The sequence below is a fragment of the Mesomycoplasma ovipneumoniae ATCC 29419 genome, assembly GCF_028885435.1.
Taxonomy (GTDB): domain Bacteria; phylum Bacillota_I; class Bacilli_A; order Mycoplasmatales; family Metamycoplasmataceae; genus Mesomycoplasma; species Mesomycoplasma ovipneumoniae.
In genome coordinates this window covers 576,713-692,055 of the sequence record NZ_CP118522.1, presented here as the reverse complement: position 1 = coordinate 692,055, position 115,343 = coordinate 576,713, and the positions used below count along the sequence as shown (strand labels likewise).

Below are 115,343 nucleotides of genomic sequence, written 5' to 3'. Positions count from 1 at the left end.
GTTAGTTTATAAAAAAAATCAACTAAAAAAAGTTGAAAATAATTCTGAAAATCAAGAACAAGGAGAAAAATAATGTCATTACGTGTCGCTTCAGTTTTAGACTATGTTATTTTAGTTAAAGGACAATACAACTGAAAAGAACAGCAATTTTTTCAAATCAAAAATAAACCCGAAATCAAAGCGGTAGTAATTCAAGCCTCATATATGCAAGCTTATTTACTTTTTAACAACCAAAAAGGTAAAGTTGAAATTAATGACGAACTTGTTGAGCTACCTGATTTTGATCGCGTGGCCACTTCAATGGAATTTTTTGGGAAAATTATCGATCTTTCTGGTAACATAATTGAACCAAAATCAGTCAGACCACAAACTTTTTTAACTTATCGTCACTCAGCTTTTGCAACTGCCGCCGGTGTTTTACAACGTCAATTGCTTGATCGTCAAGTTTATACCGGAATTTTGTCAATCGATCTTTTTAACCCAATTGGATTTGGACAGCGTGAACTTATTGTTGGTGATCGTCAAACTGGGAAAACACATATTGGAATTAACACAATTATTAATCAGAAGAATTCGCCAACAACAAAATGTATTTATGTCTCAATTGGTCAAAAACGGCAAAATTTAGTCTCTTTATACCATGATCTCTTAAAAAATGGGGCAATGAATAACACAATCGTTCTTCATGCAGCTTCAACAAGTCCTTTTGATCAATATTTAGCCCCTTATTTTGCAATGGCACATGCTGAAAATCTTAGTTATAATTACGATGTTGTTATTGTTTTTGATGATCTTTCTAAACATGCGAGTGTTTGGCGTGAGGTAGCGCTTTTAACTAATCAGCCAATTGGAAAAGAAGCTTTTCCGGCCGATATTTTCTTTGCCCACTCAAAACTTTTAGAGCGTTCCGGTCGTTTTATTGGGCGAAAATCAATTACAGCCTTGCCAATTCTTCAAACAGTTGACAACGATATTACCGCTCTTGTTTCTTCAAATGTAATTTCAATCACTGACGGTCAAATTATTACTTCTTCAGCGCTTTTTGCCGAAGGTAAAATTCCTGCAGTAAATATTGGACTTAGTGTTTCGCGGACAGGTTCATCAGTTCAAGCAAAAAATATTCGCGCAATTTCCAAAGAAATTTCATCATTATATTACAACTACCAAAAGCAAATTAAATTGGCAAAATTAGATTATGATCTTAATAAAGAAACTTCAGATTTACTCTTTAAAGGATCACAAGTTGAGCAGTTTTTAGTTCAAAAAGGTTATTCTTATTATTCACCAACAAGTGTTTTAATGGGAATAAAAATAATTTCTTGAGGTCTTTTAAAAGATGTTGCTGATCCTACAAAAGTCGTGAATTTTGTTCAGGCCTTAATTGAAACTGATCCATTTGCCAAACAAATTTTTGCCAAATACACAAATAATGAATTTATTGACGATCAGCTTGCTGGTTCATATTTTGCAACAGTAGTTAACCAATTTTTGGAAAAAACAACAAATACTCAACTCTAAGTTCCGCTTGCATTTCCAAAAATGGAGCAGTCATTACTTGATTCAATAATGCAAAAAGCCCAAAATATCGGAGGTAGATAAAAATGATTGGCTTTGTTTCCCAAATTTGAACTAATGTTGCTGAAATTAAATTTCAGACTGATCTTGATAAAATTCAACTTGAACAAGCTCTAACAATGCACCAAAACACAACAGTTTTGGTTATTAAAAAAATTTTAGATGCAAATACAGTTCGTGCAATTGTGATTGCTAAATCTCAGCCAATTGCCGTTGGTCACCAAGTTGTCAATACACTCACTTTTTTACAAGTTCCTGTTGGTCCTACTGCTAAAAATCAAGTTTTTAACATTTTAGCCCAGTCACAAAATAATGCCCAATATAAGCCGAAAACAATTCCGATAAACTCAACAGTTAATGTTACCAAAGAAAATTTTAATGTTCGTCATAAATTGCTTGAAACCGGGATTAAAGCGCTTGATTTTTTTGTGCCTATTTTTGAAGGTTATAAAATTGGAATTTTTGGTGGTGCCGGAGTTGGTAAAACTGTTTTGATGAAGGAAATAATTTTTAACGTTTCTAAACAAAGACAAAAAGTTTCGTCAATTTTTGTCGGTTCAGGTGAGCGTTCCCGTGAAGGTCTTGAGTTATTTTTAGAACTTCAAGAGTCAAATTTAATGTCAAAATCAACAATGTTTGTTGCCCAAATGAACGAAACTCCTGGCGCACGTTCAATGATTGTGCCAATGGGAGTTACAGCTGCTGAATATGCTCGTGACTACGAAAAAGAAGATGTGCTTTTATTTATTGACAACATTTACCGTTTTATTCAAGCTACTAATGAAGTCTCAAGTGCGCTTGAAAAAAATGTTTCAATCGGTGGTTACCATGCAACAATGGACTCTGATGTTTCTTTTATTGAAGATCGCCTTTATAAAAATGAAAATGGTTCAATTACTTCGTTCCAAACTGTTTTCTTGCCAATGGACGATCTTTCTGATCCAGCGGCTATTTCGCTATTTACTCACCTTGATTCTTCATTTGTGCTCTCACGTGATAAAATGTCAAGAAATATTTTCCCAGCTTTTGATCCTTTAGTTTCAACCTCAAACTCAGTTTCGGTAAACGTTATAGGTGAAAGACATTTTAATGCAATTATTGCCGCTAAGTCAATTATGAAAAAATACAAAGACTTAGAAGATGTTATTTTGATTCTTGGATTTGATGAACTTGATGCTGAAAGTAAAATAATTGTCCGTAAAGCGCTCCAACTTGAAAACTTTTTCACCCAAAATTTCTTTATGGCCGCCGCCTTTACTAAAGAACCTGGAGTTTATGTTCCACTTGAAAAAACAATTGACTCAGTAATTCGAATTATTGATGGTGAATTTTTAGATATTTCTCCATCAGAATTTGCCTTTATTGGCTCAGTTGATGATCTTGCTAAAAAAGAAGCCTAAAAACTTCAAAAACAAATGATAATTTCACCTTAATTTAGGTGAAATTTTTTATCCCGAGTTTCGCAGTTTGATGAAATAATCTTAAAAAGTGTCCTGGTTTAGTTTTGGCACTTTTTAACTTTTTTTAGCAAACTCAGGAAAAATAACTATCAAATCAAAAATACTCCCGAGTTTCCCAGTTTGATAAGGTAATTTTAAAAAGGTATCCGGTTTTAGGGACTTTTTTAAGTTTTTTGGTAAAAGTTACTTACAATTTTTTTAGTGATTTATTAAGATATCAAAGTAAAAATCATACCTATTTCAAATATTCGGATCACTAGGAACACCATCTCGATTTTTAAATGTTATTTGCTGATCTAAAGTGTTAAATTCAACCCTTTGCCTTAATTTTTGCAACATCGTTACTAAACCAACTTAGTTAATTTTTGTTTTTTCATAATTTATAATTATACCATAAAATTACTTAAAATGCTAGTAAATGCTAGTATAAAAATTAAGATTTTAAAATCAAGAAACACTGATTTTAAACTAGGACAAAGAAAAGTAACACTAAGGCGTTGGCTTTTTTGTCCGATTTTAGGAGGAGGCTAACACCAAAAGTGTTAGTTTTTTAAATTTTCAAATGCAACAAAAAGGAAATACTAATGTCAAGACACTTTAAAAAAGACGAGTTTGATATGATTTATAAAATTTACAATGAATTTGGATTAAAAAAACAATAAATTATATAAATGATATTTCGCCAGATACAAATTTTATAACCAGAGATCAACTAGTTCGAAGAATCAAAAAAATTATTCGGTATTATAATAATGGTATGCAAGATCAATTATTAGATAAAAAGGGTGCGAGGAGAAAGCCAGGGAGTGGCAAACCTAAAAAACAAATTGAACCCGATTGAAACGAATTTACAAAAGAAGAATTAATAGAAATAGCTAAGAGATATTACGAAACCAACAAAGATAAATCAAAATCAGGAAAACTTAGTGAAGCCAAAACACTAAATATTCCCTACAGCAAATCTGCAAAAATTTTTAATGTATGCAGACAATCAGTGGCAAAATCTAAAACTAGAGTTATAAAAGTAAAAGAGTACGAAAATGACGCAATAATTAAAAAATCCTTTCTTGATAACAAAGGTAGATATGGTCGCCTAAGGTTGAGTGCTTATATTTCTATAAAATATAATATTTACATTCACCCTCGAACTCTTGGAAGACATTTAAAAAGATTGAATTTAGTATGTAAAATTAGAAAAAAGAAGAAAGAGCGAAATTAAGAACACCAAATTCGCACTACCGGATATTGTTAAACGCGACTACAATGATAAATTAAATAGGAATATTTTTGCTACTGATATTACATATATAAAAGCTCCCAGAGATGTTAAGGAAAACCATGTATTTTTGTCTGTAATAATTGAGCATAAAACTAAAAAAATCAGAGATTTTAAATTATCTGTAAGCAATGATCTTAATTTAGTTATGGATAATATAAAAACATTTAGGTCTATTGATAAAGATTTTGTTATTCATTCGGACCATGGATTTCAATACACTTCAAAAGTCTATATTGACAAAATAAATAAAATGGGAGGAACTGTTTCGTTGTCTCGCATAGGAAATTCTTTGGATAATAGGGAGGTTGAATATTGATTTTCAATTATAAAAAGTGAATGCTTAAACGAGTTAAACTACAGTAAAATAACTTTAGAAGATCTGAGAAAAATAATTGCAGATTATATATTTTGATACAACAACTATAGAATTCAATCAATTTTAAATTGAAAAACACCACAGCAATATGCTATGATGTTATAATAATATTAAACTGTTAATTTTTTTGCCCTAGTTTATTTACCGGTGTTTTTTCATATTTCGATTCACTAAAAAGTGAATTTTTGCCTTAAAACTGGGAAACTCGGGAATAATCTTAAAAAGTGTCCTGGTTTAGTTTTGGCACTTTTTAACTTTTTTAGCAAACTCAGGAAAAATAACTATCAAATCAAAAATACTGAATTTTAAATCTAGCACTCGCAAAAGAAAAATCTACTTATTAATCAAATAAAACAAACTAAAAAAGCTAAAATTTTAACTTGAAAAGCAAAATTATGAAATTTTTAAACTGCTTTTTTAGTTTAAAACACTGGCAAAAATCACAAAAAATACAACTACTATTTAAATTCAATGCAAATAGAGAACTCGTTTTTATTTGCGTCGAGCCTAAAAAAACATATGAAGTTTTGAAAGAACAAAAACCAAAAGCCCTAAATTTGTAGATTTCTAAACAGGTAAATTTAAGGCATTCCATCATATTTAAAAATATAATGGATAACTCGCATTTTCTGATTTTATCATGCAAAAAACATGTCTTATCCTCCTTAATTCAATATTAAATTTATTAATTATTCTTAGTGATTGTTATTATAACACAAATTTTTTTTAGACCAAGCATTTTTTTTTTTTTTTTGCAAACAGTTAATTTTAAGCCATTGCACTATCTTTAAAACACAGTCCAAAATTCGCATTTTCTGATTTTTTTAGACAAAAAACATAATTAATTCCCCCTTAATTCTAATATCCAAAAATTTATTAATTCATTTTTATCAAGATTAATTATAACTGAATTTTTTTATTTTAAAAATTTAAAATAAAAAAATAAGACTCGCACTTTAAAGCAGCGAGTCTTACAAAACAATTTACAAATAATAAACGAAAATAATAACTTTATTTTGTCGCGTCAATGAAAATTTTCATTGCTTTATTGTCAGATGCATTTAAGAAGGTATCATAAGCTTTCATCATATCAGAAAGGTTGAAGCGGTGGGTAATTAGTCCATCAACTGGGAGTTTTCCGGTTGAAACAGCGTTAATTAGCATTGGTAGTGTGTTTGTATTTACTAGTCCTGTTGTAACGGTGATGTTTTTAATTCAGAGATTTTGGAGATTAAAGTCGACTTTTTTACCGTGGACACCAACAACAGAAATATTTCCACCTGGTTTAACAATTTTTTGGCAAGTGTCTCATGTTTGAGGAAGTCCAACAGCTTCAATTGCAACATCAACACCATCAGAACCAACAATTTCGTGTAATTTTTCTAACAATGAATCATCAGGAACTAGTGTGTGAGTTGCTCCTAATTCTTTAGCTTTTTCTAAACGGTTTTTGTCAAGATCAATCACGATTAATTTAGATGGTGAATATAGTTGTGCAGTTAAAAGCGCTCCCATTCCCACTGGACCAGCACCAATAATTGCTACTGTTTTACCAGGTGAAACTTGACCATATTGAACACCAATTTCGTGTCCAGTTGGAAGCGCGTCTGATAACATAACAGCTACTTCGTCAGAAATTGTATCAGGATATTTATATAAACTATTATCGGCAAAAGGAACTCTTACATATTCGGCTTGAGTTCCGTTGATCATATAACCGAATTTTCAACCACCTTCTGCTTCACGGCAGTGAGAATATAACTGTACACGACAATTGTCACACTTACCACATGGAGTTATGCAGCCAATTAAAACTTTGTCACCTACTTTAACATTAGAAACACTTGAACCTATTTCTTCAACAATACCAATACCTTCGTGACCTAAAATTCTACCTGAGGCAACTTCGGGATTTTTACCTTTAAAAATTCCTAAATCTGTACCGCAAATAGTTGTTTTGGTAACTCTAACAATTGCATCTGTTGGTTTTTGTATAACTGGTTTGTCAACATCTTCGAGGGCGATACTGTGATCACCACGATAAACTAATGCTTTCATTTTTATATAATGACCTCGTATATAATTATTTGCATAAATAATTATATAACTTTTTTTATAATAAATAAGTATTTTTATTGAAAATTTTTTTAGTCAACGTAGTGTAAAATTTCTGCCTTATTTGCCAAGGTTTTGACATTAATTTTGTACTTAGCCACAAAAACCAATTTTTTTCCCGAGTTTCCCAGTTTGATGAGATAATCTTAAAAAAGTGTCCGTTTTTTCGGCATTTTTAACTTAAAAAGCAAAATTATAAAATATTTAAACTACCTTTTTTAGTTACAACACTAACAAAAATCATAAAAAAACAACTGCTATTTAAACTTAATGCAAAAAGAAAACTCGTTTTTACTTACATTGAGCCTAAAAAAATATATGAAGTTTTGAAAGAACAATAACTAAAAGCCATAAATTTGTAGATTTCTAAACGGTCAAATTTATGGCATTCCATCATATTTAAAAATATAATGGGAAATTCGCATTTTCTGATTTTTTTATGGCAAAAACATAATTAATCCCCTCAATTCAATAGCAAAATTTATTAATTTATTCTTAGTTATGCTTATTATAACATAACTTTATTTTTGACCAAACATTTTTTTTTTTTTTTTTCAAAAGGTTGATTTTAAAATAATAAAAATTAAGATTTTAGGCAAAAAACTCGTAAATCCACGAACCTTTTGGAACTAATCTTTGCACGGCATTTCTAGTTCTTTTTCCGCCTTTTTTGTAATATTTTCTGAGTCTGTCATTCCAACTATTACCCATTTATTAGTTTTGATTCAGTTAAAAACAGTCTTTAAAGATGGTCTTTCGATGTTGGGGTAATTTTCTGCTATATAAAAATATGTTGGCTTAACTCCATGGACTTTTTTGTCATATTTTAGTGCAAAAATTCTGCTGAATTCCTCATATTTCCCTAACTCAACAAATTTGAAATAATACCTATGATAATATCTTTTTTGTCTTTTTGTTATTGCTAAATTAGCTTCATAAATTCCATATTCATTTAGATTTCTTTTAATTTCTCTCGAGACAGTTGAGGGTGAAACATTAAGTTGCTTAGCAATAAATCTTATACTTTTATTGTTCTGCAATAAAAACTCAATTTTTACTAAATCTTCGAAACTAAAATGTTTAAATTTTCTTTTTTCCATGATATTTCCTAAGTAAAAAAATGCAACAATAATATTATTATACTATATGCTGCATTTTTATCTTCTATTTAGGAAAACCCAATTTACGGGTTTTTTGCATATTTGTATTAAATAAAAAGTGAATTTTTGCCATCAAACTGTCAAACTCAGTATTTAAAAAATTTTTAGTCAACGTGGTCTAATAAAATATCTGCCATATTTTCCCAAGATTTTGTCATTAATTTTAAACTTAGCCACAAAAACCAATTTTTTTCTAATAGTTTGCCAAGAATTTTTGGACTAACAAAAAAATAAACAGAATTTAATAATGTTTTTAAAAACAAAGGCACTACTAAAATGCAAACGGGAATAAAAACAAAAATATATGGCGGAACCGGAAGGTCATAAACATTCCAAAATAAAATTCCAGCCGCTATTAATCCCACAAATATTGCTAAAATAAATCAGCGAAAAATTATGTATGTAAAGGGAGTTGTTGATTTATAATATAAGGAAAATGTTTTTTTATAATAAGAAATTTTTTTATCATTATTTTTCATTTTCTTCTAATTCCTTAAATTTCTTAGCAATAAAAATTGCAAAAATATGTCTAATATCAATGCTATGATCATTTTTGTATGAAAATACTAAATTTGGACTTAAGTAATTTAATGATAAATTGCTTATTTCGAGCTTTTCGTTGAAAGCATTAAACTCGTCTTTTGAACTAAATTCGAGCAAAGGTGAGTCAGATTTATAATGAGGATCGGGCAAAATTATATCGTTAAAAAATTTATGAAAATCATTATCAAATGCAAGACGTAAATTTTTAATTTTAGTGTCATTCTCAAATTCTTTTATTAGTTCCAAAACTGAAATTTTGAAAGGTTTTCCATAGTTTGAGAACGGATTTTCCAAGGTTAACTCGATGTTTTCAGTGAAATTTTCAATAAGTAAATTCAAATCAATTTTTTGAATATTATTCAATATTTTATCTTGATTTAAAACACAAATATATTGGCTTTTTTGTAAAATTGAATCAAAATAGCATTGAGAAAGTTTAGCCTTTGTAAAAGGTAAATTAAATTTGGAAATTTCTTTTAAATCATCTATAGTATTTTTGAATTTAATTTTATAATTTTCACTTAAATTCATGATACTTGGAAGTAATACTAATCTGCTAATTTTATTTGCAATTTGGTAAACTGGCGAAGTTATTGTTAAATTTTCAACAGTTGTTTGATATTTTTTTGGTACAAAAATAAAACTAAGTCCTTCACATTTAGTTGATTCATCGTTTTTTTTATAAATATAAGGGTCAATGATTTGTTTATCATCAAGAATTATTGTTTTTTTAATCCCTAAATCATAACGTAAATTAGAACTTGAGCAAAAATCTATATCGTTAATTTCACGAGATTTTAAAAAAGTCAAACTTTCGGCAAATGAGCCATAAAAAACAATTGAGGGGTCAATGTTTGCTAATTCATTGGCTTTTTTATAATATTTGTCAAAATTTTCATCTCTTAATTTATACAAAAGTCCAAAACTCAAGCGACTTATTAAAAATAATTTTAAAAATTTTATAGATTTAGCAATGGAATTATTATCAAAATAATCAACAAATTTTTTCCTAAGAAAAAGACCTAAAACAAAATAAACTCAAACAAAAGGTAAGGGCCAAAATGCTGCAGGACCTACTCATCATATATTTTTGTTTCAAAGTAAGCTAGCCCCAATTGCAAAAATGATAAGAAAAACCAATGAAATTATTAAAAGTGTAAGAATTTGCTGTCCTTTTTGGCCCTTTCTAATAAAATGAGAGTTTGAAAATTTAACATAATTATTTAAAATTATTGAATGCTTAGATATATTCATGAAACACCATTTTTATTAAACATTAATAATATGTACGATTTAAATATTTTTCATAAATTGCTTTTACATATTTATCATTAGAACGTTTATAGACTTCTTCTACTAATGAAGAAAGTTTTTTGGTTCCGCCGAGCAAAAACCAAACACTTGGTTCTAAAAAACGATATCAGGGAACATCATATACCTTGTGATTGATCATCTTCAATAATAGCACTAATTTACCAATAGAATGTTTCTCATCTATTAATTTTCTTGCTTTTTCCACAAAATAATCAAGATTACCATAACTATCTTGATATTGGGCGGATTCTGCTGAAGTGAAAATAGTTGTAAACAACAGAAACATATTCCCAATTTTAGCAGGATTAATCGATTTAGCCCAAGAAAACCTAGACGACAATTTTTTCACAATTTTATCGGCTACACCTCTTTTGTTTAATGCTTCCTTAATTTCTACCATTGGCGTTTTGATTTTGGATATATCTATAATTTTAGATATTCCCAAAACATATAAAGGATTGTTGGCAATGGCGGAACCAAAAAGAAAATTAACAGTAGCATCGATAAACAAACTTCCACTCAAATACCCAAGAACTGTAGAAATAATACTTGATATTATCGATAAATGATATTTGTATGATAAAACATTCTCAACAAATGTTCTAAGTCAGTAAGATAAATTCTCTCAATCAGACTCAAGCACATATTTGTCTAAGTTTGAGGTTTGATTATTTTCTAAATAATTATGGAAAGCACTATTAAAATCACTTGTATATCGTGCGTGAGTATTAAAACCAGTTTCTATATTTTTTGAATCAAGATCACTTAAGACTGAAAGAATCATGTTTTTATCAAATGTTTTTGCAGTCTTTTTAGCCTCATTCATTAGTTCGTTTATAAAATCAGAAACTTCACTTCTGCTAGGCTTTCTATTTCATCCATTTGAATAGTAATTAGAGCTTTGATGATATGGGTAATTTCCGTAACCATTTTCTAAATCTAAATGTATATGCATTTTATCTCCGAAAAATTGTTTTAGGTTTAAATTGAATTTAGGTTTAAATTGAAACCTAAAAAGATTATAGCATATATAAACAAAATTAATAATCTAAATTCAACTATTTTTTTGATTAAATTTTTTTTTAAAAAATATTATTAAAACTATAACAAAGCAATTGATTAAGTTTATTAACTCATTGGATCCACAAAATTATTTTATCAATTTTGATTAGGTTAATATGTTATAAAAAACAGCATCAAGTAAAATAAAATGCTAAAATAAATACTAAAATTTAATGCAAAAGTTAAACATACATGCAATTCTGCATCAATTATTAAATCCTAGTTTTAAACAAGATTAATTTTAAAATATCCTTATTACTAGCTTAATTTCCAAAAAATTTGAACCAAAATAAGTGAAATAATCCATATTAATACATCTTAATTAACAAGTATTAATTAAAATTTAATGATTCAAAAAAAACAACATTAGTAAAAAAATTTTTAATTTTTAAATTAGTTACTTTTTATACAAATTTGAAATTTTTTATAATATATTTTAAATTATATTGAAGAACAAAAAAAATTTTCATAAAACTCTGAATCAGTAATATTTAAACCACATCCCTTGTAAAAGTGTTAAACTTGAGAAGGACTGCATAAAGCGCAAAAAATAATAAATAAAGCGAATTCAAGATAAAAATATTTATAATTGCAAATTTTTTTAAAATAATGAAAAAAAATATTGTATAAAACTAAAAAAATAAAAAACTAGCAAAATCTAAATTAGCATATTAATATCAAGTGCATTTAAAATGCTTGTCAAAATAAACAATTCAAACGAGACAAATTACATATATCAAAATTGTTGAATTCAAAGGTTTTAAAAGCGAAATTTTACATTTACAGAAGAATTTAGACAAATTTAGACATGTATGCGACAGTAATTTGATAAGAAATTGACAAAAAAACCTTATAAAATGGGTAAAAAGTGTGATAACCAATTAATCGGGAAAACAAATATCTGTGTAAACCAAAAAAAGAAATAAACAATTAACGTTCGTTCAGAAAATGACCGTAGAATTTATCAAGAATAATGCCAAATGTTCTCAAAAGATACAGAATTGATATCGCAAAAGTTCTTGAAGCTTAAAACACTAATAAGAACAATAACAAAATAAAAAAATCAAAAATAGCACTAGAATTTGTTGCACTTCAAAGAAAGAAAATGCCAGTGGTCAATGCTATTGAATTTTTTAAATTTTTTTGCAACACGGATGATTAATATTGAAGGTAAAAAATTTGAAAATTAAATATTCCTTATTAAAAAATAAGTTTATTTATAATAATATAATAACTCATGAATTAGAGTCCTTATTATGTAAAAGTCCAAATTTTATATGAGTTAAATTATTTGTCCGAATTTTCTAAATTGGACAAAATAAAAAAACAACAAAACTAACAATCAAAATGTTGATAAAAGGGTAGTTTCTAATTTTTTCAACCTAATTTATAATGATAAAATTTTTAGTTTAAAAACTTAGCTGCCCTCTTCAATTTTTGAAACAACCCGTGAATATGTGCGTTTTTGAATTTCTTCTGGCAAATTAATAACATTAGACTTTGAAGCAAAAACATCTTTTCGTGTTGATTCGCTAAAGCCATCTGGGAATAAGTTAGTTTTTAATTTTTTGTCAGATTTATCGCCATAAAGTTGTAACATTGCATCAAAATAGGATTTAAATTGGTTTTTTGAACCATAAATTATATCATAAGAAGGTAAATTATATTTTCCATAATAACCTTTATAGTCATATCCATAAGAACGTAAAGCCAGAACAAAAGCCGCTGAGGCAGCATTATCAGAAGCAAATTGGAGTCCGTAAACTTTTTCATTGCCATCGCGAATTGAAGTTCCACTAACTCCACCACCAGAGGCAAAATTATCAATTAAAAAGCCTTGACCTGAAATCAAATAAGGGCTTGAAACATCACCTTTTTCATTAGGTGCGTGCTGAATTTTAAAATATGAACTTGTTAGTGTTGGATTTGTAATAAAATAGTCAGTAATTCCGGGCAGATTTACAAAAGAACGGTATGAGCGAGTTCAGGCAAATTCGCCGCCACCTTTTCAACGCTTGTCATCAGGGTTATTATTACGAAAAAGAGCTACATCTTTATTAAATCAAGGTGAGACTTGAAAACGTCTATTGGCAAAATCAGTCGGATTTTCATGACGATCAAGCGTTCTTTGGCTTTCATTTTGTGTTGAAGGTCAACCAAAGCCGTAAAAATCAGTTGGCGGAATTTTTTCATAAACTTTAGGATCAAGGAAGTTTTCTTCACGGCCTTGATAATGATTTTGTTGCTGGGCGGCTTCATAATAGTCTTGAGTCATTTTTTTTGCTTGAGTTTCATTGTCAAAATTAACTTCAACAACGGCAAAATCAAGAACTTCTTCAATATTTTGGTACACCTTTTGTGAAGAAAAGTCTTTTGGTGAAGACTTTAGCGCGTTTGTTCCAATTACAATTGTACGCACATTTAAAGGTTTTTTTGGCGTTTCGTTGACAAGTAGGGAGTCACGTTCATATTGGCCATCCCGACCGTTATTATATAAGTTTCCTTCTAATTCCTTAACGCGAACTTCTTCGCTGTCATAATAAGTCTCGAATCCTTCGCCAATTGATGTTGGCAATTTTGAATGAACTGGAGTTGTATTTTTTAGTTTTCTCAGAGTAATTGTTCAAGTGTTATATTGGCGAAATTCTTCACTATAATTTGACTCATCACGGCCTCAGACTTGAGTTTTGTCAGTCGGCACGTCGTTTGCAAGTCGTAAACTTCCGGCAACGTGAGCATTTGTTATGAAAAATCACTTTAGAGGATAAGATCCATTTTCTGTTTTTTCAAAGTCAAGAATTGCCGCTGTTCCAAAAGACATATCTGAACGAACTACACGTTTTGTTGCATCAGGATTTTCAATATTGTCATTAGGATCACGTTGTTTACCGTTTCTTATTCCAAAAGAAAACGAGTTTTTCGCTATTTTTCGATAAGTATCATTTGGTAAAACTCTCGGTAAACCGTTGCGATTTGATCCACCGGTTCGCTTTTCCTGGCCTCAATAAGCCGGAACTGCTGGAGGTTGTACAAAATTATTAATTAAAATACCTTTGATTTGACCATCAGTCCCAATTTCAGGCAAAGAAAATCCACGTAATTGAGCATTTTGATAGTAAGGCTGATTAGCATTCTTTGCCTGTTGGTTTAATTTTTCAAGGACAGATGAACTTGGAAGATTGAAACTTTCAGGACGAGGTTGTAAAACACTTGCGGTAGTAAATCCACCTTGACTAGAAATATTGTTTAAACTTCGATGGTATTCTAGCTCTTTTTTAGGGTCATCGTATTTATATTGGTCTTCAACAATACGTTTGTTATCTCTTCAGATCGAAAAAGTTTGACCTTGTGGCGTTAAAGTTGAAATTTTTTCAGGCGAAACTGGCTCAGGCCGAGGATGATTTGGATTTTGACCTGGGTTTGGATTTGCACCTGGATTTGGATTAGGAATTGGACTTGGATTTGGATTAGGAATTGGACTTGGATTTTGCGGTTTTGGAGTGTCTTTTTGATTTTGAACTAAACTAACAAGCTCGGAAAAAGTCTTTTGAAATTCCGCATTTTTTTCTTGATTTTGCAAGTCATTATCAGAAAAAGTGCTTAGTTTTGATAGGATTTTTTCTGATTCTTGGTTGAATTTACCTAGTTTGTCAGAATTTAAAATTTTTTTTAAATTCTGAATTTCATCGTTAATTTTTGTAAGTAAATTATTTAGGTTTTCTGAACTACTATTTTGCGAAGAGTCGAATTTATTTTTTAGATCAGTTAAAGATTTTTCAACATCACTAATGCTTTTTAAATTAGAATCAGTATTAGCACACGAAATAGCAATAATTGGTAAAATGCTGGGTAATAAAAATAGAATTTTAGACCTCAATTTCATCGCTATCTCCTCCTTGTTGACTGTTTTGGTTAGCAATTTTAGTTTGAATTAAAACATTTCCAATTTGACCGCCAAGTTGGGATTTTAGTCCATCACTTTCGACATAAATTTGGGTAATTCGTCTTTGGCCATTAGCATTTGCCGCTCTAATAAAAGACTCAAGTTGGCTTTTTGCATCTCCAGTTAGATTTTGACCTTTTAAATAAAGCGGAATTCCGTAAATTTCCTGACCATTTCGCTTAAATTGAATTTCAGTTGGCGGCGGCGGTGGATCGCCAAAAGCTAACCGCTGGCTAAATTGGGCGCCATCAAAATCAGAAATATCAACAACATAAGCATCTGAGCCGCCAACAATGTCGGGCTGAAAAATCATTCGCTTGAATTTTAGGGTTCGATTGCCTTTAAAATTTTCTTTTGCAAAAGGTTCAGGTCAGTTTTCGACATTTATATTATAAACACGGTTAAGTTCATCAAACCAAATTCCTTTTAGAGTTTTGATGTTAGTATCGGAAAAATCTAAAAAAGTCGGTCAACCACCTTTGCCGCCAAAATTACCTTGAAAAACACGTTGGTTAATTTTGGAATTAAAAACAATTTCAAGACCTTCGTTAATTTTAGCAACATCATCGCCTTTGTCAAACCGAAGTGTGTTAAAAATTATTGAAGAAGGTAGTTTTTCGCCCGAATTTTTTGTAACGTTAAACTGATTTTGATAGTCAAAACTAATAAAATCAACGTTTTTCAATGCATTTGGATTAATTGATCAATGTTGTGAGACCGCATTTGAATCTGAATAGAGTTCTAATTCTTTTAATTTGACATTTTCAAGTCCTCTTAGTCCGCGAGTTGCCGCTGGATTATTTAAAAATAAAGTCAACTTAATAACTGAAGAAGGAATTGCTTTTAGAATTGGATCAATATTTTGCAATGAATTAAGGGAACCGACATTTTGAAGAACAACAGCTTGGATTTTATTGTCTTGCTTGATTGCCTGGTTCATAATTTTTTGAAATTTATCAAAAGCATTAGCATCATCGGCATTTAGAACAATTGCTTTTATTGGACTTCGATTAGCACGGTCTTCATTTTGTTCATTTGGGGTGTATTGGTAAATTTTGATTGAATTACCTGAGACACCGTTTTCAGAAAAAATGTTTGAAAATTCATTTGAAACATCAGATTTTGTCCAACCGGTGTATTCAAGGCTTGAAATTGAACTTGAAACACGAGAATAATAACCTGGAGTGTTAAAAACTCGGCTAAGATTTTCAGCTTTTAGCCGATTTAGCGTTGGATTTTTAGCCTCATCATCATAACCTCAAGCATAAGGATTGTCTGGATCAGGCAATAAACCTTGTTTTATAAGATTAATTTCCTCGGCGGTTAAGGGTTTTGGGTTAGCTGCTTCGCGTCTTAGACGCTCTAATTCGGCTTTATTTTGATCAAGGCGAATTGCTGGGCAATCAATTGATGGCTCACAGGAGTACAAACTAAGTCGACGTCCTTCTTCTCAACTTCTTCGTGAACCAGGGGCATCATCACCATTATTTCTATTATATTCTTCGTCATAATAGCGATTTATTTCTTTTACTTGGGCATCGATATTAGCAATACGAGATTCGAGTTTTTTAATTTCTGCGCTAAATCCTGATGCTTTTCGTTGTAAGGCAAGTTGAGTGAGCCGACTTAACTCAGTACCAACTATTAAATTTGGACCTGAAGTTGCACTTTGAGGTGCAAATTTTGGTTTTAAAGTTGGTGCTTGTTGTGGAGCGGCGATTTCTGGCTTTTTCTGTTCAACTTTTTCGGGATTTTTTATTATAATTGGCTGTTTTGTATCTTCAATTTTCTGTACTTGATTAGGTTTATTTTCTTCTTTTTGCTTAAAAATTGCATTTGTAACTGGAGAATTGAATTTTAGATCTTTATCGATTTCGTTTTTGGCAATTGTTGATGGACTTGAGTTTGAATATGTGTTTTCAAAAGCCGGAAAATTTAGCGATGTTAAATATTGATTAAGAGCGCTAGCAACCGGAATAATTATTATAGGCGTGGCAGTCAAGAGAACAATTTTGCCTCTTTTGGTCAAAAAAATCATTGTCACCCTCCAAGTGTATCTTTTAGTTAATTATAACATTTTTTTATTTTTTAGGATTGGAATTTTGAAAAAATAAGGTACAATTATATTCTAAAATTAATTTTTCCTTAAATTATATTATATATATGTAATATTTGAAGTTAAGGGCGAAATTTTACAAAAGCAAAGGAGAAGAAATGCAATTTAAAAAATACTCAGAAATTCCCGAAAAGCACCGTTTTGATCTAGAAGTCTTACTTGAAGGCAAAACAATTGAGGAGAATTTTGCCGAAATAGTCCAAATTTCGCAAAAATTAATTCAAATGAAGGACCAACAATTTGATAATGTTGAAAATTTTCTTCATTTTAAAAAACTTGAAGAAGACTTTGGAATTAAATATAACAAAATTTATAATTACATTTCAAACAACATAAGCACAAATGTTGTTAGCCCTGTTTTTAGCCAACTTAATGAAAAATTTTCTTTCTTAATGTCAGAATTTGAGTCTAAATTAGGTTCGCTTGATGTTATTTTTTACAAAAATGAAGAAAAAATTCGCAGCTGAATAAATGATGAGCGCGTAAAACCTTATTTAAAAGATTTAAATTATCGACTTGATAATAAAAAACACAAACTTGATGATCAAGTTGAAGAATATCTTACAAAAACATCTTTTGGTGAAGTTTCAGTTTATAAAATTTTTTCAATTCTTTCAAATTCAGAAACTAAATTTGCTGATATTATTGATGAAAAAGGTGATAAATTACCGCTTAATTCGACAAATTATTTTAATTATTTAAAAACCGGAAGTCCTCATGTTCGTCAATTAGCCTATCAAAATTATTATTCAGCTTATTTGGAACATAAAAATACTTTTGCAAATTTATTTTATCAACATATTAAATCTGCCTCAGTTGATGCAAAGACAAGAAATTATCCTTCATTAATTCAAGCTTGCTTGTCTTCTGATCGGTTTTTAGAAGATAATTTACAAAACTTATTTAGTAATGTCGCCGCTGCATTTCCAATATTTGATAAATTTTTTCATGCCCAAAAACAATTTTATAAAGCAAAATTTGGAACAAAAATGAATCATTGAGACCGTTTAGTTCCGCTTGTTGAAATTAAAGATAATTATTCTGTTGAAGATGCCCAAGAAATTGTCCTTAAATCTATAGAACCAATGGGCCAAGAATATGTAGAAATTGTTAAAAAGTCTTTTTCAGATCGTTGAATCGACTATCACTACGTACCTTCTAAGCGTTCTGGAGCATATTCAATTGGCGGATCTTATGGTCTTGAAAAAAAATATATTCTTATGAACTTTGATTTTACAATTAATTCAGTTCATACTTTAGCTCACGAATTAGGGCATTCACTTCATTCTTATTATTCTGATTTACACCAAGATTATCACAACAGTTCATACCCAATTTTTCTTGCTGAAATAGCTTCAATCTTTAACGAATTAATGGTTGATGATTATCTTTTGAAAAATCAAGATGATGATAAACTCAAATTCGATATTGTTTTCCAAAAAATTTCAACCTTTATTTCAACAGTTCAACGCCAAGTTATTTGGGCTGATTATGAGGCTACTTTATATAAAAAAATGGACAGTGGTGAGCTAACTGGTTCATATGATGATTTTGTTAAGATTTACGAACAAATAATTAAAAAATACAAACCAAATGATGATGAAATTGACGAAAAATCCTTTATTTATAGCGTAATTGTTCCTCATTATTATTATGGGTATTATGTTTATAAATATGCAATTGGTTATCTTGCTGCTAATGTTTTCTTCCAGAAATACAAAAAAGAAGGAAAAACAGCAATAAAAAATTACATCGAAAATTTCCTTTCAAAAGGCGGATCTGATTGACCAAGCGAAATTCTCAAAAATGCTGGAGTTGATCTTAGCGATCCAGGAATGTACCGTCAAGCCTTTTCAGTTCTTGAAAGTCAAATTGATGAGTATATTCGTCTAGGTAAAAAAATATTTAATATCGATTTTTAGTCAAATTTTAAATATCTTATCCAAAATTAAAAAAGCATGTGAATTTTCCACATGTTTTTTTGTTCTTTAAACAAAAAAATAATTAATCTGAGTTTACCAGTTTGATCAGATACCTTAAAAATGGTTCAGTTTTAGCCGCCTTTTCAAGCTTTTTAACTGCCAAACTCGGGAAAAATAACTGTCACAGCAAAAAAAGCACTAAATTTTAAATCTAACACTCACAAAGAAAAATCTATTTATTAATCAAATGAAACAAACTAAAAAAGCTATAATTTTAACTTAAAAAGTAAAATTATGAATTTTTAAACTGCTTTTTTAGTTTAAAACACTGGCAAAAATCATAAAAAATACAACTACTATTTAAACTCAATGCAAATAGAAAACTCGTTTTTATTTAAATTGAGCCTAAAAAAACATATGAAGTTTTGAAAGAACCATAACCAAAAGCCTTAAATTTATAGATTTCTAAACGGTTAAATTTAAGGCATTCCATCATATTTAAAAATATAATGGATAATTCGCATTTTCTGATTTTTTTATGGCAAAAACATAATAATTCCCCCTTAATTCAATATTAAAATTTATTAATTTATTCTTAGTTAGTCTTATTATAACAGAAAATTTTTTTAGACCAAGCATTTTTTTTTTTTTTTTTGCAAAAGCTTAATTTTAAAATAATAAAAATTAAGATTTTAGGTAAAAAACACGGATTTACGGGCATTTTTGCGCATTTGTGTTCACTAAAAAGTGAATTTTTGCATCTAACTGCCAAACTCAGGAAAAACAATTAATTGTTTTCATTTAGTCAGTCAAAGCCATTTATTCCGTGATACTTAATAAGGCTAGCAATCTTTTGGTTGCCACTTTTATTATAAAAATCAGAATCAAAACTTATAATTGTAAGTTTATTTGTGATTATTCTTTCGGCAATAATTTTTTCTAATTCAGCTAAAAATCAAGTTGTAAAATTACTAATTATATCTAATTCAACAATTAGAACATCAACATTTTTTAATTTTTGTGTTAATTTTGTCTTGTTTTCGGTAATAAATTGGCAAATTTCAGACAAGTTAAAGTAGCCAACATTAATTTTTCGAAGTGCAAAAAAAACAGTAAAACATTTCAAAAGTAAGGTTTGTGAAACACTATCTCAATTAGTTCAGTAAACCAAAGTTTCGCTGTTTTTGTTTTTGTTTAAATAAATTTTAAATTTTTCTAATAAAGGTAAAATTGCGCCGAATTTCCCAACATTAAGTTGTTTCATAATTTTGACAAAATCTTTAAATTTAGGAAAACTTATTTCTGGCAAAAGTAAAAATTCAGCTCATTTTTTATTATCTTCTGATCAAAGAAAAACACATTTTTCTTCAAGTTTTCTTGTTTCAGGTGCCCTTATTATTTCAAATTTGTAATTAGGAAACTTTTCTCACTCAGTTGCGCGCCAAAAAAGGTCTAAATTTTCGTAATACTCATTTTTATCAATTTTGAGCTGTTTAATTCAACTGGCGAATTTTGGATTTTTAAGAGCTGATTCATAAGTTAAGTCTAAAAATTTATTATCTAAATTTGCTAATATTTGACTATTTTTAAGGTCTTTTTTATCATTTTTAATAACTTCATTATTTTTAGGACTATCATGATCATCATTAGTTAAAATTTTTTCTAAAACGTTAATAAGTGATTTTGCTATCTCTTTGTTGTTGGAATTACTGCTAGTTGTTTTTTTAGTTTTTGGGCGAATTTCTGTCATATTTTACTTAGTTTTTAATTAATTTCATTTTCATCAATAAATCAGGAAATTGCATTTATCATTTCAGGTGTTTCAACTTTTGATTTTTTAGAACTTTTTGGCTTAGAGATTTTTTTAGGACTTGATTCAATGTTAGTTATTTTTTTAGTTTTTGCACTTTCAGATTTATTTTTATTTTTTATTTTTGTTCTAAAAATCTCTTCAAGTTCAAGTTCAACATCTGCGCCACTAATAATTTGATCATCTCACAAACTATCAAGAATCTTTTTAATATAGTTAAATTTTACTTGATTACCAACTTTAAAACAATATTCAATAACATTATTAATCGCTCAATTAGAAAAACTTTTTTCTTCGACATATTTTAATAATGAATTTCGAAGTCGAGGTTTCATTGAATATCCAGTTAAAAACAAGTGGTATTTTTCAAAGTTTAGTTCTTTTTTTGCTTCATTGTTGTCAGTATTTTTAACACAATTAAAAATAGTTGAAATGTTTTGGTTATTCTGTCCAAAAATTTCATAAAATTTTTTTGAAAGATTATGGAAATTGTCAGTCTTAATTTGCCTAGTGTCAAATTTTTCAAAATTATTTTTAAATTTTGATACCAGGCTTAAATATCTTTTATCAGTAATTTTTTCAGTGATTAGTGGTTTTAAATAAGGATTTTTGTCAATTTGCTCTGAATTTAAAGGTTTTTTTATTTCAATTAAATATTTTTCCTTTTGGGAATCATAAAAGGTTTGAATTAAATTTAGACATTCCAAAATTTCACGAGTTTTATTAAAATTGTCAAGGTTAATACTGTAAATTTTGTCCAAAAAATCAAAGTTAATTGGCTCGTTTGCGTTTTTGATAGTTAAAAAATATTGGAACAAAAGATAACCTTGAAATTTAACAACGGGAAAATAAAAATATAACAAATTATTTAAATCATTTTGATCAATATCAGAATTTGAAATTACATAACAGGAATGCATAGCAAAGTGAAATTGTAGCCCTATTTAAAAATTTTTGTGAAAAATTTTGGGAAAAATGATGGCCTTTTTCACCTCGAATTTGAGATTTTGACATTATAAAATCTTATTTTATTGCCATTTAATGCCTGGTTTTTTTCTCAAACTTCTTTTTTGACCTTTTTGGATTTAATGTTTAAAAGTAGTTGTTTCCTTGAAGCTCTAATTCAGACAGTTTTTCAAAAAAAGGCCTGAAAATCGGCGTTTTTTGTCCATAAATTAGGTATTTCGACAAAATGATAATAATTATTTCTTAAATGTTCTTCTAAAATTGGATAGATTTTCTGTTCAATAAAATCACGATTTTGCTGGTTTTCAACCATAAAATCACGAAGTTTATTTTTATCAAGGATGTTATTGTTAATAAAATCAGGTTTAAACTTTTTAACTATTTCAAAACATGGGTTATTTTCTAAAAAACAATTAAAATAAAATTCATCTGTATACAAAACAGAATAACCAAATTTTTCAACTTCCTTCAAAAAAGTTGTTTTTCCACTTGCATAAAACCCAACTATAGCAATAGATTTTGGCTTGAAAATGAAATTTTCAAGCGCTTTTGCCACCCCGAATTTCCTTTTATAGCCGATAATATGAGCATGTTTTTTTAGTTTTCTGGGCGAATTTTTCATCAAAATTAACGTCTGGACAACATTTTTTGCTGAAATGTCGTTTTCAGAATCGCCAATATGAAATGAATAATTTAGTGAGATATTAGCAACTTTTGAGATAAAAACGGCGGCTTGACCTTTTGAGGCATTAGAATCAGTAATTTCAAGAACAAATCCCTTTTCAATAGTATAAATTTGAATTTTTTCAGAAAACAATTCCTCAAGAAATTTTCTAAATTTACTTATTTTAAAAATATTAGGTGAAAAAATCAAAATTTTTTTGACACTTTTTGGTAAGTCAACTTTATTAATGTTTTGTACTTCTAAATTTGAAAAAAATTTTGAAAGAAGATACAAAAAACTTTTTGAAGGAGAAAAAATAACTTTTGAATCAAATGAAATTGAAACATTTCACTTTTTTGCAAAAGCGAGAATTTGTTCTACAATTTTTTGATTAATGACGGATTCAAAGATTAAATTTAAATTTTGGTCATAAATTTCAGCGCCATTTTGACAAACATAAAAATTTGCAGAAATTTTTTTGCCAATATTAACAATATCAGGTGAAAATTTTCTTCCTGTTGAAATTACAATTTTACATTCTTTAGATAATTTTTTTACTGAATGCAAATTTGTATCTGAAATTTGGGCATTTTTGCCCTTGCCAATGTCTAAAAGGGTACCATCAAGATCGATAAAAGCAATTTTATAGAACATATTTAAACCAAATTTGCAATATTTTCAGCAAAATTATATAAAAAATGCTAAAATTATATAATATTTTAATAAGTGTTTTTTCTAGTTGAAAAAATGTTTTTTAATATTACTAAATTATAATATAATTTTGAGTTTTAGTACAAATTAAGGATTTATTTATGAAAAAGCAAAATATATTTCAAAAGATTGCCAATTTGAATTCAGATTCAAGGAAAAAACAACAAGAAAAAGCGCCAGCCAAAGCTAAAAAAGTTTGAATTCCAATTACTTTGACTGCCGGTTTTCTAACTGTAATTGGCCTTGGGGTTGGAATTCCTTTGTCTTATTCAAGTGGTTCTAAAACTAATCTAGAAATTCGCGATCCTAAATCCAATATAGTAATTCTTAAGTCCCCTATTGCAGACAAAAATATCAAAGTTGAAGAATTATTGAGTGTTTTTAAATCTGACAATTCAAAACAGCGCGATGATCTCCGTGAAGCTCAAAAATATTTAATTGAATTTTTATATAATCAAGAATATGAAGCATCCAAAGTGTTTCAAGCAGCCTGGGAAAACACAAACACTGACAAAACTCAAGGAAATTCCCGCCGCTTTACATTGCAGTCCTTTGAAGAAATACGTCAATCCCAACGAAATTTTCTTAACGATGAGCGTAGCAGATACCAAACCACTTTTGGCTTTAATAATTGAGAAACTGAATTCAATAAGTATTTAAATTCAGATCCACGTTTTAATAATGCAGTTAATATTAACCAAGCAGTTGAAGCGCTTTCAATTAATGCAGCACAAAATGTCGCTTTTGCCCGTTTTAAATTGGGAATTAATAAAAATTTTACTAAAAGTGATATTGAAGATCGAATTTTGAAAGATGATATTAAGGACGAAAAAGGACAAGTAGTTTATAAAAAAGGCGAAAAATTATTTGCTGGCTTAATTGAGATTGGCAAAAACGGCTTTGGTCCAAATATTGTTAGTCCAAATCCGACCTCAGCGACAAATGATCCTAAAATTTCTGCTTTTATTACTAACTCTTTTATTAAAGAATATGTAAATCCGACTAAAATAATTAACGAAATTTATTTTGATCCAAAAGCACCTTTGGCCGGAAACTTCAACTTTTTTGAAATTTCGCAAATTTCAATTAATGCAAAACCAAATGCAAAAGATGCAAAATCACCATGAACTGTTGATAAAAAAACTCTCCAAGAACTTTTAACTTATAAAGTTTTAAAAACAAGTTCTGAATCATCACTTGCTGAGCAAGTTAGCAATAATTTGGAATTAATTGAGAATTTTAAAGGCGGAAATTCTACTGATCCAACCCAAAATAATCAAGATAAAATTCTACTTTCTACTCTGGATTATGAAAATAACAAAAAAAGTGCTGAAATTTTAGACCAACTTCCGATTGCTTCACTTAGCCAAACTCTAACAAACAATGAAGCTGGTTATATTTTTGCTTTTTTAGAAAATTCAACCTCAGCTGAGCCAAAACAAAAACTTTTTAGCAAAACTTTAATGGAAAAACTTAAAGATTTGCTCTTTAAAAATGCCCAAAGTTTACTTGTTGATCCTTCTGAGCTAAATTCTAAGCCAATTAGTGAAATTAGAAGTTTGAATCAACGACTTCACTCATACATTCAAGGGCTTTCTGATAATGAACTTGCTCAGGCAGGAAGGGCGTTTTTAGAAACTTTTGGCGCAGATGAAAATGATAATCGTACTCATTTAGTTTATAATTTAGGTGATAATTTGAAATTAGTGCTTGATTCAAAAGGGATGAAAGTTTTGAGTTTAAATAAAATTAGCAGTCTTGAAGAATTTAACAAAATAATTTCGCACCAATTGCAATTAAGTGCTAATAATCAAGTTGACTCAAAACAAAATTCAACAATAAACATGAGTCAACTTTTTGCCGATATTTCGAATAATAATTTTATTCAGTCGCTTTTAGTTCGTGATGCAAATTATCAAAAACAACTTTTAGAGTCAAAAAAAACAACAGTTGAGCAAGAAAAAACCAACTTTTTAAATTCAGTTTTACAATCTTCTGAAAATTTTTTGAATTTTTACGTTCTTTCTCAAGTTTTAAATATTAACCAAAAGTTACAAGATTATATTTCCAATGCAACTTTAAATGATTTAAGTGCAGATTTTTGATATAATAATCAAAAAGAACGTTGAGAATTGAAAGCCGATCCATCAAAAGAGTTGCGCCAGGCGATAATTGACAAACTTGAAAGTCTTTTTCGATTTAGTCGCTAGTTGAAAGGAACATTTGTGAAAAATCACCCCAAAAAAAACAAATTTTTAAAAAAATTACCGTTTTTCTTAGTTTTAGGTACATCTTTTAGTGCTTTAGTTTCTTGCACCGTTGATGTTAATTCGTCTGAAAGGTTTGATGAAGATCGAAAACTAAGTTCAAATGATGTTAAGGATTTTGTTGAAAATGCCTTTGTTGAAAATATTTTAGCCCAAAATATTTTCAAAACCGGCTCAAATTCACTTGCTAGTGAATTTACAAATACAAATTCGCAATTTTTTACCCAAGCAAAAGCGGCTTTTGATTTTTACCAAAACTACCAAATTAGTTTGGATCCAACTTATAGTTTAAAATTAATTGCCCAATTACAAAGTACTAATGCAATTTCAGCAAGTGATTTTGCACTTTTATCACCTCAGGCTGGTTATAATAAGACTTTTAATGATCAAGCTTTTATTGTTTTATACAATAATTTTTCAACCGGAATTGCCCGTGAAATAAATAAAATGTTGCTAGTTAAGGCTTATTTAACTCAACTTGATCAGCCAAATTTGATTAAAGATTCTCAAATTTACAAAGATGGTATTTCAACAAGAACATCCTTTACATCACGGCAAATTTTTCAAAATATTGATCCAAATTCACCTGATTTTTTTCTAATTCACTTAATGTTAACAAAAAATCCGGTTCAAGTTTGGCAATTTGAATCAAGCGACCCAAATAGTATAAGTACTTTTTCACAACTAAAAATTAAAGATACTAATACTTTTAACACACTTTTACGTAGTGAAAATATTAATTCTAGATTAACTCGCAAAGAGCAACAATTTGAAAAACTTGGTAAAAATGACGATATTGATACAACATTATTGCTTGGATACGCTGGAATTTTATACCGTCAAAATGCTTCTTTAGGTGATTTATCCTTCCAATTTAACGATCTTAGAATTCAAGGTCAAACTAAGTCTGGTTTTTTAGATCCAGCTTCAAATCTTCTTTGGTCAGCTAAAGATTTCCAGAATTTTAACTTAATTAATCAAGCAAAAATGTATCCTGTTGAATTAAGTCCAAATTTTGACCGCAAAAAAACTAAAGATCAAGTCCAAATTTCTGACTTTGAGATCAAAATTCCTGCGCAGATTCCGGGAGTATCATATAAAATTAAGAACGTAATTCCGACAAAAGATAATGATGCTAATAAATTTGCCGTTGGTGTTCTTGTCGAAATTAGTATAAATTCTTCAAAATTTTATTACAATGTTGATGTTAGTTGAGATGAAAATAAAGTCCTTTATAATCCTCAAATAAATGCTGAAGGTCAAAATTTACCAAAAATTGATAACGGAATTGCGGCAGTTAGTTCTGATTTGTCAAAAATATCGGTCAAATATTATAACAAATTAGCTCCTCTATATGATAAAATAGTTGAAGAAAATAACACAAAACAAGTTTACTTTTCGCTTGAAAATACACCTTGAAATACCCAAGAACAAAAAACAAAACTAGCTTATTCATTATATCTTGCTGATCAAGGCGGAATTTTCCGTGATGCTAAAAACTTTTTTGAATCAATTGGATATAAAATCGAATCTAAGGATCCAATTGTAAAAATTAGTTAATTATTAGAAAATTTTAGGGGAAAAATGGAAAATACAACATTATTTTTAGATATTATTGCAAAAAAATCACCAGCAAAAATTATTTTTGAAGATGATCAAGTTATCGCTTTTTTTGACAAGTTTCCGGTTTCACCTGGTCATTTTTTAGTTGTGCCTAAAAAATATTCACGAAATTTATTTCACATTTCCGATGAAGATCTTACTTATTTAATAAAAATTGCAAGAAAATTAGCATTAGAGCAAGTTAAACAACTTGGCGCAACTGGTTTTAGACTTCAAGTTAATAACGAAAAAGATGCAAAACAAACAATTTTTCATACACACATTCACATTATTCCCTTTTATAAAAAAGAAGAATAGTAATAACTAATTCCCCTTTTTTGAATTAAATCTCAAAAAAGCGGAATTTTATTTTACATAAACTTTCAAAATTATTTCAACTAAACTATAATTTTTTGCTCTTCCCTAGTTTCCCAGTTTATCGAGATAATCTTAAAAAAAGTGTTTGGGACACTTTTTTAACTTTTTGGCAAAAGTTAATTACCTATTTTAAAACACTGGAAAAATCAATTTATGGACTAAACAACAAAAATCATAAAAAAATACAACTACTATTTAAACTCAATGTAAATAGAAAACTCGTTTTTACTTACATTGAGCCTAAAAAATATATGAAGTTTTGAAAGAGCCATAATTAAAAGCCATAAATTTATAGATTTCTAAACGGTTAAATTTAAGGCATTCCATTATATTTAAAAACATAACGGAAAATTCGCATTTTCTGATTTTTTATGACAAAAACATAACTAATTCCTCCTTAATTCTATATTAAAATTTATTAATTATTCTTAGTGAGATTATTATAACATAATTTTATTTTAGACCAAGCATTTTTTTTTATTTTTTTTCAAAAGGTTAAATTTAAACTATAAAAATTAAGATTTTAGGTAAAAACACACAGATTTACCGTATTTTTACCTATTTATTTTCAATAAAAAGTGAATTTTTGCCATCAAGCTAGGAAACTCGGGGTTGAAATAAATCTAAAAAAAGCTGAATTTTATTTTACGTAAAGTTTCAAAATTCTTTCAACTAAATTATAATTTCTTGCTCTTAAGGCAATTCCGGAAGTTAAGTGGGATGTCAGCCCGAATTGATCATAAAAAAGCGAATGAACATTGCCATTTACAGTTAAAATTGAACGATTAATAAAAGCAAGGCTGCCATCTGCATTAAAAATTCCACTTCCTGAAGCTCCAGGTCCGTTTGTTGCAAAAAAATTAGCGGCAACTAAACGAGGGTCATTAGCATCTCGGCGGAAATTTATACCTTTAAAAACATTTTTTGAAAATAAATTATTTGCCCAAAACATCCCTATTTTTGTTGTATAGTCAAAATCACCATCCTCTCAAATCCGGTCTGAAATTTTCAACGGTGGAAATTTTGAAATTTTTTGTCAATATTTTTTAAATTCAGCAAAATCCTTGATAAAATTTTGGAATTTCCCATTATTAAGCGAGTGAGTTGAATTTATAAAATTTTGTTGGTGGTCGCTAAAAAATTTTATAAGTTTATCAACATCGTTTATAAATTTTGAATAATTAAAATAAAAAACTGCAATGTCAAAGTCGTAATTGTCTCATTCAGCCAGTTCGAAATAATTTTGATACAAATCCTCCATATATTGATTAATTTCTGCATTATTTTGGAAACTAAATGGTAAGTTAGGTACTCCTTTTTTTATTTTTTCTTCTTGTTCAAAAAGGCGAAATAAAATGCGATTATCCAGTTCTTTTATCTTAAAATCATCATAATATTGTAAAAATTTAATTAGTTTTGCATTTAGTTGATTTTGGCCAACCTTTTTATTCATTAATTTTCAAAAAGGTATTTTGCTATTTCCTACATGAATAACGTGAGCATTAGTCAAAAAAGCTGCTTTTTCGGCATTTGCATTTAAAAAAATGCCTGTCCCAGACGCAAAACGCATGTTTCTTGTAAAAATATTGGAAAATCTTTTTTGCTCAAGACTATCAGAATTAAACCCAAATCAAGGTAAATTATAATAATTTCCTAAAGCGGGGCGGTTAAAATAAGCAAAATGATTTTGTTTAGCCGCAATACTAGCAACTAAATTTGGATTCATTTTATTAAGCAAATAAACTTTTAAATTATCATTTTTCTGCCCAAGAAAGGTGTTCTGGTTTTCTTTTTTAACAACATTTTCCCAATTTCTAAGAAAATAGCGGCTATAATTTGAAACTTGATTGTTTGAGGCTTTAAAATCATTTTCTGTAAGATTTGATAATAAATCTGTGCGGAAATTGCGAATTGATTTATTGTTTACTTGAACAAAATCAAAAACAGGTTGATTTTGTCCGACTGATTCAATATCATTTCCGGTTTCAGTTTTAACTTCCGTGTCAGTTGTTATTTTAGAATCCGGCTTTAATGAATCAATTTTTTCTGGCTGTTTTTTCTTATCTTCATTAGTTTCAACTTTGGGCGGAGTAGTTTGAATTTCGGGCGGAGTAGTTTCAACTTTGGGTGGATTAGTTTGAATTTCGGGTGGTTTAGTTTCAACTTTTGGTAAATTATCTTCAACTTTGGGCGGAGTAGTTTGAATTTCGGGCGGAGTAGTTTCAACTTTGGGCGGATTAGTTTCAATTTCTGGCGAATTATTTCCAACTTTGGGCGGAGTAGTTTCAACTTCTGGCAAATTATTTCCAACTTTGGGCGGATTATTTTTTACAAACTGAATTTGCGAAGTGCAACTTATAACTGCAAAAGGACTTAGAAAACCTAAATAAAACAGATATTTTGATAAGTTTTTCATAATATATCTCTCTATTAGTTATAAATCAGCAATTTTTTAGATTTAAATTGAAAAAATTGCTTTGATTTTGTAAATTATACAATATAATTTTTAAATATTTAAAATTTTATCAACTTACAATTAATCAAAAAAAGGAATCTCATGAAAATTCAAAGCGCCCGAAAACTTGGTTTTTTTGCAGCCTTATCAATGCTCGTTGGCTCAGTTGTCGGAATCGGAATTTTTTTCAAAAATAATAGCATCGCCCAAACCACTAATAATAATGGTTATGCTTGACTTTTTGCTTGAATTGTTGGAGGAATAATTTCGCTTTTTGCTGCAATTAGTTTTTCTGAAATTAGCTTTTTGAAACAAACCAAACTAAATGGGCTAGCAAACTGGTCTTACCAAATTGGTGGTAAAAAAAGTGGTTATTTTGTCTTATTTAGTTACGGATTTTATTATTTAGGAATGCTAAGCCTAATTTTGGGAATATTTTCGTCTGAAATTACAATTTGGTTTTTTCAGACAGCTAGTGGCTCTAGTTTTTCATTTCCGTTTTGGGCGCATATATTATTAGGTGCTTTTTTTACTATTTTGTTTGTAACAACAAATTATGTTTCTGTTAAATTTTCCGGATATGTTGCACTTGTTTCAACAGTTTTAAAATTTGTTCCATTAATTATTGCCGTCTTTGCTGGGATTTTTTTTCCAACAACTCATAATGCCGGTGGTTCTAGTGCTTTTGTAGTAACTGAAAAAAATAGTTTTGATTTTTCAAAATTAGGCTTGCACTTCCAGCGGTTTTGTTTGCTTATGATTCATTTCTTTCAGTTGGTTCAATTCATAATAAAGTTCAAAAAGCAAGTAAAAGAGTCCCTTTGATTATTACAGTGGGGATGATTTTAATTGCTAGCGTTTACACTCTTATTGGTTTATCATCAGCGCTGCATAATAAGGGAACAATTTCAGGTCTAATTAGTGACGTTTTCCCGGCTAATGCAGCCCGTGGTATTACTATTTTTGTTGCTGTTTTCCTTTTGATTTCAACATACGGTGTAGCTAATTCTTTAAATGCTGCATTTGTAAATCAAGTTAGAGATCTTGTAAAATTAAATGCAATTGTTGGCGCTCATAGTTTAAAAAAGAAATATTCTAACGAAAAAGTTACAATTTTTTATCTTTTTATTACATTAGTGTTTTGGGCGCTTGTTATTTATATTCCTTCGCTAGCCATTAAACTTCCAAAAAAAGATGGAACAGGAATTGGATTTGGTAGTGATGTTATTGTTGATTCGATGTCCAATTTCCCTTCACTAATTTTCTTTGGTGTATATATGGCAATTATTGTCGCCTATTCACGCAAAAAAATAAAGTATCCTAATTCAATTGAGCGTAAAATTAACCCAAAATTATATTGAATTTCAGCAATAATTTCTTCAAGTTTAATTCTAATTGCCGTTGCCGCCTTTATTTATTCACAAATTTATGCCGTTGCAACACAAGCTCATTCTTCTTCTGGTGCTGGAGTTTTTGCTGATAATGGTTTAATGCTTACAAATATTGGTAGTTTTCTAATTTTTATTACACAAATATTAATATTTGTTTCTTTCCCTTATATTAATTACTTCTTAATTTCTAAAGTTGATAAATTTGATTTGTTTGATAATTTTGACTCAGCTAAAATTGAAAAAGCTGAATAAAAATCAAATCTATTGAGAAATTTATTTAACCTTTTTTCATTTTATTTATTTAAAAATAGTAATTTTGTTAGTTAAATTTATGTTTGCTTGCAAAAATGTGCCTCCCAAGTTTCCCAGTTTGATGACATAATCTTAAAAAAGTGTCCTGGTTTACCATCATACGTAAAAATATATTTTCCCAGTTATCATGTAAGGAGAGCAAGAATGATAAAGGGAAAATTCGATAAGAAGGAATTTATACCAAGAGAAAAAATGTTAAATGTTGAAAAGGTGCATTTTTTATATGGAGAAGCAATTAGATTTAGTAACCAAGGCAAAAAAACAATTAATTAAACTAAAATATATAGAAATTAATATTAAAAGTCGCTGTTCAATTCCAAACATGATTAAGGACGATGTTGATTTATCGTTTGATTGTAAATATGATAATTTTCCATTTCCAATTTTTTATACAATTACCTTAACAACGGCTTCAATCCTAATCCAATTGAAAGAATTATTAGTTTAAATTATAAACAAGAAGATTATGTTTATAATTTAAAACTAGAAGATATCCCAAAAAGTGCGTTTTTTTCCAAAAAACTCAATAATTTTCATTTTTATAATGATATTAGGTGTTTAATTGGCGGTTGAGCAAACATTGAATATTGTGAAAAAATGGAAAAGAAAATCTTCGTCTTATCTCTGAACTTTATTCTTCATGTGATTCATACGATGGTAAAGGTTTTGAAGAGGTTGTTGTTGTCTTTGAAAACTTTGATGATATTGGAAAATGCGAATTTTCAATCTCTTATCCGGCTATTTTTTGAAAAATATTTAAATCAAAAACCGAATTAAGAGAAATTGAAGCTTTAATTATTAAGGAAATTCAGGAAAGTGTTCCTTATGCAAAGCCAAAAAATTTAGCAAATTACCATGAAAAAATCTTTGATTTTTTATCAAATAGATATGAATATGGCGCAAAGTTTGTAGATATAAATAAAGCATATTTAGGACAAAATGTAGAAAATATCTACAATTTGTTATTAAAAGAGAATTATAATTTTGACGAAGAAACCCAAATCGAACCAATTCAAAATGTATTTACTTTTGAAACTTATGAAAATTTGCTTAAAAAGTTTGAAAAATACGGGGTTAAAAAGCTTAATTTAAACATTGAAAGTCGCGATAAATTTATTCTTAGTTGATTTGATAAATTTGGTCCAGAATATCGAAAGTATTGCATCGAACTTTTTGCTAAAGTCGGCCAAACTTATTATGATCATGCGAATAATTGGACAAATAAAATCGAATTAATCTTCTTGTTGCAAATTTTATTTGGTCCAAAATATTGAATTGAAGATCTAGATTTTTATTATCCTGATGAACCTGATTTTCTTATTCTGCCAAGCTGAGCAAAATTAAAACCTGAAAATTTCGAAATTTTTTACCTTGGTGGACAAGAATATGGCCTTTTTGATGAAATAATTTCCCAATTTGACTCAAAAAAGCCAGTTTTTGATTTCAACCATATTACAAGTCCGCCTATGGGGATGGCGATGCATGAATTTTGCCAATTGCATTGAAAAATTTCATTTTATTGTATGTTGATGGTCAAAAAATTTATTACTGAATTGGCCATTCAAATTTGTATGATGATATTTATCAAGGTAAATACGAAATTTTAAAATATTATTTCAAACAAAAATTGGTCAAACTTGAACAAGATATTTTTTTGCGTGACGGCAATGATCCGGCCTTCTTCGTTTCTAGATCACCAAGGCAAATTGATTTAGATAAAAATGTGATTGAATCATCTATGGAAGAATTAATTTTATATCGGGATGCGTTGAATAAATATCTAAAAGAAAGGGACCATGAATTTGAGTATTTTAGACGCTTTCTAGAAAATACTAATTTATATAGCCAACAAGAAAAAGAATTAATTTTACAACAACACGTTCTCTTTTCTTGAGATAATGATGATAGAACAGAATATTATGATGAAATTGCAAGAGTAGATTTTCGCGGTTATAAAAGTAAAAAATATCTTGAGATAGAAGGTGAATCGTAAATCTTTTTGTTAATTAATGAATTTAAAGACAAAAGATTTAAGTTTATTTTTAAAATTCATAACCTGTTTTTCATTTTTATCTATTTAAAAATAGCAATTTTATCAGTTGAATTTATGTTTATTTGCAAAAATGCTGCTTTGAAGTGTTAAATTCAACCCTCTGTCTTAATTTTTGCTAGTGTTTTAACTAAAAAAGCAAAATTATGAAATTTTTAAACACTGCTTTTTAGTTTAAAACACTGACAAAAACCATAAAAAAATACAACTACTATTTAAACTCAATGTTAATAGAAAACTCGTTTTTACTTACATTGAGCCTAAAAAAACATATGAAGTTTTGAAAGAACAATAATTAAAAGCCTTAAATTTGTAGATTTCTAAACGGTCAAATTTAAGGCATTCCATCATATTTAAAAATATAATGGATAATTCGCATTTTCTGATTTTTTTATGGCAAAAACATAACTAATTCCCCCTTAATTCAATATCAAAATTTATTAATTATTCTTAGTAAGGTTGATTATAACATAACTTTATTTTTGACCAAGCATTTTTTTTTTTTTTTGCAAAAGATCAATTTTAAAACAATAAAAATTAAGATTTTAGGTCAAAAGACAAGGATTTACCGGTATTTTTGCAAATTTATATTCAATAAAAAGTGAATTTTTGCCATTAAATTGGCAAACTCAGGAAATGTGTCTGAATTTTAGTGTAATTTATTTTTAGCAATTGATTAACATAATAACTTATTCTTTTAAAATACAATCTTTTTAGGTATTTTTCCTAAAAAGTTTTTAGTATATGTTAAAATTTTAATACTAATAAATTTAATTGAAAAAAGTCAAAAACATGAAGAAAAAATTAAAGTTTTTTAAGTTTATCACTAATATTTTCGCTTTCACTTCACTGACACTAAGCGTTTTTGGTCCGCTTTGACATTTTCAAAATACAAAAACCTATTCAGACTTTAAACTTGAAACACGTGATATAAATCTATTAAATTCAAAAAAACCGGTAAATTTTGATGATTTTGTCCAAATTGTTTCAACTAAAAACCAACAAAATTCGCTTGTTATTAATGCAAATATTAAAAAAGCCAAAACACATCTAAACAAAACAAGCACTAATTCAGACTCACCTAATCTAGATGATATTCAGATTCAAATTAATCAAGAAGGTGAGGTAATTTTAAATAGTGCTTCACTTGAATTTGTTAACAAAAAAGCTGAACTCTATTTTGAAGAAGGTATACCAAAACTAAAATTAGAAGGTTATGTTTTTGACTTTAGAGAGCTTAAAAATCAAACTCGAGTTGAAAAAACCTTCTTTTTCCTCTTGCCTTTTATTCCATTTATTTCAAATGCTGTCGCAGCTGCCATTGCCGCAGTAGCAGTTTCCACAGCTGCTGCGGTAGTTGTGGAAACTTTTCCAAAGGTTGTTGATGATGTAGGTAGATGATTTGGGAACCGTGAAAGTTACTATTCGTCAGATGATTATACCCCTGTTCATGAGCCAACTAATAATAACCCTGTTACTTGAAGAACTGAAAGCTCAATTGTGGTTGACTTAGATAAACTGCCAAAAGCAAAAGGTGAGCCTAGCATTAAAGAAATAGCAAATATAGCGACTTTAGAACTTTCTATTGTAAAAGCAAAAGATAAGTGAAAATTAAGACAATACACTGGAATCCATCCTGCCTGATTTTTTAATTTTCACAATGAAGAGTTAGAACCTTATTTTGTTATTAGTGAACAAGCAATTCCAGAACCTGCTGCCTGACTTTTAGCTGTTGGAAGTTTGCTAGCCCAATCAGAATTAACCAAAATTATTATTAATAGCTTGCTGCCTAGTTCAGTAAAAGATAAAATGAATAAAAATAAAGGAGACCGTAAAAATATGGATAACAAACTAAATTCACCTATTGATTTTTATTCATATAATCAATCTGTTATGAAGAGTTTGGCTGAAAAAACAAAATATACAGCAAATTTGATAGTGGGAAATAGATGGTCATGAGATCCAACTAATAATTTAAATAAAGATATCGGTTTTGCTAAAGATCGCTTTGTTGTTGGAGAAGGCCTAGCTAGTGATGCTATTGATTGAGCTGACCCTAAAAATGTGTTTGATATTGATGATCCAAATAAAAATACAAATAAAAATACAAATACAAATAAAAATAAAAATAAAAAAATACCATCATACATAAAAATATATTTTCCCAGTTATCATGTAAGGAGAGCAAGAATGATAGAAGGAAAATTCGAAGAGAATGAATTTATACCAAGAGAAAAAATGTTAAATGTTGAAAAGGCGCATTTTTTATATGGAGAAGCAATTAGATTTAGTAACTAAGGCAAAAAAACAATTAATTAAACTAAAATATATAGAAATTAATATTAAAAGTCGTTGTTCGATTCGAAACATGATTGAGGACGATGTTAATTTAACGCTTGATTGTAAATATGATGATGATTTTCCATTTCCAATTTTTTTGTACAATTACCTTTCCGAGCGCTTCAATCCTAATCCAATTGAAAGAATTATTAGTTTAAATTATAAACAAGAAGATTATGTTTATAATTTAAAACTAGAAGATATTCCAAAAAGTGTGTTTTTTTCCAAAAAACTCAATAAATTTGCTTTTTATAATGATATTAGGTGTTTAATTGGTGGTTGATCAAACAATGAATATTGTGTTAAAAATGGAAAAGAAAATCTTGATCTTATCTCTGAACTTTATCCTTCATATACCTTGCACGATGGTAAAGGTTTTGAAGAGGTTGTTGTTGTCTTTGAAAACTTTGATAATATTGGAAAATGCGAATTTTCAATTTCTTATCCGGCTGTATTTTCAAAAATATTTAAATCAAAAACCAAATTAAGAGAAATTGAAGCTCTAATTATTAAGGAAATTCAGGAAAGTGTTCCTTATGCAGAGCCAAAAAATTTAGCAAATTACCACGAAAAAATCTTTGATTTTTTATCAAATAGATATGAATATAATTCAGAGTTTGTAGATATAAATAAAGCATATTTAGGACAAAATGTAGAAAATATCTACAATTTGTTATTAAAAGAGAATTATAATCTTGACGAAAGAACCCAAATCGAACCAATTCAAAATGTATTTACTTTTGAAACTTATGAAAATTTGCTTAAAAAATTTGAAAAATACGGGATTAAAAAGCTTAATTTAAACATTGAAAATCGCGATAAATTTATTCTTAGTTGATTTGATAAATTTGGTCCAGAATATCGAAAATATTGCATTAAACTTTTTGGCAAAGACGGCCAAACTTATTATGATCATGCGAATAATTGGACAAATAAAATCGAATTAATCTATTTGTTGCAAATTTTATTTGGTCCAAAATATTGAATTGAAGAACTAGATTTTTATCCCGATACACCTGATTTTTATATTCTGCCAAGCTGAGCAAAATTAAAACCTGAAAATTTCGAAATTTTTTACTTTGACGGGCAAGAATATGGGCTTTTTGATGAAATAATTTCCCAATTTGACTCAAAAAAGCCAGTTTTTTGATTTCAACCATATTACTACCCTGCCTATGGAGCAGGCGATGCATGAATTTTGCCAATTGCATTGAAAAATTTCATTTTATTGAATGTTGATGGTGAAAAAATTTATTACTGAATTGGCCATTCAAATTTGTATGATGATATTTATCAAGGTAAATACGAAATTTTAAAATATTATTTCAAACAAAAATTAGTCAAACTTGAACAAGATATTTTTCTGCGTGATGGTAAGGATCCGGAGTTCTATGTTTCTAGATCACCAAGGCAAAATAATTTAACTAAAAATGTGATTGGATCATCTATGGAAGAATTAATTTTATATCGGGATGCGTTGAATAAATTTCTAAAAGGAACAGACCATGAATTTGGGTATTTTACAGACTTTCTAGAAAATACTAATTTATATAGTCAACAAGAAAAAGAATTAATTTTACAAGAACACGCTCTCTTTTCTTGGGATTCTAATGATTGAACTGAATATTATGATGAAATTGCAAGAGTAGATTTTCGTGGTTATAAAAGCAAAAAATTTATTGAGATAAAAGGGAAATAGTAGATCTTTTTGTTAATTAATGAATTTAAAGACAAAAGATTTAAGTTTATTTTTAAAATTCTTAACTTTCATTTTTTAAATTCTTATTTATTTGAAATATATGTTCTTGAAATATATTTTTTTGCCAAACTAATAGAAAAATTAAAATAACTAGTTATTCTCCACTAATTTATTGATCTTTTTTTTAGTAAAATAAAAAAAATTTTGTAAAATTAAATCTAGTTGATCAAAACTGACCTTTGAAAGGAAAAAATGACATACCAAAATTATCTTGAATTACGACTAAAACAACAAAATGAAACTAAAAGTCTACGTTCAGTTTTAATTATTGACGGACATGATGAACGGGCAATTCAAGCCGCTCAGCAATTAAAAGCTAAAAATTTAGTTAGACCAATTTTACTTGTTGACGAATTATATGAGAATCTTGAAATCGACCAATATTTAGTTGACGAAGAAGAAAAACAAACTTTTATACAGCAATTTTTAAAAATCCGTAAAAACAAGGAAACATTAGAATCAGCTGTCGCCCAATTTGATTCTAATGCATTTTACGGGACAATGCTTCTTCGAAACAAAAAAGTTGACGCTGTAATAGGCGGGCTTAATTATCCAACTGCAGAAATTCTTCGTGCTGCATTCAAAATTATCGGACCAAAACCAGATATTAAAACAATTTCTTCCGTAATGATAATGCATCGAGGTGATGAAAAATACTTATTTAGTGATATTTCGGTAAATATTTTACCAAACGAAACTCAATTAGCTGATATCGCTAAAAACGCACTTGACTTTGCAATTCAACTTGGATTTGACCCTAAACCAGCCTTTTTATCATTTTCAACAAAAGGATCAGCCAAATCACCTCAATCTGATGCCGTATCTAGAGCTGTAAAAATGTTCAATGCAACCTCACCAATTGAAGCTTATGGTGAAATTCAACTAGATGCAGCTCTTGACTATAAAGTACGTCGCCAAAAATATGGTGAAAATGTTGCTACAAATGCGAATGTTTTAATTTTTCCAAATCTTGATGCTGGAAATATTGGCTACAAAATTGCTCAAAGACTTGGTGGCTTTGGGGCAATAGGACCAATAATCACCGGAATCGCTGCTCCTATTAATGACTTATCACGTGGAGCAACGGTTGAAGATGTTTTTTACACCGCACTAATTAGCGCACTTCAAGTTGAAAAGGATAAATAATGAAGAGTAAAATTTTAGTTATAAACGCTGGTTCATCCTCAATTAAATGACAAATTTTTGAAAAAGATACATTAGATTTGCTCGGAGTTGGACTAATCGAAAGAATCGGACTTCAAGAAGGCAAAATCAAAATGACATTTGACGGAAAAAGCTACAACTTGAGCAAAGATTTTCCAACTCATTCCGATGCCTTAGAGAGTCAAATTCAACTTTGAAAAGACAATAATTTAGTCCAAAACCTAGAAGAATTTGAGCTTGTTGGATTTCGAATTGTTCACGGGGGCGCAAGTTTTAATGCTCCAGCTCGCCTTGATGATTCAGCAATAGAAAAAATTGAAGAAGCTGCAAAATTTGCGCCTTTGCACAATCCAGGGGCGCTTGCAACTATTAGCGCTATCAAAAAATTACTTCCTTGAGCAAAATTATCAGCAAGTTTTGACACCGCTTTTCACGCAAGTATCCCTAAAGTTAATTACACATATCCAATTAATTCCCAAATAGCAAACAAGTACGGAATAAGAAAATACGGATTTCACGGCATTTCTCACAAATATATAACAACACAAGTTGAAAAAATCTATAATTCTGATTCAGTTAATTTTGTAAACATGCACATTGGGAATGGGATTTCTTTGTGTGCTGTTAAAGATTCGGCTTCAGTTGATACTTCAATGGGAATGACGCCACTTGCAGGTGTTGCCATGGGAACCCGAAGCGGCGATGTAGACCCCTCAATTTTAACCTACCTAGGCACAACAGCTAATTTTTCCTTCACTGATTTAGACACACTTTTAAACAAACAATCAGGACTTTTAGGACTTTCAAACGTTTCTTCTGACCTTCGGGATGTGATTTCTGCTGCAGACAACGGTAATCAATATGCAAGTTTTGCCCTTGAAGTTTATGTGCAAAAAATTGTCGACTATCTAATTAATTACATTAACAAGGTTGGTAAAAACATTAAAGCTTTAGTCTTTACCGGTGGAGTAGGCGAAAATTCAGCACTAATTCGCGCTTTGGTAATTGCAAAAATTCAATTACCAAAGTTGAATTTAGTTCTTGATCAAGAACTAAATTCAAGACCAATTCCAGAATTTGGCGCTATTGAAAAAATTTCAGCACCAGAATCAGATCTTGACATTTTCGTAATCAAAACAAACGAAGAACTGTTAATAGCAAAAAATGCGCTCAAAGTTTGAAACTAACCTTTATTAAGTTTTGAAAGAACCCATAATAAAACCAAAGTATTGAGATTATACAATATTTTTATTTTGCTCCAAGCATTTTTTTAAAAATTTTTGTGTTATTAATTTTGGCGAGTTTCCTGTTTGATAAATAATCTTAAAAAGTGTCCGGTTTTTGGGCACTTTTTAACTTTTTTGTCAAACTCAGGAAAAATAACTATCAAGGAAAAAACACTAAATTTTAAATCTAACACTCATGAATGCAAAATCTACTTATTAATAAAATAAGGCAAACTAAAAAAGCTAAAATTTTAACTTAAAAAGCAAAATTTGAAATTTTTAAACTGCTTTTTTAGTTTAAAACACTGCAAAAAATCAATTTATGGATACAATAACAAAACCATAAAAAAATACAACTACTATTTAAACTCAATGCAAATAGAAAACTCGTTTTTATTTGCAGCGAGCCTAAAAAATATGTGAAGTTTTGAAAGAGCCATAACCAAAAGCCCTAAATTTATAGATTTCTAAACGGGTAAATTTAAGGCATTCCATCATATTTAAAAATATAATGGATAATTCGCAATGTCTGATTTTTTAGACAAAAAACATAATCAAGTCCCCCTTAATTCAATATCAAAATTTATTAATTATTCTTAGCGAAGTTTATTATAACATAATTTTATTTTTGACCAAACATTTTTTAAAAATTTTTTTGCTGATTAATTTTTGCCTAAAATCTTTGATTACTAAAAATATTTTTTATTTACTTTTTATTTTGATCTTAAAGTATTTTGGTATAATAAGGTCATACTTATCGAGATATTCTATTAAAATGTTTAATTACTAAAAATATTTTTTTATTTTCTTTAGATCTTAAAATATTTTGGTATAATTAAGACATACTATTGAAATATCTAGTAAAGTCTAAAATTTATTTTACCTATCTATTTTTTATTTAAAGAAACAAAGTTGAAATAATTTCAAGCTTTGTTTTTTGTCATTAATAGACAAAAAACAGGTAAATTAAAACAAAATCTGTATTATATAAAAAGAGGAGTAATTATGGCTGAAAATCTAACAAAAAAAGAGAAAAATTAATGAAAGCAACTAAAAAACGTGCAATCATACTTTCACTGCTTGCCTTTGGTGGTCTTAGTATTGGTTCACTCAGTTTTCTTCCTTTCCTTTTAAAGTCTTGAAATACACTTCAATATAATATTGTTGATTTTAAACATATTAATCGTGATAATATTGGTTATGAACTTGAATTTGCCCTAAGTGATTTAGATTCATACAAACTAAATTATCAAGATTTAAATGTTGACTTTACAGTTGATGAGCAAGGAAAAGACGTAATTGTTTCACACAAAGCCATTTATGATGAATTTAGTCGAACTTGGAGGCTATCTTCAAATTATAACGGTCTTAGTTTTGGAAAAAGATACTATCTAAAAGTTTATCTTGATGATAAAAAGCAAAAAAGATTTTCTGCCAAAAAAGTAATTGCCTTTGGTCAAAATGTTACAAATTTTGTCGATACTCCGCCTGCAGTTTCAACAATTAATTTTCAAACCAAAACTCCTTCTAGTGCCTCAGTTTCACTAAAATTTGCCGACGAGGCTGCTAATCTTGAGGGTAAAAAAGTTGCCCTAGAGTATTATTATGTCCTAAAAAATCAATCAGCACCCACTGATGTGCTCAGCAATTCCCAGGAAATTCACACTTCTTATGTTGATTCAGCAACCGTTAAAAACGGAGTGGCTGAGTTTAGTTTGGAAAATCTTCACCCGGGAATGGATTATAAAATTAGTGCAATTCGTTATGTTGACAGTTCTGCCCCAGCTAGTGATATTCCGCTTGTGCCAATGCAAAAAATTGCCCTAGCTCCACAGATTAACTACGAACAAGACGCCCAAAAAGAAAAACTTTTTGAAGCAACAACCGGCAAATATAATTATCGCGCTGATTCTTTGATTGACCAAAACTTAAGTTTTGACTCAAAAAGACTTACAGTTAATTTTTCAACTCTGGACTCAAGCCCTAATTTGGAAAACAAGCCAATAAAACTAAACTATACAAATATTTTAACAGGCCAAAAATTTAGTGTAAGTTCATTTTTTGCCGCTAATTTAGCAAGCTTTGACCTAAACAATTTAGCTCCAGGTTCTTCTTATCAAATCGAGAATTTTGAGCTCGAGTCTTCAAAAGTTGAATTTGGCCAAACTTTCATTAAAAACTTTCATACCCCAGCGGCAATTGTTGAGTCAAAAATTGCAACCGGTGCGACTTTTTCTAAAGTTGACTTATCTGTTGTCTCAGTTGATAATTTAGAAGGAACAAAAGCGCATTTATATTTAGACGATAATTCACTTTTGCCAGTTAGCGGTGTTTTTAGAAAAACTAGCGAGACAAATTCTTACCAAATTAGTTTTTGAGCCAAAGGGGGCTGACCAATAAAACAAAATACGGTCTTAGCAGAGTTGTTTTTTGACAGTCTAAGTCCAAATTCTGTTTTTGCCAAAAACAGAGATGGCTATGATTATTTAAATTTGGCCTGAGACAACAGTCTCGAGACTGGCTCAGCAAGTCGTAATTTTATTACTTCAATTTCAGATTTAAAGACTTTTATTAAATTAGAGCCAAAAATTCTTGCCTCAAAAGTTGAATACACTTTTGGCTTTGGTCTTGATTCATCTTTTTTAAACGACAAAGAGCTTTATTTATACTATCACAAAAAAGATGAGCCCCAAAAAGTCTATAAATCAAAAGCAAGCATTCCTCAGGGTTCAGAAATTAAATTTGAGCTTGAAAACTTTGAGAGCTCAACAACTTATAAACTTGAAAAAATTGTCATTTCTGACTATCCAGAGGTTGCTGTAGCAATCAATTTTGATCCTAACAAAAAAACACAGCAAAACTTACCGCTGGACGAGTTTTTTGTCAAATATTATGTTTCAGACATTAGCTTTGAAAGTGTTGACCAGACAAGTGCAGTTGCCAAGGTAACAATTAATGGAGACTTTAAAAACATTCAAGAAGCAAATCTAGACTTAAATGCCAAAATCGTCTTTGGTCAGCCCGGCTTTACTAATCTAACAGAAACAATTAATTTAAATCTTGCTAACTTGAAAAATTCAGTTCCTGTTAGTCAGACAGGAGCTGCTGGTATTAGTCCAACTCGGCACGAGTTACAAGACGACAAGCTTGTTATGTATTTTGATCTTAAAGATCTTGATCCTAAGACTCAATACCAAGTTGCTGATGTTGAAATACTCGGAAAAACTGATTTTTTCAGTTCTGAAGGAATTCTTGACTTAAATGCAAGATTTACAACTAGTTTCCAAAAAGTTAAAATAATCGGGGCAAACTTTGAGTCAATCGATCTAAAAAGTGCTCGTGCTTCAATTTATATTGATCCAAATTTCAACCGTTATTTAAATGGTAAAAGATTTAATGCAATTTTTAAATCTGAAGACGGCCAAGAAATTAAATCTCAACCTTTAGATCAAAATTCAACTCCTGAATATTCAGTTCTTAGCAATAACATCCTTTCAGTTAAATTAGACAAACTTAGTCCTGGAAAAAAATATACTTTTTTCAAATTAGATCCAGCCCCAGGCCAAGACGAGGCTTTTAATAATTTAGAGTATAAATTTATTGACCTAAACCAAAATGAAACTGATGACTTACCTCATTTTTATACCCTAAGTGATATAGCTTCAATTTCAGCTGAGCCTACTCAAGACAGTGCAAAATTGACAGTTAATTTTACCACAAAAGATCCAAACTACAATAAAAGAGCAAATTCTTCACTAAAAAAAGCCGTTATTTTCCTTAAAAATAACGCAACCGGAACGGTTGCCTCAGCTCAGGCTGATGAAATTAAATATGAAGACGGACTTAACAAAGTTGAATTTGATGTTCAAAATCTTGACAAATTAAGCCACTATACAGTTAGTGAGATTTTGCTTGACGGCCAAAAAATTGAATTTAACGAGCAATTAAAAGATGAAGCTGCCCAGCAGCGTAATTTTGCAACCGTAGCAAGTACGGCAAAAATTATCAAAGTAGTCCAAACTGCCCAGTCTCATAATAAAATAGCAGCCGAGTTATCATTTGATCCAGTTAGCGATACCTTTTTAAGCGGGGACAGTATCAAAGTTGTTCTTCAGAACTCAAAAGACAATAAAACTGTTGAGGCAAGTGGGACTGTAGACCAAAACTTAGTACTAAAATTAAATTTTGACCAACAGGTTGAGGCTGGTTCAGAATATTCAATTTTAAGTATTACTAACGAGACAAAAAATAAAGATATTCAAACTTCTGTTGGCTTTTTATTCCAAAAAAGTGTTGACAATTACAACCCAGATCTTGAAAAAACAAGTATCCAGTCTGAAAAATTCTACTCATCTCCTGAGCTAAAGACTTTCCAAGTAACTTCAAATGCAAACGAAACTGTGAAAGTAAAGCTAACTTTTGCCGATGCCCAAAAATTATTGTTGCAAAAAGTTGCTAGCCAACAAAAACAGCTAACCCTTTTAATAAAAAACACCCAAACAGGTGCAATTGTAGCCTCAAGTGCAACAGCAACAGAAAAAGCTGATCAAACCGGCCAAGTTGAAGCTGAATTTACTTTTTCAAATCTTGATCGAGCAGCAAAATACGAACTAGTTTCAGTAAATGACTATTCTCGTCCTGATTATTTAATTTTTAAAGATGAGAGTAATTTTAAAGATGATAGTACTAAGACTTTTGTTGTAAATGTTGACAGCATTGAAATTAAAAATCTTGTCTATTCAGATATTAAACAAAACTCAGTTAAGGCCGAAATTTATTTTGACCCAATCAGAGATGCTTATTTAGCCGGTAAAAGTATTGACGTTGAAATTAAGCAAGATGGTGATCCGGTAGCTCAACTAGTTACCGTTGATGCTTTGGCTCAAAGTCCAACAACCAACACTAAAAAAACAGTTACAATTCAAAAACTAGACGATGGACGGCTAAGAGCTGAGATTGTTTTTGACAGTCTTGCTGAAGGTAAAGACTTTAAAATTGCCCTTTTAAGTTTGGCAAACAAACAAGATGTAAAAACAAATGATCAATATAAATCAAGCGGTCCTAAATTTAAAATAGTTAATGATTTTCTAGCCCAAAGTGGTGCAAAATCTGCTGAAATTACAGCTGATTCAAACCAAAAAACTCTAAAATTTGCAACTGACGTTGTTGTCTCAAAAATTGAATTTAACCCGGTTGATTCAACAACCAACATTGACAAACAACAGTCAGCAAAAATTAAAGTTGAATTTTCTAACTCAAATAATGAACTGCTAAAACTAAAAAAAGACCAGCTTGCAACATTAACATTAATTAACAAACTAACTGGAAAAATAGTACTGGCTTCAGCAAAAATTAATGCTAGAGAGTCAGTTGCTGGCCAAAAAGCTGAAACTTCTGCTTCAGTTGAATTTGAATTTAATAATAATCTAGAAAAACTAACAAAATATGAAGTTAGCTCAATTTCTGTTGTTCGGCCAAATGGTATTTATTCAATTCCTTTTGCAGCAAATATAGTTGATCAACCTAAGACATTTGTAACTCAATTAACCACTGTTAGTGTTAAAAATATTTCTTATGTTGATGTTAATGAGACAAGTGTTGAACTTACAGTCTTTTTTGACTCAGTTAATGATGATATTTTAAATGATCAATTTGAAGCTGAACTTGAATATGTTCTAAAAACCAAAGACACTGAAGTTAAAAAATCAAGCAAAGTTACTGTTTCAAATAACCAAGTAATTTTTACAATTGACGGTCTTGATGAGGCAAGCACTTATGAAGTTAAAGGACTAAAACTATCCAAAAAAGTACAAGTTCGCAATACTCGTTCACTTCGTCGCACTCGGCGTCAAGCTCCTGAGGCAAGTCCAGTTGCAAACAATATTAATGTAGTATTTGACAAAACTGAAGTTGAAGACAAACACAAAAAACTCTTTTCAACAAAGTCTTTAATTTCTGAAATTAAAATTGACAAAACTTTATTGGAACAAGAATTAAAAGCAACACAGCCTCAATTAACCCTTGAGCAGACTAATTTAACTGATACTCAAGCTGGTATTGAGCTTAAAATTAAAGATCCAAAACAATTTTTCAAAGATTATGTCAGCGGGCCTAAAGCTGCTAGTGCTTCTTCAGACATTAAATTAGTTGTAAAGTCAAATCGTACTGGAGCAATTTCTCAGGCAGGTGCTCAAATTAGTTTTGATGAAGCAAAAAACGTGGCTACTGTTAAATTTTTATTAGAAGATTTAGAAAAATATACAGTTTATTCAATTGTTGATATTTTTGTCAATGGCGTTCGCCTTGGATTTTTAAATACTCTAACTGAAGACCAAAAAGAATTTGCAACAACAGCACGGGATGTTACTCCTAATTATATTGCCCAAACTGAATTTAAACGTCATGGTGCGGTTCTAAGAATGGTTTTTGATATTAATAAAAACTGATTTTTAGTTAACAATAAAGTTAGACTAACATTTAAAAAATTCCAAGCCGCTGGTGCCGACGATCCTGATCTTAGTGTTGAGACAACTGTTGACCAAGATGGTCTTGCTGTTTTCAGAATTAATAAAGATAACTTAGCAAATAAAGTTCCGGTAGGAAGTCGTTTTGAAATTTCAAAGCTTGAATTTATTCCGGATGTTGATGCAAACCAAAAAGTAGTTAAATTCTTCCCGCTAAACACAGTAACTTCAACTGACTCAACCAAAACACACTCAGCAAGTCAGTCTTCAAATCTTGTTCCTTTGGCTCGTTCACGTCGTAGTCTTAGTGTTTTTGACAGTTCTTCTTCGACAGCTAGCCAATTCCAAGATGGTTCTCAAGCTTCGGGTCAAGCAGCTGCTCCGGCGGGTTCTCCGGCGGCTCCGGCTCCAGCAGGTACTCCTGCTGATTCACCAGCAACCTTAGCTAATACTAACTTTTTGAATGTAAATATCTCAACAAGTCCGCTTCAAGATCCAACAGTACTTTCATCTGCCCCAGCTCCTGCAGTTAAGACTACTTTTGATACAGCTTCATTTATTAGTGCAGTTGAAAAAGTTAATCTTTCAGGAACTAATGCTGAATTAAGAATTACATTAAATTCAACTTTATTATTAGATGCTCAATCACCAACAATTAAATTACATTATATTGATATTACCGATGGTAAAGAACATAAGGCAGACCTAATTGGTCGTCCTGCAGCAGGCTCAAGTACTTCACAATATACTTTTAGGGCAAGTAATTTAAAAACACTAAATTATTACCAAATTGTTTCAGTTAATTATGCAGATAATAACAATGCTGAACAAGTAATTGCCTTTGATGATCAGTCAGTTAAATACGAAGACAAACTATTTCGAACAACCCCAACTAGCTTTAGTGTTAAAAAAATTGACTCAACTTACAATTCAAGCAAAAAAACAGCTAATGTTAAAATTACCCTTGATGATCAAGTTGCTCAATATTTAGAAAATTATACCGTCAGAGTTTCTTACCAACGGATTGATAAGACAAATAGAAATGTAACAACCTCTACTGTTAATGGAATTATTAATTCTGACTCAACTGTTAGTGTTGAGCTTACAGATAATTATGCTAATGGTCAAAAAACACTTATTATACCGGAAGCTAAAACAACACTAAGAGTTGATAATCAAACAAATACACTTAATGCTAAAGTTAATGATCCCGAAAGTAATAGAAATATTTCTACTGACGTTAAGACAATTGATCCAAACAAATTATTTGAAACTTATAATTATAAAATTACAAAAGTTGAACTAGTTCAAAAACCAAGCTCAACTTCTGGTCGGGCAAAAAGAAGTGTTGCAACTTCAAGTCCAAACCTTGTTGATTTTAACTCAAATTATAATTCTTTAGCAACTTTTGATAGATCAAACAACCAGGCAATTAATGAAACATCAATTATTCAAACAAGTCCAATTGCCTTGTATGATCAGTTAATTTATGTTGAAGAAAAAGATAAGTTTTCAGGAATTGATGCAACAATTTATGCATACTTTATTTCTTCAGAAGATCTATCTGACCAAGATAGTGATAGAAATAATTTTAGAGTGCAACTATACAATGAGTCTCTTAAAAAATATGAACAAATAAGAAAAGCTAGTTCAATTAAAAAATTAACAGATTCAGGAAATGGAAGAGGCAGCTCACATTTCTATGTTGCTACTTTTGAAACTAATTTAAATAAAGCTTCACTTTATAATATTGAATTTTTTGCTTATAAAGATCAAAAAATTGAACTCTCTGAGTATAAAACCCAAAGAGTTGACAAAAGTCAATTTACAACTCCAGGGGAAAAAGCTTGACTTACTAATTTTTCTCAAGTTGGAGCTTATCAAGATGAGGCCGCAAATGTTATTTTCCAATTTGACGAAAAAGACGAATATCTTTGAAGAAACAAACACAAAGTTGAACTTGAAATTACCGAAAAACTTGACCAATCTGCCAGCGGGTCAGGTAGAGCTGCAACTCCTTCAGTAACTAAATTTAGTTTTATTCCTGATGGCCCAATTTCAAGAGTAACAATTGATAATGTTAATTCAAAAGACACTAGAGCCCAAGCTAGTTTAGCCCCAAATAAAACTTATGAAATTACTAAATTTACAATTAAAGAACCTACCTCACCAGCTCCAGGGCCGGGTAGACTATCAACTTCAAATCGTAATTTAAGAATTAAAACTGTTGATGCCAGAAATCAAGCTGCAACAGTATTAGGTCCAAATAGAATGGAAGTTGCCAAATTTGACTCAGTTGAGGTCGAAAATGCCCCTAGAGATCAAAAAATTCCATTTTTTGAAACTAAAGCTCAGTTTGAGTATGAAGAGAGAACTAATTTTTCTCAAGATGATAATACAGATGCTGACGGAAGATCAGCAACTTTAGAATTTAATTTTAATAAACATTTTTTACAAATTCCAAGAAGTTTTGCAACAATTACTATTATTCGTTCAGATGCTGCTACAGCAACTGCACCAGCAGGTTCAGCTCCTGGAACTGCTGCGGATCAAACAGAAATTAGTTTTATTTCCGAATCTCAATATGACCCAACAACTGGAAGAGTTACTTTTAAATTAAACAACCTTGATAGATTCCATACTTACGATATTAAGAATTTTGAAATTGGTGGAGTTAAAATCGATAACTTAGCTAGTTCAACAAAATTGACATTTACACCAACAGTTCAAAAAATTTTCCTAGCTGACTTAGAGGTTAAAGACTTAAAAACCGGAACTACTGGAAGTAATACAGGTTCAGGAAATACTGCAGCTTCAGGTTCTACCCCAAATTCAGGAGGTCTCAATCCTAAAAAAGAAGATGGATCAAAAGTTTTTGGGAATGTAAGTCTTTACTTTGATAATGATAATTCATTTTTAGAAGGTGCAACATTTGAAGTTAAAATTAAAAACAAAAATGATAATACTGATATAGTTACAATTCCTAGTCTACAAGTACAAAAAGATACGACAAAAACAGCAACACCTTATAAAGTTGAAATTGATTTAGATAGAAACACCCAAAATAGAATCCAACCAGGAACCAAAATTGGTTTTGAATTTAAACTCAAAAGTGTTTCAAGCGATACTGATCTTAAAGGTAGAAGACCTGAGGATATTGTAGTTGCCGTTCCTGAAAGACAATATAATTTAGATTATGCCCCTATATTGGAATCAGAAGTTATTATTCCAACTGTTATTGAGTCTTTAGTTGTGTCTGAACTTAAAGATACAAGTGCAAAATTAAAAATTAAATTAAAAGGTGATCCTGCTAACTTCGAGCGTGTTGTTAACAATCCGATTGTTTTATCTATTCAACCTGATCCAAACCAACAAACAACAAGTAAAATTCCAATTACTTTAATTACTCAATCACAAGTTACAAGATTTCAAGATAAATCAAGATTTGAAATCGAATATGATTTAGACAATTTAATCCCAAATGTTGAGTACAAAATTTTAAAACTTCAAGGTCAAGATCTTGAAATTCCTTTTGGTGAGCAAAATTACAGACTTAAATTGGAACAAAACCCTGGTGGTGCATTAACTCAAGCTAGCACAAGTGAAAAAGTATTCAAAACTCCTTTTACTGAGCTTTCACCTGAGAGAATTATTTTAACCCAAGCACCTAGAAATTATACTAGCACAGGTGCTACTCCTAAACCTGAATATGCACCTGAGAATTTAACTCTAAATTTAGATCCAGTTCAAATGTGATCACTAAATAATAAAAGAATTAAAGTTAAATTTAAAGCTCTTGACCCTGCAGGTAAACCATTAACAACTGGTGACAATGCAGCCGAAAAAGAATACGAATTTAATGTTGAATACGATGCTAGCAAAAAAGCACTTGTTGCAAGTCTAAATAATAAAGAAGTCACCGATGCTCAAGATACTAATTTCTATCCTTCAACAACTTATAAAATTAGTCAAATTAAAACAGTTGATGCTGATGTTTCAAATCAAATTACTTTAAATCTTGATGATACCCAAGCTACTGTTCCTAACAAAAATAATCTTGAGTTTACAACTCAGTTAGCTCAACCTCCATTAGTAAAGGCCGGAATTACTAATTTCTACAGTTGAAATTGATTTAGATAGAAACACCCAAAATAGAATCCAACCAGGAACCAAAATTGGTTTTGAATTTAAACTCAAAAGTGTTTCAAGCGATACTGATCTTAAAGGTAGAAGACCTGAGGATATTGTAGTTGCCGTTCCTGAAAGACAATATAATTTAGATTATGCCCCTATATTGGAATCAGAAGTTATTATTCCAACTGTTATTGAGTCTTTAGTTGTGTCTGAACTTAAAGATACAAGTGCAAAATTAAAAATTAAATTAAAAGGTGATCCTGCTAACTTCGAGCGTGTTGTTAACAATCCGATTGTTTTATCTATTCAACCTGATCCAAACCAACAAACAACAAGTAAAATTCCAATTACTTTAATTACTCAATCACAAGTTACAAGATTTCAAGATAAATCAAGATTTGAAATCGAATATGATTTAGACAATTTAATCCCAAATGTTGAGTACAAAATTTTAAAACTTCAAGGTCAAGATCTTGAAATTCCTCTTGGTGAGCAAAATTACAGACTTAAATTGGAGCAACCTGGATCAGCTCAACAAAATGCTAGTTCAAGTGCGAAAATATTCAAAACTCCTTTTACTGAGCTTTCACCTGAGAGAATTATTTTAACCCAAGCACCTAGAAATTATACTAGCACAGGTGCTACTCCTAAACCTGAATATGCACCTGAGAATTTAACTCTAAATTTAGATCCAGTTCAAATGTGATCACTAAATAATAAAAGAATTAAAGTTAAATTTAAAGCTCTTGACCCTGCAGGTAAACCATTAACAACTGGTGACAATGCAGCCGAAAAAGAATACGAATTTAATGTTGAATACGATGCTAGCAAAAAAGCACTTGTTGCAAGTCTAAATAATAAAGAAGTCACCGATGCTCAAGATACTAATTTCTATCCTTCAACAACTTATAAAATTAGTCAAATTAAAACAGTTGATGCTGATGTTTCAAATCAAATTACTTTAAATCTTGATGATACCCAAGCTACTGTTCCTAACAAAAATAATCTTGAGTTTACAACTCAGTTAGCTCAACCTCCATTAGTAAAGGCCGGAATTACTAATTTCTACAATCATTCAGGAAAAGAAGACACTTTTGAACAAACTATTTACTTTGCCTTTGACGACCCTTATCGGGCAATTGATGAAGCATCAATTAAAGACTGAAAACTAATTCTTGAGGGGAGTGAGGATAAAGATAAAGGGAATAATCCTAATGATGCTTCAAGTTGAATACAAGTGGCAAAATATGAACCAAATTTTACAGATTCCTTTATTGAATTATATAATCCACGTGAACTAGCTGGACCACCAACTGAATATGAAGAAGGTCCTGAACTACAGCGACTTTTAATTCAGCAAGCTGAGGTTGACAAACAAATTCAAACAATAGAAAACGAAATAAAAAACTTTAGTCAGCAAGATGAAATTCGGATTAATTTGATCAAAGAACTTGCAACTAGTGGCAATAGGACAAATTATGAAGCTGAGCTCCGAAGACAAGGTGCCGAAATAAAAGCGGCTATTACTCAACGTTTAGAAAGATTAAGACAGCACAGACAACAACTCGACAGAATTCAAGTTTTAACAAAATATAGATCAGACGTATTTAAATCCAGTCCACACTTAACAAACCCAAACCCTTATCGTCGTTATTTTGCTTTTACTCTTAAAGGTGACGCATCTTGGTTATCATATTACAAGATGCGTGTTGCTATTCAGTATAAATATTTCAAAGACAATGAAACCCGTGAAGCATCAGAATTTTCTAAACTTATAACTAATATTAATACCAATCAAACAGCAAACAATAATACAAACACTCAAGCTTATACTAGTTCTGGTGGCACTTTTTCTGCTCAAAATAGTAGTGTGTCAAGAATTCAAACAATCGAACTTGATGATTTTGCCAAATATACAAACAGAATTTTGCTAAAAAAATCTGAAATTAAGCCACTAAACCAAATTGGCGCTTATATTGAAATGGAATTTGAAGATCCAAAAAAACTTTTAGCACCATTAAAGGATCAATTTAGCAGAGCTCAAATTAGAGGCGTAGATGATTTAGGTAGTTGAGTTGATTTATCAAGTAATATTTTTTTCAATCTTCAAACAACCTTAATTCGTGATTCAACAACGCCAACTCGACAACAATTATATAAAGTTGATGGATCGAATGATAATGGAATAAGCAACGTAATCAAATATAATAGTTTTAGGCGGGATGGAGGTACTATTTATAATCTTGATTTTGATGTAAAAGGCTATGACTATGATCTTTCCAATCCATTCGCTAGTCTTTTAACTACTCCAAATAAAGAATATATTAAGCTAACTCAACAGATCCCTAAAACTTTAGAACCAAGGCAACAACCAAAAGTCAACACGACTCATGAGAAATTTTATGCCATTAGACTAGCAAAAGTTGATGTTTCAGATACAAAAACAACAATTGGTTTAATAATCACTTATCATTGGACAAATCCTCAAGCCTTTGCTAAAAAAATTATTAGTATTTATCCAAAATTATTAAACCCAAATGATCTATGAAAACCAGAAAATCAACACAATGATTACGAACCATTAGTACCTGTTTTTTCGCCCAATGTAAATCTTACATTTATGACTTCGCCAATAATTCAAAAAGAAGATCCATATTGAGGTAACTTTTGGGCAAATCCATCCGGAAATGTTTGGCATGGATCAGAAGTTAGACAATATGATAAAAATACACAACAAGGACTAATTGTTGACGCTTTCACTAGATCGCTTTTTGAAAAAACGCATAGAGATTTTGGAACCTTAAACCATGATAAAACTTTTTTTATTGGCCCAACAGGACCTGTCAAAACTCTTATTCCTGAGAGTGGTAATAATAATCCAACTAGCGCTGATTTTAATATAGCCGGTCAAATTTATGGAACACCTTATGCTAATCGTTACATAGAAAATTTTTTAGATGATCTTTTTAAAAAACAAACTCGTCACCCTTTTGGTATAAAATCTGCTAAATACGACCCAGCCGCAAAATGACTAAGAATTCAATTTAACAATCCGGATAACAAAATTGGCTTCGGTGTAAAACTTCAGGAAATCTTACCAACTGTTTCTTATGCGACCTTTGTTGATCAAGCAGGAAAAATCTATTTGTTTGGAAATAAAAACGGAGTTCCTATCAAATTACAAGATGATATTAACGTTAATGACCAAACTCTTTGAATAAATTTAGCTCCACCTAATTGATCCGAACAAGAACTTCCAAAAGCCGGAACAAATTTAAATTTCATGGGTCTACTAGTTTTCCCTTATTTACCGCCAAACTTTACCCAAAATCCTGCATTAAGGCAAGATGTTGGTCAGAATCAATATGTTGAAAATCAACAGTATAAAAACTTTAACCCTGGTAATGGACAACCAGTCCACAAGTACCTCTTCCCAGTAAAAGGATATAATGGACTCCAAGTCGATGCTGAAAACCCTTATTTTGTCCCATGGGTATCACATGATAAAGCCTGACTTAGACTCACTTATTAATCATTATTTTTAAATAAGTAAAAGTTTATTTCAACCAATTAAAGGAGATAATTATAAAACTCAAGAAGAGTTGACGAAACTTCGATTTACAACTCCAGGTAAAAAAGGTTGGCTTACTAATTTTTCCCAAGTTCGGTGCTTGTATGAGATGAAATGACTAATGTTATTTTTCAATTTGATCGAAAGGAGACTTGAATATCTTTGAAGAAAACAAACACAAAGTTGAACTTGAAATTACCGAAGAAACTTGACCCGGCTTTTTGACGCAGGTGGGCGGTAGTTGCAACTCGCTTGATAACTAAATTTAGTTTTATTCCTGATGGTCCAATTTCACGTGTAACAATTGATAATACTAGTTCAAAAGATGCTACAAATCGAACTAGTTTAGCTCCAAATAAAACTTACGAAATTACTAAATTTACAATTAAAGAAGCTACCACTCCAGATTCGGCAAGGCGCTATCAACTCAAAAACTAATTTAAAAATTAAAGCTGTTGACGCTCAAAATCAAGCTAATCCAACAACTTGAAGTTACGGGTCAAATGGAAGTTGTCAAATTTGACTCGAGTTGAGGTCGAAAATGCTCCTCGAGATCAAAAAATTCCATTTTTTGAAACTAAAACTCAATTTGAGTATGGAAGAAGCAACTAATTTTTCTCAAGATGATATCTAGATGCCGATGGTAGATCAGCAACATTAGAATTTACTTTTAATAAACATTTTTTACAAATCCCAAGAAGTTTTGCCACAATTACTATTATTCGTTCGGATGGTAACTTCGGCAAGCGTACGTGACAGTCAGACTCCTGGGCTATTGCTGCGATCAAGCGAAATTAGTTTTATATCCGAGATCTCAATATGACCGTGACAGCAGCTGGGAAGGGTTACTTTTAAATTAACCAACCTTGATAGATTCCATACTTATGATATTAAAAATTTCGAAATCGGTGGAGTTAAGAATTGATAGTTTATTGCTGCAAGAAATCTAAAATTTACTGCGAAGCAGTTCAAAAAAATTTTCCTTGCTTGACTTAGAAGTTAAAGACTTAAAAGCTGGAATTCTTTGGAACTACAACTCAGAAATCTTGGAAGTGCGACTTACGCTCAAACTTAGCGAGGGCTTAATCCTACAAAGAGAGGATGGTTCAAAAAGTTTTTGGAAATGTAAGTCTTTATTTTGATAATGACAATTCATTTCTTCAGATGGTGCAACATTTGATGTTAAAATTAAAAATAAAAATGATAATACTGATGTAGCTACAATTACTAATCTAGCGGTAACTCAAGATCAACTAAACAAGCAACACCTTATAAAGTTGATATTGATTTAGCTACAAGGGCTCACAAATCCAACCGGGGAACCAAAATTGGCTTTGAATTTACACTCAAAAGTGTTTCAAGAGATACTGATCTTAAAGGTAGAAGACACGAGGATATTGTAGTTGCCGTTCCTGAAAGACAATATAATTTAGATTATGCTCCTATATTAGGAATCGAAGTTATTATCCCAACTGTTATTGAGTCTTTGGTTGTGTCTGAACTTAAAGACACAAGTGCAAAATTAAAAATTAAAGCAAAGAGTGATCACTGCTAGCTTCAGAGCGTGTTGTTAACAATCAATTGTTCTATCTATTCAGCTTTGATCCAAAACAAGAAACAAAAGTAAAATTCCAATTACTTTAATTACCCAATCACAAGTTACAAGATTTCCAAGATGAATCAATATTTGAAATTGAATATGAATTAGACAATTTAGTCCACAAATGTTGAGTACAAATTTCGAAACTTCAAGGTCAAGATCTTGAAATTCCTTTTGGTGAGCAAAATTACGGACTTAAATTGGAACAAAACCACGGTGGTGCATTAACTCAAGAACTAGCACAAGTGAAAAAGTATTCAAAACTCCTAAAAAGTTTATTTCAACCAATTAAAGGAGATAATTATGAAAAAAGCAAATCAAGAATACCAAAACAATAAAACAATTAACAACCATCTTAGTAAAAAATTACTTGCAAGCAGCGGTTTTTTAACCGGTGCTATTGTTTCGCTCTCGCCTTATCTTGCCAAAGTAATTACTCCAAAAACAATCTATGTCCAAAATTTTGTTGCTGACAATGTAAGTCCTAATTCAGGTGATTTTAGTTTTAAACTCCAAGGTAAAACAAAACAAGATACTGACTGGGCAAAAAAAGCTGATTTAGAACTTGTTTATATTAGTCAAAAATCGCGTTATAGTGTTAAAACTAAAGTCGAGTATGACCCAAAAACTGACACTTTCCATACTTATGCCGATAATTTGCTTGGTGGTTCAATTTATGAATTACAACTTGTAGCTCCAAACAATCCACGTTATTATTTTAGTTTTTCCAAAACATCGCAGTTTTTTTCAACTAAAAATCAAGTTGAAAAATTTAGTCATTATGATATTGAAAATGATACAATTTTAGATCTTGATTTATTTGACTCCCAAAACTTACTTGATTCAGCTAATTTAATTTTGTACTACAAAGAAATTGGTTCAAATAAAATTCTTGAAGCAAAAGGACAACTTGTTGCCAAAAATGACCAAAAACAAGCTAGTTTTGTGCTCAGAAATTTAGATCGCAATCAAAAATACGAAATTGTTGGCACAAAATATTACTTTGACGATCCTGATCAGCTTTTTGATTTGGCAATTTCGCCTTTGGCTAATCGTTATTTTGCCCCAAGTCCAATTGCTGGTAAAATTTTAAATCTTAGCCAAAAAGCCTACGGTCTAAATTCAGCTTTGCTTGAGATTTCTTTGGCTTTTGAAAACAAAAATATTAAAATTAATCCAAATGAAAAAATTAATTTAGAATATTATTACAAAGACGAATTAGACAATTTCCAATTTGGCGTTGCAAACGATGTTAGTTTAGTTGTCCAAAACAATAAAGTTTTTGCTAATTTAGATTTAAAACAAATTCCTGGGGGAACCAAATTTTGAATTTCACGAATTTGGAATAATTCTGGCTCTTTGGCAATTTCAACAAATAATAATCTTTCATTTATTTCTGCACCTGAAATTGCCCGAATTAGAACTTTTGTTGATGCGAATAATACCTCAAGTTTTGATATTAAATTCAATGACCAATCATTAATGTTAAATGGTAAAGAAGTAAAAATTAATTTCTTTGCTGATGACCAGCCAACTAAAATGCTGACAAGTTCAGCCCAAGTTGTTGGAAATAAACTATTTTCTTTGGCAAAAAATTTACCAAAAGAAAAACACTTTACAATTTCATCACTTGAAATTGTTGAAAATGCCACAAATTTTGACGAAAACGGTCAGCCTCAGACTAGCCAAATTTTCTTTGCTCAAAATTTTGACCAAAAACAGAAAAAGTTCTTTACTAATGCAACAAGTGCAATGGTTGAATCAGTGGTTGTTGACCGAATTAGCGAAGATCAAAGCCGTGTTAGCATGATTCTTGACTCAGTTGATGATTTTATTAAAGATAAAATTGCAACACTATACTTTAAAGTAGCCGGATCAAGTAATTTAATTAAATCTCAGGCACAAGCTTTTAGTATTAATGGTAATAAATTGGTTCTTAGTTGGGATTTAATTAATCTTGAGCCCGGAACTAATTATTTAATTGACTCAGTCGGAATTGCTGATTCTACAAACGAATTTGTTAATAAATTATTTTTAAATTTTGGTCCTAATATTAGCACAAATAAACTAACCTGAACTACCCGTCCGGCTGTTAGCTCAATTACTTATACAACAAAATCTGACACTGCAGTTGAACTTAATATTGCCTTTAAAAATATTCTAGAGTCACTAAAAAAAGCAAAAATAACTTACAAAGAACTAATACTAGGCGGGACTTCTAAGACTATTGATGCAATTATTGAAAATAATTCAATAATTGCCAATTTGCCAGTAAATTCGCTATCAAAGGGACAAAACTATTTAATTGAAAAAATTGAAGTTGAAGACTATAAGTCATCAAAAGGTGATTCAGATATTCTCGCAGTTTCAAAAACAATAACTCCGGCTCAAAAAATATTTGGTGTTCATGCTCCTTTGGTTTTAACTAAAATTGAAAATCTTGCTGAGCAACAAACAAGTGCCAAACTAAAAGTAACTTTTAGTCCTGAGACAATTAAGGCAATTGGAAATGACAAAGTAAAAATTTACTATTCTCTTGCAGGTTCATCAAAACTTTTATCAGCTTTTGCAGAGCAAACTAATACTGGCCAAAATGCTGATAATTCTTTAACTTTTGAGCTAAAAGATCTTGAAATCGGGTCAAAATACAATATTAATTCGATTGTTCTTACAAAAGAAGTTGAACTAAACCAAGATACAAACAGAGTACTTACCGAAAGAAATATTTTATTTGGCGATGCTGATCACAAATTTGACTCAAGTCAGTCTTCATTTTTCACTCAGAGTGCAATTATTGAAGTAGGGTATGATAACTCTTACGAGCAGCGTGTAATTGCTACTTTCATTTTAGCTGATGCAAAAGGTGTCTATAATGGTAAGACAGCAACACTTAAATACCGTCTAAAAGCAAAAAATGGCGATGAGAATTTAGCTACAAGTGCTAACTTTAAAGAAGGAAAAATTAGTGCAAAAGTAAATAGTGCTCGTATTTTATTTGATATTACTGACCTATACAAACAAGGTCTTTATGAAATAGATAAAAACTCACTCGAGCTTGAAGATACAACCCCTCAGGCTGTTGCTGTTCAGACAGGAGCTCGTGTTCGTCGTTCCCTTACTCAATTTGCCGACACTAATACTAGTGCAGTTTTAATTCCTTTTAAAGATAATTTACTTGACTCACACGAGAAAAGTCAATTTCAAACTATTCCAAAAACTGCTAATGTTACAAAAATTCAGCTAATAAATCGAACTAAAAACACCGCTCAATTTGAAGTTGAATTTGGCAAAGATTTTCCAAATCAAGCAAACGGGCAAGCTACCACCGAAAAGCTTGATGATTTTCTTAACAAAAACAAACTCAAAGTTCGTTTTAAAAAATATGGTGGCGAGCAACAAGAACAAATTGTTGAAGCAAAAACTAATGTTGACAGCCAAAAAACAACTTTTGAGCTTCAAAATCTAGAAAACGGTCAGCAATATGTAATTCTTGGCTTTGAACAAGTCCAAGATGATACTAGTCCACAAAGCACACCAAAAGTTGATATTTATTTAGATGATCTTGATTTTTATAAAGACCAAATAATCGCAACTGCAGCAGTAATTAAAAAAATTGAATTTGATACTGAAGTTGAAACCCAAGCTCGTCTTCGACTTGAGCTCAAAGATGATGGAAGATATACTGCCGGTAAAAAATTAATTGTTGAGTTAGAAAAAATTGGCGGAGCTAGTGGTGCTCAAGGTCAAGGTCAAACTCAAGCTCAAAATAATTTAGTCTTAAGTGGAACAAGTCTTAATGGGATTTATGATTTTACCTTTTTAAATTTAGAAAAGGCAACAAAATACAAAATTAAATCAGTTAAATTTGAAAAAGAAGTTGCTCCTGCTGCTAATTCTGGTGTTGCAACTTTTGCTTCAAGACGTTCTAAGCGTAGTTTAGATCCAGTTTTAGTTAATGTTGACTCCCAAAGCGGAGTTCAAGAAGAAGAAATTGATCTACTTGAAACTGATACAGATTTAGAAGCCAAAAAATCATTTGTTACAACAGCTAAGACTGCAAAAATTGTCAAAATTGAAACTGAGTCAATTCAGACAACTTCTTTAAATGTTAAACTTACTCTTGACAATATTGATGACTATTTAGGTCAAAAACAAATTGAGCTTAGCTATAAAAATTTATCAACCCAAGCAAGCCAAACCGAACAAGTTCAAGCAACTGTTAATGCAACAGATAAAACAATTACATTTAATTTAAGCAATTTATCTCCAGGAGATAAATATGAAATTGAAAATATTAAGCTAAAAGACGAGTCAACTCAAGTACGAAATGAACTTGATCTAAAAAAACAAGAATTTAAATTTGAATTTGATAACTCACCAAATACTCAGGCTGGTTTTGAAAAACAATTTTTCTCACCAAGACCAAGTTTAGCCCAAATTAAGCCAATTTCAACTTCTGAGACTTCTGTTCAAATTAATGTTAAATTAAATGACAATGGTGCTAATTGAAATAATAAATTTTTACAAATTAAGATTAAGTCAAAGGGTAACCAAGTACCTCAGCCTCAAATTCCAACTGTTTATAGTGCCGAAATAATCAACGGAAATGCCGTTTTTGACATTAGTGGTTTAGAAAAAGCTGGCCAATACGAAATTGAAGAGCTAAAAGTTCTTGATAGCTTGCCAACTCAAGTTCAACCTAACCAAATTCAAGGCGGAGAAAAAGTTGATGGCTTTGATGGTGCTGCTGCTGGTCAACCAGGTACCCAACCTACCCAACCAGATCAAAAAGTAACTAAAGAATTTGTACTTGATGCTGAATCAGCAACCATTACTGATATTAGTTATAAATCTGATAATACAAGTGCTGATATTAGAGTTAGTTTTGCCCAAAATGAGCAATTTTTATACCAAAGTAGTGCTAATACAAAAAGAAAACTTCAGTTTACTTTCCAAGATAGTCAAACTGGTCAACAAGTAACTACCGAACAAGAATTTGGAACCAATAATCAAGGCGCAAAGCCAACAATTGACCTTAGTCTTGATTCAGTTAGCCCTGGAAACTTATATGTTCTTACAAAAGTAGAAGATATAACCCCTGAAGTTGAAGGCGGGCCAAAAAGACTAAAAACTTTCAAATTTAGCGACCCTCAGACATCCCAAGGAACCCAAGGAGCCCAAAATCAAGCAACTCCTGAAGTTCTATCAAAACTTTATTTTGCAACTAAGCCAGAAGTAATTGCTTATTCAATTGATAAAATTTCTGAGACAAAATATCTTGCTAACTTTACAATTAGAGACCCGTTAGCCGGAAGAGAAATTACAAATGGTGGATTTGAAGGTCGTGATGTTGAAATAAAACTACAAAAAATGTTTGAGCCAGACGGAACAGACCTTCAAAATCGGACAGTTTATAATGTTACACAAAAAGCAAAAATTAAAAACTCTAAATTTAGTTTTGAACTTGACAATCTAGAAAAAAATGCTATTTATAAAGTCTTAAGTCTAACTTGAGCTGATATAAAACAAACAACTTCTGCCACAGTTCCTGCCGCAACTCTGTTCGAAGCTGATCCAACTACAAAAACTACTCCAAGCACACAACAAAAGTTTTCAGATTTTGCAATTAAAGTTAGCGACCCAGGAACAAATTCGCAAATTGAAGGAAATGTTACTGGAAATGGTCAAATTCAATTTGGTGATGAATTCACCATTAGACCTGAATCAGCAAAAGTTGCAAAAATTGAAATAGATGACAAAAAAGTTGATAGTGCAACAATTACTTTAACTTTTGATAAAACTGATGAGTATTTAAAACATGCTGATTATAAAGATAAGTTAGAGTTAGTTTATTACCAAACTGGTTCAACTGTTGAAAAAACTGCCCCATTAACTCTTGATAATTCAACTGCAAACGAAGTTAAATTTAAAGCTGAACTAACTAACCTTGAAAAAGGTACCGGATTTCGTGTTTTAGGAATCAAACAAAAAGATTCTACTACTGGTTCAAGACGTCGCCGAAGCACAACTTCAGCTAAAGCATTAAATTTTGTTTTTGATACAAAAGTAACCGAGGACAACAAAAAGTTTGCTACCTTACCAATTGTTAATTCAATTTTACAGTTCCGTAATGATACAAACCCTGAAAATTATGATTTTATTTTAAATCTTAAAGATACAGGGGATGTATTTAAACAAACTCAAGCCGGTCAATCAATAAAAGCAAAAATTCAGTTTAAAAAAGTTGTTGATGGTAATGAGGCAAAAGACACAATCCAAGAAGTATTAGCAACACTACAAAACACTTCTGCAACAAGCAGGCAAGCTAAAAAGTCAGGAGACGAGTCAATTCAAGACAGCACAACATTCAAATTTACTCTTAGTGGTCTTGATCCTTTTGCTCAATATTACATAACAAAAATTGCTTATGACACAAATAATCAATTAGATAGTGTTTTAACTACTAAGACCGAAACTGATGGTGATCAAAACTCAGGACTCTTTAATTTCTCACCTCAAGCTGAAGAAAAACGGGCATTTTTAACTTACCCTGCAAAAGTAGATGTTAAGTCAATTGAAATTCAACCTGATTTTAATCAAAATAATGCAAAACTAACAATTAAATTTGATCCAAAATTCAAAGCCTTTCTTGAAACACACCAAAAAATTAAAGTCAACTATAAAAGTCCAAAAGGTTTAGGTCAAAGTGTTGAAATTGACAAAAACAGTTTTAATTCAACACTAAATACAACCGGTTCAGAACCCACTGTTGAAGTAACAATTAATAATATTAATGAACCAGGAAAATATGTTGTTGAATCACTTGATTTTCTTAACGAAGATTTAAAAGCTTCTCCTTTGTTGTCAGGTCTTGAAGTTCCACCAATTGCAATTAAAGAATCAGTTACTATTGCAAAACGTAGTTTTTATACAAATACAAAAATAATTGCAATCCGTAAAAAAGCAATTTCAGAAACAAGTGCAACAATTGAATTAGTAATTGAAGATCCAAATGGTTCATTTATTGGTAAGGCTGTAAAAGGAACTTTTACATATAATACTAACCAAACAATGGAAGTAGAAGGCACAATTATTGCTGATGAAATTGAAAAAACTTCAAAAGTTGTCTTCCAATTAAAAGGTCTTGACAAAAATACTGACTATAGTATTGCTTCATTAGTTTTTGATCAAGCCCAAAATCAAAATCCAGCAACCCTTGGCGGTGCTCAGACTCAATTCCAAAATCAGCAAAATATTGAATTTGACGACCAAAAAATCCAAGAAAATGCTCAGCAGGATTCAGGTCAACAAACTCCAGGCCAAGAAAAACAATTTAAAACAACTTTTGAATCTGCAACAGCCTTAGGAATTACTTATCAATTAGATAAGGGGCGAAACGGTAAGCCTTGGCAAAAAGCAAAAGTTAGAGTATTTTTCGCAAGTCAAGACAAACCACTTGAAGAAAAATCAACAAGACTAAAATTAGTTTATAGATCTTCAAAACAAGGAATTTCTAATACAACAACAACTTCTGTTCAGTCAAGGTTAGTACAAACTCAAGGCAACAATACCCAAGGTTGACTAAACAATCAACCTGACCGTGCTCATTATTATTATGAATTTGATCTTGATAATTTAGATGCAGGAGCACAATATACAATAATTGGTCTTGAAGATGAAGCCCAACAAATTAAAATTATTGTTCCTGATCCTAATGCCCCAGTTGCTGTTAATTTTTCTTCTCAACCAAGTGTCCAGTCTTCATTTAGTTTTAATACTGCCCCACTGATTACAAAAATGACTTATGTTCCTAGTGAAACAAGTATTAAACTAAATTTAGCTGTTGAAAACTCACAAAAATTAGACTTTAGCAATCATAGAGCTATTATTAAATATAAAAAGCTTCGTAGAAATAACTTTAAATATGGTTGGTGAGATCCAACAACGGCTAGTGCTACTGATCCATCTTCAACCGAAAATATTGATTCAGTCACAGTTAGAGTGCCTCAAAGACAACCAAGTGCAGCAGTTCAAACCCAACAAGAAAGTGAAGAAAATTTCGGAATTACCTTTTTAGAATTTGAACTAGGTGGGCTTCAAAAAGGTAATTGATACTTAATTGAAGAAATTAGTCTTGTGGCTAAAGGCCAAGCTACTACACCATTAAGTCTTTATATTGACAAAGAAAAATTGCAACCTCTTGACAAAAGAGTAGAAACATCTGAGGCAGAAAAATGACAGACAATTGTCAATACAACAGTTGAAACAACAACAATTAGAAGTGTAACAAGTTCAACGACAAGAGGTTCAAATATAACTGTAAACCGCCAAAGAAGAAACACTCCAGAACTTACAAGCGGTTATTTCCAAATTGAACTTGACAATGGCGATTGAACCTTTTTAAGAGATAAATATAATATTCAACTAGAGCTTGAATCAGTTGAAGGAAGAGTTTTTTATACTGAATCAAAACAAATAGAAGAATCAAGTGCACCTCAAACTGGTTCTAGACTTGGTAATAAAAGGCAAATTGTTCTTGAGGCCAAAGGTCTTATTCCAGGAGATAAATATACAATTAGAAATTATATATTTAACCTAAAAGAAGGTGTTCAGAATCAATATGCTGTTCGTTTACCACAAAAATTAAAAGTAACTCCGCCTGCTAATGCAAGAATTGACTTAAAAACTAAAAATGCAATTAAGGCAATTAAATATGAGACTGTCTCAGAAGGCCAAACTAATGTTGATGTTGAATTTTACAACAATAACGGTGAGCTAAATAATAAGACTTTGGAACTAGAAGCACAAATTGATGAACAATTCGGAAATAAATATATTCCAACTAGTTGAAGAGATACTGATAAAAAAGTATCTACTACACAAAGGCTAAGTCAATCTGGTGGTCAAAAAGTTTCAAGTGTTCAATTTGTCGTTAATCAAGGTCTTAAAAAAGCAAAACAATATATTATTAAGTCAATTAAAGATAAATCAATAGGATCTGGAACCCCTATCACCTTTGACACCCCAATTAGTAACGAAAGTGCATTACAACGTAAGTTTTACTCAACAGCTGAAAACACTAAATTAATTAAAACCGAAATTAAAGACGTAACAACCGATTCAGCAACAATTACGCTAGAATTTGACCAAAATGATGCTTTCTTAAAAGACGATCTTGTTACCTTGTATCTTGAAAAAGGTGATGATCAGTCTCAATCAATTGGTGCTACAACTACTATTACTAATTCAAATACCAGTGGACAAGATAAACTACAAGCTACCTTTAGATTCTTAAATATCCTCGAGCCTGGAAGAAAATACAAAATTAATGCCTTGACATCAAAAACTGTCAATCTTAAAGTCGATGAGTCTCAAAAAGCTCAAAATCCTAATTTAACTCAAGGTTGAAGTTTTGGCACTGTTGGTTCAAGTACTTCAAGTACTTCAAGTACTTCAAGTACTTCAAGTTCTGCTAGTTCTTCTTCAGCCGGGCAAGGGCAAGGAAATAACCAAGTTATTCTTGATTTTATTACTCAACCTTTAATAACAAATATTGTTAAAACACAAATTAATGATAATGATGCTACAATCGAACTTGAAGGTTGAACTAAAGACCTCCAAGATGCTGGCTTTAGTCCTAAATTCACTGTTACTGAGAAAAATCCTACACAGCCAGCTCAACCACAGCAACAACCCGCCGGAACTGGTACAACTAATAGCAGTACCAAAGAGGGACGTAAAGAAACTTCTAACCCTCCTGATGATAATAAAATCACCTTTAAAGTTGAGGGTCTTGAACAATTTACTGAGTATAATGATATAACTCTAAAACTAGAAAAAGGTACTGCTGGAGCTGGAGGTGCTGCCGGAACTACCACCTCCCAAAACCAACTCAGTCAAGATTTAACTGTTGCATTTGCTCCCGAAATTGCCTCAGGGGCAAAAAAAGATTTACAAGAGTTTCGAACAACAGCTAAAAAATTAAATTTAGCTGATATTGGTGCATTGGAACTTAAACCAATTTCAACCACAACTGTAAATCTTAGTGTAAAACTAAAAGATCAAAAACAAGCTGATTCGATTGCTGATGTTCCTTTTATAGTATCATATAAAAAAGTCTTTCCTCCTATTGGTAATGATTTAACAATTGATTCAAATTCAAATCCAGTTTTAATTGATCCAGAAACTCGAACTTTAACTTTTAATATTCCAAATCTTGAACCAGGAGCAATTTATAAGGTAACCGAAATTATTCCTTATGATCAAACAATTAAAGATAGTCATAAAATTGAAAACTTTGAACATAGTGAGCAACTGCTAAAATATCTTAAAGATGTTGAAGGCTTGCCGGTTAAAAATAATGGAAGTGGAAGTAGCGGTAAACAAGATACAATTTATTTTGCTCCGCTTAATGTACCTGTTAGTCTGGAGTCAGCTTGATCTCACCCACTTAGATATGATTATTATGAAGGTGAGCAAGTCTATGTTCGATTTAACGAACAAGCCGGAACTGCAATAACTATGGATTGGCTCAAACAAAATCTTGAAGTTGAATTGATACCTCATAGAACTCATCAAAATCTCAATGTTCTAAACCAACAACCAGTTAAAAAGGACTTAAGTAGGGTAACCAACTACATTCAACAACCAAAAGGTCATTTTAATAATGATGTTGTCTTATCAGACTTAAAATGAGATCCTCAAAGAGTAACGGCAACATTTAAACTTCAGCCAAAAACTTTAAAATCAATTGTTGGTGCTCAAATTAAAGTCACAATGAAGGATATAAATAACTATCAAATTGATCCTAGCAAACAAGATCAAACCAAAGGTAGCGGTAATGGTACTCAAAGTACTCAAACTGGTCAGGGTGGTCAGCCTAAATCCCAGTCAATAACATTTAGACTTCAATCAAGTGCGGCGATTGTTACCCCAACTAATGTTGACTATATGAATCCAGGACTAATTGGCTTTAGTTATTCAATTTATGACCCGCTTGATTTGATTCAAAAAACTGGAAAAGATTACAATCCTTTTGGCGAATTCCCGCATTTAACACCTTATGATGAACAGGATTGACTAAAAGTTGTTATTAATAAACAACCTACTAGCTCAATTAGTAGTAAGCAAATTGGTGTCCCTGATAGTCAAATTTTTAATAACCCAAGATGGGATGCTGGAGGACCCGTCCAAGATATTGAAGTTCCTGAAGAGCCAGTTGCAATTAGAACAAAAACTGATGTCGGCTTTGGAATAAAATATGTGACTCTTTATTGAAGAATTAATACTGATTTAGGAACTTTTAGTCTCCCTGCAAAGTTTAGAAATGCTAAACCACTTTGATATCCAGCTGGTAAAGTTGTTAATTTACCAATATCACTGCAATTCAAAAACCCAGATATAACTAGTCCGGCTTCAACTTATTCTTTTGTTCTTAATTCGCCTTATGCTACCCCAGGTCATATAATGCCTTATGCAAGAACCGCTGCCCCTCATGATGCTTTATCGATAGTAGGATCCGGAGTTAATTTTCATACTCTTTGGAAACCGAATTGAGGACCTCAACCTAATAATATTCATTTAATTCCTCGAATCAATAAGTTCCCAAAAAACATTTCGAAAGTATTTTGATCAGCACCTTCGGTTGAATGAACAACAAATGATTCGGTTCTTAATAGCATTTTCTATTTAAATAGAGCAATACCACGACTAGGTCAAAGTAACCAAAATTGGTTACAGATAGTAACCGGTGATAAATTTACAAAATACACCCCCGGCTATAGTTGAAAAATCCTCTCTGTTGATAATAAACAGGGTCATGTTACCAACCCAACTCTAAGAAAACACGATTTCAACTGAGATTTTCCTAACCAAACAACTATTTCTTATTCTTTTTCAAACGAAGATCATAAATCTTCTTGAATAATCTCCATTACTGGTCCTAATGGCGAACCTCTATTATACGACCCAATTAATTACTATGCAATGTTAGGTCCATTCAAACCACCTGAATTACCTGAATAATTTTAATAATATAAACAAAAGAAAAAAGAACAGCAGACATGCTGTTCTTTTAAATTAATTTTAAAATTATCTTCGTTTTTATAAAGTTCAATAATACCTTTCAATAGATTATCTTATCAAACCGTGAAATTAGCGTAAAATGCTTGGTCTAAGAAAAAAATATGTTATAATCACCTCAACTAAGAATAATTAATAAATTTTGACATTAGAATTAAGGAGGGATTAAATATGTTTTTTGCCTAAAAAAATCAAATAAGCAAATTTTGAACTATGTTTTAAAATATTGCATAATACATTAAAATCAACCTTTTACAAAAAAAAAAAAAAAAATGCTTGGTCTAAAAAAAATTTATGTTACAATTAGATTCACTAAGAATAATTAATAAATTTTGATATTGAATTAAGGGGGAATTGGTTATGTTTTTTGTCTAAGAAAATCAGATATTGCGAATTTTCCATTATGTTTTTAAATATGATGGATTGCCATAAATTTAACCATTTAGAAATCTATAAATTTATGGCTTTTGGTTATGGCTCTTTCAAAACTTCATATGTTTTTTTAGGCTCGCTACAAATAAAAACGAGTTTTCTATTTAAATTGAGTTTAAATAGCAGTTGTATTTTTTATGATTTTTATCAGTGTTTTGAACTAAAAAAGTAGTTTAGAAATTTTATAATTTTGTTTTTTAGGCTAAAATTTTAGCTTTTTTAGTTTGCTTTATTTGACTGTTAAGTAGATTTTTCTTTCGTAATGGTTATATTTCAAAAATTTTTTACTAAAAATTTTTTTTGTGTTATAATTATCATGAATAACAAAAAATCATTAATGAATTTTTAGATATATTGTTCATTCAAAACTTAACCCTTTGCTAATCATTTATTCTTAGGAGCCGTTCTTTTGAACTTTCATTTCCTTTAATTTAGAAGTTTAAAAATTTGAATCTAAATTAATAGTAATCCTTTTTTGTTGTATAATTATAGTGTAAATCTTATGTTACTTTGGATCAGTACTCAAGAGGCTTAAGAGGATATGTTGGAAACGTATTAGGGGTTCAAAAAAACCCGCGCAGGTTCAAATCCTGTCTGATCCGCCATATAAGCTCTCGTGGTGAAATTGGTATACACGTTAGATTGAGGTTCTAATCCGGAAACGGGTGCAAGTTCAAGTCTTGTCGAGAGCACCATATAATAAATTAATTTTTTAAGCTCAAAAAAAGCCACTTAAATAAATAAGTGGCTTTTTTTGTTTAAATAGATTTTTTACCTACTATTTTCTAAAAATTTCAAATTAATTATCAATAATCACTAGACGGTCTATAAGTTCGCTAATGAGTCCTTGAGTTAAATCGATTAATGAAATAATAGCGCCAGCATTTGAAAGAACACTTGAAGCTAATAATGCTGGTCTAACAGTTGTTTGTATTTTTCTAACACTATTTGCAAGAGTTAAAACTCCTCGAAGTCATTTGTTAACGCTTCCTGCAATACCAATTGCATTTGCATGGCTCGCCATTTGTCCTTTGATTTTATCGCTAATATCAAAAGGAGCTTTTTGTAGTTGATCATAAAGTTCTTTGTATTTTGCTGAAAGATAACTAAGCATTGAGCCTGCCGCACCAGCTGAAACAGCAGCAACAAAATTAAGAGCAAAACCATAAGCCACAGCAAGTCCAAAATTTATTGCTGCAAATGAAGCAGTTTTTACATGTGACCTTCATACTCCGGCTGAATATCTATTATAAGTATCATTGTTTTGTGGAACTCCGGAGGCTGGAACTCTGCGAAAGCTTATTTTTCTAGGATCTCAAGGGAATGGAACATTACCCATAGATCAACGGTTTTGTGGTTTGTATTTGTATGAAAATGTTACTGCTGGCATTTTGACTTTGTGTTGATATTGTTTTTTTAATTGGTCATAATTAATGCCTTTTGTAGCTAAAGTGTCTTTTGCAAGTTTTTCAAGATTTGCCCTTGGATTCGCTTTTACTTTATTAATAAAATTATTGAAATCTTTTTTAAATCTACCAAGATTGCCAATTTTTCGTGCTTCCTGGTCAACATCTTGAACATTTAAAAAATTAACGCTAGAATTTTGCTCTAATTGGCTAATAACGTTATTAGCTTCTAAATCTAAAAAGTTGTTAAATTCTTCATTATAAACTAGACTTGTTGAATCTTTTTGATGCCAATTTTTCTGGGAAATAACTGAAATTACTGGAACACTAATTAACAAGCTAGCAAATGTTAAATTGGTTAATGGACTTAGACCAATAATTTTTTTAATATTTTTGTTATTTATTTTCATAAATCACCCCATTTCTTTGAAGTAAAAAAATTTACTATATCCTTATTATATAGTAAATTTTTGTTTTCAAATTTTTTTCTTTGTTTCTTTTTTTCCCGAGTTTGTCAGTTTGATGGCAAAAATTCACTTTTTAGTGAATATGAATATGCAAAAATACCCGTAAATCCGTGATTTTTGAGACTAAAATTTTAATTTTTACTATTTTAAAATAAGCTTAGCAAAAAAAAAAAAAAATGCTTGGTCTAAAAAAAATTTCTGTTATAATTACACACACTAAGAATAATTAATAAATTTGGATTTTAGAATTAAGGGGGATTTAGTTATGTTTTTGTCGTAAAAAAATCAGACAGCGTGACTTTTCTGTCATATTTTTAAATATGATGCAATGCCTTAAATTTAACCGTTTAGAAATCTTCAAATTTAAGGCTTTTAATTATTGTTCTTTCAAAACTTCATATATTTTTTTAGGCTCAATGTAAATAAAAATGAGTTTTCTATTTTCATTGAGTTTAGATAGCAGTTGTATTTTTTTATGATTTTTATCAGTGTTTTAAACTAAAAAAGGTAGTTTAAAAATTTCATAATTTTGCTTTTTAAGTTAAAATTTAGCCTTTTTTAGTTTGCCTTATTTTATTAATAAGTAGATTTTGGATTCATGAGTGGTAGATTTAAAATTTAGTTTTTTTGCTTTGATAGTTATTTTTTCTGGGTTTGCCAAAAAAGGTAAAAAAGTGCCCAAAAACCGGGCACTTTTTAAGATTATCTCATCAAACTGGGGAACTAGTGATATCCTTATTATATAGTAAATTTTTGCTTTCAAATTTTTTTCTTTGTTTCTTTTTTAATGAAATACTCTAAGACAATAAAATTTTAGATTTTTTCATTAAAGGCGATCATAAATTCCTTTGGTAGATCAGTGCTAAATTCAAGTTCTTTTCCGTCAATATGTTTAAAAATTAATTTGTAAGCATGCAATCTTTGACCTAAATTATCAACTTTGGTCCCATAAATTGGATCACCATAAACTGGAAAACCTATATGAGCAAGATGTAAGCGAATTTGGTGAGTTCTACCAGTCTCAAGTTGGCATTTTATTAGGCTAAAATTTTGGTTTTTGTAAACAAAATGTTTAATTAATTCAACATTAGTTATTGCTTGTTTGGAATTAAAATAACTAACTGTCTTTTTTAAGGGATTTTTAGAATCACGAGCAATTGGCAAATTTATTTTAATAAATTTATGAGGTATTTTTCCAACTACTATTGCTTTATAAAATCTTTGAATTTCTCTTTTTGCCAATTGATCGGCAAAATATGAATGTGATTTTGCATTTTTAGCTACTAAAATAAGACCACTTGTATCCTTATCAAGTCGATGGATAATTCCTGGTCGAACTTTATCAAGATCACTGAGATTATTTTTTAAAAAATTAATAACCCCATTTACTAGTGTTCCGTCTCAATTGCCAACACCAGGATGAACAACTAAATTTTTTGGTTTATTGATTAAAAGAATATCTTCATCTTCAAAAATAATTTCAAAATCAATTTTAGCAGCTTTTAATGATGGTTCTGGACTTGTATAATCATTTATGATCATAATACTTTGACCAGATTTTACAAGTAAATTTTTTTTAGAAGTTAGAACATTATTAATTAAAACTTTTTTATTTGAAATTAAATTTTGAGCAATAGCCCGTGAAGAATTAGTTAATTTAGCAACTAAAATATCAATTCTTATCGGTTCTGAATCATAAATAAGATTAATTATTTGATTTTTGTGCATGAATTATTCAAAGTTCTTTATGATAGTAAAGAACAAGTTCATCAATTAATGGGAAAATTAAATGTTGAATTTCAAAATTTGACTCGTCTTGTTGGATATTTTTGCAAACTTCAAGAATTAGCTTGATTTGTTTGCCAATTTTTTCAAGTGCTACTTCAGAAGTTCAAATTTTTGAATTAAATATTTCTAAATCTGAATTTTGACTAATTTCATCAAAACTTGAAATTGCAACTTGTCCTAGTGAACGGATTTTTTCAGCGACTTCGTCAACAAATTCAATTGTTTTTTTTGCTAATTTGTCTGTATATTTATGAATAACTAAAAAATCTACATCTTGTAGGTTTCAATGAAAATTTTTCAAATTAGTATACAAAACAGTTAGATTTGCTTGTAATTTATTTAATTTTGTAATCATATTTAAAATTATTGACTATTTTTTTACAGGATTTTTTTGCGCTTTTGCTGCCATACGACGAAATCTTTCAATTCTTCCGGTAGTTCGACTAAGCGATCTATCACCAGTAAACTGAGGATGGCAACCAGAACAAATATCAATTGTAAATTTATCAACTACTGTTTTGATAGTAAATTCTGAATTACAAGTTGAACAAGTTAGAGCTAAATCGTGTTGAACAGGATGGATATTTTTTTTCATGTTAGTCCTTATAATTTTTTTTAAATCAATTATAAAATTATACTTGTTTTTCTATATTTTAAAAATTTTGTGCTAATTTTTTAATTTCAGTCTGATGTTGCTCAACAAAATCGCTAATTGATAACTGATTTGCTGGGGCTACTTTTGTTCCCGCAAGAACAAAAGCGCTTGAGACAATTTTAGCACCTAAAAATTCAAAAATTTGTTTAATTAAGGCAGTATGATTTCCAAATGGATATCAACCAATTGGGGCTCCTTGGGCTGTAAGAATTTGTACATTTTTTATGTTAGTTAATAATCCGTGATACTCGCCAGTTTCTTTGTTAAGACTAAAGGTTTGATTTGGGATTGTAATTGCATCAAAAAAGTTTTTGGTTGTGGCTGAATAATTAAAATTTGTCATTGAAGTTGAAAAAACAACTTTATCTACTTTTTTTAATTTATCAATTCAAAACTCTGCTTGTGCATTTTGGTAAAAACTACCATCTTCAAAATTTTTTTCTGTTAAATTAATGTTAGCAATCGCAAATTTATTTAGATCAAGAACTTCAATTTGATCTTCAGGATTAAATTCGCGATAAAATTTAACAAAAAGATCTGAAAGAGTTGAAGAATATGATCCTTTTTTCTCATTAACTGATGACTTTAAAACTAGAATATTCATAATTTTCCTATTTTTATTTTTTTTAAAAACTTTTGGCTGTCTCTTTGATTTGTTCTACAAGAGTCTCATCAAAGCCATTTTCTTTATATTTATAAGACTGTTCAATAATAAGCGGATTATTAATTTTTTTAGCACCAAGAAAATTAAAAGTACCAATGATTGTCTCAGCTGGATTTGGACTTGGCAGTTCTTCTTGTTTTGAATGTGAGCTTAATATAATTTGGACATTTTCAATATTATCAAGAAGACCAATTGCTCCACCTTTTTTTGAATATTTATAAGAAAATGTACGATCAGCAAGACAAACTGCATCAAAAAAATTTTTAATCTGAGCTGAATAGCCTCAATTTATTATCGGTGATGAAATAATTACTTTTTTGGCTTGTTTTAGCTTTTCAATTCAAAAATCAGCATCAACTTCTTTTCAAAAACTTGAAAAATTTTCTGAATTTAGGGAAATTTGTCCGACTTTATAATCATTAAGATCAAATTCACTAATAATTGCATTAGGATTTTGCTCTTTGTAATGTTCAATAAAAAGTTTTGCGACATTGTTAGAAGTTGAATTTTGGTTTAAATGTGACTTTATGTATAAAACCTCTGTCATTTTTACCTCCATTTGGTTTTTATTTGCTATTTAATTAATTAAATTTTACCTTAAAAAACAATTTAAAAAAACAAAAAAAAATTATTACCAAAATTAAAATTTTCTGGTATAATAAATATACTCAATAAGAAATTAAGAATTAAAATTAGTTTGTTTTATCCCTGGCATGGCTTGTTTTTCACTCTTCTAAAATTCACTTTTTTATTTTAGTTCAATAGCTTTTTTGCATTAAATTTTAAAAAATATTTTAAAATTTAACTTTTGTATTATAATTTAGCCTTTAATGTAAAAGTTTAAATATATTATAAAAACTAGTTGAACTAGCAATTACAGGAGTAGATATGTCATTAAGTTTTTTTTCAAAGGCAAAAAAAGTTGAAAGACAAACACAAGCCTTAAAAATAATTAAAGAAACTGAGTCAGAAAATTTATCAGCAAAACAATTAAAATTAATTCGCTGAGCAAACGATACTCCACGAGTTAAAGTTGGTAAAATTCAAGACGCTAACTTACCTGGTTCGATAATAGATTTTAAAAACGTATCAAAATATTATCTTTTTGGTTCTGTTGTTACAAAAGTTTTTGCAGATATTAGTTTTAGTATTGCCGAGGGTGATTTTGCTATTTTAAATGGTAAATCCGGATCAGGAAAGTCAACAATATTGAATCTAATGTCAGGGCTTGATAGGGCAACTGAAGGTGATATAATTGTTGACTCGGTTAATTTAGCCTACCTTAAAAATTCAGAGCTTACAAAATTCCGTCGTCAAAAAGTTTCATTTATTTTCCAATCATATAATCTTCTTGGAAATATAAATGGGTATGATAATGTTCAAGTTGGCGCTTATCTTCAAGGTGATAAAACAAAACTTTTGGATATCCAGGATTTATTTACTGAATTTGAACTAGATGATATAAAATTTAAATTCCCCTCACAAATGTCCGGTGGTCAACAACAGCGAATTTCAATACTAAGAGCTCTTGTTAAAAACGCAAAAATAATTTTCGCTGATGAGCCAACCGGTGCTCTTGATGAAAATAATACAAATATAGTTTTAAGAATTCTTAAATACATTAATAAAAAATATAAAACAACAATTGTCATGGTTTCACATGATCCCCAAATGGAACCTCTTGCCGATTTGATTATCAAAATAAATAACGGAAAACTGACAACAAAACGTCAAAAATCACTCTCTTTTGAAGAATTTCTGCAAGCAAAACAAAAAACTGCTTAATTCATAGCTATTAATTTTAGAACCAAAGGAAAAAAATGAAAATATCGAAAATTTCAGTCGCCGAATCTGTTGGAAAAGGTCATCCTGATAAAATTTGTGACCAAATTGCCGACTCAATTCTTGATAAACTTTTAGATCAAGATCAAAACTCAAGGGTGGCAATTGAAGTGATGGCTTCAAATCGACTTATTATTATCGGCGGTGAAATTTCAACAACTGGCTATGTTGATTTTATCAAAACTGCTTGGGAAATTCTGTTTGAAATTGGCTATACCGAAAATGATTTTACAATAATTTCGAATGTAAATAACCAGTCAAAAGAAATTTCTAGCCTTGTAAACCGTTCTCAAAATAGTCTTGGCGCAGGTGATCAGTCGATTGTTTATGGTTTTGCGACTAATGAGACTAAAAATTTTATGCCTCTTGCCCAAAGTCTTGCCCACTCTTTGGTTCAAAAAGCTGAATTTTACCGTAAAAATGGCCAGTTTTTAGAAGCCCTCGCTGACATGAAATCGCAAGTCGAAGTTGTCTATGATCAAAACAGTCGCCCAAAAATAACTAAAATGTTAATGTCAATTCAGCACTTAAAAAATTATGACATAGCTCGCTTTCGCGACTTTGTGTTAAACAAAATTATGATTCCAACCGCCAAAGAATATGGTCTAAATTCTGATTTTAAAACTTTCATTAATCAAGCTGGAGAATTTACAATCGGCGGGCCAATTGGTGATAGTGGTCTGACTGGGCGAAAAATAATTATTGACTCCTACGGCGATGCAGCTCACCATGGTGGTGGAGCTTTTAGTGGAAAAGACTATACAAAAGTTGATCGAAGTGGAGCTTATATTGCCCGTTATATTGCAAAAAATCTAGTTGCCGCTAATTTAGCAGATGAAATTGAAATTCAACTCTCATACCAAATTGGCTCTGAATTTCCTGATTTAGTTAATATTACTTATGTTAAAAACCCTAAATTTAGCACTGATCAAATTAGTCAAATTATTAGAGATGTTTTTGATCTTCGACTTGCTAATTTAGTTAGTCAACTTGGACTGTGAAAGCCAATTTACCAAAATCTTGCAGTTTATGGACATTTTGGCCGCGATGATCTTGATCTTAGCTTTGAAAAGACTGATTATGTCGAAAAAATTCACCAATATTTATCAAAGCAAGACTGAAAAAATTAGCCCTATTTTTTTAAGATTTTTTAGCACTTTTTTCATAATTTATATTATAATTTAAGTGAATAAGTAAAACGAAGTAATTTGCAAAAGGAGATATCATGGTATTGTATTTATCAAAAAGAAAAAAAATAATTGCCCTTTCATTGCTAGGGATTTCGGTTGCTACTGCGGCTTATATTCCGAATGTTTTTTCGGGTAGTATTTTTGATCCTTTAGAAGTTTCCTATTCAACTTCTAGCCCTTCAATAGTTTTGAAAAACACCCCAAATGATGTTAATTTTTCTCCTGTGGCAAATACAAATTTTATTAATCCGCCTAAAAAACAAGATCTTCCCGAAGCACCAATTCCAAGTCCAGGCCCAAAAATAGTTGTCCCAAAACCAGTTGAAACCGTCGAGCCCCCAACAGTTAAAAAAATCGACAACCCAGTTCCTCAGACAACACCAAAAGCAAAACCAAGACCAATCTCACCAATCGTTACCCCAATTCGAACTATCGCCCGTCCAACTCCTCGTCCGGTCCAAAGAGTAAGAACAATTCAAACAGTTACTCCTCCAAGAGTCCAAGCCCAGCCGGCAACCCCTACTTTCACCCCGCCTGCTCCTACTCCTTCAGCTTCTTATCAACAAGTTGATACAACTGGAAAATATGGTCAAGCTCTCCAAAACCTTAGATTTCGAGCTTCAACTAATGTAACTACTGCTAATTCAAATATTTCAAGAATAACTGCTGAAATTAAAGAATTAGAAAGACAGCAAAATCAAAAACATGAGTCAGTTTACTGATCAGGGTCAAAAGAGGTAGGCACAGAAGAATACAACCTCCGTCTTAAAGTTTGGGATGAAAGTTATAATTACCAAATTAACCAAAAAAAATATGAACTTGAACGCCAACAATACGATTTAAAGTATCACTCTGAACGTAAGGCTCGTTTTGAACAAGGACGGCTAACTAAAGAAGAAATTGGTCTGCTTGAAAAAGGTTATACCCCCGATAGAGACACCGACGGATGAGAACCTAGAAATAACATTGTTAAAAAAGCAATTAAAGCTGATAATGCAAGAGGAATTGCACCTTATGATAGCCCATGACCAAATCAAGACTCAACAGTTTTAAGCAGCCTATCTCGCCCAGGTTGATCTGGTGGACTAAATGATCCTAGTTCTCATGTAAAAGATGGCAATTTTAACTCTGCTCTCTCAAGTGCCGGTATTCCTGGAGGTTCTAACTCAATTAGACTTATCCAATACAAGAAAAATCCCGGTAATACCGCTGGAAATAACGGTCTAACCCAATTCAAATCACTCTATCTAGACTCATCAGATCCAACTGCTTTAGCAAAATTTGATAGCATCCTTCAAAATCTAGCCAAATCCCAAAGCGACCTAAAAGAAGTTGTCCTTCAAAATGTCAAAGGCGACTACACTTCAACAATTGAACAAATTATCTCAAAACTTCCTAATTCAATTACTTCTTTGCGTCTTTTTGTTGAAGACAACAAAGGACTTGAGGCCCTTTCAAAATTAGAAAATCATAAACTTAGTGAACTCTCACTTTATTCAAATGCGCAAAAAGAAACTGGAACTTGAGCTATTAATCCTAATGGACTTAAAAATGTTGACTTTATTAAATGAGACTTTGTTGATAAGGCAAGTATAAATCTTTATAATCCTAGCGCAAAACTGCCTGGTTCAATTCGTTTTGACACCTTAAGTTGAACTAAAGAGCTAGGAAGTACTGAAAAAATCAATGAAGGACTAAAAATTGCCTTTGGATCAAAAATTAATCAACGAGTATTCCAAGGAGTTTTTGGTGGCCGTGGGGGCTATCCACCTAACCTTGATTTTTCTAAAACCGATATAAAAACCTTTAAAGATATTAACTTTGACGAGGCTAACCAAGAATTTAACCGTCAGATTTCAACATGAGAAACTGACACTGGTATCAAAGAACAAGCTAACTTTTACTTAAAGTTCCGTGATATTTCCTTTGGAATTGATTCTAATAGCGATTCTACTTCAGGATCAAACACCTACACCGTTGAGCTCGATAAATTTGATGGCCAATTCCAAAAAAGACTTAATTTTGGACCTGATGAGTTTTCAAACATTTATATTAAAGACAAGGATGGAAAACAAGTTCAGGGCGCAACTTTAGTTCTTAAAGGAAGTTTTTCTGCAAATGCCAAAGCTGATTTAGAACATTTCCTAAAAGCGGCAAACCGGGTAAATTCTTTCAGTAAAATTCAAGCTGATTCTTCATTAGCTTCCCAACTAGGTAGTTCACTTGAAGGATTGCCGATTGAAACTAAAGCGTCCTAAAAATTCTTAAAAACTTTTAAATATAAAAAAATCCACCTTTTACTATTCAAAGGCGGATTTTTTATTATAATTTAGAATATTCCTGAGTTTGCCAGTTTGCTGCCAAAAATTCACTTTTTAGTGAATATAAATATGCAAAGATACCCATAAATCAGTGTTTTTTGACCTAAAATCTTAATTTTTATTATTTTAAAATTAACCTTTTGTAAAAAAAAAAAAAAAAAAATGTTTGGTCTAGAAAAAAATTATGTTATAATAAACCTCACTAAGAATAATTAATAAATTTTGTTTTGAATTAAGGGGATTTAATTATGTTTTTTGTCATAAAAAATTAGAAAATGCGAATTTTCCGTCATATTTTTAAATATGATGCAATGCCATAAATTTAACCGTTTAGAAATCTTCAAATTTAAGGCTTTTAGTTATTGTTCTTTCAAAACTTCATATATTTTTTTAGGCTCAATGTAAGTAAAAACGAGTTTTCTATTTACATTGAGTTTAAATAGCAGTTGTATTTTTTTGTGATTTTTGTTGTTTTATCCTGAGTTTCCCAGTTTGATAAGGTAATTTCAAAAAAGCATCTGGTTTTAGGCAATTTTTTAAGTTTTTTGGTAAAAGTTAATTACAATTTTATTAGTAATTTATTAAGATATCAAATTATTGATTGTTTCCAAATAACTTTTTTCAAATTTCACGTTTGAAATTTCCTTAAAATATTTAGGTTTTTTGCCAAACAATTTGTTTACTTCAATAAAACCATCTTTATTTTGTTTTTTCATAATCTATAATTATACCATAAAATTACTTAAAATGCAATTAAATGACATTAATATAAATTAAGGTTTTACGTTCAAAAAACACTGATTTACGGGTGTTTTTTCATATTTATATTCACTAAAAAGTGAATTTTTGCCTTAAAACTGGGAAACTCGGGACGAGTTTTCTATTTACATTGAGTTTAAATAGCAGTTGTATTTTTTTGTGATTTTTGTTGTTTTATCATAAATTGATTTTTGCCAGTGTTTTAGCGTTTTAAACTAAAAAAGCAATTTAAAAATTTCATATTTTGCTTTTTAAGTTAAAAAACCATGAAAAACAAGACACTTTTTAAGATTATCTCATCAAACTGTGAAACTCGGAAGGATTGCCGATTGAGACTGAAACGCCCCAAAAAATCCTTAAAAATTTTTTGGACAAAAAGTTTTGTTTTTTTAAAAAATCATTTATAATAATTTCTAAATCTATCTAAAAACAAAATTAGCTAAAATTTAAATTCAAAATTTACCTAATTTTGTTTTTTTGTTTTTAGGAGGTAAAATGCAAATTTTTTATGTCTCAAAGCGCAAAAAATATCTAATAGGAGCAGTAGCAAGCACTATTGCCGTTAGCTTTTCCTTTGCATTAAATGAAGTAGTAAATAATTTTAACTGAGAATCTCCTTTGGTTGCTTATTCGCCAGAAGCGCCATCAATAATTCTTAAAAATATCCCAAATGACACCGCTTTTAATTCGCCAGTTACAAATTCTAAATTTATACCAGTCCAAAAACCAGAACCTAAAAAAATTGAATCAGATACCCCAGTAGTCCAGCCGCAAAAAGTTGAAAAAATCCCACCAAAAGTTGAAATTCCAAAACAAGTTAAAAAAATTGCTATTGCCACTCCTAAGCCTCAACCTGCTCCAAAAATAACAAGAAGAACAATTAGTCGAGTCGAGTCAACCGTCCCAATTCCAGCTCCAAGTGTTTCAAGAACCGCTAGCTCGCCAGTTCGTAGCACTGCAACCACTACCCAAAGAGTCCAAACTTCGCCAAGACAATCCCAATCAGTTAACGTTTCACCCGGAGCAGTTGAGCAAGCAAAAGCTAACTGGCGTTTAGGTCTTGCTGCTTCAACACGAAGAACTGAGGCAAATATTGCCGCACGGGTAGCTGAAATTGCCGAACTAGAGCGTCAGTTAAAACATGAATTTAACCGTTATTACCCTAATGGTACCGAAGAGCAAAAAAAAGTATTTGAAGAAAGTCTAAGATACCAAATTTGAGTAGCAAATAATTATAAAACTAGAGAAGATAATTACTTAAAATTTTTAAAACAACAAGAAAAAGAAGGACCAAAATTTACTGATGTTGAATACAAATTAATTGAGCGTGGAATGACTGTTGATACTAATGACCATCACGGCTGAGTTTTTGTAAATCCTGATGACAATCCAATCACAGGAAAAAATGGACTTTATCGTCAACGAAACCAAAATCGTCTTTTAAGTAATGAAGGTTGAGTTCAACGTAACCCACACGGAATTGCTAATCAAAACTATGATGGATGAGATAAAGCCGATATTTCTTCTAATAGTGAGTGAAAAACCGAAATTGACAAAGTTGCTGGTTCAGGTTCTGGATCAATAAAAGTTTACCAATACACTCAAAACGCCCAAAATAAACATAAAGCTGTAAAATCCCAAATTATTGCCGTTTCAATTGATGCAAATGACAAAAATGCTTTTGAAAAATTCCAAGAATTTTTAAAATCAAATGTTGGTAATAAAATTGATGCTGTTGTTCTTAAAAATGTTGGCACAAAAAATAAAGACCAAAATATTGACAAAATTTTAGCTGCCTTACCAAATAATGTCCAAAAACTAACTTTATTTTTAGATGACCAAAAAGCAATAAATGGCCTTTCAGCACTTCGAGGCAAAAAACTTAAAGAATTAGAACTCTATTCTAATGAAAAAGCAATCGCTGATAACTGAGCAATTAATCCAAATGCCGTTGCCGATGTTGATTTTATTAGTTTTGATTATAATAATGCCGCCGATTTTCATAAAAACACACCTGATGAGCAAATTCCTGGATCAATTTTATTTGACACACTCCGTTGAGATAAAGGAGATGATGCAACTAAAATCACCGAAGGTTTAAAATTAGCTTTTGGATCAAAAATTTACCAACGTCCATTTCAAGGTCGCCATGGTGGTAAAGGTGGTTATCCGCCAAAACTAGATTTTTCTGAAACAAATATTAAAACAATTAAAAACCTTAAATTCGACGAGATTGACCAAATTTTTAATGATAACATTAAAAATTGAAAAGAAGATAAATATGCATCTCAAGACTATGAAGGCTTTAAAAAGCTAAGATTTACCGATATTTATTTTGCCGCCGATAGTAATTCTGCATCTAGCACTAATTCAGGTCCAACTTTTTCAGCCAATGTTTCAGACTTTGAAGGCTCAAAATACACTGACAAATTAAGTGGAATTTCTGAGCGTTATGGCAATCCTTCTGGGCGAATTTATTTTCGTGATCAAACTGGTCAAAATCAGCAAAATGTTACATTTAATATAAGCGGAAATCCAAACGAAGATGCAAAAGAACAACTCAAAGCCTTTGTTGAATCAGTAAATAATGCCTATCCTTTTAGTAAAATTGTTGTTGATTCAGAACAAATTAAACAAGATTTAATTAAGTTCTATCAAGAAAAAACTAAAGACCCAAGACAAAAAGAAGCATCAAAAGGTAAATTTGCCTTGCGTGAAATAAGCGTTAAATCCTCTTCATCTTAATTTAGATTGCTAAAAATTTTTAAATAAAAAAATCCAACTTTTACTATTTAAAGGTGGATTTTTTATTATAATTTAGAATATCTAAAGGATCAATTAATGAATAAAAAGCCAAATATACCCCTAGTTAAATTCAAAAACTTCAACACAGTTTGAATCAGTGATCAAGTTAAAAATTTATTCGAGATTTCCCGTGGCCAATCACTAACCAAAAACCAAATAAAAACTAAACCTGTAGAGAGAGAGAGAGAGAGAGAGCGGCTACATCTACCCGGTTTATTCATCGCAAACAGAAAATCAGGGGATTTTAGGCTATTATAACGAGTTTTTAGCTGAAAATGTAATAACTTGGACTACCGCCGGTGCAAAGGCTGGAGCTGTTAATTTTCGAAAAGTCAAATTTTTTGCAACAGGTTCTTGTGGAATACTTTCTTCAAAAAAATACCTTGAAAACGAATTTTTTGCCATTGCAATTGGATTGCAAACCAAAAAAAATGTCACAAATGGTATTATTCCTTCGCTAAAAATTATCGATATGGCTCAAATCGAGCTAAATTTCACTACTGATATTAGCGAGCAGCAAAAAATTTCCCAATTTTTTGAGACTTTTGAAAACCTAGCTAACAAACTTGAAGAAAAAATTAACCTTTTAAAAGATGTTAAAAACACTCTTACTAAAAAAATGTTTACTGATCTAAGTTCAGATTTTCCTTTAATTAGATTTAAAGGCTTTAGTAAGTCATGAAAAACTGAGCAAATTAGCGATCTTTTTCAAAGTTATAAAAATAAAAATTCAAATAATTTAAAGCTTATAAGTTATTCAGTTTCAAATAAACTTGGATTTGTAAGTCAAAAACAACTATTTAAAAAAGGTGGAAAAGCTGTTTTTGCAAATAAAGACAACTCACAAATAATCACAAAAAATTCCTTTGCTTTTAATCCATCAAGAATTCAAGTTGGGTCTCTTGCTTTATATAAAAACTCTATGCCTGGATTAATCAGTCCGATGTATGAAGTTTTTAGGCTCAAAAAAGACTATAATTCTGATTATTTTTTAATTTGATTTAAAACTGAAATTTTTAAAAAATTGATGCTAAAAAGTACAAATAAATCTGTTAGACATATTTTTCGGCTTAATGAAATTGAAAAATATTTTATAAAAGTTGCTGATACTGTTGAGCAAGAGAAAATTGCACAACTTTTTGAAACTTTTGACTCACTAATTGTTGCTTATGAGCAAAAAGCTGAGTATTTTAAAAATTTAAAAACAAGTTTTATCACTAAAATGTTTGTTTATTAACTAATTTAAGGGATTTGTTTACTTTTTTTTTTTTTTTGTTAAAATTTTTTATTGAACACATAGGAGGAAAGGTGACGAAAAGTACAATCACTAAAAAACTACTAACTAAAAAAAATATTTTTCTTTTAGGGCTAAGTACTATTGCTGGTGGAGTAATTATTGCCACTCCGCTACTCGTTTTTGCAAATTTAGAACTAAAAAACCCCCGAATTGACGTGCAAAACCAAGCAAAATCAATTTCTTTTATTAGTATAAAGGATAAATATTTAAATGCTAATTCAGACTATTTAGATTTAAAAAAGAAACTTTTGAACGACGATAACACCAAAAAAACTGACATTGATTTAACAGATTTTTTTGATTTTTACCAGACCAATAACTCTAGCATTCCCGTTAATTTTTCAACCGATCATAATTGAAAACCTTTCAAATTGGAAATTTTTGATATCAAACCTGACGATAATGAGCAAACATTCGAGGTTTTTTGGCGAGTTTCACAAAAATTAGATGACAATAAAACAGCAATTTCTGACTTATTTAAACAAAAAGTTGCTTATAATTATGTCCCAGATTATTCACTTTCTAATTTTTCAACTTATTCAGAAGACCAACTCAAGAAATTAAGACCTTACACAGATAGTGAGGTTAATTTTTCATTTAAAAAAGAATTGACAAAGCTAATTTCAGTTGAAGATTTTCAAAAAGAAGTTAATAGCGCAAAAAATGACGCCGAGGCTAGAGAAATTATTAACAAATATTTCAACCTGGATGAAACAATTTCAGAAATTTTTAGCAATAAAAGCTTTTACTTTGAATCTGACAGTGGTATTAAAAAACCTCGCTATGATATAAATTTGGTAAAAGATCAAATTATAACTGATCGATATTTAGTAAAAACAGCAACGCCTGGGGTTTATAAATTGACCTTTGTTGCCCAGTTTTCTTTTGATTTTTCAAAAGAAATTGCAGCTGATATCAACAAGGATTCCAAATTTTTCCTTACAACTCAGCTCAATTTAAGTAATTCTTTCCTTGATAAGTCAATTAGTGATGATATTGTTTTAAGTGAATTTTCTGACAGTGATTATTTTGCAATAGATAATTTCAGTCAAAATAATTCAACTTTAATTACAGGGTGAGATTTTCTAAATTATTATAATAATGAAATTTTTGCAACCAAAGAAAAGCGCGCTGATTTTCTTAATTCACTTATTGAAAAAATTGTAAAAACACCGCTGATATCAAAAATTAGATTCCAAAATAAACTAGAAAATTTAAATTTTAACCAAATTTCAAAATTTTTAGATCTTCAAATAAAACTAGATACTGAACAAGTTAATTTAGATTTTAAAGATAACAGTGTTGTTGCACAAATTAATGGCGATATTGTTGTAAAAGATAAGAGAAACGATAAAATTGTTGCTACAAAAAAATTTTCACAAAGTATTAAAAATTTTGAAATATTAGCTCAAAATGATCCTGATTTTGCAGCTTCAGTTAATAAAAGCAGTTTGACTATTGAACCAAAAGTCCAAGAATTTGTTAGAAAAGAAAATCAACAAGGAATTCCAAAAGAGGAATTATTAGTGCTAATTCAGTCAAATAATTTCGATAAATTAAAAAAAGTTCTTCAAAATTCCCGTTATTATGGCTTTAGATTTGACGAAAGCCAATTAAAATCAATGGTTGATAGTTATAATTTGCCAACCGTTGAAGATTTAATTAAAAACTCAAATCTTGATGATGCAGCCTCTAAAGGTATAACATCAATTTCTTCTAATTATTTTAATAGTGATGAGAAAATTTCACAATTTTTGTCATTTTTATCAAAACAAGACATTAGTTTTGTCGCAAAATATTGATTTGATTATCTTAAACATTTTGGATTAATAAAATCTGAAACAAACTGGCCAGAAAATTCTGACAGTAATGAATTATTTAAAAAATTAAGTGAAATTGAAATTAAACCTACAAAGCAACCACGCGGTCAAATTGGTGAAGAAGAAGCTGAGTTAAAAGTTTGACTTTTTTCATTTAATTATGGTTTTTTAAATACTGATAAACCTCTTGAAAATGCTTTTTATATTAATAATGAGCTTAAAAATACTCTTAATTTAATGAAAACAAATTCATCTTTTAGTCCTGAATATTTTATAAAACAGATCGAATTACACGCAAAACAAATCAGTAACGCTGATTTTGCTCAGCTAGACAATAAAAATAATATTGAAAATCTCACCGATTTTCTCGCTGCTTTTTATTCATTAACCTATTTAAAACAAATGAATCAAAAACTTTTTACTGGTAATTTTGGTGAGGATTTTAATTACAAAATTCAGTTTAGCCTGGAACCTAATTTAACAAATGTCGATGCTTTAGAAAAGCCAAATGATGAAAAATTAAAAGTAAAATATTGATATAATATCGGTCCAATTGACAAAAACGGCGATTTAGTTAGCGTTATTTATCAAACAAAAAAAGCAGAAATTGAACTAAAAATCAACCCTGAAAATAAACTTTTGAGTGATGAAGTTGATAAATTAGATGAAATAGCCTCAACTTTTTCACCAAATTCACAAATAGTTATCTTAAGCAAACAAGACCTTGAGGATTTAAAATCTCAAATCAATCTCGCTATCTCAACAAAGGAAGGTGAGCCAGTATCTGTTGATAAGCAAGTCGAAAAACTACCTTTTAGTAGTTATTTAACCTTTCAACACAAAGATTTAGGCTTTTATGCAATAAAAAAAGCTAAAGAAAATCAAACAACAGACACAACATCACAAACTACCAACACTGACATTACCGGCGTACTTGAGAAAATTCCTAACACTGGAAGTCGGGTTCAATATAATTTATTTTTATATCTTTATGATAAAAATAATCCTAAAATTCTCTCAAGTCAACCTATCCGCGTGATTATCTTGGAGCATACAAGTTCTCTATTATTAAAAAAGTAAACTTATAAAGGAAATTATTATGAAAAAGCTTAAATTAAATCATATAATTTTTGCAATTATTGGAGTTAGCGCCGTCGTTAGTATTTCTGCCAGTGTTCCGTATTTAGTCTCCTTACAGTCAAAAAATTACAATTCAAAATTATCCGAATTTGACGAAAAACTAGCTAATGCTACAAATTTAAATGTTAATTCAGAGTTTAACACGACTGAATTTGACAGTTTAGTTGCTAATTTAAAACTTAAGTCAAAATTTGCTAAAAAATTAAGTGCTTCTGATGCACTAAATTTGCATTTTGATAAGGCATACAATTTTGACTTAAATAATGCAATTGACTTTAGTCAAATTAGTCAGAAATATCCAGATTTCAATTTCAGATTGGTTGTTCCTAGAAGTCAATCTGAAGTAAAAATTGAGTCAAATAAAATAAAAAATCTTGCTGTTAATATTTCAAATTCAAGTAAAAGTATAAATTATACAGCAAGTTTTGATTTAGATTTTTCGGATCAAGACAAAACCTTGAATTTTTCAGCTGAGAATTTGAACGCATCAATTAGTCTTCTAAATCAAAAATTTTTAGAAGGAAAAACCGCAACCGAAATTGCTATTTTGTTTTATAATGAATTTAAGGAAAATTTTGAAAAAACAAAAAATTCAAGTTCAGCACTATTTGCAACATTTTCTAAATTTGGCGGAATTTCATTCAACATAAATTCTGAACCGGTTTTTGTTTTTCCTTCCAATTTTGAAATAAAACCTGAATTGCAACAAGAAAAATTAATTTTTACAAATATTGATGACGTTAATAACAAAATTGACTTAGCATTAAGCTTATTTGATAAAAAAACACAAAAAAGTAGCAAATTAACACTTAATTTTGTTGATGTACCTAAAAAGACTGACCAAAAAAAATCTTCTGAATTATTAAAAATTTTCAAGAAAAATTATAAATTTAACTCAACTATTTCGAAACATTTAGCACAAAACAAGCTTAGTGTATCAGAATATTTTGCCCAAAATCCTCAAAATTTAAATCTTGAGCAGTTTAATTCTTGATTTACTTTAAATTCAAGTGAAAATTCAACTGAAAACACTGCTGAAAATAAAACATTTCTAGAAGAAATTAAAGATTTAATCCCTAATTTTAGCCCAAAAAGTGTGGCTTTTTCAGTAAAAGAAAACAAAAATAATCCTAAAAATTCTAATATTGTCAATGTTGGAATAAATATTGAAGGTAATTTTACTGAAGAAACATTACTTCCTTTAGGTCTAAAACTTGGCGAAAATAATACTTATACTTTCAATTTTGAACTAGAATTTGATGCAAACGAAGAAATTTATGGCGCATATTTTAAAAATGCAATTGAGAGCTTTGATCAACAAGGATCAGAAAATATTGACAATTTAACCTTTGAAATCAAGAAAGACTTGCCAATTACAGTTTTTGCTTCAACAATTGATGATAAAATCCAACCTTTTTTAAATAAACCTTACGATATAAAAAATATAACAACACAACTAACTCCTTTTTTCGATGCTCTTAATTTTTTTGCAACAAAAAGTAATAAAATTAATAAAACTCCAATAGTTTCAAGTGCTGATAAGGGTGCCGAACAGACTACTGAGCAGAGCACTGAAGGTTCAGAAGCTTCTACACCTGTTGATACAAATGCTGGCGCTTTAGCTACCTTATTCCAAGATCCGCCATCAAGCCCACCCGCTTCTCCAAACCCAGATCCAACCCCTCCTTCAAGTCCAGATACAGCTCAAACTCCCCCAGCTCTAGCTCCAGATACAACCACCCCTTCAAGTCAGCAATTTTTAGGAGATTACCTAAGAAAACTCCTTGAAAATCTTGAAAAATCTGATTTGCCTGAAGGCACTTCCATTTATTTTTCTAGAGATCATCAAGATGAGACCTATGAAATTGATCTTAAAATTAAAACCCCTAATGGAGTTGAGAGAAATTTAACAATTGAACTTGATAATGTAAATGAAGAAAATAAACTTTATAAATCTTTTTCTGATACTGTCAAAACTCACCTATTTTTAGATTGAAAAACTAATATTGAAACAGAAGAACAATCTTTAGAAGACGGTCAAAAACAACAAGTTGTAAAATCAATTTCAGCTGTCAATAATCCGAATTTTAGATTTAAAGCAAATGAAGCACCTTCAAAAATATCAAAAGAAAAAGTCCATGTTGATGAACAAGAACAAGGTATTTATCTAGCTGAAGGTGGAATTTCCTTGGAGAATGATTCAAACAGCGACACTGGTCTAAAATTAGAAGACGGCACTTCTTTGCTTTACGCTTTTAAACCGAAAAAATTGCCCAAAATAGATTTCTTCCAATATTTTTTACTAAAAACAGGCGAAGAAGACAATGATTTTAACTTAGTTATTGAAAAGGAATTATTTGTCCAAGGTGTTTTTAAAATTGGTGCTGAATTTTCTAAACCTAAACCTAAGCAGCCTAATCATATAAGCTTTGATATCAATAAAGCAGGATTTCAAAGAACATATAATGGTGAATTTAAATTTACACCTAAATTTGAAAATGGAGAAAATAAGTCAACCCTAGAAATCATACCAAAAAATCCTCTTTCATCTCTTCAAGATTTTCTTAATAATTCTAGATCCACTATTATTTTACGTGTAGATATTGAAAAAAAAGATAGCAAATCAGTTATGAAAATGAAGTTTTATTCTAGCGAATCTGACGATGCTAAAAAACCGATTTTCACCTGAGAACTCGAAATACCAAAAGATGCAAAATTAAATTTTAAAAAAGGTTTTACTTTTGGTACCACTAAATCAGAAAATCAGAAGAGCCTCAACGAAAAGGAAAGATCTGAAACCGGAATCACCTTTAAAGGTTTTGTTTTATTTAACACACCTCAATCTGAAGAAGAATATAATAAACTTTTTGAAAAATTTAGATCCGAATATCTCTAATCACAAATTTAATTATAAAAAAACCTCGTTTTTACGAGGCTTTTTTATAATTAAGCAACCAAATTTAGACCAAAACAAAATAAATTAGTAGAAAGAATTAACAAAAATGGTACAATCAAAATCATAGATAAAAATTAGTTGTCTGAATTTTTTCTGCTAATTTTAAAAAAAGAAAAAAATTGCTTGGTCTAAAATAAAATTATGTTACAATTAACTTCACTTAAGAATAAATTAATAAATTTTGATATTGAATTAAGGGGGACCTATTATGTTTTTTGCCTAAAAAAATCAGAAAATGCGAATTTTCCGTTATGTTTTTAAATATGATGGAATGCCTTAAATTTATCCGTTTAGAAATCTATAAATTTAAGGCTTTTAATTATGGCTCTTTCAAAACTTCACATATTTTTTAGGCTCGATGCAAATAAAAACGAGTTTTCTATTTGCATTGAGTTTAAATAGCAGTTGTATTTTTTATGATTTTTGTCAGTGTTTTAAACTAAAAAAGCAGTTTAAATATTTTATAACTTTGCTTTTTTAGCTAAAATTTTAGCTTTTTTAGTTTACTTTCTTTGATTAATAAGCAGATTTTTTTCACGATGGTCAGATTTAAAATTCAGTGTTTTTGCTTTGATAGTTATTTTTCCTGAGTTTGCCAAAAAAGTTAAAAAAGTCACTAAAACCTAAACTCGGACAAAAAAGCCAACACCTTAGTGTTAATTTTTTTTGTCCCGGTTTATCTGTTAGACATATTTTTCGCCTTAATGAAATTGAAAAATATTTTATAAAAGTGGCTGATACTGTTGAGCAAGAAAAAATTGCCAAGCTTTTTGAAACTTTTGACTCACTAATTGTTGCTTATGAACAAAAAGCAGAATATTTTAAGAATTTAAAAACAAGTTTTATCACAAAAATGTTTATTTATTAACTAATCTAAGGAATTTCTTTCCTTTTTTTTTTTTTTTTTTTTTTTTAAAATTTTTTACAGAAAACATAGGAGGAAAGGTGACGAAAAGTACAATCACTAAAAAACTACTAACTAAAAAAAATATTTTTCTTTTAGGGCTAAGCGCTATTGCTGGTGGAGTAATTATTGCCACTCCGCTACTCGTTTTTGCGAATTTAGAACTAAAAAACCCCCGAATTGATGTGCAAAACCAAGCAAAATCAATTTCTTTTATTAGTATAAAGGATAAATATTTAAATGCTAATTCTGACTATTTAGATCTAAAAAAGAAACTTTTGAATGACGATAACACTAAAAAAACTGACATTGATTTAACAAATTTTTTTGATTTTTACCAGACCAATAACTCTAGCATTCCTGTTAATTTTTCAATCGATCATAATTGAAAACCTTTCAAACTAGAAATTTTTGATATCAAACCTGATGATAATGAGCAAACATTCGAGGTTTTTTGGCGAGTTTTACAAAAATTAGACGACAATAAAACAGCAACTTCTGACTTATTTAAACAAAAAGTTGCTTATAATTATGTTCCAGATTATTCACTTTCTAATTTTTCAACTTATTCAGAAGAACAGCTCAAAAAATTAAGACCTTACACAAATAGTGAGGTTAATTTTTCATTTAAAAAAGAATTGACCAGGTTAATTTCAGTCGAAGATTTTCAAAAAGAAGTTAATAGCGCAAAAAATGACACCGAAGCTAGAGAAATTATTAGCAAATATTTTAACCTTGATGAGACAATTTCGCAAATTTTTAGCAATAAAAGCTTTTACTTTGAGTCTGAAAGTGGTATTCAAAAACCTCGCTATGATATAAATTTGGTAAAAGATCAAATTATAACTGATCGATATTTAGTAAAAACTGCAACTCCAGGGGTTTATAAATTAACCTTTGTTGCCCAGTTTTCTGCTAATTTTTCAAAGGAAATTGCCGCTGATTTTAACAAGGATTCCAAATTTTTCCTTACTACTCAGCTCAATTTAAGTAATTCTTTCCTTGATAAGTCAATTAGTGATGATATTGTTTTAAGTGAATTTTCTGACAGTGATTATTTTGCAATAAATAATTTTAGTCAAAATAATTCAACTTTAATTACAGGATGAGATTTTCTAAATTATTATAATAATGAAATTTTTGCAACTAAAGAAAAGCGCGCCGATTTTCTTAATTCACTTATTGAAAAAATTGTCAAAACACCACTAATATCAAAAATTAGATTCGAAAATAAACTAGCAAATTTAAATTTTAACCAAATTTCAAAATTTTTAGATGTTCAAATAAAATTAGATACTGAACAAGTTAATCTAGATTTTAAAGATAACAATGTTGTTGCCCAAATTAATGGTGATATTGTTATAAAAGATAAAAGAAATGATAAAATTGTTGCTACAAAAAAATTTTCTCAAAGTATTAAAAATTTTGAAATATTAGCTCAAAATGATCCTGATTTTGCAGCTTCAGTTAATAAAGGCAGTTTGACTATTGAGCCAAAAGCCCATGAAACTGTTGCAAAAGCTAATCAAAAAGGAATTCCAAAAGACGAATTATTAGCATTAATTCAGTCAAATAATTTTGAAAAATTAAAGAAAGTTCTTCAAAATTCCCGTTATTATGGTTTTAGATTTGATGAAAGTCAATTAAAATCAATGGTTGATAGTTATAATTTACCAACTGTTGAAGATTTAATTAAAAACTCAAATGTTGATGATGCAGCCTCTAAAGGTATAACATCAATTTATTCTAATTATTTTAATAGCGACGAGAAGATTTCGCAATTTTTGTCATTTTTATCAAAACAAGACATTAGTTTTGTTGCAAAATATTGATTTGACTATCTTAAACATTTTGGATTGATAGAATCTGGATCAAACTGGCCAGAAGATCTTAATACTAATGAATTATTTAAAAAATTAAGTGAAATTAAAATTAAGCCTACAAAACAACCGCGTGGTCAAACAATTGAAGTAACTGCTGACCCAACAGTTTGACTTTTTTCATTTAACTATGGTTTTTTAAATACTGATAAACCTCTTGAAAATGGTTTTTACATTAATAATGAGCTTAAAAATACTCTTAATTTGATGAAAACAAATTCATCTTTTAGTCCTGAATATTTTATAAAACAGATCGAATTACATGCAAAACAACTTAGTGCAACTGATTTTGCACAGCCAGATAATAAAAATAATATTGAAAATCTTACCGATTTTCTTGCAGCTTTTTATTCATTAGCTTATTCAAAACAAAAGAGCCAAAAACTTTTTACTGGTAATTTTGGCAAGGATTTTAATTATAAAATTCAATTTAGCCTGGAACCTAATTTAACAAATGTTGATGCTTTAGAAAAACCAAATGATGAAAAATTAAAAGTAAAATATTGATACAATATTGGACCAGTTGATAAAAACGGCGATCTAGTTAGCGTTATTTATCAAACAAAAAAATCAGAAATTGAACTAAAAATCAATCCTGATAACAAACTTTTAAGTGATGAAGTTGATAAATTAGACGAAATTGCCTCAACCTTTTCACCAAATTCACAAATAGTTTTATTAACCAATCAAGATCTTGGGGATTTAAAATCTCAAATCAAACTCGCAATTTCAACAAAGGAAAGTGAGCCAGTATCTGTTGATAAACAAGTCGAAAAACTGCCTTTTAGCAGTTATTTAACCTTTGAAAACAAAGATATAGATTTAGGCTTTTATGCAATAAAAAAAGCTAAACCGAGTCAAACAGAGACAACAGGTGCAACAAAATCACAAACTACCGACAATAACACTGACATTACTGGTGTACTTGAGAAAATTCCTAACACCGGAAACCGGTTTCAATATAATTTATTTTTATATCTTTATGATAAAAATAATCCTAAAATTGTCTCAAGTCAACCTATCCGCGTTATTATCATGGAACACACAAGTTCTCTATTATTAAAAAAATAAACTTATAAAGGAAATTATTATGAAAAAGATTAAATTAAATCATATAATTTTTGCAATTATTGGAGTTAGTGCGGTCGTTAGTATTTCTGCCAGTGTTCCGTATCTAGTCTCCTTACAGTCAAAAAATTATAATTCAAAATTATCGGAATTTGACGAAAAACTAGCAAATGCTACAAATTTAAACGTTAATTCCGAATTTAACACAACTGAATTTGACAGCCTAGTTGCTAATTTAAAACTTAAGTCAAAATTTGCTAAAAAATTAAGCGCTTCTGATGCACTAAATTTGCATTTTGACAGTGCATATAATTTTGACTTAAATAATGCAATTGACTTTAGTGAAATTAGTCAAAAATATCCAGATTTCAATTTTAGATTGGTTATTCCAAGGAGTCAATCTGAAGTAAAAATTGAGTCAAATAAAATAAAAAATCTTGCTGTTAATATTTCAAATTCTAGTAAAAGTATAAATTATACTGCAAGTTTTGACTTAGATTTTTCAGATCAAGATAAAACCTTGAATTTTTCAGCCCAAAATTTGAGCGCATCAATCAGCCTTTTAAATCAAGATTTTTTAGAAGGGAAAACTGCAACCGAAATTGCTATTTTGTTTTATAATGAATTTAAGGAAAATTTTGAAAAAACAAAAAATTCAAGTTCAGCTTTATTTGCAACATTTTCTAAATTTGGTGGAATTTCCTTTAGTATAAATTCTGAACCGGTTTTTGTTTTTCCTTCCAATTTTGAAATAAAACCTGAATTGCAACAAGAAAAATTAAATTTTACAAATATTGATGACGTTAATAATAAAATTGACTTAGCATTAAGTTTAGTTGATAAAAAAACACAAAAAAGTAGCAAATTAACACTTAACTTTGTCGATATACCTAAGAAAACAGACCAAAAAAAATCTTCTGAATTTTTAAAAATCTTTAAGAAAAATTATAAATTTAACTCAGCAATTTCTAAACATTTAGCGCAAAACAAGCTTAATGTATTAGAATATTTTGCTCAAAATCCTCAAAGTTTAGATCTTGAGCAGTTGAATTCTTGATTTACTTCAAATTCAAGTGAAAATGAAAATAAAACATTTCTAGAAGAAATTAAAGATTTAATCCCTAATTTTGCTCCAAAAAGTGTATCATTTTCAGTAAAAGAAAACAAAAATAATCCTAAAAATTCTAATATTGTCAATGTCGGGCTAAATATTGAAGGTAACTTTAATGAAGGAACATTACTTCCTTTAGGTCTAAAACTTGGCGAAGATAATACCTATACTTTCAATTTTGAACTAGAATTTGATGCAGCCGAAGAAATTTATGGTGCATATTTTAAAAATGCAATTGAGACTTTTGACAAACAAGGATCACAAGATATTGATAACTTAAGCTTTGAAATCAAGAAAGATTTGCCAATTACAGTTTTTGCTTCAACAATTGATGATAAAATCCAACCCTTTCTAAATAAACCTTACGATATAAAAAATATAACAACCCAACTAACCCCTTTTTTCGAGGCTCTTAATTTTTTTGCAACAAAAAGTAATAAAATTACTCAAACTCCAATAGTTTCAAGCACTGAAAAGCCCGCTGATCAGGTCACTGAACAGAGCGCCGAACCGAGCACTGAACAGGTCACTGATGCTTCAGATACTTCTACACCTGTTGCTGAAAATGTTAGCGCTTTACCGACCTTATTCCAAGAAACAACAGATTCATCATCTTCAAGTCCAAGTCCAGAGCCAGCTTCTCCTTCCGCTCCAGCGCCAACCCCTCCTTCAAGTCCAGCTCCAGATACAACTCCAACTCCTCCTACCCCAACCCCAACTCCAAATCCAACTACCCCTTCAACCCAACAATCTTTATTAGGTGATTACCTAAGAAAACTTCTTGAAGGTCTTGAAAAAGCCGATCTTCCTGAAGGGACTTCTATTTATTTTTCTAGAGATTTTCAAGATGAGACCTATGACATTAATCTTAAGATTAAAACCCCTAATGGAGTTGAAAGAAATTTAACAGTTGAACTTGATAATGTAAATGAAGAAAATAAACTTTATAAATCTTTTTCTGATACTGTAAAAACTCACATATTTTTAGATTGGAAAACTAATGTTGAAACAGAAGAACAATCTTTAGAAGATGGTCAAAAACAACAAGTTGTAAAATCAATTTCAGCTATTAATAATCCAAATTTTAGATTTAAGGCAAATGAAGCTCCTTCAAAAATATCAAAAGAGAAAGTTCATGTAGATGAACAAGAACAAGGTATTTATCTAGCCGAAGGCGGAATTTCCTTGGAGAATGATCCAAATACCGACAAAGATCTAAAATTGGAAAACGGCACTTCCTTCCTTTACGCTTTTAAACCAAGTAAATTACCTCAGACAGATGCTCTCCAATATTTTTTACTAAAAACAGGTGAACAGGAAAACGATTTTAACTTAATTATTGAAAAGGAATTATTTGTTCCGGGTGTTTTTAAAATTGGCGCTGATTTTGTTGCTAAACCAAAGACACGACCACAGCGTCAGCCCTTTTTCCCATCTTTTAATCCCAAAAAAGAAGGGTTTAAAACAACATATAATGGTGAATATGACATTCAACTAAAACTATCAAATGGAGAAGCTTCCCTTAGTTTAGGAAATACCAAACCAAAAAATCCTCTTTCATTTCTTCAAGATTTTCTTAATAATTCTGAATCCACTATTATTTTACGTGTAGATATTGAAAAAAAAGATAGCAAATCAGTTATGAATATGAAGTTTTATTCTAGCGAATCTGATGATGCTAAAAAACCGATTTTCACCTGAAGTCGCGATATACCAGAAAATGCAAAATTAAATTTTAAAAAAGGTTTTACTTTTGGAACCACCAAATCAGAAAATCAAAAGAGCCTCAATGAAAAAGAAAGACCTGAAACTGGAATCACCTTTAAAGGTTTTGTTTTTTTTGACACACCTCAAAGTGAAGAAGAATATAATAAACTTTTTGAAAAATTTAGATCCGAATATCTCTAATCACAAATTTTAATTATAAAAAGCCTCGTAAAAACGAGGTTTTTTTATGATTAAGTAACAAAATTTAGACCAAAACAAAATAAATTAGTAGAAACAATTAATAAAAGTGTACAATCTAAATTATAGATACAAATTACTTGCCTAAATTTTTTATACTAATTTTAAAAAAAAGAAAAAAATGCTTGGTCAAAAATTAAAAATAAGTTATAATTAGAGTTAGTTAAGAATAATTAATAAATGGATATTAGAATTAAGGGGGAATTAGTTATGTTTTTGCCATAAAAAATCTGAAAATGCGAATTTTCCATTATATTTTTAAATATGATGGAATCCCTTAAATTTACCCGTTTAGAAATCTATAAATTTAGGGCTTTAATTATTGTTCTTTCAAAACTTCATATGTTTTTTTAGGCTCAATGCAAATAAAAACGAGTTTTCTATTTGCATTGAGTTTAAATAGTAGTTGTATTTTTTTATTGTTTTGTTATTTTACCCATAATGATTTTTGCCAGCGATTTAACTAAAAAAGGTAGTTTAAATATTTTATAATTTTGGTTTTTAAGTTAAAAACGCCGAAAAACCAGACACTTTTTTGATATTATCTTATCAAACTGGGAAACTCGGGAATATATATCACTTAGAAATATTGAAAGGATATGTGAAGAATTAAATTTTAAAATTGAAGATGTATTAAAATTATTTAAAATGGAGGAAAAAACAATTATGAGATATGAAGATTTAGAATTTAAAATACCTATAGAGTCTAAGGAATATGAAAAAGATTCAAAATTTGTTATTGAACAAATAATAAATATATTACATGAACGAAAAAATTCTGGTGATGATAAGATTATAATAAATACAAATTTAAAATTAGGACTACCATTAGAAAATATAAACAAAATTGCAGGTCCTATGATCGAAGCTTGGGCAACTGAGGTTTTTGCCGACATTAGAAGTGTTCAAAATAATAAATATAATTTAATAAATGTAGAAACGCAAGAAAGATTAGGGATGGCAGACATTATACTCGAGTTTAAGAAGGATAATGTTAAAGTTCTTACAGGAAATATTGATGTAAAGGCGACTGCAAATGATATTGTTGATAGTGGAAAAGGCCCTAATATTACTTCTTTTTCTAGGATTAGGACAGCTTATGTAGTCGATCCCGATTATATGTTTATAGTATTGTCGATTAAACATAAAGTTTATTCAGAAAGAAATGAACGAACACAATTGATGGATGGCATTATGGAAGTTGTTGACTTTAATGCGTATGACTTAAAATTTATAGGAGATAATGACATAAACTATAATCCAGCTCTAGGCACTGGTCAAATACAAATAAAAGATATTCATAATGTTAGTTTTAAAAGAAGAACTACTTGGGAAATGTGTAAATTATTGGATAAAAAATATTTGCATAGTAGCAGAAGAACGATTGAAGATTTCTATAGAGAGGCGATTAAAAATAAATGGATAAAAATTTAAAAATAATTTGTGGAAATGCAATTGAAGAACTTAAAAAAATTGAATCTAAAAGTATTAATTTAATTGTCACAGATCCGCCATACAATTTGAATAAAGATTATGGAAATAATAAAGATAATTTGGAATTTGAAGAGTATTTAGAATTTTCAAGACAGTGGCTTACCGAAGCAAAAAGAGTGCTAAAAGATGATGGAACTATATATATTTTTATGGGTATGAGATATATATCATATATCTATAGCATACTTGAAAAAGAATTGAATATGCATTTTAATTCTTGGATAACCTGGTTTTATACACAAGGGGTAGGGAAGACAAAAGGGTTTTCTCCTAGACACGATGATATACTAATGTTTACCAAGCATAAAAGTAAATTCACCTTTAACTTAGATGATATAAGAGTTCCACAAAAATTTTACCGTTCAATAAATAATATGAGGGGTTCAAATCCGGGAAATGTATGGCAATTTTCTCATATGCATTATTGTAATAAGAATAGAAAAAAACATCCCACACAAAAACCAGAAGCTTTATATGAAAGAATGATTTTAGCATCATCGAATGAAAATGATATTGTACTTGACCCATTTGTTGGTAGTGGAACAATGCTTAGAGTTTGCCAGCAAACTAATAGACGAGGTATAGGTATAGAAATTAATGAAGAGTATGTTCGAATGTGTAAGGAAAGATTAGAAGAAGATTTTACAGGTTTTGATAGTGAAGATGAAAGAATTAAAAGAGTGCCTAACGATTTAAATGATTCTAGTATTAGAAAAGAATATCTTGAAAATCACAAAAAATGGTTTTTAAAAAACCATCAAAACTTAATAAAGAAATTTGAAGATGAAGTAAATAAAAAATACTTTCATAAAAATGACAATTAGATAAAAATCTAGTAGTTTTTTCCAAATTAAAAATATAAAAGCAATATACAGATATTTTTAAAATCGCCATTTGGCGATTTTTTAAGTGATAAATCTAAGTTAGTATATTCCTGAGTTTGCCAGTTGGATGCAAAACATTCACTTTTTAGTGAATGCAAATATGCAAAAATACCGGTAAATAAACTAGGACAAAAAAAATTAACAGTTTAATATTATTATAACATCATAGCATATTGCTGTGGTGTTTTTCAATTTAAAATTGATTGAATTCTATAGTTGTTGTATCAAAATATATAATCTGCAATTATTTTTTCAGATCTTCTAAAGTTATTTTACTGTAGTTTAACTCGTTTAAGCATTCACTTTTTATAATTGAAAATCAATATTCAGCCTCCCTATTATCTAATGAATTTCCTATGCGAGACAACGAAACAGTTCCTCCCATTTTATTTATTTTGTCAATATAGACTTTTGAAGTGTATTGAAATCCATGGTCTGAATGAATAACAAAATCTTTATCAATAGACCTAAATGTTTTTATATTATCCATAACTAAATCAAGATCATTGCTTACAGATAGTTTAAAATCTCTGATTTTTTTAGTTTTATGCTCAATTATTACAGACAAAAATACATGGTTTTCCTTAACATCTCTGGGAGCTTTTATATATGTAACATCAGTAGCAAAAATATTTCTATTTAATTTATCATTGTAGTCGCGTTTAACAATATCCGGCAGTGCGAATTTGGTGTTCTTAATTTCGCTCTTTCTTCTTTTTTCTAATTTTGCATACTAAATTCAATCTTTTTAAATGTCTTCCAAGACTTCGAGGGTTAATGTAAATATTATATTTCATATAAATATAAGCACTCAACCTTAGGCGACCATACCTACCTTTGTTATCAAGAAAGGATTTTTTAATTATTGCGTCATTTTTGTGTTCCTTTACTTTTATAACTCTAGTTTTAGATTTTGCCACTGATTGTCTGCACACATTAAAAATTTTTGCAGATTTGCTGTAGGGAATATTTAGTGTTTTGGCTTCACTAAGTTTTCCTGATTTTGATTTATCTTTGTTGGTTTCGTAATATCTCTTAGCTATTTCTATTAATTCTTCTTTTGTAAATTCGTTTCAATCGGGTTCAATTGGTTTTTTTACGTTTGCCACTCCCTGGCTTTCTGTTCGCACCCTTTTATCTAATAATTGATCTTGCATACCATTATTATAATACCGAATAATTTTTTTGATTCTTCGAACTAGTTGACTTCTGGTTGTAAAATTTGTATCTGGCGAAATATCATTTATATAATTTATTGTTTGTTTTAATCCAAATTCATTGTAAATTTTATAAATCATATCAAACTCGTCTTTTTTAAAGTGTCTTGACATTAGTATTCTCCGTTTTCTTGCATTTGAAAATTTAAAAAAGCTAACACTTTGGGTGTTAGCTTTCTCCTTAAACTCAGATAAAAACCCAACACATTAGTGTTAATTTTTTTGTCCTAGTTTAAAATCCGTGTTTTTTGATGCTAAAATCCTAAGTTTTATTGTTTTAAAATTAACATTTTGCAAAAAAAAAAAAAATGCTTGGTCTAAGAAAAAATTATGTTATAATAACTGTCACTAAGAATAAATTAATAAATTTTGATATTGAATTAGGGGGAATTAGTTATGTTTTTTGTTTAAAAAAATCAGAAAATGCGAATTATCCATTATATTTTTAAATATGATGGAATGCCTTAAATTTGACCGTTTAGAAATCTACAAATTTATGGCTTTGGTTATTGTTCTTTCAAAACTTCATATGTTTTTTAGGCTCGCTGCAAATAAAAACGAGTTTTCTATTTGCATTGAGTTTAAATAGTAGTTGTTTTTTTATGATTTTTGTTGTTTTATCCATAAATTGATTTTTGCCAGTGATTTAAAATAGGTAATTAACTTTTGCCAAAAAAATTAAAAAAGTGCCCAAAACGGACACTTGTTTAAAATTATCTCCTCAAGCTGGCAAACTTGGGAAAAATGTTTAAATACAATTAGCTGTTGGAATTTTTTTGGATAATTTTGTTTATTTTTGCTTCAAGACTTTTTGTTTCAAAAGGTTTTTTTGCTAATGTTTTGTCTTTTTCAAGAGCCCCAAATTTTGATTTTGCACTTATTTGTAAAATCAAAATTAAAAAGCTAAAAATTAGACTTATTCACATTTTTGTATAATTAGGAAAATCAGAAAAAATTGAATCTGTGACGGTGGTTTCGCCAATTTTTACATTAACATTTTGCTCAACTTGAGCCGGTTGAAGGGCGACAATAAAGAAACTTAAAATAAAAATAATTATAGATAAAGTAAAAATAAATTTATAAAATCCTTTAAGATCGCCAAATTGTTTTCATAAATAAATATGTTGGGCTAAAATTAAAAAAAACAGAATAAAACCAAAAACAATAACAAGTGAAATTAGACTAATAAAAATTGGTCAAAGTGGCAATGAAGTTGATTTGCTTCTAGCAATTTCAGTAATTTCTTGAGTCGTTAAATTAGAAAAACTACCTTTTGAAACAAAATCAATTTCCCAATCAATTCGTTCAAGAAACTGTCAAATTTGGACAAAAGAGAAAATTATAATTATTAAAAGCAAAATTTTACTTATTAATTGTAAAACTTTACGAGTAAAATAGGGTGCAATAAAAAAGTAAATTTTGGCACTTCGTGATTCTAAATTAGTTATCAAGATCAATTCGCTCCTTTGTTATTGCATCGAAAATGTGAATCCGTTCTAAATTAAAGCTAACTTTAACTTTTTGGTCTAAAAAGTATTCAAAAATATTATTCTGGTTGGAAATTAATTCAAGTTGATCGCTAACTTTAATTGCAACAAGTTGATCTTTACCAATTAGCTCAACATTAGTAATAATACCGTCAAATTGGGCCTGATTTTGATTTAGATAAATATCTTCAGAGCGAAAGCCGACTTGTAATTCTTGATTTTGACTTAATAAATTCGCCAATTTTTGGTCAATTTCAAACCAAATTGGCGCTTTTTTTGCCTTTATTTGGTTGTTCTCAACAACACAATCGAATAAATTCATTGTTGGCGAACCGATAAATGTGGCAACAAATGTGTTTTTAGGCTTAAAATATAATTCTTTTCCGGTTCCATTTTGCTGAATTTTACCGTCATTAAAAACTACAATTTGGTTTCCCATCGTCATTGCCTCAAGTTGATCATGAGTTACATAAATACTTGTAGTTTTGAGCATTCGGTGAATATTTACAATTTCACGGCGCATTGATTCACGTAATTTTGCATCTAAATTTGAAAGTGGTTCGTCCATTAAAAAAACTTGCGGTGCACGAGCAATTGCCCGTCCAATTGCCACTCTTTGACGTTGACCACCAGAAAGATCGCGCGGTTTTGAGTATAGATAGTCACTTATTTTTAAAATTTGGGCAACATTTTTTACTTTTGAGTCAATAATGTCGCGTCTTTCTTTTGCAATTTTGAGTCCAAAAGAAATATTATCATAAACATTCAAATGCGGATAAAGGGCATAAGACTGGAAAACCATTGCAATATTTCGCTGATGGGGTGGTAGGTTATTATACCGTTTGCCATTAAAAATTAAATCACCTTGAGTAATTGAATTTAGGCCGGCAATCATTCTTAAAAGCGTTGTTTTTCCTGAACCTGAAGGTCCTAAAAAGATGCAAAAATTACCACTTTCAATTGTAAGATCGATTGCCTCGAGTGTATATTTGTCATTACCTTCATATTTTTTTGAGACATTATTAAGAACAATTTTGGCACCTTTTGTTTCTTCTTGTTGTTGTCCAATTTTTGCAACCATCTTATTTAAATCAATTTGATTTAAATCTAAATTAAGATCTTCAAGTTCAAAAAGTTTTTTATTTTTTTCCATAATTAACCTTTAACAGCTCCTTCAGAAAGTCCGCCAATTATGTATTTTTGTAAATACATAAATAAACCAAGCGCAGGAAGAGCCGCAAGTAGAGCCCCAGCTGCATAAGCGCCAGCATTGACATGTTTTGGCTCGACATTAATAAATGTTTCAAGACCGACAGCAAGAGTTAAGTCTTGAATATTGAAAAGAACAAATCTTGGTAAAATAACATCGGTAAATGGTGTTAAAAAAGATCAAAGGGCAACCATAATTATTGCAGGTCGTAAAACCGGTAGTAAAATTTTGAAAAAAACACCAAAATTTGAACAGCCATCAATTTTTGCTGAATCATCAAGTTCGCGAGAAATACTATCTAAATAAGCTTTGAGCATAAAAGTATTTCCAGAAACGGCCCCACCTGAGTAAATAATTACTAACATAAATATCGGTGAAATTCCGCCAATTTGGCCAATTTGGACTAAAATATAGAGAAAAATTAACGAAGAAGTTGCCGGAATCATTTGCAATAACATAATTATTGTCAAAGAATGTTTTGAACCTTTAAAGCGAAAACGTGAATAAGCATAACTATTTAGTGCAACGGCGGTAGTTGAAATAACCATCGTTAAAAGTGCAATTGTTAGCGTATTTCCGTACCAAGAGAAAAAATAAGACCGTTCAGAAGTAAATAAATAAGTGAAATTATCAAAACCAAAAACAAACGGTGTAATTGTAATAAGTCGAGTATTAGCAACATTAAAAGTGGCAATAACTAGCGAAACTATTGGAAATAAAACAACAACAGACCAAGAAATTAAAATTAAATAATTAAGAAAAATTCAAAGTAACTCAATTGGCTTAATATCGCGTTCATCACTTAAATTTAGACGTTTTTTTGGACTAGCATTTTTGGCAACAAACTCAAAACTAGCAATTTTTGGCACTAATAAGTTCATAATTTTATCTCCTTTGCATTGATTTTATAAAACCACGAAGGGCAAAACTAATACTAATTAGCGCTGCCAGTGTTGAAAGTGCGGCGGCAAAAGCTTGGTGTCCATCAATTTTTATTCCTTGAGTTGTTAGCTTAAACACTCAAGAAATAATAATGTCAGTTGAGGCCTCACCAAATGGGGAGGCATTTGCATAAGCTGGCCCACCGCCTGTGAAAATTGAAATTGTTGTAAAGTTATTAAAGGCGCCGACAAATTGTCCAATTAACATCGGTGCAATTCCCAGAAGTAGCTGGGGAAGCGTCAGTTTTCAGAAAATTTGCGATTTAGAAGCCCCATCAACCGCACCAGCTTCGTAAATTTCACCCGAAATTGCCTGCAGATTTCCGGTTACAAGCATAAAAATAAAGGCATAACTAATTCAAGTCTGGACAACAATTAATAAAACTCGGGCCGTACCAATTTGATTTAGTCAAGAAATTCCGTCTTTAATAAGTCCTAAATTAATTAAAATTAAATTAATATAACCTTTTGAATCAGCGGCAAACATTGAACGAATAAAAGACAAAGAAACAAACGCCGGCACTGCTCAGGGTAAAATAAATATAAGCCGAAAAATTTTTTTACCTTTAATTCGGGAAGAATTTGTTAAAATTGCAATTAAAATTCCTAAACCAATCGGAAAAAGTGTTGATAAAACCGTCCAAATTGCGGTTCAACCAAGAACTGAAGCTAGTGATTGAAACAGTCCAAGTTGGCGATAATCTCACCATTTTCCTCATTGTTTAAGTCCAACTCAGTTAACTGTTTGACCTGGGGCGGCATGATTGTAGCCATAGTCAGTAAAAGAAATTAAAACTGAAGTAATTATTGGCGCAGCAACGATAAAAATCATTAAAGCATGACCAATTAGTGAAATCATTCACGGAAATCCGGTAGTCTGAAGTCACTGTTTTGAATAGAGTCATTTTCCCGGAACAACGCCAGCTTCCATTGCTTTTGCAATTCTTCAGGCCGAAATTGCCCCAATTATAAAGTAAACTAGCACAAAAGCCATTAAAATTACCGACAGGACGCCACCAAAAAGGTAAAAACGTGCATCAGTAAAAATACCATCCCGGGGCGAGTGTAAATTTGCTCCTAAGTCAGCAAAGCCCGGAATCCCGCCCATTTTTGACCAGTAAGCCCCAAATGAAAAGGGAATTATAAAAGCATAACAAATTATACTAACAACTGAAAGTAAAGATCCTTTGATAAACTGGCGAAATACAAATAATTCAGCAAGTCCTGGGAAGATTAAATTCAAAAAGAAGCTAATAAAACGGACGTTTTTTATTGTCTCAACAGGATAAGATTTTAGTGCTTCATTTGCTTTTGATTCATAAATTTTTTTGTTAACTTTTAGTTCATTAAAATAACGGTAATTATTTGTTTTGAGAATTTGTTTGAATTTTGTTATTTTTGAGCTCAAAAACAGCGTTCTTTTTTGGTCAGTTTTTGCAATTTTGGCTTGTTTTTGCAAGTTTTTAAAGGCTGTTTTGGCAATTTCATTTTGCTGCAATCTTTTTTTGTTTTTAGCAACACTCTCGACATAATTTTGCTTAATTTCACTGATTTTTGTTTTAATTTCTTCTTGCTGAGTTTTAAAATCTGGACTTGATTTTAAAACTTTAAGCTCGTATTTTGCAAGAATTTTTTCATTTATAAATTTTATCCGTGTCTTAAAGTCTTCGATCGTTTTTTCTCTGGTTGCCCAGCCGAGATCCTGAAGATAATGACCTTTGTATGAATATTGCTTTAAATATTTAGCTTTTTGGAGCAAAATTTGCCATTTTAGACTTGATTTTGCCAGTTTTTTTATCAAAAAACTACCATAAAAACCAAAATAATGACTTTTAATTAAATCAAAAAGTTGTGCATTTTCATCTTTTAATTTATGGAAAAAATCTAATTTATCTTTTAAAATTTGGCCGTGATTCTCAAGGGAAATATCTAAATCTGGAATTTCAAAATTTTGATTTTTTTGAATGGCGTAAAATAATTTAATTGCCTGATCAAGGAAATTTATTTTTGTCTGGGACAAACTAAAGGCAAGATATTTTTGTTTTTGAGCGCTAATTTTGTTAATTTGTGAATTAATTTCTTGCTTAAATTCATTTAGTTTGCTAATATTTTTGGACTCAAAAGCAATAATTTCCTGCTTTTTTTCGCTAATTAATTCCTTTTGGGCTGCATTTTGCTGATTTGCTTGCTGTTTTAGGAAATCAATTGCATTTTTATAACTATATTCGAGCGAAATTATTTTTTGTTTTGCTTTGAGTTCTAAATTTGATTTTCTTTTTTTATATAAGTCAGTTTGTAACTGTTTGGTTTCAGTGTAATTTTTTTTAGCTAAAGCTGATTTTTTTAAGAGTTCTTCTTGTTTTTGTTTAATTTGCTGATAAAAATTGACAAAAAAATCACTTTTTAGTTTTGATTGGACTAAGAATTTTTTGCCGTCTTCATCAAGAAATTGGCTAATTTTGTTTAGGTCAAAGTCAAAATCTTGGTATTTTCTAACATAATTTAGGCAAACTTGGAAAATAAAGTGCTTTTTTATTAAGTCAACTTCAGATTCTAAGGTTGATTTTTTTGTTTTTTCAAACAATTCAACTTTAACCTGCGGGCTATCTTCTGTTTGGTTGAGTGATTTTGAAAAATCTTTAAATCAACTGCGAAGATTTTTGAGCTCTTTTTCGATTTTTTTTAATTTCAAAATTGAGCAATTTTTCAACTGAAACTGCAAAATTAAGTTTAATATAAGCGTCTTTGAGAACTTTTAGCTCATTTTTAAAGGCGATTTTTTGACTATGTAATTCGCGTTTTAGATTATCGCGAATTGTTTGCCTGGCCCGTAAAAATAGCTCTTTTTCAATGTTTTCTTGAATTTTGATCTTATCTAAAAATCTTGAGTGAGTAATTTTTGCACTATGATAATAAGATTTTAGCGTTTTAGCCTCAATATCAATAATAGTGTCAAATTTCTTGCCATAATAATTATAGAGTTGTAATTTATGCATTAAAACCGCCACTTGCTAATTTGTATTTTGTAATAATTCGTTTAAGTCGGTAAATGTAAGTTGAATAAATCAAGACAACAACAATCAACCCAGAAAAAATAGAGATAAAAATTCCGCTTATTAATTCAGCACTATTTAATTTTTCTGCTCCTTGAAAAAAAGGATAGCCAGCCATTGAGCCAAAGACAAAAATCCAAAAAAAGTAGAAAAAATAGCCAATTTTTACTTTTGAATAAGCCAGAAAAAGGTAGATTCCAAAGAAAATCACAAATAAATTTGTCCCAATATAAGCACTTAATTTTCCGGCTGCTAAATTTGAGGCTAAAATTTCCCGTTGATCTTCCAGATTTGTTTTACTGATTTGATCTAAATGTGTCCCAAAAACAAAAGGGATTAAAATTCAACTAATAAGTGCAATTGACAAAAAAGCACTTAAACTAATTAGCAAATAAAAATGTGACTTTGGGATGTTAATCTTAAATTTAAAAACAGGCCCCATTTTTAACTAAAATTTACAATAACCCTGCTAGTTCCTTGGTTTGCAAGAAGAATTTTTTTGTAGTATTCAATTGCAACTTTGTCAAAAAATATTTTGGCAAAATCTTCTTCGTTTTTAATTTTGTCTAAAACACTTTTGTGGAAAACTTCTGAACCAAAAGTTTGATCATTTCAAGCACCCCAAACTGTTGAACTAAATTGCGGATTTGATCTGTCAAAACGGGAATTATCAGTATTAAGAATTCCAACACCTTGGTTTTCAATAGTTTTATCTGAGTCAATTACGTTAAGAATTTTGTCAAAACTTTTTGATTTTAAGTATTCGCTAATAATTTGCTCAGCATCACCTAAGGTGTATTTGTCAACAGTTTGACCTGATTTTGTGGTAGTTTTTTGTGCTTTTGTTTGCTTAATTGTCTCAGGACTAACAAATGAGCGAATTAGGGCAGCACTAACATAATTATTTAAATAAGCACGCGCAATTTTTTCAATTGTTGCATCAGCAGCTGGATTTTTGGCAATTAATTTTGCTTTTTCTTGAATTTCTTTGATTTCAGCAGCAATACTTGCCTCAAGTTTTGTCAGATCGTGATTATTTTCCAAAATTAATTTACTGTACTGTTCAATTTTTTGGTCTTTTTCAGATTGCTCATCACCATTTGCGCCAAAAAGGAAAGCCTCAACTTTACGAACGTGCGCGGTAGTATCACTTTGGGAAATATCAAGATCGTATTTTCCAACTTTTGCATCTTTAATTCCAACTTTGAAAAAACTCTGATCAATTTGTCAGCTCTCACCATTTCCGGTGAATTTAGATAAATCTGTTTGACCAAAAATTGTTGCCAAAGTGTTACGGATTGCCGCAAATTTTTGGTATTTTTCAATTAATTGATTAATTTTATTAGCACTCTCAACTAGGCTGGCATCAAGATTGTCTGTTTCAATTCTAGCACCAAAAGTGAGATAATTTTCTTCTGAGCTAGCATCTGGATTTGTTGTTTTGTCTCAATTTGACTCAACTGTTTGGTTAATATACTTTGGATTTGCTGTTTTTTGAATTTGGGCATTTATTGCATTTTCAATTTCATTATCGTCTGTATATCCTAAGTCTTTTTTAAGTGTTTCAAATTTTACACTAAGAGGTTGATTAATTTTTTCAACTTCCTGTTTGATTTGATTTGTTAGCGATTTTACAAACGGAATTTTTGAATCATCTTGGAAATAAGCGGTGTTTGTTTTAGCCGAAAACATTATTTTAAAAAGATCATTTAGGGCCTGTTTTCGCTCAGGAGAAGATGAATTATTTCGTGAGTTGATCAAAAAAGATCATGAACCTAGGGCCTGTTTAAAATCAGTTTCATTAGTTGCTTTGGTGATGTTAAAAAAAGACTTGGCATTTGCAGATTTTTCTGAGTTTTGCACATCTCAAGTTCCAATAATTGCAAATTTTAGTTTCTTTTCTTTCATTAGTCGAAAAATTGTATTTTGGGTAACATTCATATCAGATTTAATAATTTGAGCTAAATCTGCCTGTGAAATTCCCTTTTTAGACCAAATTGAATTTTTATAATCAGCCTCACTTCCATAAGCAGCTTTAAAAACTGGGTAGTAAATTTTTGCCACTGATTTAAAAGCTTCACGGAAATACTGCTGGTATTCATTGTTTTCAGGTTTTAAATTAGAATCAACAACCAGATCAATATCACTATGAAGAAGACCAGAAGTAAACTGATTATTTTTAGTATATAGCAATTTTGACATTAAATTCAAGGGTTTTCCGTCTTCGTCTTTTAAATTTTCGCGCTGAGCAATTTTTTCAAGTGCACCGGCAAGAACACCATTTCCGTACCAGAAGTCTTGGATTCTAAACAGACCTTCGCCTTTTTCAACAAGCTCGGCAAGAGAATCTGTATCTGGATTTTGTAAAATTGTCCGAGTTTGGTCTTCGTTTTCTGTTGAAGCTAGAACAATTCCTTCTTTGTTGTGTTGGATTCCAACAAATTCTGAGTGGACTCTGTTATTTTTTAGGCCAAAAACAGTCCCGAAATTTTTCATATTTTCTTTTTCTATTGCTGTAGCCCCAATTTGGTCTGTAATTTCATTAAATAAATTAGGCAAAAAATCATTCAAATAAGAAACCGCTCCACCTTGGACTAAGTCGGTAATTCGGTCTTGAGGTGCATAGAAAATATCAGGCGTATTGTTTGTGTCTGTGTGGCCAACTGTTGAAAAATCTAGTGCTGAAAAGACATTTTTGGAAATAGTTCTAATTTTAAAGCCGTTTTTTGTTGCTGAATCTGTTTTGTTAAATTCTTCAATATTTTGTTTTCAATAATTTGTCTGGGCTGGGTCAACGGCGACAATAATTTCTTTATTATGTGCAAATTCGTTTACAGGACCCCCACAAGCTATTAAGGCAATTGGGCTAAAAGAAACCATTCCAAAAATTGATTTTGTTATTTTCTTCATGATAATTCCTTTCAAAAAAAACACTTTTACATCTATTTAAAAACAATTTTGTGTTTATAAAAGCCAAAAACTGAAATAATTAAGCTAAAAAAGCTAAAAAATGGAAAAACATTAGTAAAAATTGACAAAAATACTACCCATTTATAATCTTCAGTTTTTGAAAGAATGTAAATCAAGTGAATACATAAGAAAATATTGACAACTCAAGCTGTTATGCTAATAGATATTATGAATTTTCAAAAATAACTACTAAATTCGTTAGATAAAATTAGACTTCAATTTTCGGAAATTTTCCATTCATATTTTCCAAAAGCTAATAAAACTAATACTCAAAAAGTAGAAATTACAAAATTTCCAATAAATAAATAAAAGTATTCGATGATTTTAGGACGGTACTTTCGTTCAAGAGGCAGTTTTCCTAAAAAAATATACCGAAACCTTGTTTTTAACGTTGGTTTTGAATTTGTCATATGTCTATACGTACTCTTTTGTAATTTTATCAAAAAAAATAATTTTTTATTAAAAAATTAAAAAAATATAAAAAAATTCTTATAAAATTATTTTTTTGTGAAAAATCAATATTTTTCTTTATTTTTTGCAAAATTAATGTATAATTATTTCATCTATTAAAACCAGTTTTCCCGAGTTTCCTAGCTTGATGTCAAAAATTCATTTTTTATTAAATACAAATATGCAAAAAAACACCCGTAAATCGGTGTTTTTGGTGGTAAAACCTTAATTTTTATAATTTTGAAATTAACCTTTTGCAAAAAAAAAAAAAAAATGTTTGGTCTAAGAAAAAATTATGTTATAATAAACTTCACTAAGAATAATTAATAAATGAATATTAGAATTAAGGAGAAATAGTTATGTTTTTTGTCTAATAAAATCACAAAATGCGAATTTTCCGTCATATTTTTAAATATGATGCAATGCCTTAAATTTAACCGTTTAGAAATCTATAAATTTAAGGCTTTTAATTATGGCTCTTTCAAAACTTCACATATTTTTTTAGGCTCAATGCAAATAAAAATGAGTTTTCTATTTGCATTGAGTTTAAATAGCAGTTGTATTTTTTTATGATTTTGTTGCTTTATCCGTAAATTGATTTTTGCCAGTGTTTTAAACTAAAAAAGTAGTTTAAAAATTTCAAATTTTGCTTTTTAAGTTAAAATTTTAACTTTTTTAGTTTAGTTTATTTGATTATCTAAAGAATGGTATTTTCTAGGCCAGCTTAGAAGGTGACTAAAAAAAAATATCTCATCCAATCATTATTTAGAGACAGTCTGAAAAAATAATTAAAAAAAAATAAAAAGAATTTTTTTATGCTAAAATAGTAGAATGCAATTTTTTTATTATTTAAATATAAAAATTTAAATTTTGCATTTATTTTTCGGCAAGTTATATTAAATTATTTAAATTTTTGCCAATAATTTGCCAAATTTTTTTATTATTTAGGTGTAAACATGCTTTTTGACTATGAAAAAAGTCTAATTCGCAAAAATTCGCGCGGAAAAATATACCTAGGACCGCTTGGCTTGTTTTTGAAGGATGAAAAGTTTCATTTTTATTTTTGATCTCCTGATGCAATTTCAGTTGAATTTTTAATTTATAAACATTTTGAAGATTCAACCCCTTTTAAAACAATAAAAATGAAAAAAACAAAAGGAGCCTGGTTTTGCAAAATTAGCAAAAATTTTGAATCATATTCATATAATTTGAAGGTTGAACACTCTAATTCAACAACAACTTTCGCACTTGATCCATATGCATTCAGCCTTGCTCCTTTTGATTGAACTAAAAATGAAACTCCTAAAGCCTTTTTAATTGATATTTTTTCAGAAAAAACCGGCCAAATGCCTTCAGATATTAACTTATTTGAGGCTGATCCCAAAATTGATGCCCAGATTTACGAGCTCCATGTTCGTGATTTTAGTTCGCTTTCAAAAAAAGTCCAATATCCTGGAACTTTTATTGGAGCGATTGATAATGGTATTTTTTCTTACTTAAATAAGCTGAATTTAAACTTTTTACAATTACTTCCACTCCATTCTTGCTATACTTTTGCCCAAAAAAGTGTTCCTATTCTCCATCAAGGCGACGGAAAAGGCCATTATAGTGCTTATAACTGGGGTTATGACCCAATTAATTTTTTTTCACTTAATTCTAGTTTTTCAACAAATCCACAAGACCCTTATGCAAAAATTGTAGAATTCCGTAATTTTGTTGATCAGGCTCACAAAAACAATATTGGAATAATTCTCGATGTTGTTTATAATCACACTTTTGAAAATTCAGTTTTTGAAAATGTTGCCCCAGGTCACTTTTATCGCGAAAATGCTGAAATTTTTCCAGTTGGTTTCGCGCCTTTAGACTCCCAAAAACCGATGGCTTTTAGGCTAATTTTAGACTCACTGATTTTTTTTGTTAAATATTATAAAGTTGATGGATTTCGTTTTGACTTAGCTTCATTTTTAGATAAAAAATCACTTAAAATTATCGATACAGAACTAAGAAAAATTAATCCTAACATTTTATTATACGGAGAAGCTTGAGATTTTAGTGACTTACCTTTTACTAAAAGATTAACGAAAGGAAAAGAAGGTAATAATTTTAATTTTGGATATTTTAATGACACAATTCGAAACGCAGTTCGAGGTAGTGACTCGCCAAATGACAAAGGCCTTATTTTATCAAAAAATGCTGTAAAATTCGGCGCTTATGTCTCTTCAATTCCAGGAAATATTGCTGATTATGATTTTAAAGATTTTTACCACTCTAAAAAACGCTATGATCTTTTTGCTAATGAAATTAGCTTAAATTTAGCATATTTGACCTGTCATGATGGGCCGACTTTAGCTGATAAAATTTTGTCTTCATCACCAAAAATCGGAAAAAAACAATTTATTGAAACTTACCGGCAAGCCTTAATGCTAGTTTCTTTTGTCCAAGGGAAAGTGCTTTTTAGCTCCGGAAGTGAGTTTTGTTTTTCAAAAGTTTGTGATTTTTCTGGCGCAACTTATCAAGCTTGCCATCCAAATTTAAATCAAAAAAATCCACCTTTTGAGTTTTTAAATGCAGATTTTTTTGATTTTAATTCTTATAAGACAACAGATTTTACTAACGGTTTAAAATTTGATATTTTAAAAAATAAGCAAATTGAAGAACAAATTTTTAATTTTTTTGCCAAAATTAACGAATTTCGGCAAAAAACAGGGTTTTTTAGACTAAAAACAAATCAGCAAATTAAAGATTGTCTAAATTTTGAAACTGTTGACAAAAACAAAGGATTAATTATTTTTCAAATTGACTTAGAAGGTCAGTCTGTCAAAATTATTCACAATTTTTCAAACAATCAGTATGACTATAATTTTGATGACTTTGAGATACTTTTTAATTCAAAATTGAATAATATTAACAATTTAATTCAACCTCATCAGTCTATTTTGCTAACAAAAAAGGATTAATTTTTACTAAAATGAAAACAAATTTAAAAGATAAAGTAGTATACCAAATTTTTGTCAGATCATTTTATGATGCAAATAATGACGGAAATGGCGATATTCTTGGAATTTATAATAAACTTGAATATCTTAGCGATTTAGGAATTGACGCAATTTGACTAACCCCATTTTATGAGACTAATTTTGTCGATGCGGGTTATGATGTTCTTGATTATAAGTCAATTTGGTCTAAATTTGGTAGTCTTAATGACTTTGCTAAACTCACCAAAAAAGCCCGTGAATTAAATATAGATATAATAATTGACGTGGTTTTAAACCATGTTTCAAGTCAGCATTCCTGATTTAAAAAGGCAATTGAATCGCCTGACAACAAAGAGCATAATTATTTTATTTGAAGAGAAAAATTAAGCCCTGAAGAACAAAAAGCGACTTCAATTTTTGGCGGATCAGCCTGAGAATGACAGCCAGACGTTCAAAAATATTATTTCCACCTTTTTAGCACTGACCAAGTTGATTTAAATTGAGCCCATCCAGACACACAAGCTGCTTTTGTTGACATTATTAATTTTTGGTATGACCTTGGAGTTCGCGGTTTTCGCCTTGATGCCATCAAACATGTTGCTAAAAATTTTGAAAATGTTGAACAAAATCCGTATTTTTCCTGATGCAAAGGCGCCCAAGAATATCTTGAAAAATTTAACGAACTTGCCTTTAAAAATAAGCCTGATGCCTACACTTTTGGTGAGGCTAGCGGGATAACTGTTGAAGAATTAATAAAATATGGGGCTGGAAAGTCACCTTTGGCCAATAATTTTTTTAACTTTTCATGATGATGAATCGGCTGGTCAAACAAAACTGGCAGAAACGGATTTAATGCAAATTGAGACTATCAAGATTTTATTAACGCCCAAATCCCTTTTCAACACAATGAAGAAATTAGCCCTAGTTTAATGAGCAATTTTCTTTCAAATCATGATACTTCCAGGGCAATTTCTCGTTGAGGTGACTATCCATTTTTCTGAAAAGAATCAGCAAAATCGCTAGCTCTTTTACTTTTTTCAATGCGCGGAATTCCAATAATTTACTATGGTGAAGAAATTGGAATGACCAATTCCTATTTTGAAAACAGACAAGATTTTGTTGACATTGATATGAAAAATGCTTTTGCTTCACTTGTTGACAGAGAAAAAATTTATTCTGAATCAGAAATGTTAATTTATGCAAATATTAACAGTCGCGATTCAGGAAGAGGTCCTTTGCGCTGAAATTTAGACAAAAACAACGGATTTTCAAGCCAAAAAGCCTGAATTAACACAAGCCTTGATGACCCGCGAATGAATGTTAAGAGTCAAACTTTAGACAAAAATTCAATTTTAAATTTTTATAAAAAATTAATTTTTCTTTATAAAAATGATTTAAAAGATTTGCTTGTTGACGGAAAAGCAAAATTAGAAATAACCAAAGACGGAATTTGCAAAATTAGCCGTGAATTCAAAGGTGAAAAATTAATTTTTTACTTAAATTTAACAAAAAAAGAATTACCTTTTACCGAAAAAATTCAGCAAAAACCCTTGCTTTCTTCATATCAGGATCTCAAAAAACCTGAGGATTTTTTCCGCCCGTTTGAGTCAATTTTAATTAAGGAATAAAATGAAAACTAACCAATTTTTAACGTATGATAATTTTAAAAAACTAGTTATTCAAAATGGCTTTGACCGAAGATTTACAGGAAAAACTGAATCAATTTTTGCCTTAACAAATGGATATTTAGGTCTCAGAAGTAGTGACGAAGAACCTGATTATTATAATAAACCAGGATTTTTTGTAAGTGGTGTTTTTAACAAAGATGTTGAACATGAAGTTCCGGAAATTTGTAATTTAGCAGATTTAATTACAACCCCAATGTTTATAAATGAACAGCCATTAATTCTTGACTCTGAAGACCAATATCAAAAAGTTTTTGATATAAAAAATGGATCTCTATCGCGTTCAGTTAGACTTAGCCGCCAAAAAAATACTATAAAAATCGAGACTTTTCGTTTTGTTTCACATCAAAACCTCAATTTTTATGCCCAAAAAATTGAGGTTGAAATTCTTGAAGTCAACCCTGAAAACGAATATGTTCAAATTGAATTTCGCCCACAAATTAATGCCCAAAATACAAACACAGGAACTCAACACTTTGCCGAAGGTGAAAAATTTCGCCCTTTTGAAAACGCTCTACAGTTAAAACAACGCTCAACTAGCTCAAATTTGTTAGTCATTCACAATTTAGTTTGCCATTTTGAAGTCAACGGCCAAAGAATAAAAGCTGGAGACGATAATTTTCAAGTTGATGCCTCAAGACGACTAATACTATTTCGAATCAAAGGAAAATTCAAAAAAGGCACAAAACTAAGCCTG

64 protein-coding genes, 2 tRNA genes and 2 pseudogenes (2 of these 68 running past the window's edge) are annotated in these 115,343 nt (G+C 30.0%); 39 read left to right on the top strand and 29 right to left on the bottom strand.

What is annotated here, in order from left to right; genetic code table 4:
* From PWA39_RS02510 to PWA39_RS02500, 3 genes are all read left to right on the top strand, one after another.
* Positions 1–73, top strand: partial view of an MSC_0620 family F1-like ATPase-associated subunit gene (locus PWA39_RS02510; protein ID WP_069099595.1) — the final stretch only. It extends 2,177 nt beyond the left edge of the window; 73 of the gene's 2,250 nt are visible here — the last part of the coding sequence; its start codon lies beyond the left edge, outside the window; the stop codon is at positions 71–73.
* A complete protein-coding gene (locus tag PWA39_RS02505) occupies positions 73–1,518 on the top strand; it encodes an MSC_0619 family F1-like ATPase alpha subunit (RefSeq protein WP_240534047.1) in 1,446 nt (481 codons plus the stop codon). Before PWA39_RS02510 ends, PWA39_RS02505 begins: the two co-directional genes overlap by 1 nt.
* Positions 1,519–1,601: 83 nt before the next feature.
* Complete coding sequence (locus PWA39_RS02500; protein ID WP_069099596.1) at positions 1,602–2,975, top strand: MSC_0618 family F1-like ATPase beta subunit; 1,374 nt, start codon at positions 1,602–1,604, stop codon at positions 2,973–2,975.
* A 258-nt stretch (positions 2,976–3,233) separates the two neighbouring features.
* On the opposite strand, the gene PWA39_RS02495 is transcribed toward PWA39_RS02500, so the two are convergent.
* Complete coding sequence (locus PWA39_RS02495) at positions 3,234–3,374, bottom strand: transposase (protein WP_075949654.1); 141 nt, start codon at positions 3,372–3,374, stop codon at positions 3,234–3,236.
* 418 nt (positions 3,375–3,792) lie between these two features.
* Between PWA39_RS02495 and PWA39_RS02490 the strand changes: the two genes are divergently transcribed.
* Both PWA39_RS02490 and PWA39_RS02485 read left to right on the top strand, forming a co-directional pair.
* The gene (locus PWA39_RS02490; protein WP_274827419.1) at positions 3,793–4,254 is read left to right on the top strand and encodes a transposase; all 462 of its coding nucleotides are present in this window, start codon (positions 3,793–3,795) and stop codon (positions 4,252–4,254) included.
* Between the two features lie 127 nt (positions 4,255–4,381).
* Entirely contained in the window at positions 4,382–4,795 is a 414-nt protein-coding gene (locus PWA39_RS02485) for an IS3 family transposase (protein WP_274827418.1), read from the top strand.
* A gap of 906 nt (positions 4,796–5,701) precedes the next feature.
* On the opposite strand, the gene PWA39_RS02480 is transcribed toward PWA39_RS02485, so the two are convergent.
* The 7 genes and pseudogenes from PWA39_RS02480 to PWA39_RS02450 all read right to left on the bottom strand — a co-directional run bounded on the left by PWA39_RS02480 (position 5,702) and on the right by PWA39_RS02450 (position 16,865).
* Complete coding sequence (locus PWA39_RS02480) at positions 5,702–6,748, bottom strand: zinc-dependent alcohol dehydrogenase family protein (protein WP_069099648.1); 1,047 nt, start codon at positions 6,746–6,748, stop codon at positions 5,702–5,704.
* 675 nt (positions 6,749–7,423) lie between these two features.
* Positions 7,424–7,905: pseudogene (locus tag PWA39_RS02475) on the bottom strand (helix-turn-helix domain-containing protein); the annotation flags it as partial.
* A gap of 164 nt (positions 7,906–8,069) precedes the next feature.
* A complete protein-coding gene (locus tag PWA39_RS02470) occupies positions 8,070–8,444 on the bottom strand; it encodes a hypothetical protein (RefSeq protein WP_069099650.1) in 375 nt (124 codons plus the stop codon).
* Complete coding sequence (locus PWA39_RS02465) at positions 8,434–9,762, bottom strand: hypothetical protein (protein ID WP_069099651.1); 1,329 nt, start codon at positions 9,760–9,762, stop codon at positions 8,434–8,436. The genes PWA39_RS02470 and PWA39_RS02465 overlap by 11 nt, the downstream gene beginning before the upstream one ends.
* Before the next feature lie 22 nt (positions 9,763–9,784).
* Positions 9,785–10,777: a hypothetical protein gene (locus PWA39_RS02460; protein WP_069099652.1), complete on the bottom strand. Its 993-nt coding sequence runs from the start codon at positions 10,775–10,777 to the stop codon at positions 9,785–9,787.
* A gap of 1,524 nt (positions 10,778–12,301) precedes the next feature.
* Entirely contained in the window at positions 12,302–14,767 is a 2,466-nt protein-coding gene (gene mip / locus PWA39_RS02455) for an Ig-specific serine endopeptidase MIP (protein ID WP_075949639.1), read from the bottom strand.
* Positions 14,751–16,865, bottom strand: coding sequence for a putative immunoglobulin-blocking virulence protein (locus tag PWA39_RS02450; protein ID WP_069099653.1), 2,115 nt, complete (start codon positions 16,863–16,865; stop codon positions 14,751–14,753). The genes mip and PWA39_RS02450 overlap by 17 nt, the downstream gene beginning before the upstream one ends.
* Positions 16,866–17,041: 176 nt before the next feature.
* On the opposite strand from PWA39_RS02450, the gene pepF reads away from it, so the two are divergent.
* Positions 17,042–18,865, top strand: coding sequence for an oligoendopeptidase F (gene pepF / locus PWA39_RS02445; protein ID WP_069099654.1), 1,824 nt, complete (start codon positions 17,042–17,044; stop codon positions 18,863–18,865).
* 787 nt (positions 18,866–19,652) lie between these two features.
* Here the strand turns inward: pepF and PWA39_RS02440 are convergent.
* From PWA39_RS02440 to PWA39_RS02430, 3 genes are read right to left on the bottom strand one after another with little or no spacing between them, the layout of a single operon-like run.
* Positions 19,653–20,615, bottom strand: coding sequence for a hypothetical protein (locus PWA39_RS02440; protein ID WP_081311134.1), 963 nt, complete (start codon positions 20,613–20,615; stop codon positions 19,653–19,655).
* Positions 20,616–20,629: 14 nt separating this feature from the next.
* A complete protein-coding gene (locus PWA39_RS02435; protein WP_069099281.1) occupies positions 20,630–21,595 on the bottom strand; it encodes a DnaD domain-containing protein in 966 nt (321 codons plus the stop codon).
* Positions 21,596–21,615: 20 nt separating this feature from the next.
* A complete protein-coding gene (locus tag PWA39_RS02430; protein ID WP_069099282.1) occupies positions 21,616–22,959 on the bottom strand; it encodes an HAD-IIB family hydrolase in 1,344 nt (447 codons plus the stop codon).
* A gap of 158 nt (positions 22,960–23,117) precedes the next feature.
* Between PWA39_RS02430 and PWA39_RS02425 the strand changes: the two genes are divergently transcribed.
* From PWA39_RS02425 to hinT, 3 genes are read left to right on the top strand one after another with little or no spacing between them, the layout of a single operon-like run.
* Complete coding sequence (locus tag PWA39_RS02425) at positions 23,118–25,226, top strand: HinT-interacting membrane complex protein P80 (protein ID WP_069099283.1); 2,109 nt, start codon at positions 23,118–23,120, stop codon at positions 25,224–25,226.
* A 15-nt stretch (positions 25,227–25,241) separates the two neighbouring features.
* On the top strand, positions 25,242–26,843 hold the full coding sequence (locus PWA39_RS02420; RefSeq protein WP_069099284.1) for a HinT-interacting membrane complex lipoprotein P60: 1,602 nt from the start codon (positions 25,242–25,244) through the stop codon (positions 26,841–26,843).
* Positions 26,844–26,867: 24 nt separating this feature from the next.
* Positions 26,868–27,203, top strand: coding sequence for a histidine triad protein HinT (gene hinT, locus PWA39_RS02415; RefSeq protein WP_044283894.1), 336 nt, complete (start codon positions 26,868–26,870; stop codon positions 27,201–27,203).
* A 700-nt stretch (positions 27,204–27,903) separates the two neighbouring features.
* On the opposite strand, the gene PWA39_RS02410 is transcribed toward hinT, so the two are convergent.
* Positions 27,904–29,679, bottom strand: a complete 1,776-nt coding sequence (locus PWA39_RS02410; protein WP_081311163.1) for an Mhp366/Mhp367 family surface (lipo)protein — start codon at positions 29,677–29,679, stop codon at positions 27,904–27,906.
* A gap of 141 nt (positions 29,680–29,820) precedes the next feature.
* Here PWA39_RS02410 and PWA39_RS02405 point away from each other — a divergent pair, with 141 nt between their 5' ends.
* From PWA39_RS02405 to PWA39_RS02340, 14 genes and pseudogenes are all read left to right on the top strand, one after another.
* Positions 29,821–30,567, top strand: coding sequence for an amino acid permease (locus PWA39_RS02405; protein ID WP_274827417.1), 747 nt, complete (start codon positions 29,821–29,823; stop codon positions 30,565–30,567).
* A complete protein-coding gene (locus tag PWA39_RS02400; protein ID WP_274827416.1) occupies positions 30,540–31,361 on the top strand; it encodes a hypothetical protein in 822 nt (273 codons plus the stop codon). The genes PWA39_RS02405 and PWA39_RS02400 overlap by 28 nt, the downstream gene beginning before the upstream one ends.
* Positions 31,362–31,565: 204 nt before the next feature.
* Entirely contained in the window at positions 31,566–31,694 is a 129-nt protein-coding gene (locus PWA39_RS04065; protein ID WP_274827415.1) for a hypothetical protein, read from the top strand.
* 49 nt (positions 31,695–31,743) lie between these two features.
* A pseudogene (locus tag PWA39_RS04060) lies at positions 31,744–33,414 on the top strand (hypothetical protein).
* An 849-nt stretch (positions 33,415–34,263) separates the two neighbouring features.
* Positions 34,264–35,769 carry a hypothetical protein gene (locus tag PWA39_RS02385; RefSeq protein ID WP_075949632.1) on the top strand — a complete coding sequence of 502 codons (1,506 nt, stop codon included), beginning with the start codon at positions 34,264–34,266 and terminating at the stop codon, positions 35,767–35,769.
* Positions 35,741–37,510 carry a hypothetical protein gene (locus tag PWA39_RS02380; RefSeq protein ID WP_274827414.1) on the top strand — a complete coding sequence of 590 codons (1,770 nt, stop codon included), beginning with the start codon at positions 35,741–35,743 and terminating at the stop codon, positions 37,508–37,510. The genes PWA39_RS02385 and PWA39_RS02380 overlap by 29 nt, the downstream gene beginning before the upstream one ends.
* A gap of 252 nt (positions 37,511–37,762) precedes the next feature.
* Positions 37,763–38,716, top strand: a complete 954-nt coding sequence (locus PWA39_RS02375) for a phosphate acetyltransferase (protein WP_010321441.1) — start codon at positions 37,763–37,765, stop codon at positions 38,714–38,716.
* Positions 38,716–39,921 carry an acetate/propionate family kinase gene (locus PWA39_RS02370; protein ID WP_069099678.1) on the top strand — a complete coding sequence of 402 codons (1,206 nt, stop codon included), beginning with the start codon at positions 38,716–38,718 and terminating at the stop codon, positions 39,919–39,921. The genes PWA39_RS02375 and PWA39_RS02370 overlap by 1 nt, the downstream gene beginning before the upstream one ends.
* 1,079 nt (positions 39,922–41,000) lie before the next feature.
* Entirely contained in the window at positions 41,001–50,564 is a 9,564-nt protein-coding gene (locus PWA39_RS02365; protein WP_274827413.1) for a DUF1410 domain-containing protein, read from the top strand.
* Between the two features lie 154 nt (positions 50,565–50,718).
* On the top strand, positions 50,719–54,090 hold the full coding sequence (locus tag PWA39_RS02360) for a hypothetical protein (RefSeq protein WP_274827412.1): 3,372 nt from the start codon (positions 50,719–50,721) through the stop codon (positions 54,088–54,090).
* 201 nt (positions 54,091–54,291) lie between these two features.
* Positions 54,292–54,567 carry a hypothetical protein gene (locus PWA39_RS02355; protein WP_274827411.1) on the top strand — a complete coding sequence of 92 codons (276 nt, stop codon included), beginning with the start codon at positions 54,292–54,294 and terminating at the stop codon, positions 54,565–54,567.
* Between the two features lie 1,465 nt (positions 54,568–56,032).
* Positions 56,033–67,753 carry a DUF1410 domain-containing protein gene (locus PWA39_RS02350; RefSeq protein WP_274827410.1) on the top strand — a complete coding sequence of 3,907 codons (11,721 nt, stop codon included), beginning with the start codon at positions 56,033–56,035 and terminating at the stop codon, positions 67,751–67,753.
* A gap of 1,001 nt (positions 67,754–68,754) precedes the next feature.
* Positions 68,755–68,847: transfer RNA gene (locus PWA39_RS02345), tRNA-Ser, on the top strand.
* Positions 68,848–68,852: 5 nt separating this feature from the next.
* Positions 68,853–68,937: transfer RNA gene (locus tag PWA39_RS02340), tRNA-Leu, on the top strand.
* Positions 68,938–69,041: 104 nt separating this feature from the next.
* Here PWA39_RS02340 and PWA39_RS02335 read toward each other — a convergent pair.
* The 6 genes from PWA39_RS02335 to PWA39_RS02310 form a co-directional block, all read right to left on the bottom strand.
* Positions 69,042–70,058 carry a hypothetical protein gene (locus tag PWA39_RS02335; protein WP_069099628.1) on the bottom strand — a complete coding sequence of 339 codons (1,017 nt, stop codon included), beginning with the start codon at positions 70,056–70,058 and terminating at the stop codon, positions 69,042–69,044.
* 870 nt (positions 70,059–70,928) lie between these two features.
* Positions 70,929–71,843: an RluA family pseudouridine synthase gene (locus tag PWA39_RS02330; protein ID WP_069099627.1), complete on the bottom strand. Its 915-nt coding sequence runs from the start codon at positions 71,841–71,843 to the stop codon at positions 70,929–70,931.
* A complete protein-coding gene (locus PWA39_RS02325; protein WP_044283876.1) occupies positions 71,821–72,258 on the bottom strand; it encodes a Dps family protein in 438 nt (145 codons plus the stop codon). Before PWA39_RS02325 ends, PWA39_RS02330 begins: the two co-directional genes overlap by 23 nt.
* 15 nt (positions 72,259–72,273) lie before the next feature.
* Positions 72,274–72,498 (bottom strand): 50S ribosomal protein L31, encoded by a 225-nt coding sequence (gene rpmE / locus PWA39_RS02320; RefSeq protein ID WP_044283875.1) that lies wholly within the window; start codon positions 72,496–72,498, stop codon positions 72,274–72,276.
* A gap of 58 nt (positions 72,499–72,556) precedes the next feature.
* The gene (locus tag PWA39_RS02315) at positions 72,557–73,162 is read right to left on the bottom strand and encodes an FMN-dependent NADH-azoreductase (RefSeq protein WP_069099626.1); all 606 of its coding nucleotides are present in this window, start codon (positions 73,160–73,162) and stop codon (positions 72,557–72,559) included.
* Between the two features lie 22 nt (positions 73,163–73,184).
* Positions 73,185–73,769 carry an FMN-dependent NADH-azoreductase gene (locus PWA39_RS02310; protein ID WP_069099625.1) on the bottom strand — a complete coding sequence of 195 codons (585 nt, stop codon included), beginning with the start codon at positions 73,767–73,769 and terminating at the stop codon, positions 73,185–73,187.
* Positions 73,770–74,110: 341 nt separating this feature from the next.
* On the opposite strand from PWA39_RS02310, the gene PWA39_RS02305 reads away from it, so the two are divergent.
* From PWA39_RS02305 to PWA39_RS02295, 3 genes are all read left to right on the top strand, one after another.
* A complete protein-coding gene (locus PWA39_RS02305) occupies positions 74,111–75,007 on the top strand; it encodes an ABC transporter ATP-binding protein (protein ID WP_069099624.1) in 897 nt (298 codons plus the stop codon).
* 35 nt (positions 75,008–75,042) lie between these two features.
* A complete protein-coding gene (metK, locus tag PWA39_RS02300) occupies positions 75,043–76,194 on the top strand; it encodes a methionine adenosyltransferase (RefSeq protein WP_069099623.1) in 1,152 nt (383 codons plus the stop codon).
* Positions 76,195–76,289: 95 nt separating this feature from the next.
* Complete coding sequence (locus PWA39_RS02295) at positions 76,290–78,512, top strand: putative immunoglobulin-blocking virulence protein (protein ID WP_069099622.1); 2,223 nt, start codon at positions 76,290–76,292, stop codon at positions 78,510–78,512.
* Positions 78,513–79,156: 644 nt separating this feature from the next.
* On the opposite strand, the gene PWA39_RS02290 is transcribed toward PWA39_RS02295, so the two are convergent.
* Positions 79,157–79,291 carry a hypothetical protein gene (locus PWA39_RS02290; protein WP_274827409.1) on the bottom strand — a complete coding sequence of 45 codons (135 nt, stop codon included), beginning with the start codon at positions 79,289–79,291 and terminating at the stop codon, positions 79,157–79,159.
* A gap of 538 nt (positions 79,292–79,829) precedes the next feature.
* On the opposite strand from PWA39_RS02290, the gene PWA39_RS02285 reads away from it, so the two are divergent.
* The 10 genes from PWA39_RS02285 (at position 79,830) to PWA39_RS02240 (ending at position 98,598) form a co-directional block, all read left to right on the top strand.
* Complete coding sequence (locus tag PWA39_RS02285; protein ID WP_069099304.1) at positions 79,830–82,079, top strand: putative immunoglobulin-blocking virulence protein; 2,250 nt, start codon at positions 79,830–79,832, stop codon at positions 82,077–82,079.
* Between the two features lie 96 nt (positions 82,080–82,175).
* Positions 82,176–82,397: a hypothetical protein gene (locus tag PWA39_RS02280; RefSeq protein WP_069099303.1), complete on the top strand. Its 222-nt coding sequence runs from the start codon at positions 82,176–82,178 to the stop codon at positions 82,395–82,397.
* The gene (locus tag PWA39_RS02275; RefSeq protein ID WP_318025469.1) at positions 82,342–83,376 is read left to right on the top strand and encodes a restriction endonuclease subunit S; all 1,035 of its coding nucleotides are present in this window, start codon (positions 82,342–82,344) and stop codon (positions 83,374–83,376) included. Before PWA39_RS02280 ends, PWA39_RS02275 begins: the two co-directional genes overlap by 56 nt.
* A 71-nt stretch (positions 83,377–83,447) precedes the next feature.
* Positions 83,448–86,336, top strand: coding sequence for a P97 family adhesin (locus PWA39_RS02270; protein ID WP_274827408.1), 2,889 nt, complete (start codon positions 83,448–83,450; stop codon positions 86,334–86,336).
* A gap of 19 nt (positions 86,337–86,355) precedes the next feature.
* Positions 86,356–89,292 carry a P110/LppT family adhesin N-terminal domain gene (locus PWA39_RS02265; protein WP_075949668.1) on the top strand — a complete coding sequence of 979 codons (2,937 nt, stop codon included), beginning with the start codon at positions 86,356–86,358 and terminating at the stop codon, positions 89,290–89,292.
* A gap of 652 nt (positions 89,293–89,944) precedes the next feature.
* Positions 89,945–90,220: a restriction endonuclease subunit S domain-containing protein gene (locus tag PWA39_RS02260; RefSeq protein ID WP_274827407.1), complete on the top strand. Its 276-nt coding sequence runs from the start codon at positions 89,945–89,947 to the stop codon at positions 90,218–90,220.
* Positions 90,221–90,297: 77 nt separating this feature from the next.
* Complete coding sequence (locus PWA39_RS02255) at positions 90,298–93,207, top strand: P97 family adhesin (RefSeq protein WP_274827406.1); 2,910 nt, start codon at positions 90,298–90,300, stop codon at positions 93,205–93,207.
* Between the two features lie 19 nt (positions 93,208–93,226).
* Positions 93,227–96,223, top strand: a complete 2,997-nt coding sequence (locus PWA39_RS02250; protein ID WP_274827405.1) for a P110/LppT family adhesin N-terminal domain — start codon at positions 93,227–93,229, stop codon at positions 96,221–96,223.
* A 723-nt stretch (positions 96,224–96,946) separates the two neighbouring features.
* Positions 96,947–97,714, top strand: a complete 768-nt coding sequence (locus tag PWA39_RS02245) for a restriction endonuclease (protein WP_069099307.1) — start codon at positions 96,947–96,949, stop codon at positions 97,712–97,714.
* A complete protein-coding gene (locus PWA39_RS02240; protein ID WP_069099308.1) occupies positions 97,699–98,598 on the top strand; it encodes a DNA-methyltransferase in 900 nt (299 codons plus the stop codon). The genes PWA39_RS02245 and PWA39_RS02240 overlap by 16 nt, the downstream gene beginning before the upstream one ends.
* Positions 98,599–98,902: 304 nt before the next feature.
* Here PWA39_RS02240 and PWA39_RS02235 read toward each other — a convergent pair whose 3' ends face one another.
* From PWA39_RS02235 to PWA39_RS02190, 10 genes are all read right to left on the bottom strand, one after another.
* Positions 98,903–99,226, bottom strand: a complete 324-nt coding sequence (locus PWA39_RS02235; RefSeq protein WP_274827404.1) for a hypothetical protein — start codon at positions 99,224–99,226, stop codon at positions 98,903–98,905.
* 127 nt (positions 99,227–99,353) lie between these two features.
* Positions 99,354–99,989, bottom strand: a complete 636-nt coding sequence (locus PWA39_RS02230; protein ID WP_274827403.1) for a transposase — start codon at positions 99,987–99,989, stop codon at positions 99,354–99,356.
* Positions 99,990–100,633: 644 nt separating this feature from the next.
* Positions 100,634–101,326, bottom strand: coding sequence for a hypothetical protein (locus PWA39_RS02225; RefSeq protein WP_069099610.1), 693 nt, complete (start codon positions 101,324–101,326; stop codon positions 100,634–100,636).
* Positions 101,316–102,515 carry an ABC transporter ATP-binding protein gene (locus tag PWA39_RS02220; protein ID WP_069099609.1) on the bottom strand — a complete coding sequence of 400 codons (1,200 nt, stop codon included), beginning with the start codon at positions 102,513–102,515 and terminating at the stop codon, positions 101,316–101,318. The genes PWA39_RS02225 and PWA39_RS02220 overlap by 11 nt, the downstream gene beginning before the upstream one ends.
* A 2-nt stretch (positions 102,516–102,517) precedes the next feature.
* Positions 102,518–103,453 (bottom strand): sugar ABC transporter permease, encoded by a 936-nt coding sequence (locus PWA39_RS02215; RefSeq protein WP_069099608.1) that lies wholly within the window; start codon positions 103,451–103,453, stop codon positions 102,518–102,520.
* Positions 103,454–103,457: 4 nt separating this feature from the next.
* A complete protein-coding gene (locus PWA39_RS02210) occupies positions 103,458–106,205 on the bottom strand; it encodes an ABC transporter permease subunit (protein ID WP_124983458.1) in 2,748 nt (915 codons plus the stop codon).
* Positions 106,153–106,509 (bottom strand): hypothetical protein, encoded by a 357-nt coding sequence (locus PWA39_RS02205; RefSeq protein ID WP_081311156.1) that lies wholly within the window; start codon positions 106,507–106,509, stop codon positions 106,153–106,155. Before PWA39_RS02205 ends, PWA39_RS02210 begins: the two co-directional genes overlap by 53 nt.
* Positions 106,502–107,008 (bottom strand): hypothetical protein, encoded by a 507-nt coding sequence (locus PWA39_RS02200; protein ID WP_069099607.1) that lies wholly within the window; start codon positions 107,006–107,008, stop codon positions 106,502–106,504. Before PWA39_RS02200 ends, PWA39_RS02205 begins: the two co-directional genes overlap by 8 nt.
* A gap of 2 nt (positions 107,009–107,010) precedes the next feature.
* Complete coding sequence (locus PWA39_RS02195) at positions 107,011–109,476, bottom strand: hypothetical protein (RefSeq protein WP_069099606.1); 2,466 nt, start codon at positions 109,474–109,476, stop codon at positions 107,011–107,013.
* 32 nt (positions 109,477–109,508) lie between these two features.
* On the bottom strand, positions 109,509–109,946 hold the full coding sequence (locus PWA39_RS02190) for a hypothetical protein (RefSeq protein ID WP_069099605.1): 438 nt from the start codon (positions 109,944–109,946) through the stop codon (positions 109,509–109,511).
* A 996-nt stretch (positions 109,947–110,942) separates the two neighbouring features.
* Here PWA39_RS02190 and PWA39_RS02185 point away from each other — a divergent pair.
* The 3 genes in view from PWA39_RS02185 to PWA39_RS02175 are tightly spaced (at most 11 nt apart) and all read left to right on the top strand, a layout consistent with a single transcriptional unit that may run on beyond the window.
* Positions 110,943–112,943, top strand: a complete 2,001-nt coding sequence (locus PWA39_RS02185) for an alpha-amylase family glycosyl hydrolase (protein ID WP_069099604.1) — start codon at positions 110,943–110,945, stop codon at positions 112,941–112,943.
* Positions 112,944–112,954: 11 nt separating this feature from the next.
* Entirely contained in the window at positions 112,955–114,589 is a 1,635-nt protein-coding gene (locus PWA39_RS02180; protein ID WP_069099603.1) for an alpha-amylase family glycosyl hydrolase, read from the top strand.
* Between the two features lies 1 nt (position 114,590).
* A protein-coding gene (locus tag PWA39_RS02175) for a glycosyl hydrolase family 65 domain-containing protein (protein ID WP_069099602.1) crosses the window boundary here: on the top strand, positions 114,591–115,343 show its 5' end (the start). Its footprint extends 1,620 nt past the window's final position; 753 of the gene's 2,373 nt are visible here — the first part of the coding sequence; the start codon lies at positions 114,591–114,593; its stop codon lies beyond the right edge, outside the window.